Source organism: Haloarcula pelagica, from assembly GCF_030127105.1.
Lineage (GTDB): Archaea > Halobacteriota > Halobacteria > Halobacteriales > Haloarculaceae > Haloarcula > Haloarcula pelagica.
The window spans coordinates 1-113,677 of the sequence record NZ_CP126163.1 but is presented as its reverse complement, the minus strand read 5'-3'; the positions used below and the strand labels follow the sequence as shown (position 1 = coordinate 113,677).

Annotated in this window: 102 protein-coding genes and 24 pseudogenes (1 of these 126 cut by a window edge); 63 read left to right on the top strand and 63 right to left on the bottom strand. The window is 56.8% G+C overall.

From position 1 onward, the window contains the following. The 7 genes from P1L40_RS21705 to P1L40_RS21680 form a co-directional block, all read left to right on the top strand. Positions 1-492 carry the final stretch of a hypothetical protein gene (locus P1L40_RS21705; RefSeq protein ID WP_284011745.1) on the top strand. Its footprint begins 645 nt before the window's first position, so the window shows 492 of its 1,137 coding nt (coding positions 646-1,137); its start codon lies off the left edge, out of view; its stop codon occupies positions 490-492. A gap of 205 nt (positions 493-697) precedes the next feature. Next, the gene (locus P1L40_RS23760; RefSeq protein ID WP_465260814.1) at positions 698-850 is read left to right on the top strand and encodes an Ig-like domain-containing protein; all 153 of its coding nucleotides are present in this window, start codon (positions 698-700) and stop codon (positions 848-850) included. 125 nt (positions 851-975) lie between these two features. Beyond that, positions 976-2,382: a lamin tail domain-containing protein gene (locus P1L40_RS21700; RefSeq protein WP_284011744.1), complete on the top strand. Its 1,407-nt coding sequence runs from the start codon at positions 976-978 to the stop codon at positions 2,380-2,382. Beyond that, positions 2,379-2,675: a DUF3006 family protein gene (locus tag P1L40_RS21695; RefSeq protein ID WP_284011743.1), complete on the top strand. Its 297-nt coding sequence runs from the start codon at positions 2,379-2,381 to the stop codon at positions 2,673-2,675. The genes P1L40_RS21700 and P1L40_RS21695 overlap by 4 nt, the downstream gene beginning before the upstream one ends. Positions 2,676-2,982: 307 nt before the next feature. Further along, complete coding sequence (locus P1L40_RS21690) at positions 2,983-3,453, top strand: hypothetical protein (protein WP_284011742.1); 471 nt, start codon at positions 2,983-2,985, stop codon at positions 3,451-3,453. Between the two features lie 309 nt (positions 3,454-3,762). Continuing rightward, entirely contained in the window at positions 3,763-4,290 is a 528-nt protein-coding gene (locus tag P1L40_RS21685; RefSeq protein WP_284011741.1) for an ArsR/SmtB family transcription factor, read from the top strand. Next, complete coding sequence (locus tag P1L40_RS21680) at positions 4,291-4,737, top strand: toxin-antitoxin system TumE family protein (protein ID WP_284011740.1); 447 nt, start codon at positions 4,291-4,293, stop codon at positions 4,735-4,737. 56 nt (positions 4,738-4,793) lie between these two features. On the opposite strand, the gene P1L40_RS21675 is transcribed toward P1L40_RS21680, so the two are convergent. Then, positions 4,794-5,357: an HTH domain-containing protein gene (locus P1L40_RS21675; protein WP_284011739.1), complete on the bottom strand. Its 564-nt coding sequence runs from the start codon at positions 5,355-5,357 to the stop codon at positions 4,794-4,796. A gap of 136 nt (positions 5,358-5,493) precedes the next feature. On the opposite strand from P1L40_RS21675, the gene P1L40_RS21670 reads away from it, so the two are divergent. Both P1L40_RS21670 and P1L40_RS21665 read left to right on the top strand, forming a co-directional pair. Further along, the gene (locus P1L40_RS21670) at positions 5,494-5,814 is read left to right on the top strand and encodes a DUF7344 domain-containing protein (RefSeq protein ID WP_284011738.1); all 321 of its coding nucleotides are present in this window, start codon (positions 5,494-5,496) and stop codon (positions 5,812-5,814) included. Continuing rightward, positions 5,801-6,517 carry a rhomboid family intramembrane serine protease gene (locus P1L40_RS21665; RefSeq protein ID WP_284011737.1) on the top strand — a complete coding sequence of 239 codons (717 nt, stop codon included), beginning with the start codon at positions 5,801-5,803 and terminating at the stop codon, positions 6,515-6,517. The genes P1L40_RS21670 and P1L40_RS21665 overlap by 14 nt, the downstream gene beginning before the upstream one ends. Positions 6,518-6,884: 367 nt before the next feature. Here the strand turns inward: P1L40_RS21665 and P1L40_RS21660 are convergent, their stop codons facing one another. From P1L40_RS21660 to P1L40_RS21625, 8 genes are all read right to left on the bottom strand, one after another. After that, positions 6,885-7,337, bottom strand: coding sequence for a hypothetical protein (locus tag P1L40_RS21660; protein ID WP_284011736.1), 453 nt, complete (start codon positions 7,335-7,337; stop codon positions 6,885-6,887). A 151-nt stretch (positions 7,338-7,488) separates the two neighbouring features. Next, positions 7,489-8,316: a hypothetical protein gene (locus P1L40_RS21655; RefSeq protein ID WP_284011735.1), complete on the bottom strand. Its 828-nt coding sequence runs from the start codon at positions 8,314-8,316 to the stop codon at positions 7,489-7,491. Then, positions 8,309-8,650 (bottom strand): hypothetical protein, encoded by a 342-nt coding sequence (locus P1L40_RS21650; protein ID WP_284011734.1) that lies wholly within the window; start codon positions 8,648-8,650, stop codon positions 8,309-8,311. The genes P1L40_RS21655 and P1L40_RS21650 overlap by 8 nt, the downstream gene beginning before the upstream one ends. A 206-nt stretch (positions 8,651-8,856) precedes the next feature. Then, the gene (locus P1L40_RS21645) at positions 8,857-9,318 is read right to left on the bottom strand and encodes a protein-tyrosine phosphatase family protein (RefSeq protein ID WP_284011733.1); all 462 of its coding nucleotides are present in this window, start codon (positions 9,316-9,318) and stop codon (positions 8,857-8,859) included. Continuing rightward, positions 9,284-9,898, bottom strand: a complete 615-nt coding sequence (locus P1L40_RS21640; protein WP_284011732.1) for an SIMPL domain-containing protein — start codon at positions 9,896-9,898, stop codon at positions 9,284-9,286. Before P1L40_RS21640 ends, P1L40_RS21645 begins: the two co-directional genes overlap by 35 nt. A gap of 864 nt (positions 9,899-10,762) precedes the next feature. Beyond that, complete coding sequence (locus tag P1L40_RS21635) at positions 10,763-11,788, bottom strand: uracil-DNA glycosylase family protein (protein ID WP_284011731.1); 1,026 nt, start codon at positions 11,786-11,788, stop codon at positions 10,763-10,765. A 75-nt stretch (positions 11,789-11,863) separates the two neighbouring features. Beyond that, positions 11,864-12,802, bottom strand: coding sequence for a hypothetical protein (locus tag P1L40_RS21630; protein ID WP_284011730.1), 939 nt, complete (start codon positions 12,800-12,802; stop codon positions 11,864-11,866). Between the two features lie 270 nt (positions 12,803-13,072). After that, the gene (locus tag P1L40_RS21625) at positions 13,073-13,435 is read right to left on the bottom strand and encodes a hypothetical protein (protein ID WP_284011729.1); all 363 of its coding nucleotides are present in this window, start codon (positions 13,433-13,435) and stop codon (positions 13,073-13,075) included. A 344-nt stretch (positions 13,436-13,779) separates the two neighbouring features. On the opposite strand from P1L40_RS21625, the gene P1L40_RS21620 reads away from it, so the two are divergent. The 6 genes from P1L40_RS21620 (at position 13,780) to P1L40_RS21595 (ending at position 19,462) form a co-directional block, all read left to right on the top strand. Further along, complete coding sequence (locus tag P1L40_RS21620; protein ID WP_284011728.1) at positions 13,780-14,178, top strand: hypothetical protein; 399 nt, start codon at positions 13,780-13,782, stop codon at positions 14,176-14,178. A 123-nt stretch (positions 14,179-14,301) separates the two neighbouring features. After that, on the top strand, positions 14,302-15,114 hold the full coding sequence (locus tag P1L40_RS21615) for a uracil-DNA glycosylase family protein (protein ID WP_284011727.1): 813 nt from the start codon (positions 14,302-14,304) through the stop codon (positions 15,112-15,114). Between the two features lie 700 nt (positions 15,115-15,814). Continuing rightward, complete coding sequence (locus tag P1L40_RS21610; protein ID WP_284011726.1) at positions 15,815-16,972, top strand: hypothetical protein; 1,158 nt, start codon at positions 15,815-15,817, stop codon at positions 16,970-16,972. Between the two features lie 2 nt (positions 16,973-16,974). After that, positions 16,975-17,901 (top strand): hypothetical protein, encoded by a 927-nt coding sequence (locus P1L40_RS21605; protein ID WP_284011725.1) that lies wholly within the window; start codon positions 16,975-16,977, stop codon positions 17,899-17,901. A 104-nt stretch (positions 17,902-18,005) separates the two neighbouring features. Beyond that, complete coding sequence (locus P1L40_RS21600; RefSeq protein ID WP_284011724.1) at positions 18,006-18,233, top strand: hypothetical protein; 228 nt, start codon at positions 18,006-18,008, stop codon at positions 18,231-18,233. Positions 18,234-18,316: 83 nt separating this feature from the next. Further along, a complete protein-coding gene (locus P1L40_RS21595; RefSeq protein ID WP_284011723.1) occupies positions 18,317-19,462 on the top strand; it encodes a DUF4238 domain-containing protein in 1,146 nt (381 codons plus the stop codon). A gap of 5 nt (positions 19,463-19,467) precedes the next feature. On the opposite strand, the gene P1L40_RS21590 is transcribed toward P1L40_RS21595, so the two are convergent. Then, positions 19,468-20,028, bottom strand: a complete 561-nt coding sequence (locus tag P1L40_RS21590; RefSeq protein WP_284011722.1) for a ribbon-helix-helix domain-containing protein — start codon at positions 20,026-20,028, stop codon at positions 19,468-19,470. A gap of 198 nt (positions 20,029-20,226) precedes the next feature. Then, positions 20,227-20,790 carry an RAD23 family protein gene (locus P1L40_RS21585; protein ID WP_284011721.1) on the bottom strand — a complete coding sequence of 188 codons (564 nt, stop codon included), beginning with the start codon at positions 20,788-20,790 and terminating at the stop codon, positions 20,227-20,229. Positions 20,791-21,090: 300 nt separating this feature from the next. On the opposite strand from P1L40_RS21585, the gene P1L40_RS21580 reads away from it, so the two are divergent. After that, complete coding sequence (locus P1L40_RS21580; protein WP_284011720.1) at positions 21,091-21,987, top strand: hypothetical protein; 897 nt, start codon at positions 21,091-21,093, stop codon at positions 21,985-21,987. A gap of 100 nt (positions 21,988-22,087) precedes the next feature. On the opposite strand, the gene P1L40_RS21575 is transcribed toward P1L40_RS21580, so the two are convergent. From P1L40_RS21575 to P1L40_RS21565, 3 genes are all read right to left on the bottom strand, one after another. After that, on the bottom strand, positions 22,088-22,267 hold the full coding sequence (locus P1L40_RS21575) for a hypothetical protein (protein WP_284011719.1): 180 nt from the start codon (positions 22,265-22,267) through the stop codon (positions 22,088-22,090). Beyond that, the gene (locus P1L40_RS21570; RefSeq protein WP_284011718.1) at positions 22,264-22,602 is read right to left on the bottom strand and encodes a hypothetical protein; all 339 of its coding nucleotides are present in this window, start codon (positions 22,600-22,602) and stop codon (positions 22,264-22,266) included. Before P1L40_RS21570 ends, P1L40_RS21575 begins: the two co-directional genes overlap by 4 nt. Before the next feature lie 370 nt (positions 22,603-22,972). Further along, positions 22,973-23,218, bottom strand: a complete 246-nt coding sequence (locus P1L40_RS21565; protein WP_284011717.1) for a winged helix-turn-helix transcriptional regulator — start codon at positions 23,216-23,218, stop codon at positions 22,973-22,975. A gap of 400 nt (positions 23,219-23,618) precedes the next feature. Between P1L40_RS21565 and P1L40_RS21560 the strand changes: the two genes are divergently transcribed. The 3 genes from P1L40_RS21560 to P1L40_RS21550 all read left to right on the top strand — a co-directional run bounded on the left by P1L40_RS21560 (position 23,619) and on the right by P1L40_RS21550 (position 26,303). Continuing rightward, entirely contained in the window at positions 23,619-23,939 is a 321-nt protein-coding gene (locus P1L40_RS21560; RefSeq protein ID WP_284011716.1) for a PadR family transcriptional regulator, read from the top strand. Between the two features lie 1,008 nt (positions 23,940-24,947). After that, positions 24,948-25,229: a hypothetical protein gene (locus P1L40_RS21555; protein WP_284011715.1), complete on the top strand. Its 282-nt coding sequence runs from the start codon at positions 24,948-24,950 to the stop codon at positions 25,227-25,229. A 354-nt stretch (positions 25,230-25,583) separates the two neighbouring features. Then, a complete protein-coding gene (locus tag P1L40_RS21550; protein WP_284011714.1) occupies positions 25,584-26,303 on the top strand; it encodes a hypothetical protein in 720 nt (239 codons plus the stop codon). A 290-nt stretch (positions 26,304-26,593) separates the two neighbouring features. On the opposite strand, the gene P1L40_RS21545 is transcribed toward P1L40_RS21550, so the two are convergent. Continuing rightward, on the bottom strand, positions 26,594-27,055 hold the full coding sequence (locus tag P1L40_RS21545; protein ID WP_284011713.1) for a DUF6141 family protein: 462 nt from the start codon (positions 27,053-27,055) through the stop codon (positions 26,594-26,596). A gap of 241 nt (positions 27,056-27,296) precedes the next feature. On the opposite strand from P1L40_RS21545, the gene P1L40_RS21540 reads away from it, so the two are divergent. Further along, positions 27,297-27,698 (top strand): hypothetical protein, encoded by a 402-nt coding sequence (locus P1L40_RS21540; RefSeq protein WP_284011712.1) that lies wholly within the window; start codon positions 27,297-27,299, stop codon positions 27,696-27,698. A 49-nt stretch (positions 27,699-27,747) separates the two neighbouring features. Here the strand turns inward: P1L40_RS21540 and P1L40_RS21535 are convergent. Together P1L40_RS21535 and P1L40_RS21530 are read right to left on the bottom strand one after the other, a co-directional pair. Further along, a pseudogene (locus P1L40_RS21535) lies at positions 27,748-28,152 on the bottom strand (hypothetical protein); the annotation flags it as partial. A 43-nt stretch (positions 28,153-28,195) separates the two neighbouring features. Next, positions 28,196-29,560 (bottom strand): restriction endonuclease, encoded by a 1,365-nt coding sequence (locus P1L40_RS21530; protein WP_284011710.1) that lies wholly within the window; start codon positions 29,558-29,560, stop codon positions 28,196-28,198. 122 nt (positions 29,561-29,682) lie between these two features. Here P1L40_RS21530 and P1L40_RS21525 point away from each other — a divergent pair, with 122 nt between their 5' ends. From P1L40_RS21525 to P1L40_RS21465, 12 genes and pseudogenes are all read left to right on the top strand, one after another. Continuing rightward, complete coding sequence (locus P1L40_RS21525; protein ID WP_284011709.1) at positions 29,683-30,036, top strand: DUF8105 family protein; 354 nt, start codon at positions 29,683-29,685, stop codon at positions 30,034-30,036. Positions 30,037-30,167: 131 nt separating this feature from the next. After that, entirely contained in the window at positions 30,168-30,380 is a 213-nt protein-coding gene (locus P1L40_RS21520; protein ID WP_284011708.1) for a hypothetical protein, read from the top strand. Next, positions 30,373-30,606, top strand: coding sequence for a hypothetical protein (locus P1L40_RS21515; protein ID WP_284011707.1), 234 nt, complete (start codon positions 30,373-30,375; stop codon positions 30,604-30,606). Before P1L40_RS21520 ends, P1L40_RS21515 begins: the two co-directional genes overlap by 8 nt. A 56-nt stretch (positions 30,607-30,662) precedes the next feature. Next, positions 30,663-30,911, top strand: coding sequence for a hypothetical protein (locus tag P1L40_RS21510; RefSeq protein ID WP_284011706.1), 249 nt, complete (start codon positions 30,663-30,665; stop codon positions 30,909-30,911). Continuing rightward, the gene (locus tag P1L40_RS21505; protein WP_284011705.1) at positions 30,908-31,303 is read left to right on the top strand and encodes a PIN domain-containing protein; all 396 of its coding nucleotides are present in this window, start codon (positions 30,908-30,910) and stop codon (positions 31,301-31,303) included. Before P1L40_RS21510 ends, P1L40_RS21505 begins: the two co-directional genes overlap by 4 nt. 89 nt (positions 31,304-31,392) lie before the next feature. Beyond that, positions 31,393-31,527, top strand: a complete 135-nt coding sequence (locus tag P1L40_RS21500) for a hypothetical protein (RefSeq protein ID WP_284011704.1) — start codon at positions 31,393-31,395, stop codon at positions 31,525-31,527. Position 31,528: 1 nt separating this feature from the next. Next, positions 31,529-31,975 carry a hypothetical protein gene (locus tag P1L40_RS21495; RefSeq protein ID WP_284010490.1) on the top strand — a complete coding sequence of 149 codons (447 nt, stop codon included), beginning with the start codon at positions 31,529-31,531 and terminating at the stop codon, positions 31,973-31,975. 88 nt (positions 31,976-32,063) lie between these two features. After that, positions 32,064-32,309, top strand: a complete 246-nt coding sequence (locus tag P1L40_RS21490; RefSeq protein WP_284010491.1) for a UPF0175 family protein — start codon at positions 32,064-32,066, stop codon at positions 32,307-32,309. Then, positions 32,299-32,787: pseudogene (locus P1L40_RS23755) on the top strand (PIN domain-containing protein). Before P1L40_RS21490 ends, P1L40_RS23755 begins: the two are co-directional and overlap by 11 nt. Positions 32,788-33,273: 486 nt before the next feature. Continuing rightward, entirely contained in the window at positions 33,274-33,441 is a 168-nt protein-coding gene (locus P1L40_RS21475; RefSeq protein ID WP_284011701.1) for a hypothetical protein, read from the top strand. A gap of 120 nt (positions 33,442-33,561) precedes the next feature. Next, the gene (locus P1L40_RS21470) at positions 33,562-33,717 is read left to right on the top strand and encodes a hypothetical protein (protein WP_284011700.1); all 156 of its coding nucleotides are present in this window, start codon (positions 33,562-33,564) and stop codon (positions 33,715-33,717) included. A gap of 143 nt (positions 33,718-33,860) precedes the next feature. After that, complete coding sequence (locus P1L40_RS21465) at positions 33,861-34,526, top strand: RNA polymerase subunit sigma-70 (protein WP_284011762.1); 666 nt, start codon at positions 33,861-33,863, stop codon at positions 34,524-34,526. Between the two features lie 10 nt (positions 34,527-34,536). Here P1L40_RS21465 and P1L40_RS21460 read toward each other — a convergent pair whose 3' ends face one another. Both P1L40_RS21460 and P1L40_RS21455 read right to left on the bottom strand, forming a co-directional pair. Next, on the bottom strand, positions 34,537-35,016 hold the full coding sequence (locus P1L40_RS21460; protein ID WP_284011699.1) for a toxin-antitoxin system TumE family protein: 480 nt from the start codon (positions 35,014-35,016) through the stop codon (positions 34,537-34,539). Next, the gene (locus tag P1L40_RS21455; protein WP_284011698.1) at positions 35,016-35,588 is read right to left on the bottom strand and encodes a winged helix-turn-helix domain-containing protein; all 573 of its coding nucleotides are present in this window, start codon (positions 35,586-35,588) and stop codon (positions 35,016-35,018) included. Before P1L40_RS21455 ends, P1L40_RS21460 begins: the two co-directional genes overlap by 1 nt. 326 nt (positions 35,589-35,914) lie before the next feature. On the opposite strand from P1L40_RS21455, the gene P1L40_RS21450 reads away from it, so the two are divergent. Both P1L40_RS21450 and P1L40_RS21445 read left to right on the top strand, forming a co-directional pair. Then, positions 35,915-36,037 (top strand): hypothetical protein, encoded by a 123-nt coding sequence (locus P1L40_RS21450; protein ID WP_284011697.1) that lies wholly within the window; start codon positions 35,915-35,917, stop codon positions 36,035-36,037. Between the two features lie 1,330 nt (positions 36,038-37,367). Beyond that, positions 37,368-38,450, top strand: a complete 1,083-nt coding sequence (locus P1L40_RS21445) for a single stranded DNA-binding domain-containing protein (RefSeq protein WP_284011696.1) — start codon at positions 37,368-37,370, stop codon at positions 38,448-38,450. Between the two features lie 824 nt (positions 38,451-39,274). On the opposite strand, the gene P1L40_RS21440 is transcribed toward P1L40_RS21445, so the two are convergent. After that, positions 39,275-39,646 (bottom strand): hypothetical protein, encoded by a 372-nt coding sequence (locus P1L40_RS21440; protein WP_284011695.1) that lies wholly within the window; start codon positions 39,644-39,646, stop codon positions 39,275-39,277. Between the two features lie 1,294 nt (positions 39,647-40,940). Here P1L40_RS21440 and P1L40_RS21435 point away from each other — a divergent pair. Further along, on the top strand, positions 40,941-41,354 hold the full coding sequence (locus tag P1L40_RS21435; RefSeq protein WP_284011694.1) for a hypothetical protein: 414 nt from the start codon (positions 40,941-40,943) through the stop codon (positions 41,352-41,354). Between the two features lie 502 nt (positions 41,355-41,856). Here the strand turns inward: P1L40_RS21435 and P1L40_RS21430 are convergent. From P1L40_RS21430 to P1L40_RS21405, 6 genes are read right to left on the bottom strand one after another with little or no spacing between them, the layout of a single operon-like run. Beyond that, a complete protein-coding gene (locus P1L40_RS21430; RefSeq protein ID WP_284011693.1) occupies positions 41,857-44,415 on the bottom strand; it encodes a type IV secretion system DNA-binding domain-containing protein in 2,559 nt (852 codons plus the stop codon). Further along, positions 44,412-45,077, bottom strand: coding sequence for a relaxase/mobilization nuclease domain-containing protein (locus P1L40_RS21425; RefSeq protein WP_284011692.1), 666 nt, complete (start codon positions 45,075-45,077; stop codon positions 44,412-44,414). The genes P1L40_RS21430 and P1L40_RS21425 overlap by 4 nt, the downstream gene beginning before the upstream one ends. 22 nt (positions 45,078-45,099) lie before the next feature. Further along, a complete protein-coding gene (locus tag P1L40_RS21420; RefSeq protein WP_284011691.1) occupies positions 45,100-45,525 on the bottom strand; it encodes a hypothetical protein in 426 nt (141 codons plus the stop codon). Next, positions 45,522-45,905: a plasmid mobilization protein gene (locus tag P1L40_RS21415; RefSeq protein ID WP_284011690.1), complete on the bottom strand. Its 384-nt coding sequence runs from the start codon at positions 45,903-45,905 to the stop codon at positions 45,522-45,524. Before P1L40_RS21415 ends, P1L40_RS21420 begins: the two co-directional genes overlap by 4 nt. After that, positions 45,902-49,279, bottom strand: a complete 3,378-nt coding sequence (locus tag P1L40_RS21410; protein WP_284011689.1) for a VirB4 family type IV secretion system protein — start codon at positions 49,277-49,279, stop codon at positions 45,902-45,904. The genes P1L40_RS21415 and P1L40_RS21410 overlap by 4 nt, the downstream gene beginning before the upstream one ends. Beyond that, complete coding sequence (locus P1L40_RS21405) at positions 49,279-51,174, bottom strand: hypothetical protein (RefSeq protein WP_284011688.1); 1,896 nt, start codon at positions 51,172-51,174, stop codon at positions 49,279-49,281. Before P1L40_RS21405 ends, P1L40_RS21410 begins: the two co-directional genes overlap by 1 nt. A 110-nt stretch (positions 51,175-51,284) precedes the next feature. Here P1L40_RS21405 and P1L40_RS23635 point away from each other — a divergent pair, with 110 nt between their 5' ends. Together P1L40_RS23635 and P1L40_RS23630 are read left to right on the top strand one after the other, a co-directional pair. Next, entirely contained in the window at positions 51,285-52,040 is a 756-nt protein-coding gene (locus P1L40_RS23635) for an IS4 family transposase (RefSeq protein ID WP_379776807.1), read from the top strand. A 132-nt stretch (positions 52,041-52,172) separates the two neighbouring features. Continuing rightward, positions 52,173-52,586, top strand: a pseudogene (locus tag P1L40_RS23630) (transposase); the annotation flags it as partial. Here the strand turns inward: P1L40_RS23630 and P1L40_RS21395 are convergent. The 9 genes from P1L40_RS21395 to P1L40_RS21360 form a co-directional block, all read right to left on the bottom strand. Next, a complete protein-coding gene (locus P1L40_RS21395) occupies positions 52,583-53,389 on the bottom strand; it encodes a TrbL/VirB6 family protein (RefSeq protein ID WP_284011687.1) in 807 nt (268 codons plus the stop codon). The pseudogene P1L40_RS23630 and the gene P1L40_RS21395 overlap by 4 nt on opposite strands. 192 nt (positions 53,390-53,581) lie before the next feature. Next, complete coding sequence (locus P1L40_RS21390; RefSeq protein WP_284011686.1) at positions 53,582-54,490, bottom strand: hypothetical protein; 909 nt, start codon at positions 54,488-54,490, stop codon at positions 53,582-53,584. Then, on the bottom strand, positions 54,487-56,073 hold the full coding sequence (locus P1L40_RS21385) for a DUF8186 domain-containing protein (protein ID WP_284011685.1): 1,587 nt from the start codon (positions 56,071-56,073) through the stop codon (positions 54,487-54,489). The genes P1L40_RS21390 and P1L40_RS21385 overlap by 4 nt, the downstream gene beginning before the upstream one ends. 359 nt (positions 56,074-56,432) lie before the next feature. Continuing rightward, positions 56,433-56,921 carry a hypothetical protein gene (locus P1L40_RS21380; protein WP_379776801.1) on the bottom strand — a complete coding sequence of 163 codons (489 nt, stop codon included), beginning with the start codon at positions 56,919-56,921 and terminating at the stop codon, positions 56,433-56,435. Between the two features lie 2 nt (positions 56,922-56,923). Further along, positions 56,924-57,088 (bottom strand): hypothetical protein, encoded by a 165-nt coding sequence (locus tag P1L40_RS21375; protein ID WP_284011684.1) that lies wholly within the window; start codon positions 57,086-57,088, stop codon positions 56,924-56,926. Between the two features lie 224 nt (positions 57,089-57,312). Then, entirely contained in the window at positions 57,313-57,588 is a 276-nt protein-coding gene (locus P1L40_RS23440; protein WP_336402204.1) for a tyrosine-type recombinase/integrase, read from the bottom strand. Further along, on the bottom strand, positions 57,546-58,424 hold the full coding sequence (locus tag P1L40_RS21370) for a tyrosine-type recombinase/integrase (protein WP_336402203.1): 879 nt from the start codon (positions 58,422-58,424) through the stop codon (positions 57,546-57,548). The genes P1L40_RS23440 and P1L40_RS21370 overlap by 43 nt, the downstream gene beginning before the upstream one ends. A gap of 98 nt (positions 58,425-58,522) precedes the next feature. Continuing rightward, a complete protein-coding gene (locus tag P1L40_RS21365; protein WP_284011683.1) occupies positions 58,523-59,032 on the bottom strand; it encodes a DUF8154 family protein in 510 nt (169 codons plus the stop codon). Further along, positions 59,025-59,720, bottom strand: coding sequence for a nucleotidyltransferase domain-containing protein (locus P1L40_RS21360; protein WP_284011682.1), 696 nt, complete (start codon positions 59,718-59,720; stop codon positions 59,025-59,027). The genes P1L40_RS21365 and P1L40_RS21360 overlap by 8 nt, the downstream gene beginning before the upstream one ends. A 193-nt stretch (positions 59,721-59,913) precedes the next feature. Between P1L40_RS21360 and P1L40_RS21355 the strand changes: the two genes are divergently transcribed. Continuing rightward, positions 59,914-61,278: an FAD-dependent oxidoreductase gene (locus P1L40_RS21355; protein ID WP_284011681.1), complete on the top strand. Its 1,365-nt coding sequence runs from the start codon at positions 59,914-59,916 to the stop codon at positions 61,276-61,278. 182 nt (positions 61,279-61,460) lie between these two features. On the opposite strand, the pseudogene P1L40_RS21350 reads toward P1L40_RS21355, so the two are convergent. The 5 genes and pseudogenes from P1L40_RS21350 to P1L40_RS21330 form a co-directional block, all read right to left on the bottom strand. Next, positions 61,461-61,583: pseudogene (locus P1L40_RS21350) on the bottom strand (TRAM domain-containing protein); the annotation flags it as partial. A gap of 377 nt (positions 61,584-61,960) precedes the next feature. Continuing rightward, positions 61,961-63,637, bottom strand: coding sequence for a transposase (locus P1L40_RS21345; protein WP_284011680.1), 1,677 nt, complete (start codon positions 63,635-63,637; stop codon positions 61,961-61,963). A 269-nt stretch (positions 63,638-63,906) separates the two neighbouring features. Further along, positions 63,907-66,354: a PAS domain-containing protein gene (locus P1L40_RS21340; RefSeq protein WP_284011679.1), complete on the bottom strand. Its 2,448-nt coding sequence runs from the start codon at positions 66,352-66,354 to the stop codon at positions 63,907-63,909. Positions 66,355-66,500: 146 nt separating this feature from the next. Then, on the bottom strand, positions 66,501-67,253 hold the full coding sequence (locus tag P1L40_RS21335; RefSeq protein ID WP_284011678.1) for a DICT sensory domain-containing protein: 753 nt from the start codon (positions 67,251-67,253) through the stop codon (positions 66,501-66,503). A 111-nt stretch (positions 67,254-67,364) separates the two neighbouring features. Continuing rightward, positions 67,365-69,125: a globin-coupled sensor protein gene (locus P1L40_RS21330; protein WP_284011677.1), complete on the bottom strand. Its 1,761-nt coding sequence runs from the start codon at positions 69,123-69,125 to the stop codon at positions 67,365-67,367. Positions 69,126-69,338: 213 nt separating this feature from the next. Here P1L40_RS21330 and P1L40_RS21325 point away from each other — a divergent pair, with 213 nt between their 5' ends. From P1L40_RS21325 to P1L40_RS21300, 6 genes are all read left to right on the top strand, one after another. Beyond that, on the top strand, positions 69,339-71,567 hold the full coding sequence (locus P1L40_RS21325; RefSeq protein WP_284011676.1) for a methyl-accepting chemotaxis protein: 2,229 nt from the start codon (positions 69,339-69,341) through the stop codon (positions 71,565-71,567). Positions 71,568-71,571: 4 nt separating this feature from the next. Next, positions 71,572-71,997, top strand: coding sequence for a chemotaxis protein CheW (locus P1L40_RS21320; RefSeq protein ID WP_284011660.1), 426 nt, complete (start codon positions 71,572-71,574; stop codon positions 71,995-71,997). Beyond that, positions 71,994-73,799, top strand: a complete 1,806-nt coding sequence (locus P1L40_RS21315) for a PAS domain S-box protein (RefSeq protein ID WP_284011659.1) — start codon at positions 71,994-71,996, stop codon at positions 73,797-73,799. Before P1L40_RS21320 ends, P1L40_RS21315 begins: the two co-directional genes overlap by 4 nt. A gap of 88 nt (positions 73,800-73,887) precedes the next feature. After that, a complete protein-coding gene (locus P1L40_RS21310; protein ID WP_284011658.1) occupies positions 73,888-75,405 on the top strand; it encodes an ATPase domain-containing protein in 1,518 nt (505 codons plus the stop codon). Beyond that, positions 75,402-77,624: a PAS domain S-box protein gene (locus tag P1L40_RS21305; protein WP_284011675.1), complete on the top strand. Its 2,223-nt coding sequence runs from the start codon at positions 75,402-75,404 to the stop codon at positions 77,622-77,624. Before P1L40_RS21310 ends, P1L40_RS21305 begins: the two co-directional genes overlap by 4 nt. A 3-nt stretch (positions 77,625-77,627) precedes the next feature. Further along, a complete protein-coding gene (locus P1L40_RS21300; protein WP_284011656.1) occupies positions 77,628-79,049 on the top strand; it encodes a PAS domain S-box protein in 1,422 nt (473 codons plus the stop codon). A 102-nt stretch (positions 79,050-79,151) separates the two neighbouring features. Here P1L40_RS21300 and P1L40_RS21295 read toward each other — a convergent pair whose 3' ends face one another. From P1L40_RS21295 to P1L40_RS21275, 6 genes and pseudogenes are all read right to left on the bottom strand, one after another. Further along, entirely contained in the window at positions 79,152-79,628 is a 477-nt protein-coding gene (locus P1L40_RS21295) for a PIN domain-containing protein (protein WP_284011674.1), read from the bottom strand. Beyond that, complete coding sequence (locus P1L40_RS21290) at positions 79,625-79,993, bottom strand: UPF0175 family protein (protein ID WP_284011654.1); 369 nt, start codon at positions 79,991-79,993, stop codon at positions 79,625-79,627. Before P1L40_RS21290 ends, P1L40_RS21295 begins: the two co-directional genes overlap by 4 nt. Positions 79,994-80,433: 440 nt before the next feature. Further along, the gene (locus P1L40_RS21285) at positions 80,434-82,110 is read right to left on the bottom strand and encodes a transposase (protein WP_284011673.1); all 1,677 of its coding nucleotides are present in this window, start codon (positions 82,108-82,110) and stop codon (positions 80,434-80,436) included. A gap of 73 nt (positions 82,111-82,183) precedes the next feature. Beyond that, positions 82,184-82,426, bottom strand: a complete 243-nt coding sequence (locus P1L40_RS23750) for a DUF6199 family natural product biosynthesis protein (RefSeq protein WP_080505559.1) — start codon at positions 82,424-82,426, stop codon at positions 82,184-82,186. Next, a pseudogene (locus P1L40_RS21280) lies at positions 82,427-83,304 on the bottom strand (M48 family metallopeptidase). 191 nt (positions 83,305-83,495) lie between these two features. Then, complete coding sequence (locus tag P1L40_RS21275) at positions 83,496-83,822, bottom strand: HalOD1 output domain-containing protein (RefSeq protein ID WP_284011653.1); 327 nt, start codon at positions 83,820-83,822, stop codon at positions 83,496-83,498. A gap of 256 nt (positions 83,823-84,078) precedes the next feature. On the opposite strand from P1L40_RS21275, the gene P1L40_RS21270 reads away from it, so the two are divergent. Both P1L40_RS21270 and P1L40_RS21265 read left to right on the top strand, forming a co-directional pair. Continuing rightward, positions 84,079-84,531: a zinc ribbon domain-containing protein gene (locus P1L40_RS21270; protein ID WP_284011652.1), complete on the top strand. Its 453-nt coding sequence runs from the start codon at positions 84,079-84,081 to the stop codon at positions 84,529-84,531. A 2-nt stretch (positions 84,532-84,533) separates the two neighbouring features. Then, positions 84,534-85,142 (top strand): TetR/AcrR family transcriptional regulator, encoded by a 609-nt coding sequence (locus tag P1L40_RS21265; protein ID WP_284011672.1) that lies wholly within the window; start codon positions 84,534-84,536, stop codon positions 85,140-85,142. A 197-nt stretch (positions 85,143-85,339) separates the two neighbouring features. Here the strand turns inward: P1L40_RS21265 and P1L40_RS21260 are convergent, their stop codons facing one another. From P1L40_RS21260 to P1L40_RS21245, 4 genes are all read right to left on the bottom strand, one after another. Further along, positions 85,340-86,155 carry an ABC transporter permease gene (locus tag P1L40_RS21260; RefSeq protein ID WP_284011651.1) on the bottom strand — a complete coding sequence of 272 codons (816 nt, stop codon included), beginning with the start codon at positions 86,153-86,155 and terminating at the stop codon, positions 85,340-85,342. Then, a complete protein-coding gene (locus P1L40_RS21255; protein WP_284011671.1) occupies positions 86,152-86,979 on the bottom strand; it encodes an ABC transporter permease in 828 nt (275 codons plus the stop codon). The genes P1L40_RS21260 and P1L40_RS21255 overlap by 4 nt, the downstream gene beginning before the upstream one ends. Then, positions 86,976-87,890, bottom strand: a complete 915-nt coding sequence (locus P1L40_RS21250; RefSeq protein ID WP_284011670.1) for an ABC transporter ATP-binding protein — start codon at positions 87,888-87,890, stop codon at positions 86,976-86,978. The genes P1L40_RS21255 and P1L40_RS21250 overlap by 4 nt, the downstream gene beginning before the upstream one ends. 73 nt (positions 87,891-87,963) lie before the next feature. After that, a complete protein-coding gene (locus P1L40_RS21245; protein WP_284011649.1) occupies positions 87,964-89,478 on the bottom strand; it encodes a COG1361 family protein in 1,515 nt (504 codons plus the stop codon). Positions 89,479-90,033: 555 nt separating this feature from the next. Between P1L40_RS21245 and P1L40_RS21240 the strand changes: the two genes are divergently transcribed. Continuing rightward, complete coding sequence (locus P1L40_RS21240; protein WP_284011648.1) at positions 90,034-90,396, top strand: winged helix-turn-helix domain-containing protein; 363 nt, start codon at positions 90,034-90,036, stop codon at positions 90,394-90,396. 7 nt (positions 90,397-90,403) lie between these two features. Beyond that, complete coding sequence (locus P1L40_RS21235) at positions 90,404-90,820, top strand: DUF8036 family membrane protein (RefSeq protein ID WP_284011647.1); 417 nt, start codon at positions 90,404-90,406, stop codon at positions 90,818-90,820. A gap of 220 nt (positions 90,821-91,040) precedes the next feature. Here the strand turns inward: P1L40_RS21235 and P1L40_RS21230 are convergent, their stop codons facing one another. Both P1L40_RS21230 and P1L40_RS21225 read right to left on the bottom strand, forming a co-directional pair. Then, complete coding sequence (locus P1L40_RS21230) at positions 91,041-91,211, bottom strand: hypothetical protein (RefSeq protein ID WP_284011646.1); 171 nt, start codon at positions 91,209-91,211, stop codon at positions 91,041-91,043. 283 nt (positions 91,212-91,494) lie between these two features. After that, positions 91,495-92,466 carry a mechanosensitive ion channel family protein gene (locus P1L40_RS21225; RefSeq protein ID WP_284011669.1) on the bottom strand — a complete coding sequence of 324 codons (972 nt, stop codon included), beginning with the start codon at positions 92,464-92,466 and terminating at the stop codon, positions 91,495-91,497. Between the two features lie 747 nt (positions 92,467-93,213). On the opposite strand from P1L40_RS21225, the pseudogene P1L40_RS23435 reads away from it, so the two are divergent. Next, positions 93,214-94,382 (top strand): annotated as a pseudogene (locus tag P1L40_RS23435) (AI-2E family transporter). Positions 94,383-94,612: 230 nt separating this feature from the next. Here P1L40_RS23435 and P1L40_RS21210 read toward each other — a convergent pair. After that, positions 94,613-95,609, bottom strand: a pseudogene (locus P1L40_RS21210) (IS110 family RNA-guided transposase). 418 nt (positions 95,610-96,027) lie between these two features. On the opposite strand from P1L40_RS21210, the gene P1L40_RS21205 reads away from it, so the two are divergent. The 3 genes and pseudogenes from P1L40_RS21205 to P1L40_RS21195 all read left to right on the top strand — a co-directional run bounded on the left by P1L40_RS21205 (position 96,028) and on the right by P1L40_RS21195 (position 99,070). Beyond that, complete coding sequence (locus tag P1L40_RS21205) at positions 96,028-96,762, top strand: CBS domain-containing protein (RefSeq protein WP_284011643.1); 735 nt, start codon at positions 96,028-96,030, stop codon at positions 96,760-96,762. A 286-nt stretch (positions 96,763-97,048) separates the two neighbouring features. Beyond that, complete coding sequence (locus tag P1L40_RS21200; RefSeq protein WP_419181211.1) at positions 97,049-97,537, top strand: hypothetical protein; 489 nt, start codon at positions 97,049-97,051, stop codon at positions 97,535-97,537. Positions 97,538-98,017: 480 nt separating this feature from the next. Beyond that, a pseudogene (locus tag P1L40_RS21195) lies at positions 98,018-99,070 on the top strand (phytoene/squalene synthase family protein). Between the two features lie 11 nt (positions 99,071-99,081). Here the strand turns inward: P1L40_RS21195 and P1L40_RS21190 are convergent. Further along, positions 99,082-99,312: pseudogene (locus P1L40_RS21190) on the bottom strand (zinc ribbon domain-containing protein); the annotation flags it as partial. A gap of 67 nt (positions 99,313-99,379) precedes the next feature. Between P1L40_RS21190 and P1L40_RS21185 the strand changes: the two are divergent. Then, positions 99,380-100,561 (top strand): annotated as a pseudogene (locus P1L40_RS21185) (ISH3 family transposase). Between the two features lie 175 nt (positions 100,562-100,736). On the opposite strand, the pseudogene P1L40_RS21180 reads toward P1L40_RS21185, so the two are convergent. Then, positions 100,737-101,043: pseudogene (locus P1L40_RS21180) on the bottom strand (RNA-guided endonuclease InsQ/TnpB family protein); the annotation flags it as partial. A 101-nt stretch (positions 101,044-101,144) separates the two neighbouring features. On the opposite strand from P1L40_RS21180, the gene P1L40_RS21175 reads away from it, so the two are divergent. Next, a complete protein-coding gene (locus P1L40_RS21175; protein ID WP_284011665.1) occupies positions 101,145-101,345 on the top strand; it encodes a hypothetical protein in 201 nt (66 codons plus the stop codon). A gap of 103 nt (positions 101,346-101,448) precedes the next feature. Here P1L40_RS21175 and P1L40_RS21170 read toward each other — a convergent pair. Both P1L40_RS21170 and tnpA read right to left on the bottom strand, forming a co-directional pair. After that, a pseudogene (locus P1L40_RS21170) lies at positions 101,449-102,152 on the bottom strand (RNA-guided endonuclease InsQ/TnpB family protein); the annotation flags it as partial. Positions 102,153-102,158: 6 nt separating this feature from the next. Next, a pseudogene (gene tnpA, locus P1L40_RS21165) lies at positions 102,159-102,562 on the bottom strand (IS200/IS605 family transposase). Positions 102,563-102,817: 255 nt separating this feature from the next. Between tnpA and P1L40_RS21160 the strand changes: the two are divergent. From P1L40_RS21160 to P1L40_RS21150, 3 genes and pseudogenes are all read left to right on the top strand, one after another. Then, a complete protein-coding gene (locus P1L40_RS21160; RefSeq protein WP_284011640.1) occupies positions 102,818-103,555 on the top strand; it encodes a DUF7260 family protein in 738 nt (245 codons plus the stop codon). 85 nt (positions 103,556-103,640) lie between these two features. After that, positions 103,641-104,630, top strand: coding sequence for a transposase (locus P1L40_RS21155; protein WP_284011664.1), 990 nt, complete (start codon positions 103,641-103,643; stop codon positions 104,628-104,630). A 377-nt stretch (positions 104,631-105,007) separates the two neighbouring features. Further along, positions 105,008-105,731: pseudogene (locus P1L40_RS21150) on the top strand (RNA-guided endonuclease InsQ/TnpB family protein); the annotation flags it as partial. Positions 105,732-106,016: 285 nt separating this feature from the next. Here the strand turns inward: P1L40_RS21150 and P1L40_RS21145 are convergent. After that, a pseudogene (locus P1L40_RS21145) lies at positions 106,017-106,784 on the bottom strand (IS5 family transposase). Continuing rightward, a pseudogene (locus tag P1L40_RS21140) lies at positions 106,735-106,917 on the bottom strand (IS630 family transposase); the annotation flags it as partial. The pseudogenes P1L40_RS21145 and P1L40_RS21140, both read right to left, overlap by 50 nt. A gap of 50 nt (positions 106,918-106,967) precedes the next feature. Here P1L40_RS21140 and P1L40_RS21135 point away from each other — a divergent pair. Next, positions 106,968-107,414, top strand: a pseudogene (locus P1L40_RS21135) (IS1595 family transposase); the annotation flags it as partial. 371 nt (positions 107,415-107,785) lie between these two features. Here P1L40_RS21135 and P1L40_RS21130 read toward each other — a convergent pair. Further along, a pseudogene (locus P1L40_RS21130) lies at positions 107,786-108,450 on the bottom strand (IS6 family transposase). Positions 108,451-108,517: 67 nt separating this feature from the next. On the opposite strand from P1L40_RS21130, the pseudogene P1L40_RS21125 reads away from it, so the two are divergent. The 4 pseudogenes from P1L40_RS21125 to P1L40_RS23620 all read left to right on the top strand — a co-directional run. Beyond that, positions 108,518-108,835: pseudogene (locus P1L40_RS21125) on the top strand (ISH3 family transposase); the annotation flags it as partial. 111 nt (positions 108,836-108,946) lie between these two features. Next, positions 108,947-109,585 (top strand): annotated as a pseudogene (locus P1L40_RS21120) (transposase); the annotation flags it as partial. Between the two features lie 249 nt (positions 109,586-109,834). Continuing rightward, positions 109,835-110,016: pseudogene (locus tag P1L40_RS23625) on the top strand (IS5/IS1182 family transposase); the annotation flags it as partial. 14 nt (positions 110,017-110,030) lie between these two features. Next, positions 110,031-110,165: pseudogene (locus P1L40_RS23620) on the top strand (IS5/IS1182 family transposase); the annotation flags it as partial. Positions 110,166-110,200: 35 nt separating this feature from the next. Here the strand turns inward: P1L40_RS23620 and P1L40_RS21110 are convergent. Together P1L40_RS21110 and P1L40_RS21105 are read right to left on the bottom strand one after the other, a co-directional pair. Continuing rightward, positions 110,201-110,800, bottom strand: a complete 600-nt coding sequence (locus P1L40_RS21110; protein WP_284011663.1) for a hypothetical protein — start codon at positions 110,798-110,800, stop codon at positions 110,201-110,203. Beyond that, positions 110,764-111,258, bottom strand: a complete 495-nt coding sequence (locus P1L40_RS21105; RefSeq protein WP_284011662.1) for a hypothetical protein — start codon at positions 111,256-111,258, stop codon at positions 110,764-110,766. The genes P1L40_RS21110 and P1L40_RS21105 overlap by 37 nt, the downstream gene beginning before the upstream one ends. Before the next feature lie 183 nt (positions 111,259-111,441). Between P1L40_RS21105 and P1L40_RS21100 the strand changes: the two are divergent. Continuing rightward, positions 111,442-112,156 (top strand): annotated as a pseudogene (locus P1L40_RS21100) (IS1/IS1595 family N-terminal zinc-binding domain-containing protein); the annotation flags it as partial. 190 nt (positions 112,157-112,346) lie between these two features. On the opposite strand, the pseudogene P1L40_RS21095 reads toward P1L40_RS21100, so the two are convergent. Then, positions 112,347-113,362: pseudogene (locus tag P1L40_RS21095) on the bottom strand (IS110 family RNA-guided transposase). Positions 113,363-113,677: the final 315 nt, after the last annotated feature.

The window sequence follows — 113,677 nt, the reverse complement described above, 5'->3', positions numbered from 1 at the left end:
GCACTCGATCTTTCGACGAACAACGCCGCAAGCACGCCGATGGAAGGCTTCTCCAAAGAGCAAGCAAAGGAACTCGTTCTGGAATGGTACGATGATTCCAAATACGAAGACGATGATTTCCAGTACCGTGAAACACGGCTTGGTGACTACCCTATCGATTCACACGAAGCATACGATGTCATCGTCAACGTCCCAGATGAGAATCTAAGTGCCACAGTCACGAGTTGGGTTGACTCGGAGTACGCGACTCGCCACGCTCAAAAAGTGATTTCGCAGACGCGATGGACCTTCCACCCCGCGTTCCTCAATGAGGACTACCTAGAATCCACTCTCGGCCCGTATGATAGTTCTAACAACGGTGTCGAATATCCGAACTGCGGATTAGTCACTGAAGATGGCGTTCATAAACTCAGAAAACAAACAGAAGCCCCAAGTCAGGAACGACCGATTACGTACGATGTGTTCTCCGGGAACATAACGATCGTGCGGTGAGATCAACTGTGCTGTGTTGAGATGTTGGGGAGTTTTCAGGATATCGGATAGTCACCAATGGCTACACTGAGCAGGCTGACTGGTACAACGTTCGAATCCATGGACGACCAGCCAACGTACTCGAATGTTCGCTTGTGAGACGATGATACAGCTGGTGAATGGGAAACCAGGCACAGTTTCCTGTCTTCGTCTGTAATTTCTCTCTGTGACAACCTTCTGTAACTATACCGTTACTGCGGCACTCGATAATGGCCCTGAATCAACTGCAACGGTTCGCGTCGGAGGCACGCCGGAACGAACGATCGCTGTCCAGATCGGTGCCGGGAGCGTTTCCATTGAGGAGGGACACAACGACTGACAGTTCTGGGGGTAGGTGATCACCATCACTCACCGGCAGATGTACTCTGATCCGCCCAACGGTCTCCGATACAGAGGTGTCCACCAATACGTGTGCCTATGCATGCACAGTCCTAACTGGAGTGTATGCCTGGCTCGCCTCGGTCTATCCTTGCGATCTTTCTGGTCACGCTGCTTGTCCTCGCCGGCTGTGTCTCAGGTGGGCCGATCGAGTCACCCACACAGTCACCGGTGGAGGAAACCACGACGGCGGGGGCCACACAGACGGCAGCAGAGGGGACTGTCGAGGTCCATTTCATCAACGTTGGGCAGTCGGTGAGTACGCTCGTAATCGGACCTTCTGGCGAGACGATGCTCGTCGATACAGGGCATTTCACCGACGATGGCGAGTACGTCCTGCAGTATCTCCAAGCCCACGGCATCGAGCGGCTGGATCATCTGGTTGTCTCGCACAATGATGCTGATCACATCGGAGGAAACGCAGGAATCATCGACTACTACGAGACCGAAGCCGACGGCATCGGTGCGATCTACGACCCTGGTATTGCTGCCAGTACACAGACCTATTCGGAATACTTGGATGCCGTCGAGGAACACGGTGTGACGTTGTACGAAACTCGGGAAGGAGACCAGATTCAGATGGAGGGCGTTGATGTCGCTGTGCTAGGTCCGCCCCAGCCCTATCTCGAAAACGCCGCTCGAAACGAGAACAGTATCGTGCTCAAACTCACCCACGGGGAGACGAGCTTCCTCCTGACTGGAGATGCCGAGGATGATCAGGAAGCCTATCTCGTCGACACCTACGGGGAGCAGTTACAGGCGACGGTTCTGAAAGCCGGCCATCACGGCTCGGCCAGTTCGACGAGTGGGTCGCTCCTTGATACGGTTCAACCCCAGGCAGTCATCATCTCCAGTGCCTACGAGTCACAGTATGGGCACCCGGCCGAGGCGGTGTTGGAACGGCTGGCTGATCGATCGATTCCGGCCTACTGGACGGCCACGCACGGGAACATCGTTCTCGTGAGCGATGGCTCCAGTGTTGCTGTCCGGACACAGCAGTCAGCCACGACAGATCCGACAGCGCTGCGAGAGGGGACGGCGATTGCTCCGGGCACCAGTGGAGACGTGGTCGAACAAGATCGCTATGGTGGACAGGCTGGTGCGTCACCAGCGACGGTCGCTGATACCGATGGGAATTCGAATGCGCTAGAAATTGTGTCGATCACAGCTGACCCAGCGGGTGATGATCGTCGGAACCTCACCGGCGAGACGGTCACGTTCCGCAACGGTGGCGACGAGCCGCTTGACTTGTCTGGATGGACAGTCGCAGATGCCGCTGGCCGGACCTACACGTTCCCAGAGGGCTACAAGCTGGCGTCCGGGGCGACGGTGACGTTGCACACTGGGTCGGGGACAGATACAGCGACGGATCTGTACTGGGGATCGGGGTCGCCGATCTGGAACAACGGCGGCGATACGGTGATCGTACGCAACAGTGATAATGATACTGTGCTAACAGAACAATACGAATGAGTGAGACTATCGACCTCGACGACGGCGTGTATACGGCGGTCGTCGATACAATTGAGGACGGGTTCGCGACGGTGTTTTTCGAACGCGATGGATCAGAGGTCGGGCATGCGGTCCTGGAGGAAGCGACCGTGCCTGACGCCGCGAGACAAGATACGATTTTCGCCGTCGAAATCGAGTCCGGGTCGATCACAGATTGGGAATCTGATGCGGACACGACGGAGTCGCGCCAAGACGCTGCGCAGAGTCGATTTGATCGACTCTCAAGTCGGCCACCATCGGATGAGGAGTCGTAGTTTGGTGCCTTCGAACTACTAGTTAGTGGGGTTTTGACCCTACACAAGACACTTGAGATACTCGGCAGGCAGTTACCATATGAAGCGCCGTGCCCTCCTCGCTGCCACTGGGACCGCCCTGACGTCCCTCTGTGGGTGTCTCACGAGTCAGCCTGCCGACACGCGGGCTACCGAGCCCACAGCGACGTCGCAGGACCGGACAACCCAGTCTCCGACAGTGACGCCCACCCCAACAGACACACCCATGGACGATAAGCCGACGTTATCGGATTCTCGGGGCCCCGCTCGCGGAGAGAGTGATGCCGATGTGTCGACCGAGGTCGTCGAGACCGACGAGAACGTCGAGTACATTGCTGAGAACGATACCGTTCGGTACGTTGCTGCCTGGAAGCACACGAACCACGACGAAGTCCAGGAGGGTGCCAAGCCGGAACACAAACCGGTGTATGAGACGACTCCATTCGACGAGTGGGCGCGGACAGAAGCGTTCGTGGCTGCCGCCAAAGCTGCTGCCGAGCACGCCAACGCCGAACTTGGGGTCGACGAGGTCGGGGGTGGGATTACGAGCACCATTGACGGGAAGGAGTTGGCCCCTATCGTCTCAGTGCAGACGGTTCTGGATCGGGAGGGAGATGTCGTCAGTGAGGCGTCTGTCTCGTTTGAGGAACTCGTGGCAGTGACGCCCGCGAGTGTCGACGTGACATATCGGCTCAGCGACCAAGGGGTGCAATTGGCGGCACCGGTCTACGCTCGGTATACCGTGGTCCAGCAGGAATAGGTGACAGTGTCGGTCCCTCATGGGCCCTTCGAAGGGTTGTGTTGACGGTCTCAACACCCCAGCATCGGTACGACCGTCTGCCACTGATATTTGACTGTAGACTCCGGAATTCACCGGAACCCGGTGTGGGCGATGTGCTGACTCGACTTTGTTAACCAACAAAGTGGCCAACAGCAGAGTATTGTTGGTTAACAAATCACCGGCTATTCCCAGCGATGAAGTCTCCTCCGTCGAAGCCGTATCACTCAACTGAACGCAAATATATGAAATTCACAAAGATATATTTCGCTTGAAATCGTAGTAGTGCCTATGATGGAGTTTGACCCGGCGCCGGAGCCATCAGCCACCGAGCGGCGGTGGCAGCAGGGAGAAGATACGTTTAGTCGTGTCTACGATGTTGCCATGGGAATTACCTCTCCCACCCCTGCAGCCGAGATTGCAGATATCGCAGGTTGCTCTCCAAACACTGCAAAAAAGCACCTTGACCGGTTGGTAGACATGGGCATCGTCAGTGTGACCCGTATTGGTCGATCCGCGCAGTACGAACGTAACGAGGGATATCTAGAATGGCAAGACGCCAGCCGGATTGCGAACGAACTGACTGTCGAGGAGATTATCGACCGGGTTGGTGAACTTGAAGACGAACGGGCCAATTATGAAGAAGAATTTGAAGCTACCGATCCAGCTGCTGTGAGCGTGTACGATGACGCCAGCCACGAGACGATTCATGACCGGATGGCTGCAGTCAGTGAGTGGCGTGGTGTCATTCGAGACATTCGACTGTACGAACTCGCCCGTCAGCTCGCAGAGAACGATGGACATCTCATCCCAGCATAGATGGAGCCAGACCCAGCAGATTCGAATGCAGGGTCGCCAGGTCCACCCGACCGACAGACGCTACAGCTCCTAGACCGGCACCTTCGAACTGAGACACTCATTATGGAGACGGAATTCGATCCGGACACCTATGAACCTCGCCTCCTTCACGCCCTACTTGACGCAGGACAGTATCCCGAGACCGTCGTAGCTGCTCGAATCGATATTCGCTGGTTCACGACGGGGGATTTTTCATTCCACTACATCGAAACGAATCAGGATAATAGCCGATGGGAGTGTCGCTGGGATCGTCATCCCAATCCACACAATGCACGACTGCACTTCCACCAACCACCAACTGCAGTAGAGGCTACCGATTTGTCACTGTCATCGCGCCATCCGCTGGACGTCTATTCTACTGTGCTTGATGCTATCGAGGGACGTATCAAATCGCTTTGGGAGAATTGAGCTTTCCACGGGCTCGCTATTGATGAGTCACAGGCTACCACGAGTAGAAGTAGCTCTTACTCGTTCTTTCCGAACGGATTCTCAGGCAGTCGTGGCCAGAGCAGTCCGTTGATCCAGGCCTGGAACGGCGAGAGAAATGTAACGATGACGCCGGTAACGAACGAGCCAAAGGAAATTACGAGATAGACAGCGAGTGGAATCCCCGAGTCCGCGGTGATGCTCAACGAAAATCCAACGTAGAAGCCGAACAACACCACCCCAGCGAGGAACATCACTGCACCCATGATCGCGAACGTGCCCGGCGCCGTGTTCGAGTGTTTCTTGAGCAGTTTCCAGAGGTCGCTGTAGAACTGTCTCACTGCCGTTACGCCCTCGGTTGCTGCCGGATTGTGCGCAGCGGGATCCCACGCAAACGTCGTCTGGTCCTCACGACGTTCGAGCCACTCGCTCATCGCGCTGGTGTGGTTGCTAATGGTCGTCCTTGAGCAGTCGAACCGGTCGGCGAGTTCACCTTGGGTGTACTGGCGATCCGGGTTCGCATAGAGGAGTTCAGCTATCGCGAAGAAGGTCTCGCCTTTCGCCGCGAACTCCTCGGCGAAGTCGGCGGGCACCTGGGCCATGCCATCGTGTAGAGTAGGCAGGTGAATAAAGGGGGTTGACGGCCAGCAAGGTGGGTGTTGATGACTTTCAATCCCCCTATTGGCCCCTCTAAACGGTGTTTCCGGCTTTTACACCCAGCTCTTGTCCAGTCTGTGTATGACGGACCAGCATACGTGGCCGACGCTGTTCGAGAGCTTGCGAGCTCGGGCACGGCGCCGACTCCTGACCGCACTGTCAACCCAGGAACAGATGGCGACGACACAGCTCACGGAGGCGCTCGCCACAGAGACATCGGTGGAGGCGATCAGCCAGACCGAGTGGGTACACATCCACTTGCCAATCCTGGCCGAGGCCGACTATATCGACTGGGACCGTGACGCGGGGACGATCAGTCAGGGTCCGCGGTTCGACGAGATCCAGGCCGTCCTTGCATTCGTCCAGACAGAGAGTGAGGTGCTGCCGGATGGCTGGGTGTGAGTGGGGCCCGCCGGCGTTCGACGCCGACCTGTCGCGATGGGCGTTGCTTGCTGGCGTGGCTCGTCGACGACTTGCCTTCGAAGACCGACCGGGGACAGAGGTCATCCTCGCCGTGATCGTGGGGTGGTACTTGATCCAACTGGGCACACTCGCTACGGGCTGGGAGACTGACCGGGCGTTGTGGCTCTTCACAACAGAGTCGTTCCCGCAGCTCTCGCCAGGGCTGTTTCTGGCGGTCATCTCGCATGCGTTCCCGCCGAACGTGACGCACCTGCCGGGGAATGCTGCGTTCCTCTGGCTGTTCGCCGGCGAGAGCGAACAACACATGCACACCAGTGAGGTGCTGGCGATCTTCGTCGTGGCGGGGCTGTGCTCGGTGACGATCAGTACTGCGCTGACGGGTACGAACACGCTCGGCGCCAGTGGGAGTGTGCTCGCGTTCGTTGGGTTTCTCGGGGCCCATCTGGTGGTCGGTCACTGGGGCGACCTGGAACTGCATGGCGGCAAGTACGGGACTGTCGATCCGCGAGCACTTCGAGCGTACTGGCAGGCCGCGGTACTGCTCTTGCCGATCGGGGTCGGTGTGATCACAGTGCTGCAATTCGGTGGCGTTGTGGAGGCCGGGCGGACCGACGTGATCGGACATCTGGTGGGGCTCATCTGTGGGGTTGGGTACGGAATCGCGAGAGCTTGGTGGAGTTGATGGAATGGGCTGGCTCTTGTCGATGTGGTCTTAACCAACAGAATCGGGTGCGAATTGCCGTCGTTGGTTAAACGGTCGACGCCGGCGTTCACTACGACATCCAGGCGACCGCGGAGACGGTCGTGCAGCCAACCGCCAGCGCGAGATAGCCCTCGAGCACGACGTCGGGGCTGGGCTGGGAGGCCGAGCGCACGGCGTGTGGCGGGTGTGGGACTAACGGTTAGCTGGATGGGGGCCGATGGACGGGTGGAACCTGCTGACCGCGCAGCTGCCGCTGGGCGGCTGTCACCTCCCAGCGAAGAGCGCAGATAGGGGCCCGTAACCTGGTCACCTCATATCTTGAATATGGGTTCCCGATTCTATCCCGTCACTGGAGTGCCTTCGCTGCCTGATACAGTGTATACAGGTACGCAGTCGGGCCACCAACGACGGGCAGCAGTAGTATACCCACCAGGAATACCACGAAAAGACCCGCGAAGATATCGATCAGGAGGGCACGGAAAGCGACCCGAAGCCCTGGCGAGATCACAAGGAAGTAATACTGAAGTAAGCCACCGAGAGCACTCAGTGCTCCAAGTCCCATAATGACACTGAACAACCGCTGTCCGCTCTGTAGTTCCACCTCGCCCATCACAGTTGCAGCGACCCGAACCCACTCCACGCCATCAACGTCGTCTAAATACCCCTTCTCGGCAGCGGCACGCAGTTCCTGACACGTGCTCAATGTTGTTCCAATCGCAGCAGTGAGTCCGATCACTGCAAGCCCGATTGCAACTGGCTCGTGTCGAAGGCCGTATATCCACAACCCGGGATCACTCATATCCGTTGGCGGTGGGGCAGGCTTCGTCAACCACTGCCACGCTGCATCAATGGACGATTGGTCAGCGGCGAGGCTGTTCCAGAATAGCTCACGTAATCGATTCACCCACTCAACGAGGCTCTGTCGTGGGCTTGCTTGTACGAACATGAGTTTAGTCACTGCTAACCCCCTCCTGATCGGTGTAGCTTTCTGGGGACTGGTTCACTAATATAACAAGGGCAACCGCACCAAGGAACCCAAGAACATAGACGCCCTTTGCAGCGAGAAAGAGGGCAATTTCGGTTTCGAGCGTACGGAAGTTGTAAATCTCAGCCCCTGCAGCAATGCAGATAACGCCAACCAGAGATGTCGCTGGGAATGCACCGCGCACGCTCCAAAACCGCCATCCAAGGCCGAGAATGGCACCGAACGCCGTGAGAAGCGTCCAGACGATGACGATGTCTGTGGTGAGTGTTGGGATCGTCAGTGGGCCGATCGTAGACAGTCCGACACCTACCCAGACACTCGTCACGACAGCAAGTAAGCCAAGCAGTTGGAAGACAAGCCACCAGAGTGCTTTTTTGGGCATCGACCCGAGCAGACTACTGTTCCCCGAGCGTGCGGCGGTGGATGTGCTCTCTTGGGCGGATTGTGATCCAAGACGTGACCGCAGCCCTGTGAGTCCGCCTTTTAGTTTGCCAGCATAGTGTTTGAGCTTGAGATATCCACGGACAGTCCCCACTCCTTGAAACCAGCTGCCGGTAAACGAGAGCAAGATGACGATGAGTTGGCTATTCTGCCACGCCCAGGGCAACGCTGCAACGGTTGCAATCGCGACGATAACCCCCAGTTGAAGCGTATGTGATTTTTGATAGAAGAGATAGGAGAGTATGAGTAATGCTGCTCCGAGAAGCATGATGGCCGGTCCCAGCCATGATGGCTCGTAATCGAGAAGCCAGTCGACCGGGATGAATCCGGGCGTGATGAGTGGATCAAGCATACTCTACGATGAGTTCTCTCGTGAGCCCTGCCGTGAGAAGTCCGAATCCAACCAGCAATCCTGCCAGCATGAGTGGCCCCATCAGCACAAGTCCGATGTAGCCAATCGAGATTGTGAATCCAAGATACGGCCCTTCAAACGGGCCTGGAATAAGGTTCATCATTGCTAGCCCGGTCATGACGGGCATGCCGATGCCGCCGATGAGGGCGATCTTCCGGGCCTCAGAATTCTCGGTTTCAGCGTTAAGGAATGCTAGCGCGGAGCCACCAATCATTACCACGAACACGAACGGAAGCGAGAGTGCCAGACACAAACCGGTTGCCGGCCAGCACATATCTGCTGGTCAGATGGTAATCAATTAAATCTAACGTGGTCACAGGAGATGACGTCCTCAATCGACGTCGATGACGAGAAAAAGGGTCACGTCCAGACCGTGCGCGATTGGGAAAGTCCTGCATCTGAGTCCGTGATGCTGCCCAGAGGAATACTGCAGATACGCGCTTGAGAGTCCCACGAATGCAACAGAGTGTGTGGGCCCGGTCACTCCTCCGTGACTGCGACCGCGTGGCGGGCCAACGCATCGTGGGGGTCGGCTTCCGGCCGCCGTTCGAGAACCTGGGTGAACGAGTCGTCAAGTGTCTTCTCCGAGCGGCAGGTAATCGCCGTCGCAGCGACTGCCGGACTGCAGGACGCACCAGCCGAACAGTGAACTAGAACACGGTCGCCGGCGTCGAGATGGGTGAGGACGATCCGCACAGCCTCGGCAAACGTCTCAGGGTCGTTCTGTGGCCCATCCATCATCGGGACGCTTTCGACCGTCACATCGGATAGAAACCCACTGCGTGGTTCCCCGTGTGTCAACGAGACGACGGTCGCGATGTTGTGCTCCTGAAGTAACGTCTCGTCACTGGCATCCTCGGTCGTCCCCGACGAACAACTCAGCTGCAACCCCGTCCATGGGGGTAACTCACCGTTCGGTGCAGTCGTACACGACTTCGACACGTTCAGCGACAGTCACCGGCGCCGGATGGACGTCTGTGTCGGGAGTCGAGGCCAGTGCCTCGTCAACGATGCTCTCGAACCCAGAGCTCACGTCTTTCGTCGTCGCCTCGTCCATCGCTGTCACGGTGAGGCCCTCGGCAGCTGCGATCCGTTCGGCTTTCTCGCGAGCGTGGTCCATCGCTGTTTCGAGGGCGTCGGCTTGGAGGCTGCGCCGGGTGGCCTCGCGGAGCTGAAACTGGACGGTCTGTACCTGGCCGCCGCCGCTCGCCACGTCCAGTACAACGGACTCGGCGCGGTCCGGCGCACATTCGATCTGGAACCGCTCGGTCGCTTCGAACGGCGCATCAGTATCGGGGTCGAACGCATCGGTCGTATCTTGCACCTGCATCTCGACAGTCGTGACCTGCTCGGGTGCGACTGTGGTGATCGACTCCTGCAGCGTGGCCGCTCGATCTTCGACGACGGCACGCGCATCTCTTGCAGTGTCACCTGGACCGGTTACGTAGGCTTCTACGATCGCGACGTCCGGGACTGCCCCAGCTCGGCCAACGGCGTCGACGGTCACTGTTGGCGATTGCATACTCGGTCCGATCGGCCCTGAGTGTATCAATTTTTGTCAGACGTTCTGGTACTATGCAGCCGTCGATTTAGTGTGGAAGTCTCTCCCTTGTAGTTGATAGTCAGTCTGGCATTCGCTCTAATGGAAGGACTTCCTTCGTTGTCCATGGCGTGGCACCGCTTTCTAACCAACAAAACTTCAAATGAAGGGTGGGCAGCGGGGCAGAAGGATTCTCATAGCGTGACTGTGGGGGTAGCGTTATCCTTTCCTCTATAGTGATTAGCGAGTCCAACGGTCAAGCGGAGACAATGAGGGAGGAAGATGTGTGTTTTGACTCTCACTCGGCCTCGGACCTGGGGACCCGAGGCTGAGGTCCTTACAGACACCGATCGCTGTTTCAACCTCTGAACGGTACGAATACGTCTCTTCGAGCCGTTTCTGCCAGAGACGTACCATGTCGCTGTGCTCTTTGATCCGTTCCTCAACGCGGTAGTCGATATCGAGCGGATCGTTCGTGTTCCGTGAGTCGTACGGAGCAATCGGAACGACCGCCTGCACCACTAGGTGGTCGTGCCACTCCTGCATGTCAAACTCGGAGTCACCCACCATCCACCACGGATTTCGGCGGGGAGCCTGTCACGGAGAGGCGAACATATCGAATTCGTAGAGAAACGCGAACTCAAGAGGCTCCAACAGCGCCAGTGTCTCGGCAGCCATGACATTAGAGAACTCGTCGACAGAAGCTCTTGGTCACAGTTTCCATTCCCTGCGTCCTCATGTGTGACGCTTTCTATGACGCCCTCATGAGCACAGCAGTCACTCACTGGTCGTAGCGAAGTTCAGGGTATGTGAAATCACAATCGATGCATTGAGAGAAAATAAACCTCACACGCCTTCAGAAACACTCAGACTAGATTTTATCTGATCACTAAGTATTTGTAAATGTTTTTCTACATTAGTTCCGTTTGATTCACCACTATCCGATTTTACACGTCTATTGTATATTTCGTTTTTCTTTGAAATCCAATAGTTATTTGCTCTTGAAAGATGAACTGATGGTATTATTTCCCCGTCAAAATGGGCTGTAGTGTATCTATGTAACGCAGCTTCACTGATGTCATTCAGGTCTGACTTGGGTTCATATAGGTCATATACGGCTTCCCATGCCTTTTCGCCGAGAGGGACAATCACATCTGGATTGACAGCCGATAGCTCTGCACCGAGCACAGGAAGCCAAAATTCCCGACTTATTATTTCAGCGAACTCACCTGCCCCAGATTCGATATCATCTGGCATCCCTACGTTTGTCCAGCGATCCGATTTGAGATTGTGGTTCAAATCATCAGATAGTAACTTATCTACAGTGTTCGAATCCAGTCTATTTTTCAATTCGGTGACTCCGATTTTACTATCTCCATTCTTTATGAACTCACCATCTTTCATGAAGTTAGTATAGTATATTTCCCCGTCCCACAGTTCTCCATCGGTAACATGATCTACATTTTCGTATAGCGATTTACTTTGGCCCCGTTGCGCTTCCCATTCATTCTTTTGTTCTTTAAAATTGGACTCGTAAGGGCTGTCATCCGATGTTTCCCATCGACTCTTATTTTTGCATGGTCCAGCAAGGCTCTCCCGATACCTAGCCGTATCCACACAGCCGTTCCAAGGTTCAGTCACGTTGTGGCCTGGTCCGGTAGCTACGAACGCTACTGAGCTGTCAAGGTTACCTAACCCAAACAGTGGATAATAGAATTGGTTCGGGTCCTTGAGGATCCACTCTTGATCCTCTAACCACTTGTCTTCGATTATCGGGGACTCAATCTGAGCAAAATCGAAATCAGTCCAATTGAGTTGACTATTATCAGAGTTCCAACTCTCCCACAGTGTCTGATGAAAATCTATTACCATCCAAATGGGATTATACATGAAGCATCATAAGTCCTCATGTATAATTCTGGCGACGCTTTGTGAGGTACTGAGTGTTTAGATATTTGTTTCCGGTTCAATTATCGACTTTATATTGTCAACCTCAGTCACAACGGAACCCAAATCGACCTTCTCAGGGTCACGGACGGAAATCAACATAAACAACACTGCTGCGGCGACCCGGAATTCCCTGCTACCATTGCCAGCATATTCAGTAATCGCATCGCGGACTGGTTCCCATACTCCGTGTGGTTTGCGTTCTTCGATGTGAACTCTCGGGTTGTCCAGTGACCCGGATAGAAGTTCGAGAGAGGTGAAAGTCACGTCACCGTTTAATCCCGGCTCTGGGACCATGTCAGGAGAAACGACAGTAGCGATGGCAAGAGCAGCAATTTGACCCCATTCTTGTTGTTTGATGAGGGATGCGATATCTTGTGATTCGTCGAAAATTGATACTGATTCAGTCGCTTCGATCAACGCCAACGCTTCAACAGCATGCCCCCTCCGTGCCCGTGTGATTCTATCCGGTATCGATGCTGTGCCCCGGCTGTGGACTTGTCGCTGATTCGGATCTACGACAAGCATCTGACGGAACCGGTTGACGAATGAACTGAGTGAAATATCACCCGTTAACTTGAGTATAATCAATCCATTCGTCGCAAGCAACTGTCGTCGAGAGGTAGCTCTGTCAAGTACTAAAGCAAGTTCCGATACAAGCGACTCTGTATCAACCACATCAGCAGCAGCCAGTTTGGCGAGTGCTTCAACCGCTGGCACTGATGGTTCAATCCGCGGGTTGCCACCCATTCGATACAGCATGTCAACGGTGGGACGAATGACCTCAGGATATTTCGAAGCGTACGCTCCCATATATACTGCCATTTCTGTGTACTGGTAGCTGAGGCCTTCATCGACATTATTTTGCCAAAGGAGGCGACCCGGTGATTTGGATCTCGCTGGCGCAGATTCATCATACTCCCAGAGCCAGTACGCCATGGCCCCAATCAGATGTGGTTCTAGCCGAGAATCACATCCAACGAGCTCTTGGAACGCAGACGGAATCCATCCTTCCAGATCTCCGTATTCTACCAACCCCCAGAATGGAGACCAACTCATCGATATTTCCCGACAATTTGACACTGGACTATTCCCACCGTACTGCAATGGAGCAATTCTCCTAGCCAATGGTCAGATGTATGCTGCTTTTTCATATCCACTTGTTCCGTTCAATCGTGACTCAGTATCTATTCGCCGCCGAGAGGGATCTCAGCACGCATTATTCTCTGTCCACGTCCGAAGCGTGGCCACATCCCCGCCGCGGGGATCGGAGAACGTCCAGGGCGGATCCGACGGGTCCGGAGCGGAGACAACCCGCAGGAGATCGATCCCAAGGATTCCAGCGATCTCACGTGGTCCCAGTGTCGAATAGTCACGAGCGATCGCGGCGAACCGACCCACATCGTCCCAGGAATCGGTCTTGGTCTCGTCGAGGAACATCAGAATCACCATGTCCAAGGCCGTAGCGCTCTCGTCCGGCGTGGTTGCATAGCAGTATCGCTCGCCATCGACGGACAGTTCCCAGCATACAGTGGCGTCGTCGGTCTGGGTCGAAGAAGTCGGGCTCGACATGGAGTTCATTCTGATGGAAACACCACAGAAGAGGGTACCGGTTTAGCAGGTTTTAACAGTGTTCTTAAGTATATGATTTAATAAAACTCTACAAAATTGAAAACCACCTAAACCGCTGGTAGTATATACAGCGATTTCCAACTTCCATTCAGCATCGGGTCTATCCAGTGGCCCAATTTTACCGCGATCTTTCTGATATAAATTCTGATAGTTTCGCAGTTAACCGAGGGACTGCAGTAGGACGAACTATTCTGCTAAATAAAACGGAGTTTTTAAATAATCGATACTCCGTGGGTGGTGGTCCTGTGGGTTCTGACGATTCCAACTCCGAGAGACGCTTCACTGTGCAAACGACATCGCTCCCCGACTCGCCGGGGCGGGTGCTGCTTCGGGAATCGTTCGATCGGCTGTCCGACGAGGACGTTGGGGGAGTCGTGTTGGCACTGGTTCGTGACTGCCCGGCGATCGGCGTCCCGGTCTGGAATGCGGAGGTCGTGGTCGGCGAGTATATCGATCTGAAGCTGCCGTCGAAGACGCTGCGGATCCTGCCGTACTGCCGTGGGTTCGGCGAGGTATCGTGGGAACGGATTCAGGAAGATGCCAGCGCACTGCCCGCGGGTCCCGAGTGGTTGATCGTGACGACACGGCCGCTGTCCGAGCGGGCCAAGGTCGAGATCGATGAGTGTGTCTATCGGGATCGGATGCATTATATCAAAATCGCACGAGAGATGGAATGGATGTAAGAGTCGGAATTGCATTAATATTATAATTAAAACTAACTGAATCATTTTCATTATGTTATGCGGAAAATCTAGACATGGAACCAACAGTAAATATAATTATTAGCAGGTAGTTTATTAAGGGGGATGCCTCGACCTGGTAAGATTGAAGAGATTTATTCAAGCTGGAATCCGCAAGATGGTGGCTTTCAAGAACACTGTAAAGACTGTCCAATCCGGGATGAAAGGGGTTGTCGGTCTCCCTTCTTCGGGTCCGGCACATTTGATCAGAACGGCGAGGTTGATGTCATGTTGATTGGGGAGTCGCCAGGCACAGCCTCACAGAATGATGGCCCCTTCGGAGGACACTCGAATAAAAAAGACTTCGATAAGTCATGGGAAAACAATATAGCATCATCATTTAATGGAAACAGCCCACACTTACACCCATTCACTGAAGCACTCCAGCAAAAATACGATGTTTACTATACAAATTTATTGAAATGTAATAAATTAGCAACTCCAAACAAAGGGGATTCGTGGTTGCCTGCTAAAATTATCGATGAACAAGAAGGAGATATATCCAGCGTGAGTCAACTAAACAAAGTTGGTAAACAACAGTGTGAAAATTATCTAATTTCTGAATTGATTAGATTACAGCCCTCAGCTATTGTTCCATTTGGCGGAGAGAAGATGGTCAGTGAAGTATATGATCTACTCGGTATGTCTGTGCCCAAATTAAAATCGTCTATCAACGCTAGAAAAGTGTTTGACATTGAATTTGATGATAACCAGATTTCCGGAGTTTATTCTGGGAAACTAATACCATCATACCACTTCTCCGAGAATCGGTTCCTGAATAGAATAAGGCATGTTGACGCCGTCGAATCCGAATCAGTTACCGAAGCACGAGAAGAGTATTGGAGCGTCATTCTTGAGATGGTCGAAAAGGCTGTATAGTCCTATTTTAAATTTGAGAAACCGACCTATTTGTTACATCCAGGCGACCGCGGAGACGGTCGCGATCGCGAGGATGCCATGCTGGTCGGTGTTCATCGGACGACTCCGTCGGGTGGGGTGTCAGTCGTGTGCATAGCTGTCGCTGGCGGCCACCGATTGCCCGGCACCGATAAACACACAGGCGCCCGGTGTGAACGGGCGTGTGTCCGTCGGCAGCCGGCACACCCCGGTGGCCGATGGGTGTTCCTGGTGTCCGCCTGTGGCGTTGGTCAGGCACGGCGGACACTGGTTCGACGCTCGCGAGCGATAGCGATGACTCTCGACGGCGTGGTCCGGCGAGGACAGGGCGCTGGCGGGCAACAGCCCGCCGCTCGCGGGGAGTGTCTGTATCGGAGGTAAGTAGACTACATAAAAAGTGTTAGCCCACTTCCGGTCCTAATTTGGACCTGTGACTGTGCTTTGTCGGTCTCGTTTTCGCTGGTGAATACGAGCTGATCCCCTTCTTTATTCCGCTCACTTCGAGGCTACGCAGAACGAACCTGGTCCCCTTCGAAATAGCCTGTAAGTTGGGCGTTCTCCCGAGGTAGTGTCAGCAGTATATGAAAAAATTTGTTATCAATTTAGTGTCCATGTGTAAGACAGAATCGCAGGATAGAATCGGCCCGGCCCCGATTCGAACAACACGGAGTCTCATTCCAGAATGGATCTCTCCATATCAGACATCGAGGACAAAACAACGCGGGAGGTCCTCCACGAGCTCATCCAGTACGTCATTACAACCGACGAAGAGATGGCAGCAAAGGATACACGTAGCGGGGGCCGGACGGATCTAAATATCTATTTGTGCGACAACCAGGGCTACGAAATCGGCGACTTAGAGACGTGGATCACACGTCTGGCAGAGGGTGATCATATCACCAGCTACGCCGAGAGCTACGTCGCCGAGCATACTTTTTCGGAAACGACTGCTGACGACGACATCTCGCTGGTCACCATCAAGACACCGGCCAAGAACCGCGAAGACGAATTTGTCTTCGTGACCACCAACGGCTACTTGTGGGTGCTGACGACCGTCCACAGCGACTGGCGAAAGAAGACCATCGAGAACCTGCTCGAGTATCTGCCGTGTGTCGAGCGACTCTATCTCTCCGCCGAAGACTTGGAGGAACTGACTGGGCGAGTACAGGACTCGCGAGTCTCTGGATTCACCGCAAAGTACCACGCCCCGAATCGGGATCGGGATGCGACGCTGATGTTCTCGGGCGCCGAGGAAGACGATCTTCAGACGGCCGAAGAGGCCTTCGATGCCAAACCGACACGCATCGAGTTCGACCAGACGAACTCACCGGCGACCGCGATCCAGGGGTCGAACACCAACGAGGGTCGGTTGACGATGCGATCCGTGCGTAAGGGCTCGGAGGCCAAAGCGGTGGAAACACTGCTCGGTCTCACCGAAGGCTACCAGGAGCTCGATCGGCAGAGCTTCGAGGTCAAGCATCCACCGGAGCGCCACGAGTTGGATTCCGGTTTCACAGTCGATGGGTTCACCGCAGTCGAGCTGACGAATCCCGATCGCGACGAAGCGACAACGGAGGAACTCATCACTGACCTCGAGGAGAACGTCCTGAATAGCAACCAGTACCGCTATGGGGTCCGTGATCTGGGCAGCAAGCTTCGCGTCTACGACACCAACCACCAGGAGACGTTCGATGTAGCTCTGGAACCGCCGGACCTGATCCTCTATGCCCGTGAGTCGACGACCGCGCTCTCGCTACGGGACTTCGTTCGTGATGTCTACGACAATCTCGACTCGACCTACTCACTGAGCAAGTCGGCGAATCCGGTGGCAATACAGTAACCATGGACGAGGTGACGGAGGGAGTCCGACAACGGCGGGAAGTCAACGCGTACAACCTGTTCTATTCGACCGTCACCGATCGAGCACAGCCGGCCTTGCATACTCATGGCGTTCGGATTCCCATGTTCTTCCCGGTCATCGAAGACCGCACTGCAGACGTAACTGCCGAACCGGACTTCGTCCTCTACGACGGCGAAACGTGTGTTCTCGCCGAGATCAAGAGCGGGAACAACATCGAAGGTCGGGATATCAAGCAGATGCGAAAGTGTGATGCCGTCGATATCGAGACGGCCGAGGCAGCATTGAAAGACGCCCAGGTACGCGAGCGGTTGGGATACACAGGAACAGTAACTGCCGTTGAGCCGGTCATCGTCTATCAGGATCTGGATGAAGGTTATATCGAGGAGGCCGCCGAGGAGTCGACTCAGTTTCGGGACCGGGTCGAAGAGTTGACCAACTACGCCGTCTTGCTGACACAGGACTACGGTGGACAGCTCCGACCCTTGCGGGGCGAGTTCAACGAGTCGGGGAATCTCCAGTCACTGCTTCGCCGTGGTGTGGAGTTGCCACAGAACCCGCCGGACCAGATCATGCTCACCGAGGGGATGGAACACGAGATCCTCGCGATCGCCATCGCCGACGTATGGGGCGAGAAGGCACTGGATCACGACGACGGCGCCGAGGTGAGTCGGACAGCAGTTCGGGACTACTTCTCGCCACAGCATAACGTCCAACCCTCAGATCTGGATCTGGTGTTCGAGTTCCTCGTCGAGATCGGTGCTTGTGAGCAGGTCGAGAACCATACCTATCGGTTCACTAGGGACCGCTACGATGCGGTGCTCGATGTCGAGCCGCAGGTGATGTCCGAATCAGTCGAGGACTACCTGCACGGGTCTGAGCAGACGTCGTTGACGGACGAGTTTGAATGAAGATCTTGATTCTGGAAAGTGTGGTCGGGTCCGGATCCCGTAAAAATACAGGGGTTTATGCGGTAGAAGGCTTATTACGTTCGAATTCGTGAAGTTCAGAACATATGGAGGAAGGCGAGATCCAGTTTTATGAGACTAGTACTGACATCAAAGATAAGACTTCAGAAGTCTTAGTTGAAAGTGCAGTAACAGGAATCGGTACAGGTGACCCTTTTACAGAACTGGCAGTCAACACTGCTCAGTTTGCTTACGAGGAGTGGGGACAAGATAGCTTCTACCACTGGGGTCCGCTGGACTCAACGGCCGATAAAGATGAGACGACGTATATCTAACCGGAATGTAGATAAATAAATAGTTTTGAATGTCGGTGCTTATCGAATTGACTAAATAGATTTTGGAATGATTATTAGCTAGAGTGGTCGAATACCGCAACCAACACTACGTTCCTGAATTTTTACTTGAGGGGTGGGCTACAGAGGGTCGAGTCGTTACGCTACACTTCGAATCCGGGCACGAGGAACCCTCTCAATCGATCTCAGACATTTGTTCGAGGAATTATCTGTATACACTGCCGCATGACACTGCTTTGGAAGAGGAACTCGGAAACTTAGAGGGGCGGCAAGCGGTTCCGATCAAAACCTTGCGCAAAGGCGGTACTCCGGAAGATTTGTCCACCCAAGACATGCAGGCACTCTGTTCGTTCATTTTCACTCAACGGCTGCGGACCCGTGTCTATCGAGGAGAGTTGCTTGAGAGTGGCGATCAGGTGTACGATATTCCGCTTCGGAGGGATTTCGAATCGTTGCTGGATCGCACAAGTTCTCTCAGTCTTGATGAGAAAACATACAGTGCCGTCCGAGATGGTAAAATCAAGGCCATGGCAAGAGAGCTGCAGAATTATTTGATGATGCACGGCTTCCTAGGATTGGTACTCCGCGATCTCGATATCGTGCTGGCGGTGAACAAGACCGAAGAGCAGTTTGTTTGTAGTGATGCGCCCGTCGTGTTTGACAACATTCGATTCAAACACGAAAGGGAGCAGTATTACCCTGGAGCAGCGAATCGTGGCTTCCTTGCTTACTGCCCAATTTCTCCAAATAAGTATCTTATACTGTATGATCCATTTGTCTATGAGTTTGAGTACGATACCGAGCGTCGGATTCAGATTACCGACGTGAGCACAGCGCAACTGCTGAACCAGATGCAGGTTATGAATGCTGGAGATATCGCTGTGTACGCCTCCACTCCTTTCCGTGAGAAGCTGTTGGAAATGGATGAGCGAGCCCAGGATTTCAGACGATATGAGACAATTCCGAAGCAAATTGAAACCTCTTTTGAACGTATCGAGTACGAAATCCCACCGAGTCAACCACTACCTGATTCGGAGAATCCATTCCAGATGATGCATGTGAATCAGGGGATATCCTTCTCGAAGAGACGGAGCCCGAAATTGAGCAAGGCCTCGGAGAAGATCGTGCATGAGCTACTGGATGATTCAGAGTCGACTGCTGGGGCGGCAATCCGTGCGATTGGAATTGCTCTTGAGCAATTTGGGCAGTAAGAGCCCTATTCAGAGCCGGTGAGCAATTCTTCCATCGTAGGCTCGCCTACTACTTGATCATGAGTTACACTAGCCATTTCAAGCAACGTGTTAAGAAGGTCTACGCGAGACAGACTAACTGGACTGAATTGCTTCTCCAACCGGACACAGCGGGACCATAGATCTGCTTGGTCGGCGTCTTCGATATACATAGAATACCCTGGCGCTTCAACGAACTCGCCTTTTCCCTCGTCTGGGACGAAGGCCATTGGAATATCTATACTTGCGGTGATCGGGGTCCACTGAAACCCCTGCATGAGGTATAGGGGAATATCAAAGGCCGACAAGAGCATATCCAGGCTCCGGTCAGTGATCCGCTCGCCGCTTTCTTGATCATAGCTAATCGCCGGGGTAGTGTTCGTAGCTTCGAGTTCGAGATGATCGTCCTGTGAGATCCAGGACTGGATCTTTTCACCAGAGGGGCGTTTCTCCAACCGATTAACCTCTTCACGGGTTGCTGCTCGGACCAGCTCTGCAGCAGTCGAATACCCCCCTTCCTCAGCAACGGCTTCGACTCGTTCGGTCAACTGATCTGGCAATCTTGGTCTCATTACGTCCAACTAGAGTACCGTATTGGATCCATATAAATACTGGTGCTATCAGATCAGGGCAGATGGCCGGAGAATCGTTGAACGGTGGGTGAGTGTTACTAGCTTGAACAGTCGTCAGTCTCAGACCCGCCGCATCGTCGCACGACCTCCCGCCCAGTCACTCGCAACAAGTCCCTACTGACAGCCAACAACGACAGTCCCATCGGTCGCCCGAATCCGCTCGTCGCGATCGTCCAGCGGCACCCGCACCACACGTGTCTCGGTGACGACGTAGCCGACGTCCAGCCAGTGATCACCATGGATGCCCGAGGCGTAGTGTGTGGCCCCGAAATCGCTCAGCCGGAGCAGATACCCGCGCATCGTGTGGTTCACGCGCCGGATCTCCACGCTGGCGGTGACTTTCGTCAGCGTTTGCTCGTCGTCACCGGCGGCGCCGGCGATCAGTTCGTTCCGGAAGAACGCCGTCTCGAAGGCCCGTGTCCAGTTCACCACACTCGAGCGAGTCACCGTATCCGGTGGCGCCGGGTAGGTCGAAGGAGCGACCTCGTCGACACGATCGGGGCGTGGGACGGCAGCCGTCCCACACGCCGCGGGGGCGGGCAGCGATTCCACCGGCGCTGGCGTTGCCGTGGGCGTCGGCTCGTCTGCGCTGGGTGATGGAGGGTTGGCGGGACCGCTACAGCCCGCGAATAGGACGGTCGTTGCGAGGACAGCAGTGAGGAGGGCTCGGGTGTGCATGGCTGTCTGGTCGTTCTGTCAGCAGGTCCGGATAATAGTTTTCTGGAGGGTCAAAACGGCGGTAGAGTTGGTTCTGGCCTCGTAACAGGGGAATATTAGTAGTCTGTCAGATGGGGTCTGGCCGATACAGTGGTTCTAGTCAGCTCAGTGGCTCGATTCCATTCAATTATCCCCCTGAAGGGTTGCTAAGTCAGCCATCGCATCGATCGATACTCTGAGACTCATGGTGCAGGCTCCACAACCCCCTGATCTCTCTACATCAAAATTAAATCAATGATAAACAAACACATCTTATAGCCGATGCAACCTGAAGACCAAGCAAACTTCCCCAAATTCAGCAAATCTGCATCAATGCTGTTCAGAAGTGCAGAATTCGAAACTCTGGACAGCTACGAAGAAAACCTAGAACGATACAGAGAGAAAGATTTCTCCTACGTACCCATCCCTGAAGCTGACAAATACTACAATTTGAACACGGAATCACTCGAAGACCTCCATGAAAACCAGTACGTCGAAAAGCACCTTAGCGTCCGAAAACTGTTCGATCTCCTATCCACGTACCCTTTCCTCCTCCACGATCGCCTATCAGGACTTGAGGCATACGTTGACGACGACGGGGAATACTATTTTAAGAGCGAAAATCCGCCAGAAGACGCAGTCAAGAAGGATCTTGAAGAATTGGAAGAACAGCACTCAGAGATTGTGGCCGAAATCGCTAAGACCCGTTACTGGTTCGTTGACCTTGCTGACCTCAACCGTCGAGAAATCCGAGAGGCCCTGTACCCTGTGGTAGCAGAACTTGAGTCAAAGATAGCGGACGCAATCAGGGAAGATGTTGACGAACCTGAAGACTTATACCATAACGCCCCAGACCACGTCGTTGGTCGACGAGAGAAAGACAAACTTAGAGATGTAGGGCTTCACACAGCTGAATACATGAATCTTGGCGACATGATCGGATTGTTAAAAGGCCGTCAACATCTTTGGGGGGCGTTCGGGTTTGATGATGCTGATGAAGTAGAGGACCGTCTCGGAAGTCTCAATCAGCTCCGGAACAGCGTGATGCACTCAAACCGGACACTGATCCAAAGCCAGAACGACGTCGAAAAAACACTAGAACGAGTGAACGACGCTCAACGGATCATCATGGAATCCCGGGGTGGCTCCCTTGAGAATCTTCGTGTAATGTGGGAATAATAGACCACTTATATCAATTGATTGAACTCGGGTATTGCCTACTCTCACCATCAATTAAGTTGAGAAATAAAAACGCGTGTTCCGAAGCTCTTTGCCTGACTCAAATCCGCCGCATCGTCGTCACGACCTCCCGCCCGGTCACCCGCCACTTGCACCCGTTCCAGACCGATTCAACCCGCTCGAAACTCCCGTCGGATCGCGGCTCGAACTCGATCTTCCGCTTGGGGCCACGCACCGGTTCCCACACGAACCCCTTCGCATCGGCGATGGACTGGGTCATCCGTCCACCTCACGAACGAGCTGCCCGACCAGCGACTCGTCGAGTCGAACCTCGGACCAGCCACCACAGTCAGCTGCCCACGCCTCGATCCACGCTCGCGGCGTGGTCGCGTCGTATGGCTCTCCGTCATACGTCACAGGTTCGAGCACGCCTGCCGCAGCGAGCGCGTCGAGATCGTGGACTTCCAGGACCTCGCTACCGTCGCAGATGAACACGCGGTGATCAGCCACGGCGCCAGCAAACCGATGCTCGTGTCCGTTGGTGTCGATCCCGATGAGCGCAGTCCCATACGGGAGGCCGGTACGTTCTTGTGAACTGGATTGCGTAGTTGCCATTGGTTCTTGGAACGGAACCACGCGCCTCGGTGTTCCAAGCACCGGGGCGATTTCGTGAGAAACCGGCCAGCGGCGCGTATGTTCCTGTCTCATTCTATGTTACGCAACCACCATAAATTCTTTCCATGCGGAAACTAATATCGGGATGCTGTATGAGTACCACACATGGAAATGAGCAAGTCAGCGATCAGGAGCTCCTAGACACTTTCGAGGAGATTGAGGGCCCATTCGTCACAGCAGGCGAATTAGAGACACACCTCCCGATCAGCCGAACAGCCATCAACAAGAGGCTCAAGCAACTGTGGAATGAGGGCCGTATTCACAGAAAGAAGCCAACCTCGACTATGGTCGGTTGGTGGCGCTGCGAGAGTCAGGACTCTTCGGAAAGATAAGTTCGTCCTTCATCAGTGAGCCACCAGTTGCGAGTTCCCCCAGTCATCTTGCTGTCTAAATATCCCTCGTCCTGCAGTTGCTCTAACCGTTTGTGGACGCCCTGGCGGGACAGACCAACAACTTCGGCCAGCTCTGTAGCGTGCATGAACGGATCCGGGCAGAGAGCGAACTCACGCAGTATCTCCACATCAGAAACTGTCGGCTTCCGGCCCGGATCAGACATTATCTCTGGTGTGGCGACCGACTTAGAAAATATCGGCGGTCTGTTTTAATATACGGACGGTAATTAGTTGTCGTGCGGAAAGTATTAAGTAGACATAGCCGAACATGGGCAGATAGAGCGACGTCCACCCACCGCGGCGTCGCACCGAAGCCATGAGAACGACCACGCCCACTCACGACGAGAGGCATCGCTCGCGACCGCTCCCGTTCACGGTCGAACCCACCAGACAGCGCGGCTCCCGTTCACTCCCGTTCATCTCCCGTTCATCGACCGAGCGGCCCACGAACCACCCACAGCGGCCCACAGACGAGAATCGAACCCCGCAAATGGGCTCCCGTTCACACCGCCGGCTCAGGCTTATCCTAGCCACCGCCGACCCCTCGCTCGTGGGTGAGCACGCATGACGACCTACCACGAACTCACGGGCTTCCAGCGGGATCTGCTGACGGCCATCGCCGGCGTCGCGGACGAGCCCTACGGCCTCGCGCTCAAAGACTACCTCGACGAGCACTATCCCAAGCCGATCAACCACAGTCGGCTCTACCAGAACCTCGACGAGCTGGTCGAGGCCGGGCTCGTCAGCCGAGAGTCCCTGGACGAGCGCACGAACGCCTATCGCCTGACCGACGCTGGCGAGAGCTGCCTCCAGGCTCAGGCCGAAACGCTCGCGAGCGTCTGTGACACCCGCCAGGTCGTCGCCGACGGTGGTGATCGGCAATGAGCTGGCACCGTCGGCACTCGGCAGGACAGAACCGGGACCCGGATGGATGGTGTCAGAGGCATACTGCCACCGAACGGGTGGCGAACCGGGTCCCTGCGCAGTCCTACGTAGGAATCCAGCATAACTACCGCTGTGAGAACCGCTGTCGTATGTCTCTATGCGACAGCTGGCCCCATCGACCCAGGCGACGAGGCCAGTCGTCGCGTGCCTCTGACAATCGTGCCGGACAAAGCGGACCTTGCTACGCCGGCACCATTCCCTACGCTGTCGGTTGTAGATGTAATTGTTGCATCACGATGCTACCAACACACATGCTATTGGATTCGGCTACAGCTGCAAGCCAGAACTGGGGCCCCGGTGCGAGTGTGGCGAGTACTCACGGGGAAGAGAGCGAGGGTATCCAGGGCCCCACGAAACTTCCCACACGGCTGCCTAATAAACGGTGGTCCGATATCAAGCGCTGTACTGCGGTTCTCTCTGGGTCTACTGTGTCTACGACCACGTTCCAGCTCATGCAAAAACGGGGCCCTGGGGCAATTGATGGGTCAATGCTCAGGAGTGAGCACGGGGTCAAACAGGGCCCCACCAACGAGATAGGGCAGAGTCGTGATAAACCGTCGGTCGATATCGAGCGCTGTACTGCGGTTTCCACTCATTCGGGAGGTGGTTCCTGATGGGCATCGTCAACAACTCGTCTGGACTCACACACCCATTTGTCCTTACACGCCTGGGTGAGCACCTACCTGGACCTCGAAAGCGAACGCCCCCGCACCGAGAGTCATCCCTACCAAACATACTGGAAACCCAAAGAGGGATCGCCGACCCGCGGGGCACCATGTCAGACCCGCGGTCGGCGCTGAAACAGGTGGGCAATCGGGCCCCGGTGGATGCGCTTGGGGCAAGTGAGAGGGGACTGCGAAGCGGGAACCGGGACCCACTCGGTCGGTGTGGGCAGGCCCGGAATAAGCTTTCTGGACCGCCCGAGGGCGGCCATCTCGGAGGTGGCCGATGAGTCGCCTGCCCGAACTGGGCGAGTGCATCACACTCGCCGACTACGACAGCGACCCCTGGCTGTTGGTCACCGAAGTCCGCGAAGAGTCTCTCCGAGCGGTCCTCTGTGCGGAGTTACCACCTAGGCACCAGCGACGCCTGCGAGAGACTGCGGGTGACCCAGCAGGACGACGGGAGCTCGTCCACGCACTCCGCCAGACTGACTTGCAGGTCTTAGCGATCCCACGACAGGCAATCGAGCGACTCGACAAGGAGCAATGCAGCTGTGCGTCACACTGAGCCCGATCAAGATTATGCGGGGGATGGAACGTTTCCGATCTTGGTCGAGCCCCGGTCGCCGCTGCTGCCCCAAAGCGGGGCTCCTCCAGTGATGGTCCCGTCTCGTCCCGCCAATGAGCGACCACCGAATCCACGCTTAGGCGGGTAGTTACCACCCGCGCAGTGATGAACGGCCAGCGCAGCGACCACTCGCGAGCTACAGCCATATCGCGATGCCCGTTCCGAGGTCGGTTTGTCCCGGTTCGAGTCCGGGGACGGGTCTGCAGATGCCCGAACAGATGTTCCACAGCACGCAGTCGGATCGACACCACACCGGTCCCCGAGACACCTCGATTTCGCCGGGGGTGAGGGCCGATGTGTGAAGACTGTCTGACCCGCGAGGAGGTCGAAGCGATCGTCGCTGAGGAGACAGCTGAACTTCGAGCAGAACTCGAAGCGGAACGCGAGCAACGCAAAGCAGCCGAGGCCGAACGCGATCGCCTCCAGGAACGCGTCGACGAACTCGAATCCCGTGCCTACATCGACTGGGACAGTGGCGACGAGCGTGATATCCAGATCGTCGCAAGCGATGGAACTCGGTACCCGCTCGGGCGAGCAGTGAAAACGAAAGTCGCAGAGACCGATCTTCAGGAGCGCCTCGACGAGCTTCGGGATCGACTCGCCGAAGGCGACCTCGCGGAGACAGAGCCAAAGCCAGCGTCACCGACGATCGAGACCAAGACACCACTGGAGGATATCGTTTCCTTGCCCGAATCGGTCGCCGAAACCGAGCTCTCGGCCAACCAGCAGCGTGCCAGATTCATCGCGAGGGACGTGCGCGACTACGCCGACAAGGCCCCAGCTGGGTGGTGTCTCACTGCCGGCCAGGTCGGGAAAGTGTTGAAAGCCGGCTTGGACATCACGCCACACAGCGAGACCGTCCGACGAGTGCTCCAGATCCTTGGGGATCTTGGCGACGACGCGGCGACCGTCCGGAAGCGACGGGGCGAGAAACGCATCGTCTTCGACGAGGATCTCGTGCGACGTATCGAACGGCAGCAGGCTCACGACGGTGTGAGGACCGCACCGGCATAGGAATGTGAGGAGCGCCACGATTCCGCCAGGACCCTGGCCAGGCCAACGCTAACCACCGGCCGCACCGCCGTGCTCTCCCCCATTCGATAGCAGCAGCACCCGGGAACCGCTTGTGCCGGACAGTCGTGTCAACGGGTGTCCGCACAGAATTCCTTGGAACGGACAGGTTCTGTCCCTCACAGCAGTGTGAGGCGGCAGAGGTGGTCAAACAGATCACCCGGGTCTTAGCGGGGAAGGCCCAGTATCTATTGATAGATTTTTGCAGCGTTTCGAAGCTGACTCACGGTTAGTTATCCCCCATGAAGGGCTGGGGATATCTCCTCGATGGCCCTGACAAACTCCTCCGGGCGTTGGGAGCCGATCATCACCGTACGTCCGTCCGTCCGCTCGATCCAGACACCACGATTACCGCTGACGTTGTATGCGATTCTCCCGGGAACCCACCGAATGCCCCAGCCACCGAACTCACCGATCGGGTTGTACTCCGTCGACTCATATGACTCGATTTCTGCCCACGAAATGCGACGAAACGACCGGTGCAACGGCCACATCTCGACATAGATGCCGTCAGCTCTCACCTCAGTCTGGAGACGGAGACTGTAGATCAGGCCAGCGGCCAGGATGAGGATTATGAGGCCGGCCCAGGAAATTGGGCCTAATGCCAGCAGCAACAATGCTGCGCCCCCAAGCACCGCCCAGAGCCACTGCTGGCGAAATCGCTGTACCTCCTGAAAGACTGGCTCTTGCTCCATACGTAAGTCATACTGACGGTGCCCTACTCGGTAACGGTTTTCCCGGACAGGATGGTTCGACTGAGCCAACTTCACGCTGCGGAGACCCTGTCCTGTCATCATATAGCACACCGCCGATACTCTGAATGCAAGTGCTGTGCGATATACTCCTGGAACCAACTACGTCGTTCCGCAAACGGTTCTGGTACCCCGCATTTGTGGTGCTATCGGTTCCCTGGCTCTCCAAGTGGAGGTAACACAGATGGGACTCTTCGATACTGTCACACTATACGACGATGTCCATCTTCCGGAGTACCCGGATGGAGTCGCGCCTGCAGAGACGATCGACTGGCAGACGAAGGGGATTGCCCGACCCAGGATGACGACCTTCCGTATTACAGCTGATGGGCGACTGCTCGAAGAGGAGTGGCACGCCGAGTCAGTCCCACCAGACGATCGCCCCTTTGCCAGTCGAGATGATATCGAACCCGGCGATTTCCGCTATCTCGTCGGCGCCAGAAAGCGAGTCCACGAGGGGTGGACAGAACGCGATGACTTCCACGGGCGGTTCGTGATCACGCACTTGCCCGACGAGATGGAGTCACTGCTGAAATATCGAGTGACGTTCACGCATGGCCGGCTTGAGGGCTTCGAGCGCGTGTAATTGGGGTCTAGTTACGCATCGCTGGGCGATATCTGGCTGTCTAGACCGGCTAGGTGGGAAGCGAGGGCCTGCCATTCTCCCAGCGAATCGCCTCTAGCGCCGCCGGAAGTTGCTGCAGACGGGTATCGAGGACGGAGAGTGGGTGCGCGTCGAGAAACGTCGCCTCATGCCGGTTGACGGGCGTGTCTTCGTAATTGAGTTGGATATGACAGGGCCCGAGCTCCGGATGGTCAGCGTCCTGGTGGAAACCGAGCATCAGGCTTCGGTCCGGCTCCACCCAATTGATGCAGTAGTATTCGTGGTCGACGCCGGCGGGATACCAGAAGCGAATCTCCAGTCGTGCGATCGCCACGTCGTAGGAGTCACTCAGGAACGTTGTCGGATCGACATCCGCGATGACGTACCGAGGTCTGCGTCGAGACGGACGATAGCGTACGTCCTCACACCCAGCCTGTGTCCTACCAGCTGCGCCTACAACAAGTGGAGGCCGCATCAGGTTAGATGATGCCGCCAATCACGAGGAGACCGATGAGGAGCAGCAGCGTCGCGACCACGCTACCGCTGGCTAGCCACTTGTTCTCCATGGCCTTCTCGTGAATCGGCATGTCGGCGTACTCCTCGCGGAACGCCTCAAGGTTCTGTTCGTCGTAGAAGTACTTCGTCTTCAGCGCGAACCGTTCGGTCACCGCACAGCCCGTACAAACCGGTTCACCTTCGAGCCGTTCGGTCTTGCTGTGGCTGTCGCAGGCGATCGCCCCGCAGTTCGGGCAGTAGGTGTACGTCTCGTCGACGCCACTCGTCTCGCAGTGGACGCACCGATGGATGCCGTCCTCTTCAGTCACTCTGGACGGGCCCGCGGCGTAGTACTCATAGGAATAGGTGTACTCTTCGAGGTCGGTTGTCTGTCGAACCTGGGGGAGGAACACCGGTTCGATCGACTGGACGGAGATGTCCGAGCGATTCGGTTCGCAGGTCTTCTCGTACGTGACGTTGTTATCGCCGGTGTAGGTCACCGTCGTCGTGTGATAGTCCTGGAGCCGCTCGACGGCCCACTCCTTGTACTCCGTCTGGGTCTGGCCGAACCGGCGTTCCTCGACGTCGTCGAATGTCGCCCCGAACTGGTCGACATCAAGATCAACCGTCGCATGGAGGTTCTCGGTGACCAGTGTTGCGACCGTGTCGTCGGCGACCTGTGGGTGCCCACGTTCGGCGTGGACGACGAACCCCGTGCGGTCGTCGATTCGGTGGATGACGCCGACGGATGTCTCGAAGACGGCGTCGGCATCGGCGGTGATCGCAACTACTGGGCGGAAGGTCACCTGCGAGTGAGGCCTCGGGATATCCGTAGCCTCGATGTTCTCGATGTCGCGGAACGCTTCCTGCACAGGCGCATCGACATCTGTGGCCGGGTCGTACGGTCGCAGGGTCTCGTCACAGAGGATCTCGATCCGGCCGTTATAGAGGTCGAGTCCGATCTCGTCGGCAATCTCTCGAAGGTCCTCGCCGTCGATCAGTTCGATGGGATATGGATCGTCGTTCTGCTGGAGTCGGTCTGCGTACTCTTCGGCGGGGCCCGTGAACCGGCCGGTCGTCACCACTATCCCTCGCTTCGGACCACCGAAGTCGAACGTTGCGATCGCCGAGTGGAGCTTCTGGACAACCGGGCGGCCGACAGTTCCCGTGTGTTTGCACTCGACGACGATCGCCCGCCGTGTTCCGTCGACGACCTCTTCCATCAGGACGTCCCGGCCCTCGTCGGCTGTCCGCTCGGCCTGCCGGACGTTCTCGTAGCCGAGGTTGCGGAACACGTCTTCCATCAAGTCCTCGAACTCGAATCCTGAGAGGTCGTCCAGTACAGCCATCCGAATGTAATTGGACTGTATTTTGCGACAACCAAATACGTTACCGCGCCCAGCGACAAACGCGTGTGAGATTGCCTCGTGGCAACACTACCTTCAACAGATGGGGGTGCCATAGGATGACAATGGACTGCCCTGCTTGTGGCACCCCAGTTACCCTTGAGGTTGGGCCAGAACGGCCGATTTCAACGCCTCTCTCCGACGCGATTCTTGGAGCGGAGGAAGACGAGCGCATCGAGATGACAACGGACTGCTGGAACTGCGGGTGGCATGAAACACGAGAGCTTCGAGTCGAATCGATCGATACAACCGCTGGCGACGTGGCTGCCATCGAGCGAGCCTCACTTGTTGACGAGATTACCAATGAAATCGCGGGAATCGAGGATTCGGCGACACTTGAAGATGTGCTCGCTGAGATTCGTCGGCAACGAGAATCTGAAGCACCGGTCGGTGATACGGGCGATGGTTTCCAAGAGTAACGCTGGATTGACTACGGTCTAAGGGATTGCTCAAATCCGTCACTACCCACCAGCCAGCTGTTGCTGACGGCGATTTTGTGCGCCCCAGGTGGGTGAGGGGCGTTCCACAGAGAGCGTCCCATCACAGATCCATGTCCGATGACGACACTCCAGCGCGTGTTGCACAGCAGTCCCAGGCCACCAAGCAGCCAGATCCCGAGGCGATCGTTGAGTTCGGCGACGTCGACGCGGAGTTCCGCCAGCTCGTTGCCGAAACGCTCGAGACATCCGAGTTCCTCAGCACCGAACTGCTCGGCAGTGAGGATCCCGTCCTGATCGTTGAGGAGGCCGATCGCGATGGCTGACGAGCGACTCATTCTCGTCGTCAAGGGCGTCGGTCCTGCTGACTTCCCTGTCCACGAGACCAATCCGAACAAGCGCGACGAGGCGGTCGCGCTGGCGGACGATATCTTCGAGCTGCTCCAGGAGGACTACGACAAGGACGTCGACGGCGTCGTCCCCGTGGTCAATCCCGACGCCCACGAGCAGCTGCAGAAAACCGATCGCCAGAGAATCGAGGATCTGAAATAGAAGCAGTTTAAAAAGGCAGCGTAACACTCTTAGACGCATATATCCTGATATATTGTATGGTCAAGACGATCCGGGTTTCCGAGGAATACCACGCATGGTTGACTGCTCACAAGGACGACGAGGAGACGATGGAAGAGGCGTTGCGCCGGATGACACGCGGGCCACACCCGAGTGACGTTGCTGGCCTGCTGACCGATGAAGAGGCCAAGGACGCCAAGGAAGCAGTTTCGGATCTCCGAGACAGGGATCGAGATCGTCTCACTGCTGCCCGAGACGCCTTCGAAACAACGGATGGCAACGAATGATCATCGATTCCTCGTTCCTGTTTGACCTGATGGCTGAAGACCCAGCCGCATTCTCGAAAGGGTCCGAGCTGGTCGATCGGGGTGAGTTACAGTGGTTACCGGTTCCAGTAGTTGCTGAGGCATACTATGGCGTCGCTGCAGCCCAGAGTGATACGACCGAAGCGGAGTTACGGAACCACCTGCTCGGATACCCACGGCTCGACATCGATGAGGAGATCGCCCGAACCGCTGGGGAGCTACTCGCCAATGCAGACGAGGCTGAAGGAGGGGATGCAGGCGTTGGGGCGAATGATGCGTACATCGCCGCGATGGCTGACGTTCTTGACGATGCAGTCCTGACTGACAACGTCGATGACTTCGAGGCGTTAGGTGTCCCCGTCGAAACATATTGATCGATAGCACATCCAGAAACTGCCTCAGGTTACTCGGTTGGTGCTGACGGCTATTTTCTGCACCCCCGGAGGGTGAGGGGTTACCCGATATGAGCACTGAACACCAAGCCGTCGACGAACAGCCGCCAGAACACACCACCGACGACGTTGACATCGACGCCGAACACCGGGAGGCACAGGCAACCGGCGAGGTCTTCGAGGGCCAGCAGCGAGGAGGTCGGTAAGATGGTCTGTCCGGACTGCGAGCGTCCGTACCCGTCGACGGCCTGCATCGGCAAGCGCTACCAGATTGACGGAGCGAGCTACGATCCGATCCCATGGGGCGAGGAAGCACAGTTCCTAACCTACGAGCAGCAGGTCACCACACTCGAAACGGAGGTCCTCTCCGGCGGTCGAGGCCGTCTCTCGAAAGCCGACGTCCGCCAGGAACTCGAGCGCTTCGTCGCGACGACTGACCCCGAGGCGTGGAACAGCCGCTCCTGTCCCGCCTGTGGCGTCGAGCAAGGCGAGTACCATCATCACCTCTGTGACTACGAAGAATGCCCCGCCTGTGGCGGACAGCCCCTGATCTGTCCCTGTGAGATCGACATCGAGATCACAGACCACGAGCAGGTCCAGGCCGACGCCAGCAGCCAGGGACACCTGGCCAAGCTCTTGGGCCAGCTCAGATAGCTACACCTTGGTCCCCGACGATTACCGGTCGGTAGGACAAGAGTCCAGCGGCCAAACACTCAATACTCGTGTCATCAAACAGGTACACATGGCTACAATCGAAATTGACGAGGAGGTGTACGAGGCATTACGACTACCTGAACATGAGCGGTCACAAGCTATGAAAGAAGAATTAGCCGTCTCGCTGTATGCTCGCGATGTTCTTTCGTTCGGGAAGGCTCGCGCTCTCGCAGAGCTCTCTACCCGAGAGTTCCAAGCACTGCTTGGTGAGCGCGAAATTCCGCGTCACTACACCGAAACCGAACTCGCTGAAGACCTCGACTATGCCGAATAGCGAGGTTGTCGTCTCGGACACCTCACCGCTTCTCAATCTTGCACTCATTGATCAACTTGACCTGCTTACATCACAGTTCTCAGGTCTCACAATCCCGACACAGGTCTGGGACGAACTCACCAACGGAGACGCAGGGCTAGACGCGCTCCGAGACCTCCGCGATACAGAGTTCCTCACGGTGGTCGAAGTGGAGTGATCTGACCTGTTCACTGAGATTTTCCATGAACTAGACCTTGGTGAAACAGCCGCGATCTGCTATGCCATCGAGCAGGATGCTGACCTCCTCCTTCTTGATGAGAAGGATGGCCGTCAAGTCGCCCGTAGACACGACTTGAGCGTGACTGGTGTCATCGGTATCCTCCTTCGGGCGGCCAACGAAGATGATCTGGACCTACAGCAGGAACTGGATGCCCTTCGTGAGGCTGGATTTTGGATTTCTGATGAGCTCTATTCGAAGATTCTTTCTAAGGGAGAGTAGCACCGTTGCTCTCTCAGCGACTGTATAATGTAGTCGGTCTGTCGAGCACTAGTTAAATTTCCTGCTTCTCTCAACGCTATTGGGTGGGGAGGACCTTCAGCAAATGATGTGGAAAAGCCAGGTCGGTGATGCTTACCCGACCGGCATGCCTCTGACAGTTCGCAGCGACGCTGCATTCACACTACTGGCTTGCCTGACATAAGCAGGGGAGTTACATCGATGTCAGTGGAGTACCCTGCCACAATGGCCTCTGGACGTGCGGTGTATTCCCTCGCTGCCAGATGGGGGCGGGTCCCAATCGGACGGTACCCCTTCGTACTGGCGTCCAGGGACCGCCGCCCGATTCGTATCACTGGGCAGTCTTGGAATACGTTTTGTGGCAGTCGTCTTTCCACGGAGAAACCTCTGGCCAGGCTCCTGGGCCAGCTGGGATAGCTGGAGCGTCGGCCTGGCGTGGCTTTGTGCGTCCCCAGCGGGTGAGAGACTATGTCCGAGAACACCTGCCCACGCGAGGAGTGCAGCGCCGAAATCGTCAAGTCCGACCGGGTCGCCTGCGTCGACGGTGAGTACCCAGAGACCGCGACTGTCGGCCGCTACGCGGCGACATGCGCGAACGGCCACCTCGAAGTCGAGGACGTCCCCGAATCGCTCTGAGACCCGCTGCCGGGCGACCGTCAGTTGCCCCCAGGGTCGCCCGGCAGACACGCGACTCCTGGTAGCTGATCGCGACACCGACGGCGATTTTCTGCGTCCCCAGTGGGTGAGGGACATTCGATGCCAGACCTGCCAGAGTCCTGTCCAGTCGAGGAATGCAGTGCCGAAATCGTCGACAGCGAGATCGCCACGGTCGGGACGCTCGACCCGCGCGCTCGCGATCCACGAACCGAACCCGTCGTCACCTGCGCGGAGGGTCACCAGCGGGTCGTCTAAGCCCGCTGGTCCGTTCTCGGGGGAGGTTTCGATATCGTGAGCTGGAGCATTCGCTTTCCGGAGCGTCCCAGAGGTTATCTCAGCACCTACAAAAAGTAAAGTATTTTACTATTGCACGTATTTGTGTAATCATAGAGAAAGTGATGTTCGAGCCCTGTACTGAAAAAGCGCTCAAGACACTCCTTGCAATCAAGTCTGGTGACTCGATCTCGGGAGTCGCTCGCAAAATCGATGAGAACAGGGAGACGATCCGCCGTGTCGTCAATTCACTCGAAGAAGGGGGCTACGTGGAGTATGACCAGGGGCTCTCCGTCGTCTCCCCGGCTGTCCGTGAGGCGGGACTCTCGCTTTTGGCCGCATCGGCAGCGGTGTCTCCACCGTCGATTCCAGAGGCGTACGTCATTCCGCACTTCGCTGGTCTGGACTTCGCATACACCTCGATCGACGCCGTGTACGTCTGGACGCGCGGGGGATATCAAGTCGCTCGTGACCCTGCGGATTATCCCCTCTTCATCGCCGTTGACGAGACTGATCTTGCGGAGTGGGAGCGGTTCTTCGATCGATTCGGACTCCCAGTCGGGCAGGAGCGCCACCCACCAGAGGAGGTCGCCGGACCGATTCAGTACGTCTTGGAAGCTCGTGAGACAGTCGAGGCCGACTCCGTCGACGGTCGCCCAGTCATCTCGCTTGATGAGACACTTGCGTTCGCACGGGATCACTACGCGACGTTCCAGTCGGCGCTCGATATGCTTGATCGGATGTACGACGATGTCGAAATTACTGCTGACTATCGAAGGGATTCTTTCTGAAGATCACGCACTAAGGCGGATTGTTCGCCGTATTCAAGTTTGCAAGCGACTCAGTTTCGTAGGCGCGTCGCCACAGTTGGTGGACAGCCCGAGCAACCAGCGCGGGCTCGACCACTTCGATACAGGATCCAGCGGCTGTGTGTGCTGGTGCATCCGGCGGTGGGTGGAAATGGCGCTCAGGTGAATGCGGATTCGGATGTCTATCGAATCGCCAGTGTCTGTCCGCAGAATCGCTATAGTGGAATCGATACGCACCGGATCGAAACCAGGTGATATCGAGTCGGCATGTCTCAGCCGTCCCAATTCCATCGCGAAACTGGAGCTGGAGTTCTTGGGGCTGTAGGACGTTGTCGAAACTGGCGTCATCAACAAGAGGCTCATCTCGCTGAAACACGCTTCTGATCGCCCGCATGATCGGCACATCTGGTGGCCCAACGTCACCGGTCAGTTCCCCAGCTGGAATCCCAATCGACTGGTTACCACCGGGCATCAGTCTGCGGATATATCGTCCGATGAGTCGGCAAACGCTCCGCTGCCGGTGTGTTCTCCGGTCACGTCAGGATCGAAATCATACAGTGCAAGCGCAGCCTGGGCCACGTCGAGATTCTCTTCGAGCGCCCGCCAATGGGAAATCTCGTCCCACCCATCGTCGTCTGGGCCAAGCTCAAGGGCGAGATCGTCCGGATCAGTCACGCCGTAGTCGTCCTGATACGACTGGATTTGTGTCTTGAGATCCTGAATCCCATCGACTAGCTCGGCCCGAGAGAGCGTCGTATGGAGTTCTTTGATTCGTTGCATTGCCATCGATTCAGCCGAGCGTTTGAACCGCGTCCCCTGCCCGGTAGTTTCGGTGGTGGCCAGGCCGCTCTCTGCAAGTGTCGTCAGGTGCTTCCGTGCGCTTGGCTCGCTCACCTGGGCCCGCTCGGCGATCTCGCTTGCGTACTGGAACGAGGCTGTCGTGACGAGTACCTCTCGGACCCGCTCGAACGGGGTCGTTTCTGTGACCCACTCCTCGACGACGGCGTCGTTTAGGTCGCCAGTCCAGCGTGACTCAGGGGACATATGTGTCCTGTCCTACGGACGATAGTGTAAAAATAGTTGTGGGGTAACAAGCTATAATTTCTCGCTGGGTATCAGCGTGCGATGGTCGCGCAGTTGCTGTAGCGATGAAGCTCCGGAGAAATGCTCTCGGGCCCGCTGTTGAACTCCAAAACCGGCAGGCACAGGCAACCAGCGAGCCGTTCCAGAGCCGCGGATACGGGAAACAGTACCGATAGCTGCCTATCCAGCACAGCGTGACAACTTCGGGGGGCTACAGAACCCCCGTGCTTGGTACTGCATCGTACGAAAACTATAATTGATACAAGTAGCTGCTCTGAAGTACAAAGATGACGCTGGAGAATATCCCATCGGTCGAAGAACTGGCCGAAACGACAGGCCAGTCGACGGAGCAACTCTTGAAAGACCGTGAGGCAGCGTCGGAGATGGCTTGCGGTTCGACCGACGAGTAGGACGGTGTTTTGGTGTCGGATTCCAGTTCGACAAACCCTATCGACCCCCGTATATTGGTGACTTTCATCGCAATCTCTTCACCGAGTTCGAAACTGGATTTGAAGAGTAGTGTTCTCGAAACCATGCACGATAATTAGACTGCACTAGCGTTGGCAGTCGGTCCCTCTCAGGGTGGGGCAGACGGCCGGGCGAAGCGACCCGGCTCTCCGATGGAACCTGGCGTGGGGCTGGCAGCCGGGAGCAGCGGCCGAGAGAAGGGCGTGTGTCGGCGTGGGACTGACGGGCCGGGCTGGAAGGTCGGCTGGCTGGGTGTCGCCTGCTGGCCGCGCAGCCGCCGCTGGGCGGCTGTCTGTCTGCCGCTGGCGCCGGGTGGGTGATCGGTGCCGGGAGAGGGTTGAACGGGTGTCTCGGATGGGACGGTCACCACGGGACTGGAACCACCGGTACGACGGACTTTCTCAGCACTACTGGGTCTGTCGACACTCCTGGTGACGGGAGGATCTTCACCCAGTGTGCTGGTGGGACTGTCGGGATTACTGCAGTGGTCAGGTCTTCCAGGACGACGTCGACGAGGGAGTCGGGCCAGCACTCCTTGAAAGCCCCACGCCGCTGGCGGTCGCTCAGCGACATATCGCACAAACCGCGCGCGATAGGGGTCGCTGACCAGACCACAGCAAGCGCCAGCGGCGTGCCCCTTTCAGTCCCACCCGACAGCACGGCACCGCGACAGCACAGCACAGCGGAGACGGCGCGCGCGTTTCTCGCGCACGGTTCTGAACGAGGAACCCGCTTGGCCTGCGCTCCCTCGCCGGAACGAGCGCGTCGCGGCGGAGAGTCTTGCTTACGACGGCAGGCCGCCGATCCGCCGGCGGCTGACCGGAGTCAGCCTTGGCGGCATCGTCGCCCTGCCGCCGACGCTGGCGACTCTCTGTTGCTCCTCCGTTCACGGGCATGTGGCGCTCTCTCAGCACCGCCCGAGCGCCATTCCGGGCTTTCGGCATCCGGCACTCGCTTGGCCGCGCGGGATGCTCACCCAACCGCAACCGCACGGGATATCCCCCGCCCGCCGGGATGTCAAGCACGCGCCGGTCTTTATATGCTATTCCGGGACGAAACGCGAAAACCTAAACGCCGCGCAGACACCACCAAGACATCCGAATATCGCACTTGAAGCGAAGCTATTCAACCACAGCCTTTAAGTGATAGGCACCCATGGCCTTATGTACGGGAAGGCACGACACACGCGGCACTCACGAAGCGGTTTCACGCCGCAGGAAACCGAGTGTAGGAGCACTCGGCAAGTGTCTTCCCGTGGGTACGAGTAAGACAATGTACGCTAGCAATTCCAGCGGTAAGAAGGCATCGGCAGACTTTGACCAGACGGTTCAGCTCGGCGCGCGTGTTGACGGCCCCGAGCATCTGCTTCAGCAGGTCGCAGAGACCAAAAACGGGGACGAACTCGACTTTAGGCCCAACAAGGGGCTGGACTCCCGCGGCAACTTTTACGAGCGTCAGAACGACTACGACTGGACGCGGGACACCGAGGTCGGCCCGAACCGTCGCCACGGCGAGACGCTCGCCATGCAGGAGCAACGGCTAGGCGAGGAGGCCGAACAGGCACGGCACTCGGAGACGGCACGCGCCGCACACGCCGACGGTGTGGAACGCGCTCGATCCAGCCGCCAGCTGACCGACGCCGACACGGACCTCGACCACGAGGATATCGCCAAGCGTCAGGCTGACCCCCGCGAGGGCATGGAGGCCGAGACGCTCGCGCAGGTCAACGAACGCGCCCGGCGCGTCGCCCGCCAGACGACCATGACGGCCGCCGCAGCGGGCCGCTGTATCGCGGAGACCGTCGCCAACGGCGGCAGTCCCCTGGACGGCGAACTCGACGCGCTGATGGCTGCCCGTGATCGCATGAACTCGCCGGTCCCGTTCGCGGAAGTCGACGCAGACGGCGGTGAGGTGACTGTCGAGGGTGAAGTGACCCACATCATCAAGGACCCCAACAGCCGGAGCCAGTACCAAGTTCTGTACCTCGAAGACGACGCTGGCACCAGCGCGAAGGTCACGATCTGGGACAAGGCGGTGGCTGGCCCGATGGTTCGTACGCTCCACGAAGGCGACCGAGTGCGGATCTACGCGGGCAAGCCCGGCGAGTACCGCGGCACCACGACCGTCGCGGTCACGAGCAAGTCGACCATGTGCATCCTCGAAGACGGCGACGGCCCGGCGCCGACTGGTGACCGGCGGTCTTCGTGGGGCTGTTCGGGTGACAGCCCGCGGACGGCGCCGTGGGACCCCAAGAGTGACACCCACCAGTGGGCGCACGACACCGAGCGGGTTACGGTGGTCACTGGTGACGGCGACGGCCCGGTGACGACGATCACCCTCAAACAGCAGACGTAGCGCCGGGGAGTTCCTCGCCTCTTCTCTCCTCTCCTCGACGACTGGCACGCCCGGCGGGTGGGGGAAGCGGCCCCACCCCCGTCGGCGCGGAGCCACCTCGCGCACGCGGCCTCGCCGCCGCCCACCGGCACGCCAGGGCGGCGGCGAGACAACCGCGCGCACGGACTGGGCAGCCGGGCCGCACAGCGCGCCGACGTGGGTCAGTCTGGCCGGGTGCTGGTCGCGACGGACAGCTGGGTGGACGTCGGCCTGGGCCAGCCAGCCGGGCGAAGCCGGTGGCCTGGTCGGATGGTCGTGTCAGCGCGCGGCGCCACCGGAAGACTCGCGCTGCTCGTCTTCCGAGCCCTCGTTCGCTGTCGCTCACGAGGATGACGGATCGCTGCGCTCAGCGCTGGCGCGCGTTCGCGGTCGGTCCATCGTGCTCACTGCGTTGCGCGCGATCCCCGCCGACCGCGGGGAGGGGAGACGGAATCCGCATTCGTAGCTGGGTCGTCGAGATCTGGACGTGGGTGGGGGGTGACGCCGGTCTTAACCAACGCTGGGTCGGGTGATCGCGGGTGTGTTGGTTAAGCGCTGGGAGAGCGCTCCTGTCCCGCTGCTCGCGGGCGTGGATTTTGTGCGGCTGCATGCAGGTGGCAGCCCGAGAAGGGGCTCCAGGAGGTGAGAGATATGGGAAACGTTCAGTGTCCACGGTGTGAGAAGGTATTCAATACCTTTCTCGATGACGAGCGGATGCGCTCGGGGTCGTTCTACGATAGCGAGCGCAAGGAATCGTTTGAGCAGCTGTGCGAGAAGTGCTATCGGGTCGTGATGGATAAGTAGGGTTAGTCACCCCTCTCATTTTTTCGTGGGACCGGATCTGGGATTTCGTCGAGTTTCGTTTCTAGGAGGAGTGATTCTTCGTCAGTTTCCGTGTCTTTCTCTAGGAGATATCCTTTGACGACCTCGCGGTCACTGTGATACTGGATTACTGACCGGTGGCCGTATCGGGTCGTGGTCCCCGCTGGGTACCAGTGTTTGGCGCGAACTTTGAATGTCCCGTCTTCCCAGGTCCAAGTCTTGACCGAGATCGGACGCTTGAGGTGTTGCTGTGCGATCGAGACGACTTCGTCAACAGCCGGGCCGATAGTCGCCATAGACGGGACGATTTGCTCGTTGGGTAGCCGTCGCTCTGGAGATGGATGTGTCTTTGACATGAAAATCGCTTCATTCGCTCTTTATCGGCATCGGTTAAATCGCTTGGGTCCAGGACCAGGATCAGGACCGGCTCGACGCCGGCGCCGATCGTCGACGATCAACAGAGAGACCTCGCGCACGTCGGAGTCGCGCGCGGTTGGAGACGAGAGGGACACGACTGCACTGGCGTTGGCAGTCGGTCGCTCTCAGGATGGGGCAGACGGCCGGGCGAGACAGCTGCTGGCCGGGGGACGTCCTGGGCGGCTGGGCAGCGAGCGCGGGACGGGCGGGACACCCGGTGGGACGCTCACCGTCACCGTCCCACCGACCCTCCAGGCTTCTTCTCGGCGCGGTGTTTCCGTTGGCGCCGCCGGCGTGGGACTCCTCACCTGACGGTGAGCTTCCCACACCGTCGACGGACGGGACCCCGCGCTGTCGAAGACTTCCCATCGCGGGCGGTGCCGCGGAACTGCTTCGGCGCTTCTGGGTGAAGGCGTCGGTCGCGGGCTCGCACGCAGCGCCCGCGACTGCAGGCATCCGGCGCGCTTCGGTCCGGCGACGGACTGCTCGCTGAGGCGAGCTTGCCCGTCGACGTCGGTCAGCGCTTGGACGAGCGCCATCACTCCAGAAGCGCCTCGAACCTGTCTCTTGGGTCTTCACGGACCCACCACCCCCTGCGGTGGGGGTGTCGGTATCGGTTCGCCCCACTGGCCGGACGCGATGTCTTGCCCTCGGGGCGTGGGGCGACCCAGTTGGCACTCAGCGACGAAGAAGTGGGGACGCAGAAACACGCCCCACCAACACCAAGCAATGCAGTCTATTCGGCCGTTCGTCAAAAAGGTATTGTCGAATAAAAAACGTCGGGCTGTCGTCACGACGGTCCTGAAGTGGGTCGTGATGGTCACGACCGCGCTCTTGAACGCCGTGACGGTCGTCCACCACCTGCGGTAGCCAGGCTGGGCGGCCCGACGGTTCTCTCTCATTTTTTCGCTCGCTCTGTCTTGTGGTCTCGAAGCGAGCCTGTCGTCTGGCGTGTCGCGAGCGTGGGTCTGCCGGTCGTGGCTGAGCCAGGTGGGTGGCTGGGTGGCGCGGATTACGCGCGGCGCCGACGGGGCGCTGCGCTCGGCGCGATCGCGCGCCTCGCGGTCGGTCCAATCGTGCTCACTTCGTTGCGCGCGATCCCCGCTGACAGCGGGGGAGGAGTGGGGGGTGATCGAGGCGCTGACGGGGTGGACGTCGGGGGAGATTTTGTGTCGCCACAGCGAAGGCGATGGCGCTCATGAGGAAGCAGCACGAGGTGGAGTGTCAGTGAACATGGCAGAGGATAATTTCGAGACTGGCGAAGAACTGGAGCCATTGGAAGAGGGAGATCGAGTGCGGATTCATCGCGAGGGCTTCGATGGCGAGGCGCTCGGAACGGTGACCGAGACGGACCAAGAGAGCGAGGAGGTCGCAGTGCATCCTGATCCGGTGCCGGATGGGCTGTGGTTCGAGCGAGCTGATCTGGAACTGGTGACTCGAGCCGACGATGTCGAGTCGCCAGATGTGTTGTATTCCGAAGGTGATCGTGTACTGGATGAAACGCGGGCTGGCTACGTCGACGGCGAGGTGGTCGGGGCCGACAACGCGGGGGGCGAGTTCCTGATCGCGTTCGACGAGGACGAGGGAGTGGTCGAGCGAGGTCGCGAGGAGATCTCGCTGATCGCCCCGCCAGCCGACGAGGCGTAGCCACTGGTTCTTCTTGAGTTGCTAACACAGCCAGTGGGCCGGGCAGGCTGGGGTGCATCGAACGGGGACCCCAGGGCTAGACGCCGCCGCAATTGATGGTCAGTTTCGTGGTAATTCATGAACGCTTAGGGTGCGCGCTACCGCCGAAAGTCGTGGGGCAAGATAAAGAGACACGGTGTGAGCGAAAAATCCGGCCGCCCTCTTGCGATTTGGTGTGAGTTAGATGGATTTCTCACACCGTGTTTGTGAGTTAGACCTTCGCTGTCTTGCGATTTCATGCAATTATATATAGGAATTAAATACTTTACTAGATATATGATATAATGTACAGCAGCAAAGGGCGGTTAAACAGATCCCTCCCCAGCTTGGATTCCAAGTCTCTGCTCTCAGTTCACCTAAACCTGTTAGAGATAGAATATACGTTCGATAGCAGTCCAGAAAGGGTGTTCTCCCTAACGGACAGTGGACGAAACAAAAACGAATAGCTCAGACCGATGCAGACTCACATGAAGTTTGCAGCGTCGATATCGTCGTCACCGTCGGTATCTTCATCGTCATCGAGATCAGCCGCTTCACCATCAGTGTCTTTCTCCGTGTCCGCTTCTAACACTTTCTCGATATCTTCGTCAGTGTGAACAGGCCCGTCATCTGGGGAGTGATCGGACCCCGCTACAGACTGGCGATCGGTGTCGCGAGTTGGGTTCTCTTCCTCACCAGCGTCAGCCTCGGGTGTGCCAGCTGGCTCGGATTCATCGGCCACTTCGTCGGGGTCAGTCTCTTTCCCACCCTCGGAATCAGTGGAGTCATCCGCCCCATCAGTATTGTCATTATCGAACAAACCCGATCCGTCATCAGATGTCTCCTGTCGGTCCTCGCCGTCGACTTGGTTGAGGAACTCGGTGCGGAACTCGTCGCCCATCTGGAGGGCTTCAGTGTGGGCCGTTACTTCGTTGAGAACCTCCTGGGGAGTCAGGCCAGTCTGGTCATGGAGGTCGATGAGGAGCTCCTTGATCTCGATGGTTGCGTCGGCGCCGATCTGAAGTGAGAGGACCCGATCGTCGAGCATCGAGCAGACATCCTCGAAGGCGTCGATATGTTTCGGATCAGAGATCGGTGGCTGGTCGAGATCGAGCCGGTCGAGCGCCTCGTCCCACTTCGCATAGGAGAACGCCAGCGACGGAGACTCAACGTCATCAGCAGCCCACACATCTGGGTCGACCGCGTCGTCCCCGTCGGACTCGCTCTGGTCCGACGATCCACTGTCGGACTCTGACCGTCCGAGCCGGGACCGAAGCAGTGCGAGCCAGCTGTCAGTGTCTTCGAGATCATCCTTCGTGTCGTCCAGCGACACCGGCGACTCGACGCCCCTCTCAGGGAGGTTATCACGGACCTCGTGGAGTTCGTGAGCCTGTCCATGCCACCAGTCAGTCCGGCGGACGGTGACACATTCCCCTGGCCCGAACTTCCTGAGCTGTCCGGGAGTCAGCGGATTCTGATCTTTCTCCTGGTGGCGTCGACGATTCTGTTCGCTTTGGGAGCGATCGCCGGTCGATCTAGAGACAGCAACCATCTCCTGCGTCTCGAAGGTCCGGTGGTCGCCAACCTCGTCGAGGACGAACTGCGTGGTCTCTCGGTCACCGGGGCCGAAGTACACCCCCTGCGGGCAGTTGCCCAGGATACCAGAAACGTTCGAATAGGTGTCCTTCAGCTGGCCGACCGTCTGGACGCCCACCAGCGCACGGGCTTTCTCCTTCCGGCCACGGGCGGTGAGGTTCGTCACTTGGGTCAACGGTGGGAGTTGGTCGATTTCGTCGAGGATATTGACTGTGGGATTCGGGGCTTCCATTGCGTAGCGGATCGACCAATCCAGCAGCAACTGGAACATCGGCCCGAGGGTCGCCATCCGCGAGGGTTCGGAGTCGATGATCAGGACGCGCCCGTCGGGATTCTCGATGTACTCGTTCAGCGAGAACTCGCCGTACTCCGCGAAGTCGTCGACGAACACTGGCCGAGTGTGCTCGCGAAGCGTCTGGTAGACGTTCCGTGCGCCCTTCCCCTGGTCTGGGTCGAGGTGGCCAGCGTCCAGCCGTTGGTCGTATTCACTGAGTTTCTGATATAGTTCGATATGGCCTTCCTCAAGCAGTTGCACGAGATCGAGATGGCAGAGTTCGTCGCGACGGTTGTTTTTTTGCGCCTCCAGGTGGAGGTACATCAGGACGTCCTCGAAGACCTGCTTGGCTGGTGTGTGGAAGGGGTTGTGCCCATCGGGTTCGCCGAAGATCGTACGGGCAATCTCTCGGAAGTCACGCCGGCTGTCAGCGTCTTTGAACAGATTCCAGACCACATCCCCGCCGTTGGCGCTGATCCGCTTGACGTCGAAACCAAGATCCTCATAGAAGCGCTGGAAATCTTCGCCGGCGTCGTGTGCGATGACCGCTGTGTCCCGATGATACGGGAACTGGTAGGCCAGCAGCTGCATAGCCGAAGTCTTGCCCGAGCCGGTCTCGCCGATTACGGCTGTCGAGACATCCTGGTCGATTGTCGGCGGCGTCGGGGCATCGTCGCTCTTGTCGTCGACGTGCTCCAGGGGGACGACTAGCTCATCGTCGTCACTGTCGTAGGGGTCCAGTGCCAGCATTGCCGGCGACGTCCGCCGAAGCAAATCTCCCCCGGCCACTACCCCGATCGACGCCACGTACAGTCCTGCCGAGACCTCGTAGGAGACAAACGGCAGCGCGATGCCGGGGAACTGGAAGCCAGCGAAGATTCCGACGAGTGAGAGCCCTGCGACGATGTGGGCGAACGGTCCCAGCAGCAGCCAGATAATTTCCCCGTTCAGTAGCGCCGGGAGGAAAAAAATAGCCGTGACCACTGTGAAGCCGAGATAGAGATACCGCCAGGCCCAGAAGCGCTTGTGTAGTGGCTTGTCGGCGTCTACCCACATCGCTGGGAACATGAACATGAAGAACGCCCAGAAGATCATCACGACGCCGTCGTCGCGCAGCTGCGTCGGGACCTCTGTGTTCTTCTGGCCTGGCTGGGTGCTCGGATCAGAACTCACTGCGCACCACCCATCCCGAAGTCACGCTCTGGTTCTGGTTCCCGTTCCGGCTCCGGCTCTCGGTCTGGTTCACGATCCATCTCAGGCTCTTGCTCTCGGTCTGGTTCAGGCGAGAGCTCCCGATCGGGTTGCGCTTCTTTCCGAGCCTCCCGATCTAGCTCTTTCTCGTGAGCTTCCTTGCGACGTTCCTCAGCGCGTTCCTGCTCTCGGTCGACGTCGCGCTCTTTGAGGCGTTCTTCTTCGCGGAACTGTGATCGAGCTCGCGAACGGAATCGCTGAATCTCTTGACGATCCATCCGCAATTCAGCCTCTCTTCCCGTCGCAACTATATGCGAATGAGGATGGCAATCTTCGCTGTGTACCCCGTATAGGTAGTCCATTGTCGGGTTTGAGGTGAGCTCTTGCTGCATCAACTGCTGGGTGTGCTGGTCAATCTCGGAAGGAGAATAACCTGCTCGTGGGTCGGGGGAGACGATAATATGCCTTTCAAACCCAAAGTCGCGGCTCTTCTCCACAAAATCAGACACCTGCTGATCAGTGAGTGTACGTCCTGCTGGTCCCCGAACCGGGACTTTATGGCCCGTATCTTGTGCCCGGTTTCTACGGACATACTTGACCAGATTGCCTGCACCCCCTCGCTGGAAATCTGTTTTTGTAATCATCAGTCGCTCTCAGAAAACGAGATTATTCATCACTTATTGCTGACTCAGACTGGTTACCAGTCGAATGCTGATCAGCAAGACGCTCCGAAGCTCGCTTCATTGCTTCTTTTCGCTGAGCGGGCCCATAGTCTTCCTTGAGAAGCTCCCACAGCGAAATCACATACATCGTCCGAAGTGATTGAAGATGTTTGATCTCTTCCCCCGTTTCTGGCTCAAGTTCGTCGAGAGTTTCCATCACCTCCTGCCGGGCTTGTTCAATCTTCAATTCTAATCGCTTACTTGGATTATACCGATTCTCCTCGGCTTTCTCATCCTCAGTTTCAAGATGATTTTCTAAGGCCTGTGAACAGAAATCCGAAATGCTGAGTCCTGCATTCTCTGCCTTTCTTTCTATCTTTTCAGCCAGTTCGTCGGACGGATAGAGTTGAATTCGATTGTCGCGACTCATTGTGCTTCACTCCGCTTGTTTTTCAGTTTCTCAACGCCTTTATCCAGCCGTTCGGATGCTGATTCCATTGATTCTTTCCGAGCTTCTTTGGAGAACTCGTCTCCAAGCAGTTCCCACAAGGCTATGCCATAGAGCTGCTCTTGTTCGGTAGAACCACCAAAAACCCGAGTCGCCCTGGTGTTAAGTTTCTGAGTGATGTCATTGATTTGGTCCTCAATTCCCAGATCCGACATCCGTTTCTGCTGTAGTTCCCGGGCGATTCGTTGTTCGACCGCTTCAAGACAGTATTCAGAGACACTCACACCACACTCATCCGCCCGCTCTTCGATCCTATCTTTCTGCTCTTGCGTCCCGTACATCGTGATTTTCTTGCGAGTCATTCTGCGTTCCCTCCGGTGGTTGTCGAGTCTCCATTCTCTGAACCGCCGTCAGCGACTGCTGCCGCCGCTCCGTTCCGTTCGAGGGCCACTCGTACCGAGTCCATCAGCTCTTCCTGGGAGAGTCCAGACAGCACTTTCTCGGCCTGCTGTGGCTCCAGGCCGAACCGTTCGGTCAACTCGTGGCGGAGGCCGTGGGCGTAGACGAACTGCTCGAATTCCTTGATCTGCTCTGGTTGTTTGTCGACCAGCGCTGCCAGTGCATCCCGGCCGTGATCGTCGAGGTCGATTACCCGCTTTTCCTCCCAGGACGTGCGAATCGTCAGTGGGTAGTCACCGTACTCGTCGACGCGAACCAGCGCCTGTGAGTACCCCTGGCCCTGTCCTATCGACTCTTTCCCGGCCTCGGCCGTGTTGATGTAGTGTTGCTGTTCGTTCGTCAGCCCCGCTCGATTGGCTGTTTTCTCGCCCAGGTCCGGCTCGCGGTGGTGGACCATAATCGGACACATGCCCGCGATTTCCTCGGCCACCCCTTCATCGTAGAATTCCTGGAGCGTCTGGGAGAGCATCACCAACCGGAGCCCGGCGTGGCGCTGGTGACGCGCAATCTGGTTGAGGAACGCCAGATTAGCTGCGTCGTTGAACAGGTAGTGGGCTTCGTCGATGATGATCTCCACCTTCTGGTCCATGTTCTTGGCCTGCTGGTAGAGATTGCTCAGCAGCAGCTGCATGATGAATGACTGCTTGCCGAGGCCGCTACCGGACCCCTCGATTTGCTGGAGGTCCAGGTAGACCGCCTTGCTGTTGTCGTCGATCAGCTTCAGGTTCGACTCTTCCGAGAGGTTCCCGTAGGTCGAGCCCTGCCGGAACGGGTGCAGCGCCACAGAGAGTTCGTTGGCGTACTCGCGGATCTTCTTCTGTGAGGATTCGGTGGTCGCACCGGGGAACAGCGAGGGGTCCTCCTGGATCTTGTCGATCAGATCCAGGAAGTCTGCCATGCTGGGCGAGTTCTCTGGGGTGTGCGTCGAGGGATCATCAGGGTCGATATCTGACTGCTCGAAGATCGCGTCGATCAGGAACGTGATCAGGCCCGAGTGCATCTCCAGGTCGATATCCCGACTCTTCAGGAAGTTCTCGATCACCCCGTAGACTTCGTCTTTCTTCGAGGCCACGGGTTGCATGTCAGGGGACTTCCGGAGGATGTGTTTGGGCGTGGGATGCATCTCACACGGGTTCAGCGGTGTCTCCCCACTGACCGTAATCGTCTTGGCGTCGAGCATCTTCGCCGATCCACGCATTCCAGCCACGGGGTCGATGAACACCTGCTTGACGTCCGACCGCTTTTTCATCATCCGGATCGAGCGGGCCTGGGTTCCGTGGGACTTCCCACCACCGGGCATTCCCGTGACCAGTTCGGAGTGGCCGGTCTCCAGTTCCCACGGGTCGATCAGCAGCGACGAGCCGTTGTGGCCGTGGGTCCCGTATTCGATGCCGTCCTCCATGCGGAGGTAGTTCGACGAGAAGGGGAACATCGACCCCAGGGCTTCGCCGGTCATCGCCGAGAGGCGACCACGGCCCAGTTCGTTCCCGCCGAGCGGCGAGACAGTGACCATCCCCTGTTCCTGCCGCCGGGTGGTCCGTTTCACCGAGCAGTTCGCCGGCGCGTCACGCAGGATTGTTTCGAGCTGGTTGGTCTGAGTCCGCAGCTCCTCTTTCGAGTCGGCCGTCACGCGGACGAAGACGCCGGCTTGGTAGAGCGAGGCTCGGTTCCGCCGGACCAGTTGCCGGAGGTGCTTCGCGCGGTTGATATCGTCGCTGATGTCCTCGGCTTCGAGTTCGCCTTGATCCTCTTGGACCATCCGCAGCGAGGTAATCCACTCGGACATGACTTGAATGGCTTCTTGCGACTCGTAGGGGTCGATGTGGATGTTTACGTCGGCCCGCAGGTCCGTGTCCAGTAGCAGCCGCTCGAAGAGGCCGTTGGTCGGATGCTCGGGGAACGTCTCGATCCAGAACGTCCGGGCGTAGGTCTCGTTCTCGATGACGGTGTAGTCGGTCTTCCAGTCTATTGCCGTCGGTGAGACGATGGACTTGTGCTTACGTCCGGGCTGGTTGACGTCCGGCGAGATGTATTCGATCTCTTCGTCCTCGATGTCGTCGTGTGCCAGCTCCTCCATATCGTCGAAGTCGTCGGAATCTGAGTCTGAGTCTGAGTCTGCGTCCTCTTTGTCGTCGGTTTCCCAGGGTTCGCTCTCACTGTCAGCCGACGGATCAGCATCGGCGTCGGCATCGTCGGCGAGGTCCTGGGCAGAGAGGGCTTCGTCGACCTCGGTGCCGCCGTTGTCCTGCCCTTTGGAGTAGCTGATCGGCGAGATGCTAGCTGTCGACTGCCAGTCGGAGTGGGGACGGGACTCACAGGCCCAGAAGTCCTTGGTGAGTTGGGCGAGTTCGAACGGCGAGACTGCGGACCCACGGCAACGGTAGAGGTTGTCGACCGCCCGCGAGACGTTGCCCAGCCGGTCGTTCAGTTTCTTTGCCTTGTAGTGTTCACGCTCGGCGTCGGTGAACGTCTCTGGCGCGACCTTCGAGACGACTCGGCCAATTCCGGGCAGGTCCTCGAAGTAGCCCAGCAGCGATGTTGACTCCCGTTCGAGATCGTCGATGTCGCTATCGGTGACTGTGACGATGATGTAGTACTCTCGCTGCATCTCGGTGGAGTCCTCGATATCACTATCACCGTCCGTGTAGCGGTTGACCCACTCCGAAAGCACACCCCGAAGGATGGGGAGGTCCTGGACGTCTGGATCATCCAACCGGTCGATGTGGGCCTGGATGTGTGACTGGTTGCTTACGTCTCTGGTCGTGACGAAGATTTCGGTGGTCCCTTCGAGGGAGTTGACGAGGTCGGTGAGCGAGGAGACGGCTTTGGCCCACTGCTGGCCGTCTTCGAGGGCCATGTTGGCCGGGCGGACCTCGACGGCCCCGACGTGAGCTCCATCGACGCGCTCGATCCCGTGGGGCATGATGCGCTTGAGGCGGGTGACGTGGCGGGTGTCCTGGTTGCCTTCATCGACGGTGTACTCTTCCTTGCGGGTGGCAAACCGGAGTCGGACCATCAGCCACTCTGTCAGCCGGTAGTAGCGCGGTCGAATTTGGAAGAGTGCGTACAGGAGCACTTCGGAAGCGATCAGGGCACCCGTCGCCGGGAGGAACGCCCCCGCGGGGACGAACGGGAGGCCCATGACGACCAGCCAGGCGAAGACTGGGGCGAGGAACAGGAACAGTTCACCGAGCGTGTACTGTCCCCAGAACTTTGTTTTTCCGTCAAGCGATTCGTGGATGATGTTCGTGCTATATTCGCGGTTTGTGTTACTCATTAGTCATCACTCTCCGTGTTTTCTGTCGTGAACGGCTCTGCGTAGGCTTCGGGACCGAGGACTTCGTCATCGGTCGCTAGTGCGTCCTTGATGCTTTGGCCGGAGTCAGACCCGACAGTGCTCTCCTCTGTGTCTGTGGTCGCGGAATCGGGCTGCTGGGAGCCCCCTTCGGACGCCCCTGGTGAGGAGGAACTAGTCGATTGTGGGGCCGAGTTAGAGTCAGGCTGTGCTGTTGTCTGTGAGGTTGGAGGCTGGCTCGTGTCTGGAGAGCCGTCGGAGAACCCCTGCTGATATTTGTCTGCGTCTGGGTTCTCGACGATATCTGACGGGGTTAGTTCTGTAGTCGAGGTAGTGGAGTCCGCAGCTCGACCCTGTGGAGGCTGATCGCCTGGCGAGGAGTCTGTAATCTCAGCGGGCGAGCGGCCAGGTGTGTCGACGCCGTCGGTATCCGGCACCTCATCGCCTGGTTGTGGCGGATCAGCAGATACTGGGTCTGAGCCACCACTGTTTGTCGAGGACCCCTGCAGTGGTTCGGGGTCCATGTCAGCGCCGGACTCGCCGGAGTGGAGGGGTTCAGACTCTACCGTAGGTGAGTCCGACTCGCCAGTGTCTGTCGGTCTGTCGGGAACCGATTCCGACCCCCAGGTATCAGTTGGGGACTCGGCCTGGGTATCGGAGTCTGCACTGACGCCTCCTACTGGAGTCGGTTGTTCGGGTTCCATGTCGGCGCTGGAGTCGCCGGAGTGCAGTGGTTCAGGCTCTACCGTTGGTGGCTCGGAGTCAGGGGTACCACCTTTGCCCCATCCTGGCGGGACGACGGGTTCAACATCGCTGTTATCTATTGACCGCGGTGTGCTACCCGTGGGGGAAGCAGCGAGCTTCTCGGCTGGGACTTTCACTTCCCCTGGCATATTGACCGGCCGTACGGTGGCTTCTTTTCCTGGCACTGGCGGTTTTGTCACGGTCGCACGGGCGTCAGATCCTTCGAAGTCGTCAGCGGTGATTCGGACTGCAGTGCCTTCGCTGAATGTCCGGTCGACCTCCGGGCCGTGCTCGTACATCACGACATCGTCGGGATCGACGGTCATGTTTTCGTCCAGGTCACGCGTCTCGGGGTGGACCTTAAGTTCACCGTCGGCAGCGTCAGTGACGATGGCGCGTTTTTCCGCATAGTCGAAGTCTTCGTTGTCGACCACCACACGATCTCCCTGGGAATAGTCGTCCTGTGACGCATCGACCATCGCCGCCCCATCTGGTGTCTCGCCGTGGCTGGTGATACTGTACCATCCCGTTGGCGAATCACCGTTCGAGGGGGATGACCCACCCCCGGCGTCCGCGGTTTGACCTGACTTGGGACCGTCGATCCCGTTGGTCGAGGGGTCAGGCGACGACGGTCCGTCGGCCCCGTCTGTGGGGATGTCCTTTCGATCAGTCTGGAAGAGATCTTTCATCGAGTCGATATTCTCGTTATCCTCCCAGAGGTTGCCACCAGAGACACTCTCTTCTGACGACCCGCTAGTCCCAGAGTCACTGGAATTCGAGCTGCCATCATTAGACGCTGCGTCAGCTGAACTCCCACTACTCGGTGGCGTCTCGGCTGATTCAGAGTCATCGTCCGTAGAAGACTCAGCTTGCGGAGGCTGCTTCGACGAGAGGCTCCGATGGAGCTGGTAGGCCTCCATACTGGCGGCCTTCCCCTCCTTGGCTTTCATGCCGGCCGAGACCATCGAGCCAGTGGCAGTTCCTCCAACTGCAGTAGCTCCGAGGACTAGTCCGGTCTTGGCTGTCCCCGAGAACATGTCCGCGCCTTTGGTCGCATAGGAGCTAGTCTTTTCAACCATTATCCGCTGGGATTTGGCGGCCAAGAACAGAATTAGGAGGTTGACGTAGACCATAAATTTCGGCGGGAGTCCCCAGGTGCATCCGTCTTTAGTTAGTCGAGAAACCGCGTGACAGCGACGGCTTATCGAGGCTTCTTTTCGAGAGGAATGAGGAGGCAACGGCTGTGCACACCAAAGCCTCCTCATCGAGAATCATGCGTCGGCTCACTACACTGTTTCCCTCCGAGTTCCTCGAAGAGCACGCCGAGGAACTCGGCGTAGTCGAACGAAACAGAAAGGCGCAGATGCCCGCCCTCGTGTGGTCATTCGTGTTCGGCTTCGCCGCAGGCGAGAGCCGAACACTTGCTGGCTTCCGGCGTAGCTACAACGCCACTGCCGATGAGACGCTCTCTCCCGGCGGATTCCATCAGCGGTTGACGCCAGCTTTTGCGGAGTACCTCCGCGACCTCGTCGAGCACGGCATCGACGAGGTCGCTGTTCCTGACGCTGTTGACATCGATATCGACCGATTCAAAGACGTGATGATCGCCGATGGAACCGTGCTGCGGTTGCATCGGCTTCTCTCAGATGAGTTCGAACCACGGCGAGGGGAGCAGGGTGGAGCGCGGCTCCACCTGCTCCACAACGTCACCGACCAGACAATTAATCGGTTCAGCGTCACTGACGAGAAAACACACGACAGCACCGAGTTTTCCACAGGATCGTGGCTGGAAGACCGGTTGGTGCTGTTCGATCAGGCATACTTCAAGTACCGCCGCTTTGCGCTGATTGACGAGAACGACGGCTACTTCGTGAGTCGGCTGAAACCGAACGCAAACCCGGAGATAACGGCGGAATTGCGGGAATGGCGTGGCGACGCCATTCCCTTGGAAGGAGAAGATCCAGAATGTCGTAGACGATCTCTACCGCGAGTACATTGATGTCGAGGTCGAAGCGACGTTTCAGCGACGCGAGTACGCGGGCACGCAATCATACGATAGCAAGACATTCCGTGTCGTCGGCGTCCGTGACGAGGACGCCGACGACTACCATCTCTACATTACGAATCTCCCGAGAGAGGAGTTTCTGCCGGCAGATCTGCGACGATCTATCGCTGTCGGTGGGAGGTAGAACTGCTGTTTCGTGAGCTGAAGACGCAATATGAACTGGATGAGTTCGACACAAGCAAGACGTATATCGTGGAAATTCTGCTGTACGCGGCGTTGCTGTCGCTGTTAGTGAGCCGTGATCTGTTGGATCTGGTTACCGAGCAAGCCGACGACGAGATCGTGTTTCCGCCGGAACGCTGGGCGGCGACCTTCCGGTCGCACGCCCAGGTTATCCTCCATGAACTCGGTGAGTTTCTCGGCTACTCACCACCGCCACTGCTGGAGCGACTGATCGAAGATGCCCAGAAGATCCATCAGCAACGACCGATCTTACAAGAGACGCTCGCTACCGCTACGCAACCGAGGTGTGAGGCCTAACTAAAGACCAATGGTCCCCAGGTGTTTCCCTCCAGCGCAAGGCGAATCAGAATGGCTGGTGGAATCCCGGCAACTAACAGTCCAGGATATGCACCTGCAATCTGCTTTGCTAGGCCGGAAAACCGGTTCAATGGCCAGACCTCCAAGGCCCAGAATACCCCGACGACCGGCATGAACAATGTCAAGAGAATCAGCCCTATCCACCGTCCCAAGAATATCAAGACTGATTTGATCCAAACGTACATCGACAAAATAAATATCAGTATCAACCCCTCAAATCCGATAGTATTACTTATTTGAAACACCCCTGCCAGAAAGACTACAGCGGTTTTCCCTGGTGGAGCAGAGTTAACTATCGCAAAGCCCAGTTCATTAAAGAACTGGCCCGCAAGGGAGGCAGTCGGAAGCCAAAAGAATATCGCCATGAAGGCAAAGAAGACCCTCCTCGTGAGCTTCTTTCGCACCATTGGATCAATCGACTTGTACCGGACTCCAAGGAAGGCTACAACGATGAACAGGATACCCAGCGCCAGCCCACAAGAGAGGCCCCAATAAATATCTCCAATAAATCCCGCCCAAGGTGGATTGACCGCTGTAGTGAAAGCTAGATCAATCTTCGATCCACCGACTGCCGGATTAGGGGGACCTCTTGGTGCGGGAGTGCCAATAATGGGGTCTTTCAGCGCTGTACTCCAATTCGCGGCGTGGTCGGTTCCCCCTTCAGCGGAATCAGACAGAAACCCTTTTATCGCTTTTTTGAATTGTTGGCCAATTTGATCAGTGGCATTCAGGGGGTTCGGCAAGCTAACGTTCGGAGCCGGACCACTCGCTTGTACATTAGGTATGCTAGCACTGGAAGACGTACTGTTCGAAGCGGATTTGATAGCCTCGACAACCGAGGATTGGTCAGAGTCCGTTGCGATAGGGCCAGCGTCGCTGACCGTTGAGTTGCCGTCTTTGACTACTGCAGGGCTACCTGACATATGCAGCACCCATCACTGTTCGTTGTGCGTTGTGCCTGGAGAGACGGTTCTGGCCTCACCCGTCAATACCGGCCGGCAATTGTTTGTTCCCTCGTGTTTGTACTTGAGGGGGAATTTTATTGTAATATCATCCGCACAGGCCATCGAAATCCGGACTTTGGCATCTTCGGTATCTGTGCCCAAGTCCGGACAATTCCAATGGTGATAGAGGAAGCGTTTCAGCGGCAAGACGGACTCCGACTGCCCCTTAATAATCGGATTGTCAGGGAAACGCTGTGCGTTCTGCTCCCCACCAGATGCATGATACGCTGGGTCATTGTACGTGTTATACCACTCAATGAGTGCTGGCTTTGTTCCAGTGTTTTCGATGACAACTCCCAAATGCTCACCCGAGAATCCATCGTGAGGGGTAAGGTTCGGATGGTCGTCTGGTTTGACAATTTGTTTGAACTGGAGATTCGGTCGATAGGTGAATGGAACATCTGTTTCACTGTTTTCACCGATCAATACCAGCGTATTTTCACTCTGAGAGATTGAGTCAGCCATCCTGCCACGGCCTACGTCTGCGAGTTTGAGCCGAGCTTTTGTCTCTCCCGAGGCTAAATCGGCCTTGGAGAAACGCTTTCCTTGGCTAATGAGATTAATTCTGTTGATGCTTGCATCATCTGCAAGTGTAATCTCTGCAAATAGGACAGCTGTACTTCCCTCCCAACCTGACGTGTAGGAGATGGACTCGATCGGTGTTGCGTCCCCAGGCTTGGGTGTCGGTGTTGCTTCTGTCCCCGACGAGGTCGAGTTCTCCGATGTTGAGCTCGAACCGCTGATACACCCAGCCAGTGCGGTCATCCCACTCCCGACCAGGCCGAGCACTGTTCGTCGATCAATGTGCGAGTTGGTCTGCGAATTCGTGTTCTGAGTCATTGTGAATACACTCCAATGAGTCGTCCGTTCGTCAGTACATCAACAAAGTACAGCATCGCGATCATCGGCCCAAACATCAATATCACTGCTACTGCGAGCTCAATGGCGTGCTTGAAGGCCGGAAATCCACCCCCAATACGTTGAATCGTCTTTGTTTCAGACATCGCTGTTTCCCCACTTCCGTAGTGACGATTCTGCTCCCACCACGTCTCTCGGGGAATATACCGCATTTTCACCTCTCGGACATGTGGTTGTGCTAAATGGACAATTACACGCCCATTGCTGGCTCTTCCTATGTTGTGGGCTCTCGTCAGATTGACACGGCTCTTTGCCCGCCGGCTGTTTACCACCAATGTCCCCCGTTTCTGTGGGATTCCGGAGACTGATATTGCGGTAATTTTGAGGCTTGTGTGGGTCTTATTCCGATTCGCTAACTCTGCTGTCAGATTCACTGGGTATACTTGCACGACCGAAGACGCTGAGAGCGTTGCAGTTTGCTTACTCCCTCGGACAATCCCAGTGACCCGAATGTCCTGATAGTCGGTCGCCAGTCTGGTGCCCGCTTCCCGGATTGCTACCCGCTTGGATCTGGTATATTCACTCACTCCCGCCAGATTCACAGACGACGACACAGTGGCACCAGAAGCATCCGGCCCCGTGTTTTTTGAGACCCGGAAATCATCAGTTAACCGCGTATAGTTCCCCTGACTCCCGGTAAACGAGGAATCAGCCCCTTGGTTGTCCCGATAAACAGAGGTAATGGCTCCATCTTCAGCAGGGATGGCATGAACCTGAAGTGGGCGAATCTTATGGAACGTCGGTCCACTTGGTCCGATACTCGTCGCTGGGTTTTTCGATTTGGTCCAGTATTTCCAGCCGGTTGGACTCCGTGTATAGAAGAACCACCGGCTGTGAACACGCTGGCCCGTTGAGGAGAACTCAATGCTGCGCCACATCCGAGGGACTGCGACAGATGCACCAGCACTATCGCGGTGATCTCCAACCTTGCCGTACACCGTCGATGGGCCAAGCAACTGTGTCTTGACCACTCGACTATCGGAGATCGACTGCGATACGGTGCTCTTCCTTTGCCTGACTGTTCCGTTTGTATGGAACACAGTCTTTCGCTGCAGGGTGACGTTAACCGTGCCATTGACGGTCAACTTCGATGTCCCATTGATCTTCTTGAACTCGAACGTCGGCTTGTGTGTCGACGCAGCTAACGAGTCCTCCGTCGAATTGTTCACCCACAGGTCAAGATTTTCAACCTCTGAATCAGTGACACGCCATGTTGTCACGAACTTTGGTCGTACCACCTTTGCCGGGCGTTCCACCCGGTAGTTCAGTACCGCTTCCACCGAGCCATTGGGACGCACATATTGCGTCGTACCGTTTTCGTGGTGGACAACTGTCGACGGGGTGACACGGAAGATTTCGATGTAGGCATCCCTAATCGAGCCGTTTGACTTCGTATTAGCCCGGTTTGGGTACACTGAGACGTTCCGCCCCATTCCGTTGTATAGCCCCATCTCGATGTTGTTCCACTGACTGATATCTGGCGGATACGGGAATCGGATGTCCATCTTGCATGCGAGAGCCCCATATACTGCTGAGGTGTTCTGTAGGGCACTCTGATTGAGGGTGACATTCTTGTAATCGGGGTCGCCAGACCACCACACTCGGAACGTTGTATCGTCGAATGTGTGGCTCCGACTGGGTGGCTTCGTCCCAGGCGGAGACGACGTCGGCGTCGACCCGTTGAAGCAGTCGATCCGTGGCAGTCCCCCCGACAGTCGGGGTGCAGGCTCGCTGGCCCCAGCTGCATCGCTCTCCGGATGACCGTCCGGGGTAGCGGCGCCCGGCACAGTCATGCCAACGAGTGCGAGGACCAGCAGACCAAGTCTGAGTGTGGCGGGCATGGGAGGCGGAGACCTGTCGTCCGTTAGTACGGCATCACGCAACTCGAGAAGCCGAAGCCGATGGTATTGCCAACCTTGTCCACCAGCTCTGGGGCGACAACCGCCAGGACGATAATCCCGAATCCGGCGCCGGTCAGGACCAGATCAGACCGGGCCTTGTTCTTTTTATTCGGATTGCCGCTCGCTCGCATATACGACAGTCCCGACCGGCCCATGAAGAACATCGTTGCGGGGACTCCGAGTCCGGCGATCGCGCCAAAGACCAGCCCGATTCCGGATTCGACTGGCGTTCCACAGAACACCTTCCCGATGGTGGTATTGTTCGCGGCCAGGACTGGCATGACATACAGCGCGGCCCCTGGACCCAGCATATACCACAGGAATCCAACCTGTGATGCGAGGTGAGCAAACGGGTCCTTGAACGTCGCCTCACCATGGGTCTTGGCTCGCGACCGCAGTGTTTCGAAGAACGATTCGTCGGACGGCTCGTCGGAAGTAGTCTCGTCAGTCATCGTTAATCTCCAGAAGTTGCTTCAGGGCGGTGCTGTTCGGGAATCTGGTCCTCCGGGATCACTTCTTCGTCAAGCTTCTCGCGGACGAAGCCTGAGAGGTTGAACCGCTCAGTGTGTTCCTCGTACCGTTTCTGGTAGTCCCGGAGCTGGATGATCTTCTGTTCCATCGCTGTCCACCATATCTTGCCCTCGTCTTAGTATAAAAATGCAAGGATACTAGTGTAAATTTAACTGGGTACAATTCAGGGAATACATAGTATTCCTGAATTGTGGCGGGGTGGGGTGGAAGCGGAGAATTTCGTGGTAAATTTCCTAAGTATTTTCGGAGTGAAATACGCCTGGAGAAACACTCGAAACAGGGTGGGTAGCTGACCGTAGCCGATACGGCCGCTTACTCGTCGTCGAAGACGTCAGTGTTGTCTTCAGCGAGTTCGCTCGCTTCGATATGGGAGTACATTTGGCTGGTGGTCGAGGGATCAGCGTGGCGAAGGGTCCGCTGTGCAGCTGCGGCCCCGCGTTCGCGATAGAGTTTCTCGCCGACACCACGGCGAGCGCCGTGCAAGGTGAGGTACTCGCCGGCGTCGATGTCGAGATCCGGGATATCCGCTTCCTCGGTCCAGCGCTTCAGTAGGGACCGAACCCCGGACGTTGTGAGCGACGGCGGCATGATACCCTCGTCGACAACGAACTTCCACGGGTCGCCGTCCGGCCGGTCGTAGCCCGCCGTCTCGATGTTCTCATAGAGCGTCGGCGCGTGTCGCGAGGGGAAGACGGGCAGTCCCCATCCGGCGACGACAATAGCGTCTGGAGACGGCTCAGCGGTTCCACTGCCTGGGCGGGAAGTGGTGTCGGTTCGACCTGCTGGTTCTTTCCGAGGACGGTGATCGTCCCGCCGCCGAGATCGACGTCGGCCCAGGTGATGCCCGTCCGACGAGGGTCGTGCCGGTCGGCGAGGATTTCGGCGCCGCGAACTCCAGTGTACGCGAGGACAGCCCCCAGCGCTCGATCACGGACTGGCTCGAAGGCGTCGACGTCGTCGGTGTGGATGGCTTTGCGGGCTCTCTCGTCGAGGTACTTCATGAGTGCCTGCCGTTGTTCTGGTTGCCAGAACTGTCGCTCGTGATCGTTCCCCGAGGGCTTCGGTGGCAACTGGTCTTTCGCCCGGCCCTTGTTCGCGGGATTCTCGGGAATGTATTCCCATTTCGTCGCCCACGAGAGGAAGGCGGAGATCTGGCTGTAGTACGTCCAGGCTGAAGAGGCTGCGATCCCGTCGTCGGCATCGGCCTGCCCAGCACGGACGCGACGAGTGAGGTGGTCGGCGTAGCGGGCCATCGTTTGGACCTCCACATCATCGAGCGTGTGGACGTCGCGATCGGCACACCAATCGATCCATTTCCCGACGACTCGTTGGAGGTTTGCAGCGTAGTTCGGGCTCTTTCCGTCGACAAACTCGTCGAGTGCGTCCGAAAGGCGACGTGAATTTCCAGGGGCGTCAGCAGACATTCCTTGCTCTTAGGAGTGCTGATGGGCTAGTAAATCTACTGCACATTAGTCTTGTGTAGGTGGAGAGTTCGAGAATATGGTCAGAACGCTACAGACAGTCAGTCACACAAACAGACTCCACCCTCGCGAATCTGGTCTACCACGAATTGATGGACAGCAGTGGCGAGTTCGGTCATTGCTTCTGCTTGTTCTTCGGTTGGCCGACCACCGCCGTAGTAACTCTCTGTCCGGTTTTCGCTGTAGAGGTCTTTCATTTCCTCTGCGGTCTGTTTCTCGAAGAGTCCGATTTGATGGGCGCGCTGGTAACTGAACTGGTGATCCTGAAAATCTTGGAGCGTATCGTTCGTCATCGAGAGAGCATAGGCCTCGATAGAGCGTTCAATAGCTCCGAAACAGACCTCGATAACAGCGGTGTAGTACCCGTCCTGTGCTTGGAGTGTGTCGACAACTTCGAGAAGGCGACACGCTTTCGTCAGCTGTGTCTCCCAGTCTGCATCAGCGCTGATCCCTTCTTCAAACTCCGTTCGGCCGCGTCCAACCATTTCGAAGGCGTCCTGCGCACGCTCGAGTGCTTCGAGGACAGCTGCGGGGTCCGAACCACTACTCATCGTCGCCACCTTCCTCTAAGAGGAGATTTTCGACCGTTTGGAAGTCGTTGGTCTTGTAGACCGGAATTCCAGAGACGATGATTTCCCGGATGTCCTCTGTATAGGCTGGAATCGCCTGGATAGCCTCAATATCGATGTCGTAGGCGTATCGGTCTCCATCGAATTCTGTCTCTTCGAGATCACGGGCAACGGCATTCGCTTCCCGTTGGCTTTCAGCCCGTCCGGAGCGTGTGAGCACCCAGAGATCGATATCGCTCCGCCTATCAGCCTCTCCCCTGGCAACGCTCCCATACAGAATGATACCGACGACATCGCTAATATTCTCACGAAGCTTCGTGACCGCGGCTTTGACCGGTTGGTGATACTCGACTTGCGGAATCCGAAGGATCGGATCGTCTGGGATAGATAGGCGTTGTCTGTTAATCTGGACGAGTCGCTGGTTGCTTTCGGGAGATTCGACGACCAGATCATTCGCACTGAGAACGTCCACTGCCCGCCGGACCGACTGGGGAGAATGGCCAACCTGCGCTGCAAGTTCTCGGAGCGAGAAGTCACTAAGTCTGTGATTGGTTAAAAATAGGAGAATATCGCTTGTCGCTTTGTGCTTGAATAAACCCGGATCTGAAGGGGGTATTGAAAGCGAAATAGATGTCCCGGAATTATCTGTGTTTGCCGTCTCGTGGCTCATGTGCCGTCACACGAACCACTACTATAAATAGATTATATGTATTGGCTCCTCTTCTTAATATACAAACTCAGATCCGTTCCCTGTTTTCCTGGCCGGCGGCACGGTGGCCTTGCTGCTCACCCTCGCTATCTCCCGGTGACAGCGTCGAGTGTGGGACCCAACGGCTAAGCGGCGTCAGGCCAACCGAACGGATATGGACTCGCGTGCGACTCGGCGGGCTGCCCTGGCTGGTGGCGCGGCGGCCCTGACGGGGCTGGCTGGCTGCAGCGGCGCCAGGTCGGCGCTCCGGGATCTGCGTGACGCCACCGGGAACGTGCTCGTCGTGGGCGGCGGCATCGCCGGCCTGGCGGCGGCGCACCGCCTGGCCGACGCCGGGCGCTCGGTCACCGTCTTCGAGGCCCGCGACCGCCTTGGCGGGCGGATCCAGACGAGCCGCTCCTGGGATTTGCCGGTCGACCTGGGGGCCTCCTGGCTCCACGGTGTCGCGGGCAATCCGCTCGTCCCGCTGCTTGAGACAGCGGGCCTGGCCCGCCAGCCGACCGACTACTATGACAGCGTCTTCTACGGGGTCGACGGGGCCCCGCTCTCTGACCGCACGCTTGACCGGACCTACGACTACTTCCGGGCGGTCCGGACGGCGACCCATCGTGCTCGGGACAGGGGGGCGGACCACTCGCTCTGGTCTGGTATCGCCCGCGAGGTGGACGTGACCCGCCTCTCTGCCGTCGAGCGTCGGCACCTGGCGTTCGTCCTCACCATCGAACTGGAGCACGAGTTCGGCGCGGACGTGACGGCGCTGTCGGCCCGCTACTGGGACGAGGGGGCTTCGCTCCGGGGCGGCGACGAACTGGTGGTGGACGGCTACGACGGGCTGGTCGGGTCGCTGGCCACCGACCTCGACGTGCGGCTGGGCCACGAGGTGTCCCGCATCGAACGCGGCCCTGGCGTGACGGTAGTGACTGACCGGGGGTCGTTCGATGGGGACCGCGCGATTGTCACGCTCCCGCTGGGCGTGTTGCAGGCCGGCACCGTGACGTTCGCGCCGCGGCTCCCCCGTCGCAAGCGCCTAGCCATTGACCGCCTCGGGATGGGCCTGCTGAACAAGTGCGTGCTCCGGTTCCCACGCCAGTTCTGGCCCGACCGGACCATCATCGACCGCGTCCCGCTCCGGCGGGGCCACTGGGCCGAGTTCCTCAACCTCGCGAACGCACTCGGTAAACCCGTGCTCGTGGGGTTCAACGCCGGTAGCGCCGCCCGGTCGCTTGAGGCGCTGGACGACGACGCGACGGCGGCAGCGATGGTCCGGGCACTCCGGCGTGTCTTCGACGACGTGCCAAAACCCACGGACGCGCTGGTCACCCGCTGGGCAGCGGACCCGCACGCCAGGGGGGCCTACTCCTTCCTTCCGCCCGGCTCGGCGCCGCGGGACCGCGACAGACTGGCCGCCCCCGTGGGCGACCGCCTCTTTTTCGCCGGCGAGGCTACTTCCCGGGCGTATCCGGCCACCGTCCAGGGGGCCTACCGCTCCGGCCGTCGCGCCGCCGAGGAGATACTCTGAGCCACGGGGCACCGGCCCTCCCCGTGAACCGCAGGGCACGCGGGGATTCGGCCGTGCGTCGAGAGCATCGCCGAGGAGATCGTCGACCATGTACAGCGATCCCACCGGGGCTACCGCCGTACGGTATTCTTTCTCTGTCGCCAGATCAAACTCCGTGATCGACTGTCGGTGTATGAGTCTGCTCAGTCGTAGTAGCTCACGCGCTCGAGAACCTCGGCAAAGGCAACATTCTCCGTCACATCAGCGATCTCGATGGTGACACGCTCGCCCTGTTCCGTGTCGGGAACGATAACCGTGAATCCCTGGCTTGTTGCCCTGCATCGGGTAGGCTGACCCGAGGGCGCAGGGGAACGTAAAACCACAGCACATTATAGCATTAATGTGCAGTGTATTGGTCAAAGCACAGATTGCCAGTTTCAAGTCTTCTACATGGCCAATACCACAATCTGCGGAATTATAAACTGTATAGTGCTATAGGGATTTACGACGTCTGGGAGTTGAGACTACAAGGGGTTTAGCAGGGCTGTGATGCGTGAATTTGACCGATTCGGTCAGCGGAAACTGCCCCAGATGGCTCTCCAAGCGGCTATTCTTGTCATACTCCCAATCGTATGGGCGAATTTTCGAGACTTCCAATAGTGTAGCCACTCAGACGGCACGCTAACCCGAATAGAGTTCCTCACTACCCGATTCCAGTCTCCTTCTTCAGCAGCGTCAGCGTGTTGTCCGCTGTAATCACCGGTGAGTGCTCGTACTCCCCAGTCAATTCGACCTGTACGAGCAGATCGACAGCCCGCCAGATTGAGTACAACAGGCAGGCGAATGCGAAGTAAAAGAACCGGAGCCCGAAATCCTTCGACGTCGTCGCCGCCATGAACCGCTTTATCGATCGATAGCCACTTTCGATTTCCCACCTGTAGCCGTACTCCGTAAGGTGTCCGCTCCCCCGGTTCGTCATGAACACCGAATACTGCCGGTGGTCGTCGTGCTCGGAGTCCTCTTTCCGCCGGTAGATCAGTGTTGTTTCGTGCCATTCGTTCTTCCCGAGGTGGAGCTTCCGGTCGGTCTCGTATCGGTCCTGGTCACACTGGAGCAATCGGTTCGCCTGAGCCTTCTCGCTGGTCTGCATCCGCTTTGGCACGACGTAGGAGAGGCCGCGCTGGCTGATCATCTCTAGGACGTGCTGGCTATCGAACTCCCGGTCCATCAGCACGTTATCGACGTGAACAAGGTCCTCAGCCGAATCCAGCAAGTCCTCGACGATCTCCTTTCGTGACTCGCCTTTCCGTACCGGGCGGGCATCAAGGACGAGTGGGACAGCGTTGCCGACTAGCTGGACCGTTGCCCACTGGTAGGCGTACTCGTCGCTCTTCTCCTTCGTTCCGATTATCTCGTCCTCGCGGCCGGTGCGGTCACCGGTAAAGGGGTCGTCCTCGGTGATGTCGATCGCGACGATTCCGGCTCGAAAGAACTGCTCTGTCTCCGAAACTTCGTTTAGGAGCCGAGTGATGGCCTGCTGGTACATCGCTCGCACCTGTTCAATCGAGAAATCGCGAATCTGCTCGCGATGGGCGTGCCCCAGCGGGGTCCGATCCCGAGTCGATTCGTAGAGGAAACTACGAGCACCTTCGTTCGCAGCCAGCCGCTCGCGAAGTCCGAGATATGTCTGTAAGTCCCAGTACGCGTTCTCGTGGATCTCGCAGCCGTCTCCACGATCCAGCGAAAATGCCGGGAACACAATGCGGCTGACGTGTCCGGTGATCTTCTCTGCCTGCTCCAACGTAGTTTGATCATTCGGGTCTGACTCACCAGACTCGTTCCCGTGGTATCGGAGCTTTCGTGCCGGCTCACGCGGAACCGCGACACCTGCATTCTGTGCTTTGATGAGAATCGTTCGAGCCGCTGTCTCGACAGTCTCTCGGAGGTCAGGGGTGAACCGCTCGTACCAGCTTCGCCACAGTGTCGACTGGTCCGGGATCGTCTCGAAACCCAGTTGCTCGCAGAGTTCAGGGCGGGTCCCGAGGTAGTCGACGAGTGCTGTTTCGTGCTCCCATCCGTGGAGTTCCTTCAGTACGAATACCCGAAAGAGAGTGTCCATCCGGTAGCGTGTCGACCCCGAATACCGGTCGTGGGCACCGAACCTGAAGTAGGCTAGCGGGAGTGCACAGACGAACTCCTCGACGGAGTCGTGACTATCGTGGTCAAACCACGTCTCTGAGACTGACCGGATATCGGATTCCAGTCCAGCGAGCGACGTTCGATCGTACAACGGTGTCGTATCATAGACTGGCCACGCAACGTGCGGCTGGCGTGCGATCCGTCGAAAGACAACACATCGAGACTCCCGAGAAGTTGTCACTAGAAGCCTTTGACCATGACATGCTCAAAACACCATCGTGCCACTAACCTCACGGACTCATAGGTTGAATATCCTGCTGCCGGATTCGTTGACGCTGGCCTGATCGGGGAAGAAGAACGTAGACTCGAATAGGCCCTAGAAAGCACAGGGTGTAATTGGATGCCAAACGTCGAGATCCCCTGAGAACGTGTTCCAGATGCCCCCGACAACGCACAATCGGGTATTCTTCTCCAGGGATTTTCGCATACTAGCCAGGGAGATGATAATTATCACTGCAATCGGTCGAATAGTCGCTCAAAAAGTGTTTGTTGCGCGTTTCGCAGATGATAGGAGAAGGTCGATTGGGTCAGTGAGAGCGCGTCGGCGATCTCGGTTGCCGTACTTCGTCGCGGCGACTGGAAGTACCCGCCGTACATCGCCGCTCGAAGGACCTGTTGTTGCCGGTCCGTGAGTTCGGTTTCGAAGATATCTCCCAGCATCCGATCGACTGCGTGTGCATTTGACTTCGCAGCGGGAGTGTATTCCCGTTTTGAGACCAACGTCGTTTCCGGGAACGACTCCTGGACACGCGTCACGAGCGAACCAATATCGGTACCGAGAGGCACTTCGCAGACGACCTCGGCCCGGCCGTCAGTTACCGTATCCGTCGTGACGACTGCACCCTCCGTAATGAGTGTCTGTACCAGGGACTGACGGTGCAGTCCGATTTCGACTTCTCCACCTGGCAGGTCCTCGGTGTGATGGATCTGTCGCACCTGGGCGGCCCAATCTCCGTTCTCCGCGATATCATCCATAGCATCCAACGAAGCGTTCTGAACAGACGCATAGTGGACGAGCATCTCATCCGACGCCGGAATCGTGTCCCTGATATCGATCGTACAATCTAGTTGTTCGGAAGCGGAGACGAAAAACGACGCCGAGTCAGTGCTCTCGAACGTGAGCTCGGTCACTTTGTCGGCATGGAGAATGCGCTCTGTCGCAAGTGAGTGAAGAACTTGCCCAATCCGCTCGCCGAGCGTCGTCAGGAGTGTCTGCTCGCGGCTCCCGAACGCCTCTCCACGGTCTGTATACAGGACGAGTAGATCGTAGACGCGTCCCCTATGCTGAAGCGGAACGATAGCTCCGCCCTGGAACCCCTGGTCGAGTGTGTATGCTCGCCACCGGTCAAACCGTGAGTCGGTTCGGTTCCTCGTAACGACCTGTACATCGCCTGTTTCAACAGCGACCTCAGCCGGAGCGACCTCTGTCTGCGATTGTATCGGAAGGGACACCGACTCGTTGGCAGCGAAAGCCCCTGTCCCCTCCTGGAGATCTGATTCGTTTGGTGCTGTGCCTGGGGTGTGCTCACTGATCCGTACGTACTGGTATTCCCGCGTGTCCGTCAGCAACTCACAGATGGCCTGTTTGGTCTCCTCGTCAGCGGTTGCGCTGTTGAGAATCTCGTTAACTGGATGGAACGTCTCGATGAGCTGTTCGAGACGTTTGGTAACGGTGACATCTTCCAGTGCAACAATGATCTGCTCGATCGATCCGTCCTCGGTTTTGATCGGGGCGACGTTACTCGACAGCCACCGTTCGGAGCCGTCCGGAAGCGTGATTCCGTGGGTGAACCCCGTAATAGTCTCGCCGGTTTCGAAGACACGCGTGATCGGATGGTCTTCGCGTGGGATTGGGTTGCCCGCCTCGTCCCAGATATCCCAGTCGGGGTGGTCGTACCTCTTTCGATCCATCTTGCGTCTGGACAGGCCAAGTAACTCTTCGGCACGGGAGTTCGCGCGAGTGATTTCCCCCTCGGCGTCAAGGAGGACGATCCCCACAGGAGTCGTTTCCAGAACGTGATCCAGTTCTCGTTCGGCTACCTTCGTGTCGGTGATTTCTGAGAAGACGATAACGACGCCGTCGTCGCTCGGATGGACTCTGGCTTCGACCCACTGCTCTTTTTCGGCGTTATATCGCTCGAAGGTTGTCGGCGACTGCGTGTCGAGAGCCGTCTGGATTTTCTCTTCGGCGATGGTGTCTGCCGCTTCGGGAAAAACGTCCCAGACGTGCTCACCACGCAATTCCTCGCTGTCTTGACCGAGAAGCTGTGCAGCCTGCTGGTTCACGTATGCGTAGTTGAGGTCACCGTCGAGTACGGCAACGCCATCGGATACGCGCTTCAGACTGTCTATCTCCCATCGATCGACCCCCTCTTTGACGAGTGAAACGAGCGCCTCGACCAGTTCTCGTTCTACTGGGAGCCACTCTCGCCCTCCGGTGTCGGGTCGCTGGTCCGTGCACACGGCCGTCATCGAGACGGCCGTGCCAGTGCGTGTGCAGGCCTCCGCAGTCAGAGGATCACCGGTCCGCTGGAAGCCGTCGGTTTCGAACAAGTCACCACCGACTCGCATTCTGACCTCGATCGTTTCAGGTTGCTGGAACCACTGTGGAAGTTCGGTGACGAGCGTGCGGACACTCTCGTCAACAGGGGCGGACAAACCGACGAAGAGGTCACTCGCCCGTGTGAGTGCTTCCAGTGCTTTCGTCCGCGCTCGCAGTTCTCGCCTGGCTTCCGACTCTCCGAGCCCGTAGGAATCGTCAGCTGTGCCAGCTCTTTCCTGTATGGGCTCTTCGGACACGAAGGTATCACGCCACGAAACAGAACCGGTCTCGACAGATTCGGCGTGGTTCGACTTCTTCCATTCCTCACCTCCTCTTTGCCGGTTCTGTTCTGCCATTCTCCATCATTGTCTGTTACCCAGGCATAAATAACATTCTTCTGATTTCATATCATGAGAACGTTCCGCTAGTACCACCAACCGAGTGTTTGTCAGTTTCTGTATCGAGACGCCCGATTTCGGTATGAACTCTCGATTTACAGGCATCAGAGGGCGGACGGCACGTCGTCGGACGGGGAGTCGTACGTCCGATTCAAATATTCGAGGATGTGGTCGACGAACCCCGGGTCGTATGTCCAAATTCCGTAAAACGCGCTCTCGTTGCGTTGGTGGGCGAGTAGGGCACTCTTCTGCGTGTCGTCGCCACCCCCGTCGAAGACGACGAACCACGTTTCGGCGATTTCGTCGGTCGAGACCGCATGAACGGGAGCAGACCCGAGATCCGGTGGCGTGGCGTCGGGAACGCCGTAGGCGTGCACGGAGACACCTCGACGAGCGAGATCGGAGTAGACAGGTTGCTGTTCTGCCATGATCGAGCACTGCTGGAAGCCCGCGTGAATCGAACCCTGGCCGACCCGACGGGCACGGTCTTCGATCTCTCGGGACGCGAATAGCAACTGTTCGGTGTCGTAGGATGTGAAGGTAGTCTCCTTGAGATACCGGAGGATCCCTTCGTATTCGCCGTCGGCAATACCGAGGTTGCCGTCCCCCGCGGGAACGTCCTCGAGTAACTCCCTGAGAGTCGCTACGTCGACGGTAGCGAGCACTTCGGACGTGTTGCTGAGGACTGCGACGTCTTCGGGAGATCCCGAAGCCGTTCGTCCGGCGGTGATACGCACGTTCAGTGTCTCGAAATACGTCCTGAGGTCATCGTGTATCGTGTCAGTCGGATCGACGTTGAACAGACGGAGTTCCTTCTCCCGGTGTCTGATAAGCTCGATACTGTCCCGCAGATCCATCGACGCATCCGAATATGAGACCATCCAGTACTCCTCCCTCGTTTCTATCTCCGGCGTCTGGTGCCGCGTTTGTCACTGTCGGTACGTTCCTGTTTCCGCCGGAAGCGCCCCTCACAGCAGGTCCATCGGATCACGGTTCCCGATGGCCACTTCTCGTAGTTGCTCCTCGGAGAGCGTTTCGATCACGAAGTCCGGTATGTCGTCGGGGACATCATCTGGAATCGAAACCTCATCGCGGCCAGTCGTGGTGACGGTGTCCCGCCCGCCGTCAGTCGCGGAGCGTTCGCCAGACAGACGCGTTACTGACTCCTCCACTTCGGAGACCATCGCCGCCTGTTCCTCGTTCGCCGCAGCCAAACTCTCGATTTCCTCTGCGACGCGGTCGGTCCGATCGACTACCTCGTCGACCATCGACGCGATTTCTTCGGCGGCAGCCGCCTGGTCGTCGGTCGCATCTGCGACTTCGCTGATTCCGTTCGCCGTTTCGGTGACAGCCTCGACAATTCCAGTCAAGCTATCCATGGCGTCCTGAACTCGCTCGATGCCTCGGTCGACCTGTTCGGTGGTGTCGGCGATATTTGCTGCCGTCTCCTCGGTATCGGTCTGGATGCCATCGACCATCGTCTCGATGTCGCTGGCGTGGGTCTGTGATTCCTGGGCAAGTGACTTGATCTCGTCTGCGACGACGCCGAATCCTTCGCCCGCTTCGCCGGCACGGGCGGCCTCGATGGACGCGTTGAGCGCGAGCATGTTCGTCTGCTCTGCGATCTCGTCGATCGCATCGACGAACTCGTCTATCTGCTGGACACGGTCCTGTAAGGAGGTGACATCGTCCGCGACGTCGTTGACTGCCTCGCCGATACCGTCCATTACCCCGGCAGCAGTATCGGCGGCTTCCTTGCCGTCTTCCGCGAGGGCTTCCGCTCGGTCGCTCGCACTCTCGACCTGGTCGGCCGTTGAGGCGACCTCTTCGATTGTCGCCGAGAGGTTCGCTACCTCGGACGAAATCTCGTCCACCCGTTCGGACTGTTGGGTCGCTGCGTCGCTGATTGCCGTGGAACTCTCGGCGACATCCTCGGCGCTCGTCTGGAGGTCACTCACCGGTTGTTTCACGTCTTCCTCGACCTCGGCCATCAGTTGTTTGTTGCGCTCGATCTCCTCTTCGAGTTGCTGGCTGTAGGAGTGGATGTAGGTGTCGGTGACGACCTGCATGTCGAGATTGATGATTCGGAGAAGCGCAAGAATATCCTGCACGGCGTCGTCAACCTCTTCTTCGACCGCTGTTTCGATCGCGCGACGCGAGAGGCCGGATCCGGGGTTCAGTGCATCCTCTTCCTCGGTAGAGTCGGCCTCGATCCCTCTGTCTGCGACAGTATCTGTCAGACGATCCGTGAGTGATGCGACGAGGCGGTCGCCCACCAGCGGAAGGATGAGGTCGTAGTAGACTCCGTACTGGCCGAGGTAGTGTTTCATCGGCATGTCCAGTATATCGTGGAGTTTGCCGATACGGGCCCGGTCACGGAAGTAGTCCGTGCCGTACTCTCCCTCTACGAGCGTCGTGAGATATGCCGATTGCGTTCGCTTGAGTTGTTCGACGTTCTTGGGCGACCGCCCGATGACCTCGACTGTCTCCTCGTGGTCGGTCAGATTGTCGTAGAAGTCCTCGGCCACCTGGTCGGCGTTGTCCGCGAAGTCATCTCGATACGTCCGAAGACGACGGACATCGTCGTCGGTGAAACCGATGAAATCCTTCCGCCACCGGATTTCGGACCTATCCAGGCCGATTTCCTCGACTAAGGAGTCCGCGTCCAGCTGGTCGTTGAGACCGCCCCGTCCAAAATCGTCCCGGCTATACTCTGGTGAACCGGACATGGGGTGAGTGTAGACTGAATGTGGTGATAAGTCCCTCATCTAGATAACCGGATACTCTCAGGAGCGCGGCCCGGAAGGCGTTCTCGGATGCGAGCCCCGAGAACGCCTCGAATGGAGAAGTTGGCGAACCAGACTGTCGTCGGTTCTCAGCCGTGATACTCATCCTGGTATCTAGAGACATTAATTATAGCGATAGTCCAGAGACGATGACACATGCTAGAGAAGGTGACAATGGATCGGTTCGACCTGCGGCCGAAGCTCATCCTGGCGTTCGTGCTCGTGGCGGTACTCGTGGCCGTGACAGGGTTCGTCGGATATACGAGTGTCACGACTGTGGACAACCAGCTCGAATCCGTCGTCCACGACGACGTCGCCGAGGCAGACGCAGCGATGGAGATGAAGTACGACCTCGAATCGGAGCGGCTGGCACTGCACGAAGTGTTAACGGGCGAGATGGAGGCAGCCGAAGAATTCCGTGCCTCCCAGGCCGACTTCGAAGAATGGTACACGACGCTGGCAGAACGTGACGACCTCACCAAGGAGCAACAGCAGTTGCTTTCGGAGATGAAAGCCGAACACGAAGAGGCGAAAACCAAAGGTGAGGAAATCATCGCCGCGATGGAGGCTGGAGACGAGGAGCGGGCAAACCAGCAGATGGACGAGCTAGACAGCGTCTACACTGAACTCGACGAAGACACCACCAGCTTCGAGGAAGACGCCGACGCGAAAATGGAAGCGTCAGTCGCGTCGGCGGCGACGACGACGAACAATAGCCACCTGATGATTATCGGACTGACTATCGGGGCGTTCGTCGCGGCCGTCGTCATCGGTCTTTTCGTCGCCAGCCGCATCACCCCCCCGATCAAACAACTCTCCGAGGCCTCGCAGGCTATGAGTGATGGCGACCTCAGCGCCGAGGTCGACAACCACGTCGAGGACGACGAAATCGGCCGGATGGTCGAAGCGTTTACCGAGATGCAGACGAACCTCCGAGGAGTATTCTCGCAGATCGGGACCGCCAGCAGTGGCTTACGGCAGGGGGACCTGGGCTGGGAGTTCGAGGCCGACTATCCGGGCCAATACGGGGAGACTATCGATAATCTCGAAGCGGGTGCCGACGAACTTGCCGGGAGTTTCGAGGCGATCCAGGGCGTGAGTGACGACCTCCAGCAGGGCGTCATTGATCAGAATATCGATGCCGACCGACCCGGGCAGTACGGCGACGTGCTGGAAGACCTCGCGACCGGGACCACCCAGTTGTCCGAAAGCTTCACACAGATATCGGCCGTGAGCCAGGGTCTCAAAGACGGACGGCTCGATCAGACCATCGACACCGACTATCCCGGGACGTTCGGAACAGCATTACGTGATCTGGAGGAGGGAATCGGCCAGCTGAACGCTAGCGTCGAACGCGTCCAGGCGATCGCAGACGACGTCGCGAACTCGAGCGAGGAAGTGGCGAGCAGTTCGGAGGAGATCGAACAAGCTAGCGAGCAGGTCGCGGAGTCCGTCGAAGAGATCTCACGTGGTGCGGACACGCAGAGCGAGAACCTTCAGGAGGTGGCAAGCGAAATGAACGACATGTCGGCGACCGTCGAGGAGATAGCCTCCTCGGCCGAAGAGGTGGCTTCGACTGCCAGCACGGCCGTCGAGCGTGGCGAGACGGGACGGGAGTACGCATCGGAGGCGACCGAGGAGATCCAGTCCATCGAAACCCGGGCCGACGAGGCAGCCACGCAGGTCGAAACGCTCGACGAGAAGATGGACCAGATCGGCGAAGTGGTCGAGATGATCACCGAGATCGCCGAGCAGACGAACATGCTCGCGTTGAACGCCTCCATTGAGGCTGCCCGTGCCGGCGAGGCGGGCGAAGGATTCGGGGTCGTGGCAAACGAGATCAAATCCCTGGCAGAGGAGGCTGCCGAGGCGACTGCCGACATCGAACAGCGCATCGAAGAAGTCCAGGCGACGACGGAGGATACCGTCGAGGGAATGCAGCAGATGAGCGATCAGGTGCAACGCGGGTCTGATACGATCGAGGACGCCATCGAGATGTTCGACGAGATCGCCAACGCCGTCCAGGAGGCCGAAAGCGGTATCCGAGAAATCAGCGACGCCACCGACGACCAGGCGGCCTCCTCGGAGGAAGTGGTTTCGATGGTCGACGAGGTCTCCAGCGTCAGTCAGCAAACTGCAGCCGAAGCGAGCAACGTCTCTGCCGCAACCGAGGAACAGACCGCTTCCCTGTCCGAAGCCTCGGAGAACATCCAGCAACTGTCCGGTCTCGCTGAAGACCTGCACGACCAGGTGTCGGATTTCGACACCGGGTCAGGTGCTGGGACAGCAGTCGAGGCGACAACTGGATCGCCGGCCGCGGCCGACGGCGGGCACCACACGTCTGATACTGAGGATCAAACGCCAGGTCACAAGGCGGAGAAGTGAGCCCATGACGTCACACCAAATCCTCGAGTTCACACTCGGGGAGGAACGGTACTGTATCGACATCGAGTACGTCACCGAGGTCGTCAGTCGCTCGAAAAAAGATGTGACTTCGATCCCGGACTCGCCTCCGCACGTCGAAGGAGCGATCGATCTCCGAGGTGAGACGACGAGAGTCATCGATCCGAGTGCCAGACTCTTGCAAGACGGATACGAAGACAACGGGATCAGCCAGGACAGGATGATCGTCTTCGATACCGAAATGACGACTGGCGGGCGTTCCGGCTGGGCGGTAACGGACGTGCGCCGGATCCTGACGATCGAATCCGACTCTGTCGAAGCAGTCGACGAGGCAATGGTCAACGGCCTCGTCACCCGGGAAGACGGACACATCGTCTGGATCGATCCGGAAACTATCTCGGCTGAAACATGAGTGAGGCACAAGTCCAGAGTGAGACCGTAGAACTGATAGAGGTTCTGCACGTCGAGGATGAGTCCGATTTTGCTGATCTCACCGCGACGTTCCTCGAACGAGAGGACGACCAGTTCACTGTCGAGACAGCGACCAGCGCCGAGGAAGGATTGGAAAGAATACGTGATCACCCGCCCGACTGTGTCGTCTCGGATTACAACATGCCCGGCATGAACGGACTCGAGTTCTTCCGGGCTGTCCGAGAGCGGTATCCCGACCTGCCGTTCATCCTGTTCACCGGCAAGGGCAGTGAGGCCATCGCCAGCGACGCCATCTCCGCCGGCGTCACCGACTATCTCCAGAAGGGCTCCGGCACCGAGCAGTACGAACTCCTGGCCAACCGGATCCGCAATGCTGTCCGGACGCGACGCGAGACACAGCGGGTCGACAGACAGCAACAACTGATGCGACTGACGGAGTTTGCCGGCGACACCGGTGGGTGGGAGCTGGACAGAGAGAGCGGGACTATCTTGCTGACGGCTGGCTCCCGGCGAATCATCGGTCGTCCTGATCAGACCGAAATATCTCTCGAGGAGGGGATAGCACTGTTCCACCCGGACGACCGCGAAGAGATCCAGCACACACTCACCAGGGCCTTCGAGACAGGCGAGGAACAGCACAACACGTGGCGACTTCAGCCAGGGGACGGCGACGAGCGTCTGATAGACATGACGATCACGCCGGTCGTAGAATCCGGTGGGAGGGTAACAAAACTCCGTGGTGCTGGTCACGATATCACCGACCGCAAGGAGCGTCGGCAGGAACTCGAAATGCACAAGACGATCATCGAGGCCTTGACCGACGCCGTGTACGTGCTCGACGAGGAGGGACGATTCACCTACGTCAGCGATGAACTCGTCGAGTTGGTCGGCTACGACCGGGAAACCATTCTCGGAAGCACGCCGTCACTCATCAAGGACGAGGATGCCGTCGAACGGGCGGAACACCACCTGGGACGGTTGCTGTCAAGTGACGGTCCGGAGACGGTACAATTCGAGGTGACGATCCAGCCATGTGACGGCGACCCGATCGTCTGTGAGGATCACATGGGTGTCCTTCCCTACGAAGGTGACGAGTTCGACGGGTCAGTCGGGACACTCCGAGATATCACAGAGCGCAAAGAGCGTACACGGGAACTCGAACGGCAAAACGCCCGTCTCGAGGATTTCGCAAGCATCGTCAGCCACGACCTCCGAAACCCGCTCATGACTGCCCAGGGCCGCCTCGAACTGGCACAGGCCGATTGTGACTCCCCTCACCTCGATGAAGTGGGTGACGCAGTCGATCGCTGTCAGGCGCTCATCGATGATCTATTGACGCTTGCCCAGAGTGGGAACGCAGTCGGAACGACGGAACCGGTCACCCTGTCGGAACTGGCCGAGGAGTGTTGGCAGACGACGCCGGGTGCGGACGCAACGCTCGCCGTCGAAACAGACCAGACGATATCGGCTGACTGGAGCCGACTTCAGCAGTTGTTCGAGAATCTCTTCAGGAACGCCGTCAACCACGGCGGCCGCGAGGTAACGGTGACCGTCGGGGAGCTAGCTGACGGGTTCTACGTCGCGGACGATGGAGCAGGAATCTCCGACGAAGACCACGACGATATTTTCGAGGCTGGCTACTCGACCGCTGACGATGGCACTGGATTCGGCCTCACAATCGTCAAGGAGATCGTGGAGGCACACGGCTGGGAGATCCACGTGACCGACAGCGAGGCGAGCAGTGCCCGCTTCGAGATCACTGGCGTCGAAACCGCACACTGAGCGAAGATATATTCTATCTATCAGGTGTCCCGTTATCTAGACCTCCGAATTATATCTCTCGGTTCCCGCTTACAAGACGTGATATACGGTGCCTGATAACTCCAGCGACACGACGAACGAGGAAATCAAGCTGGTAGCGTCGGGTATCCCCGAGCTGGACGAACTGCTCAACGGAGGGTATATCCGGGGCCGTACGTACCTCGTCCAGGGCGCATCGGGAACGGGGAAATCGCTTCTCGGTCAGCACTTCCTACGAGCGGGACTCGATGCCGACGAGACAGTCGTCTACATCCACGGCGAAGAGTCCAGACACGACATTCTCGTCAACGCAGCACGACTCGATGTCGACATTCGGGACGCCGAGTTTTTGGACATCGGGCCCGGGACGGACTTTTTCGCCGAGGACAAGTCCTACAACCTGGTCGAGGCAACTGAAGTCGAATCCGAGCAATTCACGCAGGATATCAAACACGTAATCGAGGATGTCGACCCGGCCCGGATTCTCATCGACCCGATAACACAACTCCAGTACGTGGAACGGGACGAATACCAGTACCGGAAGCGCTTGCAATCGCTCATCCGCTTTCTCCGGGACCGGCAGGTGACGACAGTCGCAACGCGAACACTCGACAGGGAACGGACTCGCGAAAGCACGCACGACGATTTCGAATCGCTCAGCGACGGCGTCATCAACCTGTATCTCGACGAGCACGAACGCCGGATCGCGGTCCCGAAACACCGTGGCCTCGGACAGGTAGACGGCACTCACGGACTCGAAATCCGCGAGCACGGGATCGAAGTCTACCCACAGACCATCCCGGAACACGACAACCGAACGTTCGATCCGGAACTCGTTTCTACCGGACACGCATCCCTCGACGGTCTCCTCGGTGGCGGAATCGAACGCGGGACCGTCTCGTTTATCAGCGGCCCGACCGGCATCGGCAAATCGACCACCGGTGCGCAGATACTCTCGGGCATCGTCGAAGACGGTGGGACAGCACTCGGATACCTTTTCGAGGAGTCTATCGACCAGTTCGTCCATCGTTCGGAAACCCTCGGACTCCCGATCTCGGAGATGCAGACGCAGGGATCACTGGCGCTGACAGAGACCGAACCGCTCGTGCGTTCGGCCGAGGAGTTCGATCAGCACGTCCTCGACCAGGTCGACGAGCACGCACCGGACGCGGTGTTCATCGACGGGCTCTCGGGCTACAAGATCTCACTCCAGGGCAGCGATCAGCGACTCGTTCGCCGGCTGCACGGTCTCACCCGGATACTCAAAAATCGCGGTATCGCGGTCATCGTCACGGACGAGGCGGACCGTCTCACCGGCATCCCGGAAGCCACGAGTACGAACACCAGCTACATCGCGGACAACATCGTGTTTCTCACGTATGTGGAGGTCGACGGCGAACTGGACCGAGCGATCGGCGTTGTAAAAAAACGGCTCGGTGATTTCGACAGCCGGTTCCAGCGGTTTGCTATCGAGTCCGGCGAGGGGCTGGTTATCGAAGGACCGTTCGAGACCGTTCGAGGGATCATGCAGGGTAGTTCAACGCATCGCGTTCCAGACGAGTACCAACAGACAACCGACCAATCATGACCGACCGGTCGAGTCGCGAAGTGAGTGAGCGACACACGGTACAACTCTTTATTCACGGGGACAACGACCGGGAAGCGCTCGAAGAATTTCTCGACGAGCGGTACGACGTCATCGTCGATGACACCCTCCAGCCCGTCGATTGTTATCTCGTTGGTGAACAGATGGTACCGACGTACCGCGAGACGTTACGCGAGCACAAAAAAGAGGCCCATCCGACCTTCACGCCCGTACTGTTGATCCAACAGGAAGGGTCAAGGGGAACGGTCCCGCTGCCGTCAGAGCAGAACGGCGACGGCCCACCGCTCATTGACGAAGTGGTGGCTGCACCCGTCGACCGGACGACCCTGTTTCGTCGTGTGGGGAATTTGTTGGCGAGGCGTGAGCAGTCGGTGGAGTTGTCCACGCGCTACGAGGACGTGCAGATTCGATTTCAGCGGCTGTTCGATTCGACGAACGACGCGATCTTCGTTGTTGCTCCATCTGGCGACGAGATCACCGAGTGTAATCCGGCAGCGTGTTACCTCGTGGGATATTCGCGCGACGAATTGCTCTCTGTATCCCCGACTGAGACGATCCACGCCGACGATCGAGAGCGGTTTCGGTCCTTTCTCCAGCAGGTACAGGAGGCGGGGCAGGGATCGACCGACGACCTCACATGTCAGACGAAGGATGGAGAAAAGCGACAGTTGGAGGTGTCGGCCGCGACGCTCGAGGATTCCGACCAGTCACCGGTAATCCTCTCTGCACGCGACGTGACAGACCGGAAAGCGTACGCACGAGAGCTCGAACTGAAGTCCCAGGCGATGGACAAAGCGCCCGTCGGGATCACCATTACTGATCCCGACCGAGAGGACAACCCGATGATCTACGTAAACGAGGGATTTGAAGCGCTGACGGGGTATTCTGAATCGGAATCGCTCGGGCGCAACTGTCGGTTTCTCCAGGGTGAGGCGACTCGAGAGGAACCCGTCGCCGAAATGCGGACGGCGGTTGAGAAGGACGAGCCGGTGTCCGTGGAACTCCGGAACTACCGAAAGGACGGCAGTCAGTTCTGGAACCGCGTCAGTATCGCGCCGGTGAGAGACGACGCCGGAACCGTCGAGAATTACGTCGGATTCCAGGAGGACGTCTCCGAGCGCAAAGAGCGCGAGATGGACCTACAGCTGTTCAAAAAAGCCGTCGAGAACGCAGGACATGCGGTCTTCATCACTGACAGGGAAGGAACTATCGAGTACGTGAATCCGAAATTCGAATCCCGATCCGGCTATACTCGTGAGGAAGCCGTCGGTCGAACCCCCCGCATCATCAAATCAGGCAAACAGGACGAGGAGTTCTACGATCGGATGTGGCAGACGATCCTTTCGGGCGAGCAGTGGAATGCAAGTCTCATCAATCAGCGCAAAAACGGGGAGCTGTATCACGTCGACCAGACGATCTCGCCCATAGCGAACGACGACGGAGAGATCACGCACTTCGTCACGATCGAGTCCGACGTGACGAATCGACGGTTGCGCAAACAGCAACTCGACGTGCTCAATCGCGTCTTGCGCCACAACCTCAAGAACGGGATGAACGTGATTCAGGGCCGGGCCGAACTACTCCGCGAATCGCTGAGCGATGACGAATCGCAGGCGCACGTGCGGGCGATCGAAAGACGATCGGATGCCATGGAGTCGCTGGGTGACAAAGCCGAAACTGTGCGCTCATTGTTCGAAAAGGAAGTATCAGCTGAGACTGCTACCAATGTGACGGAGTTAGTTAGCGATATCGTCACCACCGTTTCTGAAGAGTATTCGACCACTTCATTCGATCTTGATGGTTCTGACCCACTCTACGTTCGAGCAGATAGCCGGTTGAAGCTGGCAGTGAAGGAACTGCTGGATAATGCTGTCGTCCACAACGACCAACCCGAACCCGAGGTGACGGTTACCACCAGACCATCCAAAAAAAAGCAGTCTGCAGAGTGGATCGACATCGAAATTGTGGATAACGGACCGGGGATTCCAGATCAGGAGCTGGAGACGATCAATCAGGGCGAGGAAACGCCGCTCCAGCACGGCAGCGGACTCGGGCTCTGGATCGTCTACTGGACTGTCTCGCTGTACGGTGGCGAAGTCACCTTCGTGAACAACTCACCGCGTGGAGCAGCAGTCATATTGAGCCTTCCCCGGGTGTCCACCGACTCGTCCGTTCAGGCAACGCCTGTTGAACACAACTGACCAATGGAAGACACTGAGACATCGGAAACTCGGAACGAGAATCAGACGGATCGGTATCGGACGCTCGTCGAAGAGTCGAACGACATCGCCACGATCATCGACACTGACGGAACGATGACGTACGTGAGCCCCGCCGTCACACGAGTGCTCGGCTACAATCCCGAGGAGTTAGTCGGGAACACCGGATACGAATACGTACACCCCGACGACCGTGAAAAAAACGCCGACGCGGTTGAAGCTGTTCTGGAGACCCCGGACGAACCCCAGACCGTCGAAGTCCGATTCAAACACGCCGACGGGTCGTGGTGCTGGATCGAAGCCACGATGCGGAACCGGCTCGAAGACGATGTCATCGACGGTATCCTACTCAACAGCCGGGAGATTACTGAGCGGAAAGAACAGGAACGGGAACTCCGCGAACTGGCTGGAGAGTACGAGGCCCTCCTCAACAATGCAGAGGACGCGATTTTCTTCCTCGATGTCGACGCTTCAGACGACGACATTACGTTCGAGTTCGACCGTCTTAGCCCGGCATACGAGCGACAAACCGGAATCACGACCGAAGAGGTGCGGGGAGAAACGCCTCGTGATGTATTCGGTGAGCAAGAGGGAGCGGAACTCGAAGCGAACTATTACCGGTGTGTCAAAGCTCGTGAGCCGATCTCGTATCAGGAAGAGCTAGAAATCGATGAGGAGGCACGCATCTGGCAGACGAATCTCGCGCCGGTACTCACTGACGGCGACGTAACCCGTCTCGTGGGAATTACCCGGAACGTCACCGACCGCGTCGAACGGGAACGACAGCTTCGTCGGCAAAAGGAGCGTCTCGACGAGTTTGCGAGTGTCATCTCCCACGACCTGCGCAATCCGCTCAACGTCGCACAGGGCCGCGCAACGATCCTCGATGAACAAACGGAGAGCGAACACCTCGATCCACTCCTGCGGGCACTCGACCGGATGGAGGCGATCATCGCGGACACGTTGACGCTCGCTCGGCAAGGCGAGACCATAGACGAAACGGAGTCGGTCAGTCTGACCGATCTCGTCGGGAAGTGCTGGGGAACGGTAGACACAGACGCGGCGACTCTCGAGATAACCGATGAGATGACCTTCCAGGGCGATCGCGACCGATTACGGCACGTGTTCGAGAATCTGTTCCGAAACGCTATCGAACACGGCGGCACGGACGTGACCGTTCGTGTCGGACGTGTCGATGAGAACACTATCTACGTCGAAGACGATGGGTCCGGGATCCCCGCAGATCGGCGCGAGGAGATTTTCGAACCAGGCCATTCTTCGACGAGTGGGGGGACCGGATTCGGACTAACCATCGTAAAACGGATCGTAGAGGCTCACGGGTGGACGGTGTCTGTGACAGACGGGTCTGAGGGCGGGGCGCGGTTCGAGCTCGTGATGTCACAATAGGAGGGATGGCCAGTACTCGGACACGCCCTGTCGTCCATGCATCGAGACTACACCCGCTATGGAGGGGGCGGTATGCGTATCTCACCGATATGCCGAAATCGACTAGTGTGGCACGTAGTACCCCATTTCATCGATCCATGTCGACAGCCACTCGTCGGCAGTTGGCTCATCAATCTTTTCAGCCTCGATCGCAGCCAACAGCATCCCGACCGACCCGACAACGGTCACGCCCTGGTCTTTCGTAAACGATCGGGCATCCCCGTCGTCGGTCAGTAGCCGACCGTCCGCCAAGGCAAACGCCTGTGCTTCACCGGGATCGAGATGGTCACTGACAACCGCCTCTCTGTTTGCGACGGTATCCGAAATCGTCGCGACTGGAATCTCGTCGTCGAGTGTATCGAGTGCCGACTGAAGATATGGATGGTCATCAACGCCGTGTTCGAGCTCCTCACGGACGACTGGTACCGTACAGATTCCAGCGAGGGCAGCAACTACCCACAGCTGATCGATGTAGGCGAAATTCGAGAGGACGGTCGTGTTCAGGACGCTCGGGTTCGCTGGAATATCGTCACCTGTCATTTGGCACGTGACTCCTCATCAGACGAGTCTTCATCACCGAATTCGAGTTCGCTCGCCGCCTCTACTTCGTCGACTGCGTCTTCTTCGTCGACGAGTCCGAGGCGGAGTTCAACACCGTGCTCACGGAGGATGTCACGCATCGTCCAGCGGTCGACAGCAGCGAGTCTCGCAGCATCACCGAGTGTGATCCGCTCGCGTTCGTAGAGGGCGACCGCAGCTGCAATACGCTCGCTTTCGTGGTCCTCGAAGTATTCACGCACGAACTCTCGCAACGCATCGCTCTTGCCACTGAACACACCAGCCTCGACAGCGCCCTCGATGAGGAGATCGAGATCGTCTGGATACGAGCCGGTGATTCGAGCCATCGTTCTATCCCAAGCTACGTCTTCATACTATTTATGAACTACGCCAGAATGCCATATGCATTGAGACCACTAGTCTCAACTTCTGACGACGTCGTGGAAGTTCACAGTTTCGGAGGATAGGGGTCTGATGCGTGCCTAGCGGCAAGATAAGTGGGGTATTGTTCCAGTGGAGAATCGACAGATGTGAGCTTATTCACTCCAGTTCTCGTGAAAATAAGACGCGCATCACCGGGCCAAACTCCGAGGTTGTGGAAGTTGAGACTACAGCGGGTTTAGCAGGGCTGTGATGCGTGAATTTGGACGATTCGGTCAGCGAAAACTGCTCCTGATCACTCTCCAAGCAGCCATTATTGTCACACTCCCAACCGTATGGGCAGATTTTCGAGACGTCCAATAGTGTAGCCACTCAGACAGCGCGCTAACCCAGACAGAGTGTCTCTCTACCCGATTCCAGTCTCCTTCTTCAGCAGCGTCAGCGTGTTGTCGGCTGTTACGATCGGTGAATGTTCGTACTCACCAGTCAACTCAACCTGCACGAGCAGATCGACAGCCCGCCAGATCGAGTACAATAGGCAGGCGAATGCGAAGTAGAAGAACCGTAGCCCGAAATCCTTCGACGTCGTCGCCGCCATGAACCGCTTTATCGATCTATAGCCGCTTTCGATTTCCCACCTGTAGCCGTACTCCGTAAGGTGTCCGCTCCCGCAATTCGTCATAAACACCGAATACTGTCGATGATCGTCGTGCTCTGAGTCCTCTTTCCGACGGTAGATTAGCGTCGTCTCGTGCCACTCGTTCTTCCCAAGGTGGAGCTTCCGGTCAGTCTCATATCGATCTTGATCACGGTGGAGCAATCGCTTCGCCTGCGCTTTCTCGCTGGTCTGCATCCGTTTCGGAACGACGTAGGAAAGCCCGCGCTGGCTGAGCATCTCCAGAACGTGTTGGCTATCGAACTCCCGGTCCATCAGGATGTTATCGACATGAACGAGATCCTCAGCCGAACCCACCAGGTCCTCGACGATCTCCTTTCGTGACTCTCCTTTCCGTACCGGGCGCGCGTCCAGCACGATTGGGACGGCGTTCCCGACCAACTGGACTGTCGCCCACTGATAGGCGTACTCGTCGGTCTGCTCTTTCGTCCCGATGATCTCGTCTTCGTGGCCCGTTCGGTCGCCCGTGAACGGATCGGCTTCGGTGATGTCGATCGCGACGATTCCACCTCGAAAGAACTGCTCCGTCTCCGCGACCTCATTCAGGAGCCTATTCACGGCCTGTCGGTACATTTCACGAATCTCTGAAATTGAGAGGTCGCGAATATGCTCTCGGTGGGCATGTCCCATCGGGGTTCGGTCACAGGACGACTCATAGACGAAACTGCGAGCCCCTTCGTTCGCAGCCAACCGCTCTCGGAGTCCGAGATACGTCTGGAGGTCCCAGTACGCGTTCTCGTGGATCTCACAGCCCCTTCCTCGGTCCAGCGAGAACGCTGCGAAAACGATGCGGCTGACGTGGTCGGTGATCTTCTCTGCCTGCTCCAACGTAGTTTGATCGTCCGGGTCTGACTCACCAGACTCGTTCCCGTGGTATCGGAGCTTTCGTGTTGGCTCACGCGGAACCGCGACACCCGCATTCTGGGCTTTGATGAGGATTGTTCTAGCCGCTGTCTCGACTGTCTCCCTGAGGTCAGCGGAGAACCGCTCGTGCCAGCTTCGCCACAGTGTTGACTGATCCGGAATCGTTTCGAGACCCAGTTGCTCACAGAGTTCAGGACGGTTCTCTAGGTAGTCGACGAGAACTGTTTCGTGCTCCCAGCTGTGGAGTTCTTTCAGTACGAACATCCGAAAGAGAGTGTCCATCTCGTATTGTGTGGGCCCGGCGTAGCGATCCTCAGCGTCAAAGATAACATAGGCCAATGGAAGCGAGCAGACGAACTGCTCGACGGAGGTATGATCATCGTGTCTGAACCACGTTGTAGAGACGATACGAACGTCCGATTCCAGACCGGCAAGCGACGTCCGATCGTACAACGGTGTCGAATCGTACGCCGGCCAATCAGTATACAAACGTCTTGCGATCCGTCGGAAGACTACCCGACGAGACTCCGGGGTTGCCGTCATTTTCACTACCTCAGTATCTCTTATCGATGAGTTTCTCTGGAGCTATAGAGATAGAGATGTGTTGGCGGACCAGTCAGGCATACGTTTGATACGCGATAAAGAGCGCAATAGCGAGACATACGACACCGAGTCCACGAATGAGCCACGTCCACTGGTCGGAGAGCGAGTCGTGCTTGTCTGTGCCGTAGTCACCACGACGTCGACGGTTCGGGCCAACGAATACGGACAGTCGGAGTGCTGTTTGTGGGGCGACAATCAACACAATGCCGAGCAGGACGCCGAGAACGACTGCGAGGAGTTCGCGGACCCCGGGCATCTACGAGCGGAGCCGCTGGATACGCTTCTCCATGGGCGGGTGCGTGGAGACGATTTGTTGGAGGAAGCCACGGTCAGAGCTGGAGATACAGAGTGCGCTCACCTGCTGATCAACGTTCGCGTTGCGGGAGCGCTGCCTCCCCCGCCCGCGGCCGCGCCGATTAGCCGACCCACGGCCGCGCTGGGCACGTCCAGCCGACTGTTGGGCCTGCTGGTTGCCCTGATGAATTTTCTCAAGCGCGCGAGCGAGTGGTTCGCCCTGCCCGATGACATCCCTGGCGTCGGCGTCGGCGACGTATTCACGGTACCGGGAAATCGCGAGCACGAAGATCATCACGACGAACTGGACGATGTTCCCGACGACGACAGCGAGGAAGAAATCTGCGAGGTCGTTCTCGCCAGTGAACAACACGATGTACTGCGCAACGATAGCGACGATGGATGCGATGCCTTGAGTTGCATCGTGATGACGTCGCGATTGTCGATGTGGGCAAGTTCGTGGGCGATAACGCCTTCGAGCTCGCTTCGGTCAAGCAGTTGAATGAGTTCCTGAGAGATGACCACGGTTCCGTTTCCGCGGCGACCGACCGCGAACGCATTCGGAACGCCCATACTGGCGATTTTCAACGACGGTTTCTTCATCTTCTTCTCTCGACAGACGCGCTCAACGAACTGATGAATCTCTGCGTATTGGGTCTCAGGCAGGTCTTCGGCCCCGACACTCCGTAACGCGGCCCACTTGCCGACTTTATACTGGATTCCGATCAAGAGGATGCTGCCGACGATGGCAATCGGGAGGATGCCCTCGCCGAACGCGACCATCGCTGCGGCGACGGCCACGAGGTAGAACCCCGCGAGAAGTGCACCGACGACGGCCATCCGTATTTTGAGTCCAAAATGTCGCATGTGAATTATGTTGTAGAGATTGTATCGGGAGTATACTCAGTTTCGGGGCTGGCTGGTTCATCAACCCGATTCAGTCTCCGGTTGACGATTGTTCGATCGAGTCCGGCCGTCAATCCTGTATCGGGTCTGCTGTTCGCGATGAGTCTATGCATGTGTGTGTGTGATTAGTCAATCGCGTTACGTTCACGGTCAGCGAGGCTGACCGAGAGTTGCCCGTCGCTGTGGACCGAGACGACACACTCGGAGAGAACGAACTTGACCACCCCAGTCGATGGCGTCGACGCTCCGTCAGCTCCGCCGAACAGCTGACTGAGCGCGAACGCATGCGCCCGATCATAGCGGGAGGCGACTGCCGAACGGGCATCGCCGGTAACAGTCGAAACGGCGTCAGTGACGGCTTCGTAGAGGGGTGTATCATTGCCCCAGCGAGCCAGGTAGCGGCCGTGCCACGATGCTGTCAATTCGTCAGCGGGCCGAGATTCATCGGTCATTGTGTATTCGGGCGCTTCGGGTCGCGCCACAACCCTAACTGAACGTTCGGTAAGTATCAATCTTTCCCCTCATCTCACGTTAGAGTAGATCGCCTCGAACCAGGCAATATCCTCAGCCATAATTTGGCTATCTACCGAGTATTCGGCTTAGAACTAGTTCATACGGATATGTAGTGTGTATCTTATCATGCCTCTGGCAATGGCCTTTTCCAGTTAGACGAAGGGTTTAACACCTACTGAACGTTTAGTCAGTAGTATGGGACAAGTCTCACTCAGAAACAATCCACTACTCGCTGCGCTTCTGGGGACAATGGTTACCGGACTTGGCCACTTCTACCTCCGGCGCTGGCTGAGAGCGCTTGGATGGTTAGGACTCATCGTTGCTGCTTCAGTTCTGTTCGTCCCCGAGTCAACGATAACCGCGCTTAGTTCGGGTACGCTAACCGATCCATTCTCGACTCTCCCGATAGTCCTGATCAGTGCCGCTAGTGCCCTTGACGCGTATCTCATCGCGAAGGTTAGAAGACAAACCGATAGATTCCAGGCAGACAATACTGTCGGGTCAACAGAGGCTGATGAATCTCTAACCTGTCCTGCCTGCGGAAAGCCGGTCGATCCCGATCTCGGATTCTGCCACTGGTGTACAGCCGAATTCAACGTTGTCGACGTCTCCAAACTGGAACGGATCGACGAGAACCAATCAGACTGACTATGACTTCTGATTCACCCAAACAGCACTGGAGCACCGCCGAAAAAGAGATTATGGAAGCCACTTATCGAGCACTACTCAAGTTCGGTTACGCCGACCTGTCGATTTCCCGAATCGCCGACGAACTCGATAAATCGAAGGCTGCTATCTACTACCACTACGACACGAAAGACGACCTTCTGGTCGCGTTTCTCGAGTTCGCCGTCGATAGATTCGAAGAGACGATCGAGACAGAGACAGGCGACGAACCGCCAGAGGATCTCAAGCACGTCATTGAGAAGCTCCTCCCGCTTCAGCCCGACGAGGAGCAACGACAGCTCCAAGCGGTTCTAGTCGGCCTCCGTTCCCAAGCCGTGACGAACGAGGTATTTCGCGAGCAATTCACGCAGATCGATGAACGACTGGCAGCCACCGTCCGGAGCATCGTCGAACGCGGCATCAACGACGGCACTTTCCGTGATGTCGACCCGTCGCGGGTTGCGGAGCATATCCTAGCTACGGTCAACGGCGCGATGTACGGGCGCGCGACGACAGACCGCAAAAGCGCCGCCGCGGCAGCACGCGTCTCACTGGCCTCGTATATTGACTCGGAACTGAGGCGTACTGCGTGAGCACGCGCGATGTCAACGTCACCGACAGTGAGCTGCTGAAGCCGCTGGTGATACTCTCGCTTCCGATCGTCCTCTCCCAGATGCTCTAGTCCCCGTCAATCAAACCTCGGAGGGTCTCGCACCGGGCAAACAGATAGATTAAACCCTAATATTCCCACTACGGTCAGAATTCCTGCACCTGAATCCAAAGGAAGATGTCAGAGGTCGTCTTTGCGGAACGAAAGGAACCCGCCAATCACCGGAAGTACGGCCCACCCTGCAAGAGCGAGTAATGCCACCGCTGGTGTCACGAAGTCCGCAGACGAGTCTACAACGGCAGCGGGAATGGCCCCGGCATCAAGTACCTCTCCAAGCACGTAATTGAACGATGTATTCGGACCTATAAAACTCACAAGCGTGACCCACGTTTCGGGTTCTCCCGATGTCGAACGGAAGCGAAAGAGGACTGTTTCTGTAAGATTGACAAGTGCGGTCCAAAAGAGCGTTAATCCGATGTACGCTCCGAACGCCGCAGCGATCACCCGACGCGACGTTGATAATGCCATCGAGAGTGCGGCTGCGATCCAGAGGAACGTTGTTCCATATACGGTTGACATTGCTGTGAAGCCAACAAAACGAGACGCGGAGAATGACGGGAAGAAATACAGAAGAATAACACTGGCGAGGAGGGCAGCGACTGCAATGACAGCGGCGAGCAGCGTCGTTCTGCCAACAAGTTTGCCGACGATAAGACTCGCTCGTGAGTGTGGCATGGATAGCGACAGCACAGCAGTCCCCGATTCTCGTTCGCCGATAATGGCCTCGTAGCCGAGGATGATCCCTGCGAGTGGAACTAGCAGGCCAACACCAGGTGCAAGAAGGTCGAGATATCCCTCAAACTCGGGATCACCGAGTTGGACGAGCAAGGCTGCGAGCCCTCCAAACCCAAGGAAGAATCCAGCGAAGAGTGCCCATGCCCCCCGCTCATGAATTGCTTTGCGTAGATCGTTTCGCGCGATCGCCTGCCAGCTCATAAGTCCGTCCTCCGGAACTGGAGGTACCCTCCAATCGACGGCAGGATAATCCAGCCTACTAGCAGCCAGGCGGCCGGTCCACCCTGCAGATACCACGGCCCGGCGGAGCCGAGAGCCGCCCCGCTGGTGAGTTTGTTCGGACTCACGTATGTGTCCAAGACGCGTTTGTACAGCATGCTAGGCTCCGCGCCGTGGACAAAGACGGCCCAATTGGGAAGTTCGTCACTTGCCAGGTTCAGGTACTCCAGCCCTTGCAGAAAGAACCCAGTGAGCTGCGGCCATCCGACGACGAATAGGAAGAATAACCCGAATGTGAAAACCGTCGCTCGGCGAAGCGACGCGGTCAGTGTCGAGAGCGCCATCCCAACCGCAAGAAACGCGAATCCAAACAGGAGGGTCGCGCCCAGATAGCTTACGAGCCTGTCGAGCGCGACGCTCCCGAACGGATACTCGATGAGTGCGGCGCCACCGAGAACACCGACCGTGATCGTCACGAACAGGACAAGTCCACGTCCGATCATCTTGCCGAACACAATATCCGCTCGGGAATGTGGGAAAGACAACGTGAGTGTCAAGCGACCCGCGGCTCGCTCTCCGACTACCGCACGGTAGCCAAGCAACAGCCCGAACAAGGGAACGAGAAACAACGCGATCCCGCGAATGAACCCATCGTAGTCAGTCATCGTCGGGTCGGACGCCGTCGTTGGAACGATATACCCGCCAAACACGAAGATCAAGACAACGAACGCGATGCCGGCCTTCCCCGTTCGGCTCCCTATCAGGCCGCGGATATCCTTCCGGGCCACAGTCAGCCATCTCGTCATTCACTTCTCCGTGTATATTCGACGAACAGGTCCTCAAGCGATGCCTCTTCGGTTGTCAAGTCGAGCACCTCGACGCCTTGTTCGTCCAACGCAAGCAGTACGTCCATCTTTGCGCCCTTCGCACACGTGACCGCGAGCCGGCCCTCGTCGGTGAGCCCCGCTTTGTCGACCTCGTCGAGTGCTTCGACCGCATCGATATGTGTGTCTTCGAGATTGTTGGTCGCAATGAGAAGTCTCGTCTCACCGCCAGCCATATCTCGCAGCCCGCCGATCGTGTCGACGGCTGCAAGCTGGCCCTGGTGCATAATACCGACACGATCGGCAACCGCTTCGATCTGTTCGAGGATGTGACTCGAGAAGAAGACAGTCGCCCCTCGCTCGTTCTCTTCGAGGATGATTTCACGCATCGACCGTGCACCCGCCGGGTCAAGTCCCGACGTCGGCTCGTCAAGAATGAGGAGGTCGGGCTCACCAACGAGTGCCATTGCAAACACCATGCGCTGTGTCATCCCCTTTGAGTAACCCTCAGCAGCACGGTCGGCTGCCTCCGTAATACCGACTCGGTCGAGCAGGTTGAGTGGTTCGCCGTCGACGCCCTTGGATTCCATTGCGAACTGGACGTGCTGGCGGCCCGTGAGACCGGAGTACACACCATACCCGTCCGGAAGGATCCCCATGTGCTTGCGCGCTTCGACGCTGTCCGTCTGACAGTCGGCGCCGAACACCTCTAGGTCACCCGCAGTCGGACGGATGTGGTCCAGAAGCATGTTGATCAGTGTCGACTTTCCGGCACCGTTGTGGCCGAGAAACCCGAACACCTCGCCCTGTTCGATCTGTAAGTCGACACGGTCGACGGCCGTGAAGGAACCGAACCGCTTCGTAACGTCGTGTATCTGTATTGCTGGTGGCATTATCTGAGTATCCTTGATGAGGCAGTTATCAGACTACTCAACGGACCAGCTGGCAAGCTATCGTTGATGCTCATTAGTTTCGCCACCGATACACTCCGATCCCAGCCCCGACTACCACGATCACGAGGAGACCGATTGCTAGCAGCGGGGAGCCACCTTCTTGGTTGCTGTCTGACTGAGATTCGATGGTGCCGATATCAACGGGGAGCGTGCTGGACACCCGCTGGCCGTTGATGGTGTACTCTACTTGAATCGGGATCTGGTCAAGATTCGACGAGGCGTTCACCGTCGCTTCGAACGTTTCGAACTCATTTGAGTCGATGTTGTCAATGAAATATTCTTTTGTCGGCCAAACGGGCGTTACGGCATCCGTGTTAGCAGCACTGATCAGAACCGAATTCACCTGTGCGGTGCCGACGTTCGCTGCCTCACCCTCGATGGTCAACGTTCCCCCGCTCCGGGTGATTCCAACATCGGTTAGTGCAATCGCAGAGGTTGGCGCTGGAGAATATTTTGAGTACCGGAGACTCTGTTGGATGGTCTGTCGATCTGTCCCGGCGGTGAACGTTGCCACAATCGTGATGTTGCCGGCTGGAATATCGTTATCATCCAGAGCGACATTTCGGGATCCATCTCCCGGAACGTTTGAGATAGGGACTCTGGCAACAGTGCTTCCATCATTCACTGCACGGATCTGTACGTCCTCGAGTTCTACGTTGCCGAACTGATGGAGTTCTGTAAGGATGACCGATGAATCATTACGAATCTGATTGGAAACATCCAGTGTCACATCACTCGTCGCCGCATCAACGTTGACGGTGTCAACTTGAGACACCGTCCGTGTCTTTCCGGACGGAGTATCATATGTAAGTGTCGCGTTGAGTGATTGCTGTCCGGACCGGAAGAACTTCACCCGATACGTGTGGCTGGTTTGGTCTCCGGACGCGATTGAAGCACTAATCCGTCGGGAATTTTTGATATCCGCATCACCGTCCAGACGCAATTGGACGTTACGGAGTGGTTCTGTGTTCCCATTGGCGACAGTTACGTTCACCTGCCGTGTCGCTCCGACGACCGGATTAGAAACCGTGACACCTCCCGTGTCACCAGTCTTGGGTTCAGTGACAGCAATCCCCAAACTCGGGCGTTGTGGCTCGCGCACGTCCACGACGTATTGAGACTGGACGTTAATTACCGTTCCAGAGGTACTCCCATACAGTTTGAGACTGATAGTTTTCTGTCCGGGGTCATTGATTGTCACTGGGACGGATACAGTCATCTGTGACCCAGGCGTCAATTGACCGAGTCCATTTACTATGTGTTCTCGATTGCCATCAACCTCAACGACGAGATCATTAAGATTCGCTGTCCGTTGGCTATTGGGATAGTTCGAGATCGTGACCCGGAGTGAGAACGGCTCTCCCGCGGTTGACGTCTGAGTGCTTGTAGTGACATTTGAGATCGCGATTGCAGTCCCACTCGACTGGGCAGATGCGACGGGGGTAGTGAGTGCGAATACGCTGATCACCAGCATCAAGAGTATCATGAGCGAAGCCACCAGTTCTAAGCGGGAGCGGCCGGTAGTCATACTATTGCCTCGATTCATTATTTCCAAGAAGTAATGGTAGAAACATAGCTGTGTGGTAAATATCGTGTATTGTAGCGCTCACCAGAGACGGATTTTGACATTACACTCGTAGGAAGTATTTACTCGGGGTTACTCTTTTGCCGGACTTGAGCCAGAAGTCAGACCAGATCGACGCACAATTACACCCAAATTCAGATAGAGTCGCGAACCAGTAACCGAACTTGACTCCACACCACCGCTTTCTGACATAGATTTCAGATTTCTGTTTACCGAGCGAATCGATCTCACGCAGTCTGGATGAATTTGGGTGCAATTCTGGCTCAAGTCTGTCTGTACGTGTGGTAAAATTCGGCAAATAATCTTATCCGCGGGCCTTGGAGTGATAGCTGCTGGAGCATAGTACAATCACAGTAGAATGGGTATCCTGTGGTTGACAGAACTGATTCCCTGCTGGCGCAACCTCCCATGAGCGACCGATTATCCCAATCGGTCCTCGTATATCCTACAGATTCAATCCACTCATATTTTTATATTCCCGGTTGTAGTCGCACACAGATGCGTCGGGTTCTCTGGTGGTTGATTGGTGGTTCACGAGGTGGCCGGAATCGCCTTCGCATCATCCTCACACTCCACGAGACACCGATGAACGCAAATCAGCTTTCGGAGAGCTTAGAGTTAGACTACAAAACTACCCGCCATCATCTTGACCTGCTCTGTGAGAACGGGGTATTAACCACGATGGGCGACGGATACGGAATGACTTATTTTCTAACTGATCAGATGAAAGAGAATCTGGACATCCTCGAGCAAGTAGCTCGGAAAGCAGATATGGCCGAACTATTACCGACTGAATCATCATCACCAGGGGCAGGTGCGAACATGGAATCAGACGGAGAGACACAGAATGAGCGGGAGTAGCATACAGATGAAATTTGATGAGACAGAGACGACCCGGCGAACGGTTCTATTAGTCACTATAGCGGCGAGTGTCGCACTCGGAGTGACGCTCCTTGTCTGGATGCTCTTAGAGCAACCGTTCTCGGGAGAACATCTTATTCGAAGTCTGTTTATCCTAACAAAAGTGTTCGTCTCGATCTTCACCGCAGCGATTCTTCTCGGAGTGGCAGTAACGTATTTCCGCATTTATCGGCGTCTTCCTAACCCGTTCACGCGGACGTTGCTTCTCATCAACGTCTCGCTATTTCTGTATGCTATTTGGGCAAATCCGATCGTGTGGGTTGTTTTTGGCGTCGAGCCGACTGGGATTGGCCTATTTACTGTTCTCCCAGACATTTTTACTGCACTCGCTGCGGTCATGCTGTTACAGCAAAGCGGGATGTGACAATTATGAGCGCTCTTGGGTAGGGGATTGTTGGTCAATGCTCAGTAGTAGCTGGAAGTCACAGCAGGCAAGGATGACGCGACGGCGTCACCCGACGAGCGATGTTCCCAATTAAGACGTTCGTCTCGGAGCGTCGCGCCGCGAACCTGCTCGCGGGGGGAGGATGTCAACCACTGAGAGCGGTAGGCGAATGCTCAGCGTTCACCCACGAGTGTCCGAATCAGACACTAGATGACATCGATTCATCTGCGAACAATCCTGAGACGATCGTGTCGATCAGTGCCTCTTCAACCTCATCGTAGCTCTTAGTCTGGACGACAGGCGTATCCCTGGCTTGCGTGACGAACAGCAGCGACTGCAGGAGCCCTCGTACGATGTCCGGATCATCCATCCGGATCTCGCGCGACCCATTCTTTCGGCTGTGGTAACACTCGGAATTTTGGTTCTGTGTCGAGTTTGTTGTCGCTATCGGCTTCACTAATCGTTCCCGTGTTATAGCCGTCTCCTGTGTCCGTTGCGACTTGAAGGAAGTAGGTGATCAAGGAAGAGACGCTGCTCCTGCTCACTCGGATCGATCTGTCGATGAGGTCGGCGGGTATGAATCCACCTCAGGTTGGCCGCTCAGCTCGTCGTCAACGACTCGAAAGCCACCGGTCTCTTTCCTCCCCATGAGTTCACGTTGCGGGAACGGGATCTTGATTCCCTCCCGTCGGAACGCGGCCTTGACATTGTGGATGACGACTTGCGTGGCTCGCCATTTCCGTTGTGGAGTCGGTTTTGTCGACCCAGAATCGCAGTTCGAGTATCACGGCTGAATCGTCGAATCGAGCCGGGAGTACTTGCGGGGCGGGCTGAGTCATGATCTCCTCGAGTTCCGTGAGTGCGTCCAGAGCGACAGCTTCGGCATGGTCGGGATCAACGTCGTAATCGATCCCGACTTCGACCCGGAGCCGAAGTTTTCCTTCGATACTGCGATTGATGATCGTTCGATTGTTCACGGCTTCGTTCGGGAGCACAACGTGTTCGCCGTCGAGATTACGGAGGCGGACGTTGTTGATGGTGATCTCGGTGATGAATCCCTCGTGATCGCCGATTCGGACCCAGTCCCCGATGGCGAACGGGCGCGAGAGCATGAGGATAAACCCCGCGAGGATCGATCCGAGCGTCTCCTGGGCCGCAAACCCCAGCACGATACCCAGGACGCCGGCTCCTAGCAGAAGATCGCTTAGCTGGACACCCCACAGTGAGAACGTTCCGAATACGGCGAAAACGTAGATCACGACTTGAGTGACGTAGTAGCTGACCCGACGCTGGTGGTCGGACGTGACGCGGTGTTTCGAGCTGCCACTGCCGAGGAGGAACCGCTTCAGGATACGGGTGACGGTGTACGCGGCGACGAACAGGAGTATCGTAAGTAGGAGGCGGACACCAGCCTCGATACCGAATTCAAGCACACCAACGACCGAGAGTGCGGTCCCAGCCGCATTCCATCGGAGCACCAAGACGACGGCGGCGACGCTTGCCACAACCAGGAGGGGTCCCGCCCGGACGACTTCGGCGTTCTCCGTTCGAAGTCGGGTTCTCAGGCGTTTTCCCAGGAACCAGATCACAGCACCGACGATGACTGCTGCAGCGACTACTGCCACTGTTTCGGTGAATTCCGTGCGATTGAAGCGGGACAAGGAAGGACGAGAGCATAGACACAAGCGTTGGCACGTCTCCTATGATAATATACGGGGTGTAACATCCTCTCCCCGCCTGAAAGCGGAGGAATCCTCAGGCTGTGTGAATAGCTACCAAGATTTTTTATATGACAATCACGAAGCTTTATTCAGAAGGTGGTATGTATGAGCAAACCATTCTCGGTCAGTCAGGAGGCAAGACCAGCTAGCAATCAGCTATCCACCCCTTCACGGATTGAGCACTTTGTATGTGCACTCGCCGGATTGGGATCTGTTGTAGTCCTGATCCTCATTTTCACACCCCTCCTATTCAGAACGGTAGAACCGTTCGGGGTGCTCTCAACTACAGTTCTTGTGGTGGGCCTGACCGCCCTCTGGATATTGGTTTGGATATCAGTTGAGTCACTGTGGGAGTGGCGTGCTGGTCGTCTTTTCAGATAGCCCCCGTGGTTACTTTTTCCTCTTTGATTGTCGGTGGTGATCGCTCTTTTTGTAAACATTAGACAACCTCCGTGACGGTGTCTCGCTGGGTTCAAGCAGATCAGCCGACAATTCAGATGTCGTCTTGGTTTCTCACGGCGATTGCGTCATGATGTTTTTCGCATTGTCTTCTGGGCGATAAATGAGCCAACCACGATTGTAGGTTAACGAGCGAAAGCCAGCACTCCAATATCAACATACCTTTTCCATACCGTTGTAATCATTAGCTGAATGAATTACGACGCAAGACTACGGCGAAGAATTCTTTTCGGAATAGGAGGGGTAGGATTGCTGATTGCTGTCGTTTTTGTCTTAATTCAGTTTCAGGCGACGCTCGTGTTCACGGTTTTTCTCTACTATGCAAGCCGCCCAATTTATCGAAAGCTCGATAACTTCTCGCTTCCATCGCGACTCCAAGGCCGTTACCTTCCCTATCGCCGTCAGGTGCTTGCAGTGACTACGATTGCTGTTTTCCTGCTGCCGTTTCTCTTCTTGCTCACCTATACCCTTGTGCTAGTGGTACCCGAGATCCAGCGCTTCGTCGGCGGGAACGGTCCTGGTGCAGCATATCTCTCTGCACTGCAGTCGGCACAAGGGAGTGGACTTCCGGCACCACTTGTAGGGTTAGAGATCAGTGACATACTGCAATGAGTCCTGAGGAGGTTGCAGCGATTCTCAACAATCCCGCAGTTCAAACGTGGGCAGAACGAATAGTGACTACGCTGATTGATTCAGTAGGCCTCATCGCAAACGCAGCACTCCATGGATTCATTCTTCTGGCCGGAACGTATTATTTACTCACCGATGGTTCGCAGCTCGTAGGCTGGTTCCTCGACAATTTTGATGAATCAGGCGTTGTCGAGTCATACGCAGTAGCTGTTGACGATGAACTGTCTTCTATTCTCTTCGGTAATATCCTGAACGCATTTGTGACGGGAATTATCGGGATTCTTGTCTTTTCTGGATATAATCTCGTTGCACCCGGAGCAGTAAAAGTTCCATTTGCGCCCCTAGTCGGTGCACTCACAGGAGCAGGAAGTTTAATTCCAGTTGTTGGGATGAAAATCGTGTATCTCCCCGTCGGAGCGATTCTCGCGGTTGCAGCCGTCGCCAGTGGTCAGCCAAGCGCGTTTGGCTTCGTGATTCTGTTTCTCCTTTTAGCGTTCGTAGTCGTCGATACGATTCCTGACTTTCTGATTCGCCCGTATGTGAGCGGCAACCGGACGCATATTGGCCTACTGATGTTTGCGTATATACTCGGACCGATCGCATTCGGCTTCTACGGTATTTTTCTTGGCCCAATACTGCTTGTCCTCCTCGCAGAGTTCTTTAGAACTATTGCACCGTACGTGCTCACTGGCAGACAATCACACCAACAATCAGATCTCTCGGACTACTGAATAACGTGGATTGTCCGTGTTCGCCTATGGAAATTCTGCTACCTGAACAAACCACCGTTGACGACATAGTATTTTGGACCGGTGCGCTGATTGGACCCAAAATCTAGGAAATGACCAGACGAAAGGCTGATGTTGATCTCAATCAGTGGCAGGCGGGAGACATCGTGTGCGGTAGCTGTGGCTGATGCGGCCTGCGACCCGGCTACTGACCGCCGCCGGACCGGCGGCGGTCAGACACTCACACCTGGCGGGTTATACACCTCCTTTCGGTCGAGCATGTGGAAGATAGACACCAGCAACTTGCGAGCAGTTGCGACGATCGCTTTTTGCGATCCTTTCTTTCCCGCTAATCGGTCGTAGAACCGACTAAGATACTCATCGTTGCAGGTATGGACGGCTGTGCGCGCACACTGGACGAGGATCCAGCGTAACTGCCGGGATCCACGTTTCGAGATACCACCTTCGATCCGCGAGTCGCCTGACTCGCGGATCACCGGGTTCAATCCAGCGTAACTCACGACTTCTTTGTCCCTATCAAACCGCCCTATATCGCCGACTTCGGCGTAGATCATCAGGGCCGAATAGTAGCTTACGCCGGGAATCGTCATCAGCAGCGGGTCTCCTTCAGAGACCCAGCGCGCTCTTCGATTGCAGCTTCGAGTCGCTCGATCTCTTCGGTCAGTGTCTCGATCATCGTGAGATACGACGCTAACAACTCGTCCCACGGCGTCGGGAGCGAGAGGTCCCGAAGGGACTCTCGCCCCGATACACTCAGCGGCTTGATCTCACGCGTGATCCCGTGTTCGGATAACAATCCGTGGATCTTGTTGGCGTAGTCGGTCCGAGTCTCTACCAGTTTCTGTCGCCCGCGCACTCGTGCGCGGGCTTCCTGATTTCGTCGGTCGGAACGTAACTCTCCGGCACTGAATTCAACCGACCCATCCGCGCCAACTCTTTAGCGTCGACGCGATCAGTCTTCTTGTCCGCGTTTGCGATCAGCGAGAGTTTCCCAGGGTGAGCAACAGTCACATCCAAATGCTCTGACAGCGTGTCGTGGATGTGGTAGTAATTGGTGGTCGCTTCGATGACGGCCTCGGCACCAGCGTACCGCTGGGCGAGTTCGTCGAGGTTCGCGTTCTCGACGCGAACCTCTTCGACAATCTCACCGTCTTCATCCATTACTGCCACCTGTGCGTGCCGCTTGTGAACATCAATTCCAAGGTACATTGATTCTCACTCCGGGACGCCAGTGCATGGAACAGAGATTCACCTATGCGGGCTTTCCCGGATGCCGCGCCCCGCGGCATCCGGGCTGTAGCGCCCAATCCTCGGCTTCTTACGCACTTAGACCAGTCAGTTAAACGTGCTCGACGGCACGAAACACGGATCGGTCTCTTGCGTCCCATATCTTGTTCCACGCTCTCATGGGATAGCAGAATTTCCATCGAGTCAGTTAACACTCTCAGTAGTATTCTGTGTGGTTCAAGATTGCCTGAGTCGGGCGTACGCGGTGGGGCCGGCCGTGCTCAAACCGTACAAAACCGTCGATTCGAGGTTAACCGAACACCAGTGAACGTGGACACAGCGGTCGATTGGATACGGACGGAAACGCATAGTTAGCTACGGGCCAACTTTCTGAGCATCCATGTACACAATCGCTGACCTGCCCATCGAGAACACCCTCCAGACCGTCAAATATGACCTCGGGCTCGAATCGGCGCTTCGTCGGATGTTCGAGAACAGCTACACCCAGATTGGTGTCGAACGTGACAGCGAACTCGTCGGGATTGTCACCTACAGGTCCGTGGTCCGGACCCTCCTTGCATTCCAGCGGCTGGAGGTCGGACACAAAACGCTCGACAAGATCTCGGTCGGAGCGGCCGTCGAAGATGCACACACCATCAGTGAAGACGAGAACCTTCTTGCCGTATTCGATTCACTCGCAGAGTATACGTACATCGTGGTAAATCGAGATGACGAGTGGCGGATTCTGACCGACTACGACCTCCTGACGCGACTGAAACAGATGCTCGAGCCATTCCTGTTGATCGAGTCCATCGAGATGCAGTTGCGCGAGATTTTCACGCGGGTGTTCGGTGATGCGCTGTCGGAGCAGCTGGCCGAAACGTTCGACGAGGAACACCCACTGCCAACGCCAGCGTCGATCGAGCACTGTAGTTACGCACACTATGCCCAATTCATCTCGATTCACTGGGCAGAATTCGAATCACTCTTCGATGATCAACAGGATGTAATTCGCGAGCTAGTGCTTGGAATCGGGGATATGCGAAATCAGCTCTTCCACTTTCGAGTCGACGACCCGGACGAATTTGACCGAGATCTGCTTCGCTTCGGTCAGTCGTACTTCTCCTCAGTGTAACTGCTGAATTCGTGCGCGGGGGGGTCTGAGTATCATACGGCTTGTCGGCAAGTCGAGCAACTGGCCTGGGCTCTATGCATTGAGAGAGCTAGTCTCAACTACTGTGCAAAGGGAAAGTCCACTTTTTCGGGATCTCAAATTCTACCAACCACTAGCTTGTTGATAGATTCGTTGGGCGACAGTACCGTATGACGAGACAGTTATGAGTTCGGTCAGATTCTGAAACGGTCGTTTTTGCGACTAATGTGAGGACTTGAAACCGCTCGCCGCCGCGCCCAGAACTACGATGACTTCAAAACGGATGTCGGCAGGTGACGACGCCCCCGCGCTCGCGGGGGCGATCGTCTATCACGCTGGAGAAGTCTGTGAAACAGTGGATCATCTCTGGCGTGTTCTCGGAGAGGTATCGATTCCAGTTGACGGACTCACCGATAGTCGCCAGCAACACAAATCCGCAAACGGCACTGAACCGTTGGCTCGGGTGTATCTCTATCGGGAGATCTACGACCTCGCCCAGAGCGAGGTCGCAGATCGTCTCGAAAACCTACCATCACTCCTGAAGACACTCGATTTGGAGAAGGCACCGTCCCAGCAATCACTCTCGTATGCGTGGAAGCAGTTCAGCGAACAAACCAAACGGACGCTCACTGCTGCAGCTACGGGTATTGCACAAGAAGCCGTTGACCGTGGCATCGCGCTGGAAGCACGGGTTCCGATCATCCCAGATGAAGACGATATCGAAGAAGACGGCGGTGAATCGACAGTAACGCGTTAGCACGTCCGAAAGCAGGGAAACAAGATCGTCGAATTCGCCCGAAGGAACGCCTTCCTCGAGTTCGGCTCCCGTTCATGTCAATCCAGAAATTGAATCAACAGTCAGAAACGATAGGAGCTACCATATAGCGGATTCGCACGACATTAAGCAAGAGATCCCAAATGATTTAAACACGCCAATTGAATATCCGACAAGAATTCGTATATTAGGCATTCATCTGATATGAATGAGTTACAAGAATCGTTGAGAAATACGGTACGGGCGTGGAACGAAGAGAACTATCTCTATATCCTCGTCAACTTGATCTCGGCGAGACTCTCACGCGTGTTTATTCCACTTGTCGGCTTGGTTGCCCTGTATCCCGGGCATCATATATGCGGTACCCAACAAAAAACAGTACTGCCCATTTCGGTGGCAGTATCCGGTGGATTTGGATTTCTGTTCTGTATACATTTCCTCACTACACTATAGGATCCCGAAATGGTGCCTGCTCCATCTCCTGAGTCAAATATCGCGTGGTGTCACGAAGCAGTACAGGGCGTCTCACGTACCTTTGCCTTGACCGTCGACATACTGGAAGAGCCAATGTCTTCGCAGATCTGCTTGGGGTATCTTCTATGTCGGGTTGCTGATACCATTGAAGACGCCGGTCATATCTCACCTGAATCGCAGGTGGATCTCCTCCAAACGTTCGACGCCGCGCTCGATCCCTCCAGCAACGGGACGATGAAGGAGTTCCGGGCAGCTGTCGACAGCTGGTTGCCACCGTCAGCCGACCGCAACGCCGACTGGTCTGTCGTCGCTCAGTTACCGACGCTTTGGGCGACGTTCACCAACCAACCAGAATCCGTACAGACGGCCGTTGTTCCGCTGGTCCGGGAGATGGTTAACGGAATGTCAATGTTTGTTGAGCGCTACGCAGACACTGGTGGACTCCGTATCAACGATCGCTCCGAACTCGAACAATACTGTTACTACGCTGCTGGTACCGTCGGCAGGCTTATTACGAATCTCCTCACGCGAGGGAGCGTCTCTCAGAAACGCCCTCGAAAGCTGTACGACACAGCGGACGAGTTTGGACTCCTCTTGCAAGCTGGTGAACGTTTCGAAAGACGTGTACGACGATTACACAGAGGAAAACAACGTCTACCTCCCCGCCGAGTGGCTCGCTGACGAAGGGATCGACCAAGGTGATCTCCTCTGTCCCAGTAACCGAAAATCAGCAGCGAAGGTCGTCGAACGGACTGCCTCTCACGCTGAGACGTTCCTCGATGACGCCCAAGCGTACATCGAGGCGATGCCACTCACGCACGGGAATACGATCGCCGCGTGGTCCGTTCCGTATTTGCTGAGTGTGGGAACCATCAGGGAACTCAACGCCCGTCCTGAGGACGCGCTCACCGAGTCTGGTGTGAAGATATCGCGGCGGGAAGTACTCGCTGTGGTGGAGGCGGCAGTACCGCCGGCCGTGACGCGATTGCTGAAATCCGTGCAACTATCGCACAAAAACCGTACCACCAAGCTCTCGAGTGAACTACCCTCCCCTACTCCCTCACGGCTGACGCTGTTCGCTCCTTGAGGGTTGGGTTTCCTGCTTCCACGACGCACTTTGCAGACACGGAGGTGTCCATAGGGAGCGCAGTCTCTACAGGCGTTCGTTCGGAGTGTCCCACTCCTACATCTTGTGGACCGCCAGAACGGATGTTCCACGCCGCGTTCACGTCCCTGTCCGCCTCGAACCCGCAGCCGGGGCAGGAGTGTTCACCGACCCACAATCGGTAGTTCTCATCGAGTCAGGAGTTAGTCAAGACTGATGGGGTTAGATTCGTAGAGAGCGTCTGGATGGGTGTTGTGAATTGCCTCTACCATCCAGACACTGTCCTTACGGCTTCAGATGTTGAAACCTTAGCGGAGAGTCTCCTCGCCGAGATACCGATCCCCGGAGTCGAAGGCTGCGGCTTCGACTCCGGGATCATCCGGCAGACACTCCTGCAAGCCGCTGTCGATCAAAAATCCATCAAGGCTGTCACCGACACCACTCGTGGAACGTATTCCGACGACTACACACTCGCTCAGCTTCACACCGTCCCACCTAACGAACTCGAAACCGTCGTTAACGACCTCTTCGCCCAGCAGGCGGCGATGATCCTCGGCCCCGGCCCGAGGATCATCTGCCTCGACTTCGTCGATATCCACTACCACGGCTGTCCACACGCTGAGGCTGGCGAACTTTGCCACACGAAACCCCGCGATGGCACCTCTCAGTGCCATCGCTACCTCGCTGGATTCGTCCTCTGTCGGGCGAAACCGCTTGCCGTCGCAGTCACTCCCGTCCGCAGTGATGAACCCAAAAGCGACGCGGTCGAGCGACTGCCCGACCACGTCGCAGTCCTTCCATTCGACGTGGCTGGACTCCTTGCTGACCGTGGATTCTACGACGGCTCTTCGATCGAGCGACTGGATGCCACAGCACCAGTCGCTCTCCCGATCATCCGCCGTGGGAAACAGATGGCCGAGAAACTGGACACGACGGTTTCCTACTGGACGGAGTGCGTGATGTATGAAGGAAGCGAGCGGGAACTGCGCTTCCCGCTCGCGGTCTGTGTTTCCTATCAACAGGGCAACTGAGGCAAGCACGGGTTGCTCGTCCGGGCCTGCGTGGCGTGCGATCTGACCGATCGCACGCCCAAGGAAGTCGAAGCCCTCTACGAGAAACGTTCAGCGATTGAGACAGTCTTCTGAACGATGCGCGAAGCACGTGCGCGGACGAGTACGACTGATCCAACCGTGTGGTTGTTGTTCGTTTTCGTGAGCTTCCTCCTGCGGAATCTCTGGCTGATCGTGCGATGGGGCGTGCTCGCCCCGCCGCGGCGCGGCGGGCGAGCACTCCCTGTCTGGTTCCGCTTCGAAGTATTCCGCGAGTGGATTGACCATGCTCTCGACGACAGGTTGGGCCGGAAGTGGGAAGCGCCAACCAACGGTGTCGGCATCTCGGCGACATACAGCCAGCTGGACGCGGGCTGAAGCTGCCCGCGTCCAGTAGCAGCCCTGTCCGTGAGCGACAGCTTCGCCTCTTGTCTGGACTGACGGCGCTCTAACTGCTGTGAGAACGCCGTCCTTGTTCGACCCATGAATCGGTCACTCCGATCTCGCTCGTTTCCCTCCAGAAATTGAGTCAGCAATCAGGAACGATGGGAAGTACCGACAATGGCTTGTCGGTCGAAACGCCGCACGACGCGCACTCCTTGGTCGTCCCTCTCGGGTTGACCGCGACGAAGTACGTTCCTTCACGCTCGCACTTGTATTCGAGCAACGAGAGGAACGTTCGCCACGCGGTAGACGCAGTGTTGCGACTATTCGATGGCGATCCATCATCTCCTTCACGTTCAGGTCTTCGACCGCTACGAGGTCGTATTCCCGAGCGTAGTACGCCGAGAGTGCAAGAAGTCGCGGCGCTTCCGCCGAAGGTCGGTGTGACACTCCACTATGCACCGCCGTTGCTTCTCGTGAGGGTGTCATAGAAGATTTCTCATGGTTTGCTGAATTACCTCTAACGAATTGAAAGCGCCGTACACTTGGTGTATACTATTTTTAGCTTGTCGTAGCTATGGCGAAAGAGACATTCGGAGTCGCTGCTGACGAGAAAATTGTACGAGAGGTGGACGAACTGGTCGATGAGTGTGACGATCTCGGAGCGGTTGGCTCCGAGATCGTCGAGGCCATCCTCACAGCGTTCGTTCAATCTGAGTCAAACCACGTTGAGCGAGTGAGAAAAATCATAATTCGGAAACGAAAGGGCACTCTTTGAGTATTTTAACATACCGTGCACCAAATGCACGACTTTCTAAGCAGTAACGTTCTATAACGGTCAGGAAAATCTATTATAGTGTGTGAATACTTCTATAACACCATCTCTCGTAGTTGTTCGACCCGTGCTGTTTACGCGAGAGCTTCCGTTGCTCGCGCTCCAAGCGGTCGCGTTCATCCGAGAGGTCGAGCGCGACCCTACGGCGGTTCCGTCGGTGTTGTGGACGTACTTACGAATCCCTACGTCGATGCCGCTCACTTCTCGGGATTCTCGGGCGGCTCGCGGTCCATTTCGATGCCGAAGGTGGCGAACCGCTCGACCGTTGGTCCCTTCTTGACCGTGACCTGCTTGAGATTCGCGTCGTCGGGGATGAAACGGTGGTGCCGTATCGGGATGTCACCGAGTTTTGAGAGTGATAGCATGGTCTGACCGCTCTTCTTATCGAGCTTGAAGCCAGACTGGCTGTGCGTGAAACTACGGAACTCTCGTGGCGGCTTCCACTGAGTTAACCGACGCCGTAGCCGTTCTCCTTGAGCTTGGAGAGGCCGTTGAGGTTGTCGAACAGCCGTTCTACGACGGTTTGGAAAACCTTCGAGTACACGTCAGAGAGGTCGTTCCACCACTCCTTGAGGTCGGGGAGTTCCGACCGCAGGGTAGTTATCGACGGCAGTTCGTCTGTTCATCTTGATACTCGTTGAGGTGGTAGAGCGTGTGGTTATACAGTTGCATACAAATATCTCGGTGGCGGTCCAACTCCTCACAGTGGGCGTCGGACGGCTTGAGACGGTACTTGTAGGCGTAGTACATAGGCCTCTACTCGCGTTGGTCTTCGACGTACTGTTTCAGCACATCCAGCGACACCTGCCCCGTCGAGATGAGACAGTACGAATCGTTCCAGAACGAGTCGCTCCACAGTTCGGTCTTCAGTTCGTCCGCGTACTCATTGCGAATACGGCGGGCGGTCGCGCCCTTGACCGTGTTGATGAACTTCACGAGGTCTGTGGCGGCTTCGCTCGGAAGAGGTTGTGTACGTGATCATCCTCGCCGTCGAGGTTCGTCAGTTCGACACCGTAGTTGTCCGTGAACTCGCTGATGATTCCGCGAATAAATTGGGTTCGCTCCTCGGTTAGCGCTCCACGCCGATACTTCGTGGTGAGTATCAGGTGGTAATGCAGGGAGTACGTTGAGTGCGCTCCCGAATCGAGGTCGTATTCCATTGGGTTCAGTAGATATCATGCTACCCTAAAAAAATATTACGATTGCGTGGGCCTGTAGGCCTACAACCGGAGAGTATATGAGAACCGTGCGGCGCTGTATCCCCCTGCTCGTGCCTTCGGCGCTCGGTGAGGAGAGGGCTTAGCGCCTCAATCCAGATAAAGCGACCTATTATGTAGTTCTATCTCTATAATATGGTGAAAAACGGAAGGTATCTGAAACAAACATCTTTGTCATATAGAATTACATATCATAACATGGTCCAGACTACCCTCCCCGGCGGCCCACGGCAGTATCTCAGGATCTTCAGACACCACGTTGTAGAGCCGATATCGGACGCACAGAGCAGAGTCTCCCGGGAGCGCGAGGAGGTCGCCGCCGAGCGATCGGCCTTCGAATCGTTCAGGACAGCCGTCTCTGACCTCCGTCCCGCCACGGCGACGCCATCGAACCGACAGCGGTCCGTGGTCAGCGGTGATGACTGTCTCAATCAGGTTGAGCGCCTGGCCGATGCCTTCGAATCGACCGTGATGAGTGTCCCACACTACGAGGCGGTCTACGGCGAGTCGCTGTCAGAGCACATGCTCGCCGAACTTGGCGACTTCACCGCGGCAGTAGTCGACTCATCCACGAGCACGGTCACGCCACACCAACGCTCGGCCCTGCTGACCGCCGTCGATTGCGCGATCGACGATCGGACTGCCTACGCCGACGTGCTCGACGAGGAAGCCACCGCGCTCGCGACAGCTGGCAGTGCCATCAAAGAGATCGTCGAATCCCTCGACGACGTGATCATCCAGGACTGGTACAAAGAGGAATTCGAAGTCCGACTCGACGAGATCGTCCGGGACCGACAGTCGGTGATCCACAGTCGGATCTCCCCGTCACCGGTCGACGGCCGTTCGCTTTGTATGCACCTCTATGCCGATCAGCCCTGGACGTTCCCGGTTCTGACCGCCGTCACCCGGTTGCACGACGCCGTCGTAGTCGAGTGACAGAAAGCTGCGGAAGCCCACCCCTTCACAGTAGTTGCCGAAGTGGCTGAGAGACCGATTTCTCCGGTGGCACCGTACGACAAGTATGGTCGATACCGCCGAGGCACGGCAGGTCTGCCGTGCCGCAAGATCGCTTCTCTATCCGTCCTTGGACTTCGGGGTGAAGGTCAATGGTACCTATCCGAGTGAGGACTTCGCCAGAGTCCTCACTCGGAGTGGGTTCGAACGAGGGTTCACCAACACCAGTGCTAGGCACCTCCAACTTGCCAGAGGTGACGATCTCGACCTCGAAGACCGGAGTCCGCCAGCGAAGTCACTCCTGTACAACTTCGGGCAGATGGAAGCGGACACCATCGACGCTCAGTTCGATGGCGTCCGCGATCAGGTCATCACGCAGACACGCAAAGCACATCGCCTTCCCAACACCGCAGAAGTTGCGGTAGACCTCCATGAGTGGCTCTATTACGGCTCGAAGCAGACACCGATGGTGTCACGAATCAACTCTGACCACGGGACAAATCTCGCCTACGTCTTCGTGACACTGTGCATTGTGTCACCGGCAGCGCGGTTCACGCTCGCGTCCGAACACGTTGCTCGGACCGATACACCGTCTCTGATTGAGGCGATCCGCGAGGTGATCGAGACGGCGCGTCAGGCCGTCTCGATCACCCGCATCTACTGTGATCGTGGCCTCTATCGGGTCGAGTTAGTCGACGAACTCGCCGATCTCGGTGTAGAGTTCGTCATGCGCGCACCCAAAACGCCGGGGATCAAGCGCGTTCTTGCCGAACACGATGAAGAGAAATTCGTCACCGACTACGAGCTGGTCAGAAAGCAGTCCCCGACGATGCGTGTACCGGTGACGCTCGTCGTCGTCCCGCACCACTCGCGGGACGACGACTCGCTGTGTCTGATCACGAATCAACCGAGGACGGTAGATGAAGCGGTGCCACTCGCACAAGCGTATCGGCGTCGCTGGGGAATCGAAACGTCCTACCGGAAGATCGGTGAGTTTCTGCCCCGGACTACGTCGCCGGTGTTTGCGGTGCGGTTGTTCTACTTTTGTTCGCTGTGACGCTGTACAATCTCTGGATCGTGGTGTGTCTGCTACTTTCGGAGCAACGTCGGGTGAAGACTCGACCAGCAGTTTCAACGGCGACGTTTCGGTTCTTCCTCGGGCCAGTGACGTACGGATAAGCCTCGTCGGGGCGGCAGACCCAGGCGAGCGCTTGGGTCAGCACGCCCCTCTGTACTGGCGAGACTGACAGTCGCCATGAATTTCCCATCTCCTCGCTCACCGCCTACTCGAATCACTGCTCAAACAACCGGCTCAAGCCGGATTTCAACAATCTCGTCATACCTCAGAGAACACACCGCAATTTGAATCGGCAACTACTGTGAAGCCGTGGAGGAAGTCAACCGGCGTCCGGTGGCGTCGCCACGGCTCAGTGATTCGCCACCTTCGGCATCGAAATGGACCGCGAGCCGCCCGAGAAGTGCGTCGGCATCGACGTGGCGATTCGTAAGTACGTCCACAACACCGACGGCATGGCGGTCGGATCGCTCGACCTCTCGGACGAACGCGACCGCTTGGAGCGCGAGCAACGGAAGCTCTCGCGCAAACAGCACGGGTCGAACAACTACGAGAAGCAACGGCGGTGCATAGTGGAGTGTCACACCGACCTTCGGCGGAAGCGCCGCGACTTCTTGCACAGCTCTCGGCGTACTACGCTCGGGAGTACGACTTCGTGGCGGTTGAAGACTTGAAGATGAAGGGGATGCTCGAATCATCGTCGAACAGTCGCAACATGGCATCGGCAGCGTGGCGAACGTTCCTCTCGTTGCTCGAATACAAGTGCGACTACGAGGGTACGCACTTCGTCGCGGTCAACCCGAGAGGGACGACGAAAAGTGCGCGGCGTGCGACGTCTCGACGGAGAAGCCGCTATGGGTCTATGAACATTCCTGTCCTACCTGTGGGTTCGGGGCAGACAGGGACGCAAACGCGGCGTGGAACATCCGTTCTCGCGGTCTACAAGATGTAGGAGTGGGACACTCCAAACGAACGCCTGTAGAGACTGCGCTCCCTGTGGACACCTCTGTGTCTGCAAAGTGCGTCGTGGAAGCAGGAAGCCCCGTCCTCAACGAGCGCGTCAGCGCGGATCGGTCGAGGTAGTTCACGAGGGACGTGTTTCTGAACTATCAAGTCGAATAGTAGCGGAAAGTGGACGCCAGAAAGCACAGAGGATGTGCTTTCTGGTAGCGAATGTTGGCACACTCACAACGTGTCTCCTTGGGATACAAGAAGACATATATCCATTCATTGCCTGTCAATAAGTAAGTAATGGATTATACGTATCAGGCCGTTGTTAAATATTAGTACTTCGTAGGATCGCTATACGGAGCTTGATTTCGGCGGGTTCACTCACTCAGCCAGCGAGCAGAAACCGAGTAACAGCGGTTAATTTGCTGGGTATCTGACTGCTCGACGAAGATTGTAGACTGCGCATTTGAGGACCATTTCCCGGAATTCGAGGTGCCAGCTCGCGCACGCACGGCGGAGCCGAGCGTGCACTTGATCGAGGAGGAGACGGTTTCAACCATCCAGCGGCGATTGTACCAGAGACGGCTCATCAGGGCGTTGCGCGCAAGATCCAGCGACGAGTAGATGCGGTGTTTGACCAGCGGGCGAATGCCATCTTCACGGAGTTCGTCCCGGAACGGTTTTCAATCATAGGCGCGGTCAGCAGCCAGTGACCGCAGGTCCTCGGCATTGCGCCGAGCGACCTGTGGGCCGATCTTGGCGTCGTGTTTCTTCGTGGTCGTGCAGTGAACATCGGAGACGTACAGCGTTTTTCACGTCTACGAGGGCAGTGACTTTCAGCGAGCGAACACGGTAATGCGCTCGCTGAGCGTAGTGGCGCGAGGGCTGGTCACGGTCGAAGCCAGTTGTGTCGATTGCGGCGTGACCAGAGCGTTTCTCGGCTGATGCGCCGAGAAACGCTCGGTAGGTTTCCATCGGGATGTTCTCGAACCAGTCACGGAGAGCGGTGAAGTGAGGAAGCCGCGTAAGACGGAGTTCTTCAAGGATTTCGGGCATCTCGCTTAGAAGGTCGATTGTCTGGCGGTAGGACTTCCCGAGTTCGATACGAATGGCTTGGAGTGCAAGCATCGCCCACTCGGCGGCCGGTGGCTGCCGACCGAGCTTCCCGGTCGGTAGCTTCGGCAATCGTGTCGCCTTGGTAGAAATTCTTCACGAACCCGAGACGCCGAATCCTGTGTTTGTCGGCGTCGCGGAGAAGCTCGTTGAGCTTCTCCTCTGAGATGTGACGCTTGATCTCTTTGCGTCGCTCGCGTCCCATCGCCAGCACATCGGACCGACCCCACAAAAGATTCCTCACTCATTACAGCGACGCGTGGGCTGTCCACGCGTGGTTGAGGATCGTACGCTGGTGACAAGCCGCCGGTGTTCACGCTGGTTGATTGCGGGTCGGACGACCGGTATGTCGTGCCAGCGAAATCCGCTGAGGAATCGACCGTCCGACTCCTGCTTGCCGACCACGAACAGGAGTCGTTGACCGTCTATACGGACGGATTTCGGGCCTATGACTCGCTAGAGGACGACGACGCGTTCGACCGCGAATACGTCGTCGACGGCGACGGTGAATACGCTGATGGCGAGGTACACGTCAACGGCTGCGAGAGCCACGCGTCGCTGACACGACGGTGGCTCTCGCCCCACCGAGGCATCGCCAAAGACAAGCTCACACCGTATCTCAGAGCGTTCCAGCTCCGCCGACGAATCCTACGCGAACCAGGTCGAGACGCTCTCAAAGAAATCGTTCGAACCGTCCTCTGATTCACCAACAACGTGCTTCACATGAGCGACTCAATTTTTTGCACCCGAAATCACAGAGAGTATCGGGACCCCGAGGTCCTTGTGTTCCACCGGTCAAAGTACTGCCGAGAAACCTGTAAAGATCGCTTTGGTCTAAATCTTCCTCCTCATAACTGCCTGCCACTTAGGTGTCGAGCATCAAGAACGTTTAGCTCAGGGAGTCCTGATCTATGTCTCGGTCGAAGGCGGCGGGCGCGCCCCGGGTTGCGGTGCAAAGGTGGCCAGTGGACCGCTTTTGAGCGCGCTCCTCAAGCAGTGCCGCCAAAAGGATATCACTCTCTGGACTAATAGCTATTGTCATCTGTCTCTTGTTTCTGTAGATTCGGCACTATCTAGTTCTGAATGACCTCACCTAGCGTTTTGCCGTCGAGTGCTTGGTTTGGCCGTTCGTGGTTGTAGTGGTGTCTGAAGCGTCGTAACCACTGTTTCGCGCTGGATTGACTGCCCCGCCAAAACGAGTGAAAGCGATCGATTCGCATGGTTGCAGTCTGGAACCACTTTTCGATACGGTAGTCGAGCCGACAGCTCAGATCGTGGTGTGAGAGGGCAGTCAGATAGCCGCCAGCATCGACGAGAAACACTGAATCGCGACATCGTGTTTCTGAGTGAGTCGATAGGAACGCCGCCGCGGGACTGACCCCGCGGCGGCTGAACACGTCGATTTCGAGCAGTAATTTTGACTCTGTGTCGACAGCAGCGTAGAGCCACTTTTTTCGCTGTCAACCTCGATTTGTTTCTCATCGACTGCGACCCACGACGGCGACGCCGTCGGCGGGTCGCTCTGTGCTTCAGGCAACGTATGAACCCAGCTCCAGACCGCACCGTGGGAACGATCGATACCCAGCAGGTGTAAGATAGCGGCTGTTTCCCTGATCGACAGCCCCGCCGAGTGGAGACGCACCCCGAACCGCCAGACGGGTGTCGGGGTACGCTCGTTCTCCCAAACGTCTTGACTATCCTTATCTAACGTTTCGCTGAGGAGGTCTGCGAGTTGCATGGACACTTCTCGCTACGGCCTTCTCGCTTCTCAAACTCGCTCAACTAGACAGTGCCACAAGAACTAACTTCTTAATTTCCTCGTCAATACGCTTGATTAAGAAGTTGACCTCGGTCTCAGCGATAATACAGAAATCGAAACTGAGGACTTCGGTATCTGAACTCTGTGAGACCAGTGAAAGCTCTCCCCATGAAAAAACAATTCTGTACAACCTCCGCGAGAAGTTCGACCTAACGTCGGTTGAACAGGTTGGGAACACACTCCAACAAAGAGGTGTTCTAAAGGTTCTTCCCGAGCAGGTGGAGTCTGCGACGACCACTACCTGCGGCCCTACTACGGTGATGAGGACGAGACAGTTGGCCCCTTTCACTCAGAGGGAAAGCGTTAAAATGCGGTGTTCTACGCCTATGCGAGTTCCTCAATCTGACACACACGCTCAGTTTCGCCGCCGGCTGGCTTGACCGATTCCTCAACGTCAATAGCTGGGTTAAACCCTAACGCGAATATCGGCCTCAACATGTTCTTGTTCGCGTTTTATTTATTCCTTCGATTCATCAATATTTACATTCCAACGCTGAACTCATCGTTTCGTACCGGTCATTACGGCGGGGCGTCGAGCGTTCTGGAGAACTACTCGATGCGCCAGCCATCAACCCTGTTGGCCCAATCGAAGTCAACGAGGTTTAGATCACTGCGGGGCTGAAAGCCGCAATACGCGGTAGCAGAAACCATAATGAGGACAAGCACCGATGTTCACACTTGTTGATTGCGGCAGCGATCAGCGACACGTCGTCCCAGCAAAATCCGCTGACGAATAAACCGTTCAGCTCCACCTCAACGACCGCACGGTGGAAGAGCTGACTACTTACACTGACGGATTTCGAGCGTACAATCCACTGGAAGACAGCGAGAACTACTAGCGAGAAGAAGTCGTTCACAGAGGGGGCGAATAGGTGGATGGAAACGTACACGCCAACACTTGCGAGAACCACCGTAGCGCTAGCGACGCGTGGCTTTCGCCAGACCGAGGAGTCTCCAAAAATAAGCTGACACCGTATCTCAGAACGTTCCAGTTCCACCGACAGATCCTACGCAACCCGGTCAAGAAGCACTCAAAGAAGTCGTTCAAACTATCCACTGGTTCAATAACAACGATCGTCATGTGAGTGAAAGTATCTATCAAATTTGGGGTTGCAGTAGTAAAATATTAGACTTAGAGATAAAATATATCATCTATTCTTAGCAAATAAATTGTTTCGAAGTGTTGAATAGTGATCTAATCGACTCATATCACGAATAGAGGGACGACACCAAGAAATCAATTCTGTCCACGGAAGTCGATCTCCTCAACTCTATTAGCTAGTGTCGGTACATAGGTGAACAAATGTTGAGGAAGCACGCGGGGACCCTGCTAGCGGTGGGTTCAGCTACTGGAAACACGTTGCTATACACTGTTTTCGGCTCGAAGAAGCCACAGTTACCGCAAAACACCGAATCGGCAGGGCGTATAGTCAAATTCGTGACGAACTCGACTTAGACCGGGCTGACTTGTTGGAGTACAGTACGCCTCTGAACACTGAATGACCGAAACTTCACATTCGACAACGAAGCGCCTGCTCGGCGATGCCGTACGGGTGCTGGGTTTGTATCGACAGTTCCGTGAGAGTCGTATATTCGCTGTCTCGAACATACAACCGCTCTATAAGCCACTATGACTGAGACACAGTATCTATTCAAATCGATAGCTGACTTATAAATTATAGAGTATAATCATATTAAGCACATCGTTAACTGTAACTGGCTTTCCATCTAGATGTTTTCCAGAATTTAGTATAATTATAATCTTTTGTATGTCTGTGATAGTAATTTGTCCATCACCATCCAGGTCATACCGATTAGGAATCGTTGATTCTGTAGGGCTACCTACTGGACCATCTACAATATTGTCCTCCGTAATTTTAAGCAGATACAAGCTCACGGCCAAATTCCCTGCGGATTTTCGACTGGATGTGTATATATTAACATCAAAGTACGTATCTCTTTCAAATTCGGAGTTAGAAATATTAAATATGAAGTATTCACTTCTCGGACTGTGACTTGCCTTAGTCGTGTATTTCTCGTTATGTGCTGTCACTTGGACTAATTCAGCGGTCCAACCAGGAGGTATCCTCCCATCTTTCGGAATTGCTATCGCGGATTTATTATATTCAATTGAGTTGATAGAAGAGTCTATATCCTCAGAAAAATTGTATTGTACTCCATGTATTTTTGCGTCCGTAGTCGCAAGAGTCTTACCACTGCTGTCAACAAGCTTCACTCTGTATGCCGAAAACGTCGTGTCCTCAAACATTTCAGGTCACCATTAGCAATTACGCCAATATCTACACTATAAGGTTGAGATTTTACTAATATACTCATATTTGGTGTTGAGTCAAATCCCATGTCTTGGTGAATCCGTGCAGCGTTTATATACACTTGCTCTATGTTCCAAGCTACGCTGCTGTTTACTGGGCGTATAGCTACAGTCCGGTTGGTTGTTGCTTCCTGAACTATTAGCCGCCGACCAGTGTCTCCACCAAACCTAAATGTACTCTCTCCAACTGTATGGACTACAATTGTCTCTGTGTACGGTGGGCCGCCAAGCCCTCCACTGGCGCTGTCACTGTGCTGTAAATCGATATTGCTACTTGCAGTCGCGGGAGCAGCTACTGCACCCGCCGGTAGAATTACAGCAGATAGTACGGAGATGATCATACTAACGACGAGAGCGAACACTAGCATCCCATCAGGCAGGTTGAGTATCCTCATTGACTATATCCACTGCTTAGCTGTCACATGAGTATATAGTCATTAACAGACAACCACAGCGTAAGGCTCTCTTTAAGAATCGCTCATCCGTATGAGATTTTTGATACTTCTGAGCGGCCATTATGGAGTCAAAAAACAAGCGCATCGCGTCAGCGGTGCTCGGCACGAATGACGCTAATATAAGTGTTTGGATCGGAATCGGTCTCCGGACCTGTTAGAGCAGGTCGCTCAGCGTGACGGTGTTACCTGTCCTCGCTGCCGTTCTGACCGGACGGTCAGAAACGGTAGCAACCAAAAGTTTCAGCGGTATCTCTGTAAGAATTGCGGCCGCACGTTCAACGACGAGACGGGCACGATTTTCACTCATTCGAAGGTCGCGCTGCGGCGGTAGCTGGTCTCAATTTACGTCTTCCTTTGGTTTGATACGAATCTCCACCAACTACAGTGCGGGATTGGTGTGACACACAGAATGATGTACCAGCGCATCGAGCGCTTTACCAGAGCCTTGATGCGCCTTCCTTGATCCGGTCGATCCGGTCGAAATCGACGAAGTGTACGTCTTTGCCGGGAAGAAAGGCTGCGAGCGCGACCACTGTCACGCTCGCTTGGCCTGTCCATGCGCGGGTGTATTTCTGGCGGCGACAAGCCACCCGTGTTCATTCTGGCAGATCGCGGCACTAAATAGCGATACGTGATCCCAGCGAAAGCGGCAGACGAATCGACGATTTGACTCCTGCTGTCCGACCGCCGAAAAGAGTCGCCCACGGCCTATACCGACCGCTTTCGAGCGTACGAACCACTCGACGAAGGCGACAGACTCGACCACGAATACGTCGTCTACGGTGACGGTGAATGTGCTGACGACGAGGTGGACGTCAACATCGCTGAGAATCCCGCTATCTGAACAAACCACGTCGATGTTCTTAGATTTTCTGGCGGTCCTGTTGCTCGCCTCTCACTGAGAGTGAAAACCCATAGCAAGCAGTCGAATCAGTCACTGCCACATCCGCCGTGCGGGGGCATCTTCACACGACACACCAGTTGCTCATCGTGCGCTGGCCTGCCCAAAGAGAGACGCGGAGCGTCTCTCAGGCGCTCACCTCCGGTGGGTCGCACGGTTCGTTCTTCCTGAGCATATTGAACAACGCCAATAACAGCTTCCGCGCTGTTGCCACGATTGCTACCTTGTGCGGTTTATTTCGCTTGTTGCGTAACCGCCAGTAGAACTGACTCAAGTACGGGTCCTTCGCGTTATGAACCGCGGTGTTCGCGCACTGGACCAGGATCCATCGCAAGTAGCCGTTTCCTTCCTTGCTGATCTGGTTCTCTCCGCGAGTCGCCAGACTCGCGGATTACTGGGTCTAACCCGGCATGACTCACCACTTCAGCCGCGCGGTCAAACCGCTTTACTTCACCGATCTCGCTGTAGATCATCAAGCCAGAAAATGCCGCTATACCAGGCGCAGACATCAACGTATTCAGCTCATCTACCTCAGCCGCTACCTCTTCGATCCGCCGCTGCATCCGCTTGATCTTCACGGTGAACTCATCGATTGCTTCCAACCACTGCTCCAACAACAACTCCGACGCATCGTCGAGCATGAGTTCGCGGAGGAACTCACGCCCTTGATCGCTCCACAACGACCCGTCGTAGGTGACGCCGTTCTGATCAAGCAGTGAGTTGACCTCGTTTTTGAAGTCTGAACGCTTCTCTACCAACTTACGACCGCGCGCAAGCGCGGTAGCGCCGGCATTCTTCAGGTGGGACGTAGCTTTCGGGCACTTCGCCCAACCGCAGATACCGCGCGAGGTTTTTGACGCCCTTCCGATCGTTCTTCTGTTTCTGGTCTTCGAGCCAATCGGCCTTGGCCGGATTGGCGAGCGTCACATCCAACTCTTCATCAAGCCTGTCGTAAATCGTGAAGTAATTGCTTCCCGCTTCGAGTGCAGCACTACTTCCAGCGTACTTCTGTGCGATTCCGCCGAGGTCCGCGTTGGCGACGCGGACCTCTTCAACGACTTCGCCTTCGTCATCGAGGACAGCGACTTGCGCTTTGCGTTTGTGGAGGTCAATGCCCAAGTAGTGATCAGTGGTTGCGGTCATGGTGTCCTCTGGAGTCCTGAATGCGTGAAGCGGAACGACATCGCTCCGGGCTTGCAGCCTTGGCCGACCACGGTCAGCCAAGCTGCGATCCCAATTCTCCTGTTCCTTCGCATCCAAGGTCTGTCACCTGCACGCGCTTTGGTGCGCGGTTGACGTGGCGACCTTCGTAACTCCATTTCGCACTTCACGCTCCAGTGGTTTCAACGGGATTCTCATGGAGTCATCGCTGACCTGCGAGAGCTGTCGTAGCGTCTCAAAAGACAAGTTGATACAGTATCTCAGAGCGTTTCCACTACGTTGAAACTGTATCGGAAA

Excerpts from the sequence above, each read along its gene's own strand:
- P1L40_RS21700 (WP_284011744.1), top strand. The coding sequence starts at position 976 with ATGCCTGGCTCGCCTCGGTCTATCCTTGCGATCTTTCTGGTCACGCTG.
- P1L40_RS21695 (WP_284011743.1), top strand. The coding sequence starts at position 2,379 with ATGAGTGAGACTATCGACCTCGACGACGGCGTGTATACGGCGGTCGTC.
- P1L40_RS21685 (WP_284011741.1), top strand. The coding sequence starts at position 3,763 with ATGATGGAGTTTGACCCGGCGCCGGAGCCATCAGCCACCGAGCGGCGG.
- P1L40_RS21680 (WP_284011740.1), top strand. The coding sequence starts at position 4,291 with ATGGAGCCAGACCCAGCAGATTCGAATGCAGGGTCGCCAGGTCCACCC.
- P1L40_RS21675 (WP_284011739.1), bottom strand. The coding sequence starts at position 5,357 with ATGGCCCAGGTGCCCGCCGACTTCGCCGAGGAGTTCGCGGCGAAAGGC.
- P1L40_RS21670 (WP_284011738.1), top strand. The coding sequence starts at position 5,494 with ATGACGGACCAGCATACGTGGCCGACGCTGTTCGAGAGCTTGCGAGCT.
- P1L40_RS21665 (WP_284011737.1), top strand. The coding sequence starts at position 5,801 with ATGGCTGGGTGTGAGTGGGGCCCGCCGGCGTTCGACGCCGACCTGTCG.
- P1L40_RS21660 (WP_284011736.1), bottom strand. The coding sequence starts at position 7,337 with ATGAGTGATCCCGGGTTGTGGATATACGGCCTTCGACACGAGCCAGTT.
- P1L40_RS21655 (WP_284011735.1), bottom strand. The coding sequence starts at position 8,316 with ATGCTTGATCCACTCATCACGCCCGGATTCATCCCGGTCGACTGGCTT.
- P1L40_RS21650 (WP_284011734.1), bottom strand. The coding sequence starts at position 8,650 with ATGTGCTGGCCGGCAACCGGTTTGTGTCTGGCACTCTCGCTTCCGTTC.
- P1L40_RS21640 (WP_284011732.1), bottom strand. The coding sequence starts at position 9,898 with ATGCAATCGCCAACAGTGACCGTCGACGCCGTTGGCCGAGCTGGGGCA.
- P1L40_RS21635 (WP_284011731.1), bottom strand. The coding sequence starts at position 11,788 with ATGGTAATAGATTTTCATCAGACACTGTGGGAGAGTTGGAACTCTGAT.
- P1L40_RS21630 (WP_284011730.1), bottom strand. The coding sequence starts at position 12,802 with ATGGCGTACTGGCTCTGGGAGTATGATGAATCTGCGCCAGCGAGATCC.
- P1L40_RS21625 (WP_284011729.1), bottom strand. The coding sequence starts at position 13,435 with ATGTCGAGCCCGACTTCTTCGACCCAGACCGACGACGCCACTGTATGC.
- P1L40_RS21615 (WP_284011727.1), top strand. The coding sequence starts at position 14,302 with ATGCCTCGACCTGGTAAGATTGAAGAGATTTATTCAAGCTGGAATCCG.
- P1L40_RS21610 (WP_284011726.1), top strand. The coding sequence starts at position 15,815 with ATGGATCTCTCCATATCAGACATCGAGGACAAAACAACGCGGGAGGTC.
- P1L40_RS21605 (WP_284011725.1), top strand. The coding sequence starts at position 16,975 with ATGGACGAGGTGACGGAGGGAGTCCGACAACGGCGGGAAGTCAACGCG.
- P1L40_RS21600 (WP_284011724.1), top strand. The coding sequence starts at position 18,006 with ATGGAGGAAGGCGAGATCCAGTTTTATGAGACTAGTACTGACATCAAA.
- P1L40_RS21585 (WP_284011721.1), bottom strand. The coding sequence starts at position 20,790 with ATGCACACCCGAGCCCTCCTCACTGCTGTCCTCGCAACGACCGTCCTA.
- P1L40_RS21580 (WP_284011720.1), top strand. The coding sequence starts at position 21,091 with ATGCAACCTGAAGACCAAGCAAACTTCCCCAAATTCAGCAAATCTGCA.
- P1L40_RS21575 (WP_284011719.1), bottom strand. The coding sequence starts at position 22,267 with ATGACCCAGTCCATCGCCGATGCGAAGGGGTTCGTGTGGGAACCGGTG.
- P1L40_RS21570 (WP_284011718.1), bottom strand. The coding sequence starts at position 22,602 with ATGGCAACTACGCAATCCAGTTCACAAGAACGTACCGGCCTCCCGTAT.
- P1L40_RS21565 (WP_284011717.1), bottom strand. The coding sequence starts at position 23,218 with ATGTCTGATCCGGGCCGGAAGCCGACAGTTTCTGATGTGGAGATACTG.
- P1L40_RS21560 (WP_284011716.1), top strand. The coding sequence starts at position 23,619 with ATGACGACCTACCACGAACTCACGGGCTTCCAGCGGGATCTGCTGACG.
- P1L40_RS21555 (WP_284011715.1), top strand. The coding sequence starts at position 24,948 with ATGAGTCGCCTGCCCGAACTGGGCGAGTGCATCACACTCGCCGACTAC.
- P1L40_RS21550 (WP_284011714.1), top strand. The coding sequence starts at position 25,584 with ATGTGTGAAGACTGTCTGACCCGCGAGGAGGTCGAAGCGATCGTCGCT.
- P1L40_RS21545 (WP_284011713.1), bottom strand. The coding sequence starts at position 27,055 with ATGGAGCAAGAGCCAGTCTTTCAGGAGGTACAGCGATTTCGCCAGCAG.
- P1L40_RS21540 (WP_284011712.1), top strand. The coding sequence starts at position 27,297 with ATGGGACTCTTCGATACTGTCACACTATACGACGATGTCCATCTTCCG.
- P1L40_RS21530 (WP_284011710.1), bottom strand. The coding sequence starts at position 29,560 with ATGGCTGTACTGGACGACCTCTCAGGATTCGAGTTCGAGGACTTGATG.
- P1L40_RS21525 (WP_284011709.1), top strand. The coding sequence starts at position 29,683 with ATGGACTGCCCTGCTTGTGGCACCCCAGTTACCCTTGAGGTTGGGCCA.
- P1L40_RS21520 (WP_284011708.1), top strand. The coding sequence starts at position 30,168 with ATGTCCGATGACGACACTCCAGCGCGTGTTGCACAGCAGTCCCAGGCC.
- P1L40_RS21515 (WP_284011707.1), top strand. The coding sequence starts at position 30,373 with ATGGCTGACGAGCGACTCATTCTCGTCGTCAAGGGCGTCGGTCCTGCT.
- P1L40_RS21510 (WP_284011706.1), top strand. The coding sequence starts at position 30,663 with ATGGTCAAGACGATCCGGGTTTCCGAGGAATACCACGCATGGTTGACT.
- P1L40_RS21505 (WP_284011705.1), top strand. The coding sequence starts at position 30,908 with ATGATCATCGATTCCTCGTTCCTGTTTGACCTGATGGCTGAAGACCCA.
- P1L40_RS21500 (WP_284011704.1), top strand. The coding sequence starts at position 31,393 with ATGAGCACTGAACACCAAGCCGTCGACGAACAGCCGCCAGAACACACC.
- P1L40_RS21495 (WP_284010490.1), top strand. The coding sequence starts at position 31,529 with ATGGTCTGTCCGGACTGCGAGCGTCCGTACCCGTCGACGGCCTGCATC.
- P1L40_RS21490 (WP_284010491.1), top strand. The coding sequence starts at position 32,064 with ATGGCTACAATCGAAATTGACGAGGAGGTGTACGAGGCATTACGACTA.
- P1L40_RS21475 (WP_284011701.1), top strand. The coding sequence starts at position 33,274 with ATGTCCGAGAACACCTGCCCACGCGAGGAGTGCAGCGCCGAAATCGTC.
- P1L40_RS21470 (WP_284011700.1), top strand. The coding sequence starts at position 33,562 with ATGCCAGACCTGCCAGAGTCCTGTCCAGTCGAGGAATGCAGTGCCGAA.
- P1L40_RS21465 (WP_284011762.1), top strand. The coding sequence starts at position 33,861 with ATGTTCGAGCCCTGTACTGAAAAAGCGCTCAAGACACTCCTTGCAATC.
- P1L40_RS21460 (WP_284011699.1), bottom strand. The coding sequence starts at position 35,016 with ATGCCCGGTGGTAACCAGTCGATTGGGATTCCAGCTGGGGAACTGACC.
- P1L40_RS21455 (WP_284011698.1), bottom strand. The coding sequence starts at position 35,588 with ATGTCCCCTGAGTCACGCTGGACTGGCGACCTAAACGACGCCGTCGTC.
- P1L40_RS21450 (WP_284011697.1), top strand. The coding sequence starts at position 35,915 with ATGACGCTGGAGAATATCCCATCGGTCGAAGAACTGGCCGAAACGACA.
- P1L40_RS21445 (WP_284011696.1), top strand. The coding sequence starts at position 37,368 with ATGTACGCTAGCAATTCCAGCGGTAAGAAGGCATCGGCAGACTTTGAC.
- P1L40_RS21440 (WP_284011695.1), bottom strand. The coding sequence starts at position 39,646 with ATGTCAAAGACACATCCATCTCCAGAGCGACGGCTACCCAACGAGCAA.
- P1L40_RS21435 (WP_284011694.1), top strand. The coding sequence starts at position 40,941 with ATGGCAGAGGATAATTTCGAGACTGGCGAAGAACTGGAGCCATTGGAA.
- P1L40_RS21425 (WP_284011692.1), bottom strand. The coding sequence starts at position 45,077 with ATGATTACAAAAACAGATTTCCAGCGAGGGGGTGCAGGCAATCTGGTC.
- P1L40_RS21420 (WP_284011691.1), bottom strand. The coding sequence starts at position 45,525 with ATGAGTCGCGACAATCGAATTCAACTCTATCCGTCCGACGAACTGGCT.
- P1L40_RS21415 (WP_284011690.1), bottom strand. The coding sequence starts at position 45,905 with ATGACTCGCAAGAAAATCACGATGTACGGGACGCAAGAGCAGAAAGAT.
- P1L40_RS21410 (WP_284011689.1), bottom strand. The coding sequence starts at position 49,279 with ATGAGTAACACAAACCGCGAATATAGCACGAACATCATCCACGAATCG.
- P1L40_RS21405 (WP_284011688.1), bottom strand. The coding sequence starts at position 51,174 with ATGGTCTACGTCAACCTCCTAATTCTGTTCTTGGCCGCCAAATCCCAG.
- P1L40_RS21390 (WP_284011686.1), bottom strand. The coding sequence starts at position 54,490 with ATGACTCAGAACACGAATTCGCAGACCAACTCGCACATTGATCGACGA.
- P1L40_RS21385 (WP_284011685.1), bottom strand. The coding sequence starts at position 56,073 with ATGGACATCCGATTCCCGTATCCGCCAGATATCAGTCAGTGGAACAAC.
- P1L40_RS21380 (WP_379776801.1), bottom strand. The coding sequence starts at position 56,921 with ATGACTGACGAGACTACTTCCGACGAGCCGTCCGACGAATCGTTCTTC.
- P1L40_RS21375 (WP_284011684.1), bottom strand. The coding sequence starts at position 57,088 with ATGGAACAGAAGATCATCCAGCTCCGGGACTACCAGAAACGGTACGAG.
- P1L40_RS23440 (WP_336402204.1), bottom strand. The coding sequence starts at position 57,588 with ATGCCGCCGTCGCTCACAACGTCCGGGGTTCGGTCCCTACTGAAGCGC.
- P1L40_RS21370 (WP_336402203.1), bottom strand. The coding sequence starts at position 58,424 with ATGTCTGCTGACGCCCCTGGAAATTCACGTCGCCTTTCGGACGCACTC.
- P1L40_RS21365 (WP_284011683.1), bottom strand. The coding sequence starts at position 59,032 with ATGAGTAGTGGTTCGGACCCCGCAGCTGTCCTCGAAGCACTCGAGCGT.
- P1L40_RS21360 (WP_284011682.1), bottom strand. The coding sequence starts at position 59,720 with ATGAGCCACGAGACGGCAAACACAGATAATTCCGGGACATCTATTTCG.
- P1L40_RS21355 (WP_284011681.1), top strand. The coding sequence starts at position 59,914 with ATGGACTCGCGTGCGACTCGGCGGGCTGCCCTGGCTGGTGGCGCGGCG.
- P1L40_RS21340 (WP_284011679.1), bottom strand. The coding sequence starts at position 66,354 with ATGGCAGAACAGAACCGGCAAAGAGGAGGTGAGGAATGGAAGAAGTCG.
- P1L40_RS21335 (WP_284011678.1), bottom strand. The coding sequence starts at position 67,253 with ATGGATCTGCGGGACAGTATCGAGCTTATCAGACACCGGGAGAAGGAA.
- P1L40_RS21330 (WP_284011677.1), bottom strand. The coding sequence starts at position 69,125 with ATGTCCGGTTCACCAGAGTATAGCCGGGACGATTTTGGACGGGGCGGT.
- P1L40_RS21325 (WP_284011676.1), top strand. The coding sequence starts at position 69,339 with ATGCTAGAGAAGGTGACAATGGATCGGTTCGACCTGCGGCCGAAGCTC.
- P1L40_RS21320 (WP_284011660.1), top strand. The coding sequence starts at position 71,572 with ATGACGTCACACCAAATCCTCGAGTTCACACTCGGGGAGGAACGGTAC.
- P1L40_RS21315 (WP_284011659.1), top strand. The coding sequence starts at position 71,994 with ATGAGTGAGGCACAAGTCCAGAGTGAGACCGTAGAACTGATAGAGGTT.
- P1L40_RS21305 (WP_284011675.1), top strand. The coding sequence starts at position 75,402 with ATGACCGACCGGTCGAGTCGCGAAGTGAGTGAGCGACACACGGTACAA.
- P1L40_RS21300 (WP_284011656.1), top strand. The coding sequence starts at position 77,628 with ATGGAAGACACTGAGACATCGGAAACTCGGAACGAGAATCAGACGGAT.
- P1L40_RS21295 (WP_284011674.1), bottom strand. The coding sequence starts at position 79,628 with ATGACAGGTGACGATATTCCAGCGAACCCGAGCGTCCTGAACACGACC.
- P1L40_RS21290 (WP_284011654.1), bottom strand. The coding sequence starts at position 79,993 with ATGGCTCGAATCACCGGCTCGTATCCAGACGATCTCGATCTCCTCATC.
- P1L40_RS21285 (WP_284011673.1), bottom strand. The coding sequence starts at position 82,110 with ATGACGGCAACCCCGGAGTCTCGTCGGGTAGTCTTCCGACGGATCGCA.
- P1L40_RS23750 (WP_080505559.1), bottom strand. The coding sequence starts at position 82,426 with ATGCCCGGGGTCCGCGAACTCCTCGCAGTCGTTCTCGGCGTCCTGCTC.
- P1L40_RS21275 (WP_284011653.1), bottom strand. The coding sequence starts at position 83,822 with ATGACCGATGAATCTCGGCCCGCTGACGAATTGACAGCATCGTGGCAC.
- P1L40_RS21270 (WP_284011652.1), top strand. The coding sequence starts at position 84,079 with ATGGGACAAGTCTCACTCAGAAACAATCCACTACTCGCTGCGCTTCTG.
- P1L40_RS21265 (WP_284011672.1), top strand. The coding sequence starts at position 84,534 with ATGACTTCTGATTCACCCAAACAGCACTGGAGCACCGCCGAAAAAGAG.
- P1L40_RS21260 (WP_284011651.1), bottom strand. The coding sequence starts at position 86,155 with ATGAGCTGGCAGGCGATCGCGCGAAACGATCTACGCAAAGCAATTCAT.
- P1L40_RS21255 (WP_284011671.1), bottom strand. The coding sequence starts at position 86,979 with ATGACGAGATGGCTGACTGTGGCCCGGAAGGATATCCGCGGCCTGATA.
- P1L40_RS21250 (WP_284011670.1), bottom strand. The coding sequence starts at position 87,890 with ATGCCACCAGCAATACAGATACACGACGTTACGAAGCGGTTCGGTTCC.
- P1L40_RS21245 (WP_284011649.1), bottom strand. The coding sequence starts at position 89,478 with ATGACTACCGGCCGCTCCCGCTTAGAACTGGTGGCTTCGCTCATGATA.
- P1L40_RS21240 (WP_284011648.1), top strand. The coding sequence starts at position 90,034 with ATGCGTCGGGTTCTCTGGTGGTTGATTGGTGGTTCACGAGGTGGCCGG.
- P1L40_RS21235 (WP_284011647.1), top strand. The coding sequence starts at position 90,404 with ATGAAATTTGATGAGACAGAGACGACCCGGCGAACGGTTCTATTAGTC.
- P1L40_RS21230 (WP_284011646.1), bottom strand. The coding sequence starts at position 91,211 with ATGGATGATCCGGACATCGTACGAGGGCTCCTGCAGTCGCTGCTGTTC.
- P1L40_RS21205 (WP_284011643.1), top strand. The coding sequence starts at position 96,028 with ATGTACACAATCGCTGACCTGCCCATCGAGAACACCCTCCAGACCGTC.
- P1L40_RS21200 (WP_419181211.1), top strand. The coding sequence starts at position 97,049 with ATGACTTCAAAACGGATGTCGGCAGGTGACGACGCCCCCGCGCTCGCG.
- P1L40_RS21175 (WP_284011665.1), top strand. The coding sequence starts at position 101,145 with ATGGCGAAAGAGACATTCGGAGTCGCTGCTGACGAGAAAATTGTACGA.
- P1L40_RS21160 (WP_284011640.1), top strand. The coding sequence starts at position 102,818 with ATGGTCCAGACTACCCTCCCCGGCGGCCCACGGCAGTATCTCAGGATC.
- P1L40_RS21155 (WP_284011664.1), top strand. The coding sequence starts at position 103,641 with ATGGTCGATACCGCCGAGGCACGGCAGGTCTGCCGTGCCGCAAGATCG.
- P1L40_RS21110 (WP_284011663.1), bottom strand. The coding sequence starts at position 110,800 with ATGTTTGAGGACACGACGTTTTCGGCATACAGAGTGAAGCTTGTTGAC.
- P1L40_RS21105 (WP_284011662.1), bottom strand. The coding sequence starts at position 111,258 with ATGAGGATACTCAACCTGCCTGATGGGATGCTAGTGTTCGCTCTCGTC.